This is a genomic window from Micromonospora marincola (genome assembly GCF_056150385.1).
The window spans coordinates 279,295-392,783 of sequence record NZ_JAXCFT010000005.1; the positions used below are offsets into that span (position 1 = coordinate 279,295).

Genomic DNA, 113,489 nt, shown 5'->3' on the forward strand with positions numbered 1-113,489 from the left:
CGCGGGTGCGGGGGTGGGCGTTACGCTCGGCTCATGCTCCGTTCCGTCATCCTCGCCGCCTCCCGGTCAACCCAGGTGGAGCGGCTCGTCGCGACGGCCCCGTTCACCCGGGACGTCGTCCGCCGGTTCGTCGCCGGCGCCGGCACCGACGACGCGCTGCGCGCGACCCGCGCACTCGTCGCCGACGGCCAAGCGGTCACCCTCGACTACCTGGGCGAGGACACCACCACCCCCGAGCAGGCGAACGCCACCCGGGACGAATACCTCACCCTGCTGCGCCTGCTCGGCGCCGCCGGGCTCACCCCGGCCGCCGAGGTCAGCGTGAAGCTCTCCGCGCTCGGCCAGATGTTCGACGAGCAACTCGCGTACGAGAACGTGCGGGCGATCTGCGCGGCGGCCGACGCGGCGGGCACCACGGTCACGCTGGACATGGAGGATCACACCACCACCGACTCGACGCTCGACGTCCTGACCAAGCTGCGCAAGGACCACCCGTCGACAGGCGCGGTGCTCCAGGCGTACCTGCGGCGGACCGAGTCGGACTGTCGCGAGCTTGCTTCCGCCGGGTCCCGGGTGCGGCTGTGCAAGGGGGCCTACAAGGAGCCGGAGTCGGTGGCCTACCAGTCCGCCCGCGAGGTCGACAAGTCGTACGTGCGCTGCATGAACGTGCTGATGGCGGGCGACGGGTATCCGATGCTTGCCACGCACGACCCGCGTCTGATCGCGATCGGCGAGGACCGGGCGCGCTGGTTCGACCGCGACCCGGGCCGGTTCGAGTTCCAGATGCTCTACGGCATCCGCCCGGACGAGCAGAAGCGCCTGGTCGGCGAGGGCTACACGGTGCGCACCTACGTTCCCTACGGCGACCAGTGGTACGGCTATCTGATGCGCCGACTGGCCGAGCGCCCGGCCAATCTGGCGTTCTTCGGCCGTGCGGTGATGTCGACGACGTGAGTCAGCCGTTCGACCAGGTCCGGGTGCACAGCACGAGGCGGTAGCCGTCCGGGTCGGCGAACGTGATCCCCCACCTGTCCCAGTACGGGCCGGCGGTGACCCTGGTCCCGCCGGCCCCTTCCAGTCCAGGTAGAGCGCGAGCAGGTCCTCCTCGGTGGGGCGCGGGTCGACGGTCAGCGCCGCGTCGAGGTCAACACTTGACGGTGAAAGCTAATGCCGTTAGCTTCCTAGCTATGACAGTTAGCCAGGTGTCGCGGGACGGTGGGACGATCGCCTACGAGGTGCACGGTGCGGGGCCGCTCGTGGTGCTGTCGCACGGCATGGGGGAGAACCGGGCGACCTTCCGGCACCTGGTGCCGCTGCTGGTGGCGGCCGGCTACCGGGTCGCCTCCGTCGACGTACGCGGCCACGGCGACTCCAGCCCACGCTGGCCCACGTACGCCCCGGCTGCGGTCGGTGGCGACCTGCTGGCCGTGGCGCGGGCGCTTGGCGGCGGGCCGGCCACGCTTGTCGGCAGCTCGTCCAGCGGGGCGGGCGTGGTCTTCGCCGCCGCCGAGGACCCGGCGCTGGTCGGCGGCATCGTGCAGGTCAGCCCGTTCGTCAGCGCGCCGGGACCGAACCCGCTGATGCGGGCCGCCCAGGCCGCCGTGCTGCGCAGCCCGCGGCTGTTCGGGCTGTTCCACCGCACGCTCTTCCCGTGCGGGCGGCCGGCCGACGACGCCGCGTACCGCAAGGAGATGGTCGCCAAGCTGCGCGGCCGGATGGCCGCGGTGCGCGGCGTGGTCGCGCCGGTGGAGCCGCACTGGACCGCACGGGCACGCGAGGTACGGCAGCCGGTGCTGATCCTGATGGGTACGAAGGACCCGGACTTCCCCGACCCGGGCGCCGAGGCGCGGGCCGCCCGCCGGCAGTTCGCCGTCGCCGAAGCCCGCATGATCGCCGATTCCGGTCACTACCCGCACGCCGACCAGCCCGACGCCACCGCCGCCGACCTGGTCGAGTTCCTGCGAGTGACCGCGCGTGCCTAGGGCCGGCCTGACCCCGGTGACGGTGGTCCGGGAGGCGGCCGTGCTCGCCGACGAGGTCGGACACGACCGGCTGACCCTGGCCGCGCTGGCCGGCCGGCTCGGCGTCGCGCTGCCCAGCCTCTACAAGCACGTGCGGGGCGTGGACGCCTTGCGCCAGAAGCTCGCCGTGCTGGCCGCCACCGAGATGGCCGACGTGCTGACAAGCGCCGCCGCGGGCCGGGCCGGCGGCGACGCGTTGCGCGCCGTCGCCACCGCCTACCGGGCGTACGCGCACCGGCACCCCGGCCGCTACCCGGCCTCCCAGCGGGCCCCCGACCCGACCGACCCGGAGCACCTGGTCGCCGCCGAGCGCGCGGTCGGCGCGATCTTCGCGATCCTGCACGGGTACGGCATCGACGGCGACGCGGCCGTCGACGCGACCCGGATGTTCCGGTCCACCGTGCACGGCTTCGTCACCCTGGAGGCGGCCGGCGGGTTCGGGCTGCCCCGCGACGTCGGCCGCTCCTTCGAGCAGATGATCGACGGACTCGACGTCGCATACCGTGGCTGGCGGTCCCGATGAGCGCCGGGCCGTCGTCTCCCGGCGGTGCGACGAAGGGCACGCTGGTGGGGCTCATCTTCCTGCTGGAGTTGGCGCTGCTGGCCGCCGCCGGGTTCTGGGGCTTCACGGTCGACGCCGACTGGCCGGTGCGTCTGCTCGCCGGCTTGGGCGCGCCGCTGGCACTCGCCGTGACCTGGGGAGTGTTCTGCTCACCCCGGGCCGCCGTGCCGCTGCCCGCCCCGGTCAAGCTCGGCATCCAGGCCGCCTGCTTCCTCGCCGGCGGCCTGCTGCTCGCCCTTGCCGGCCACCCCGTCCCCGGCGCGGTGCTGGTGCTCCTCTGGGCCGTGGACAAGGCCCTCCTGACCCTCGCCGGCACCCCCGTCTGACTCCGCCCCCACCCCCCGCCTGCCTGCCCGCCCGCTCCCCGCTCCCGCCCGCTCCCCGCTCCCGCCGGCTGCTTCGCGAGCGCTGACGGCAGATCTTGGTACGAATCCGCCCCTGGAGGGGCGCCCCCGTACCAAGATCTCACCCGATCGCTTCGCCAATGGCAGATCTTGGAAGCGGAGGGCCCCTCTGGGGGCCGTTTTCTTCCAAGATCTGCCGTCCGGGCCTGGGGCAGGGACTACTCGCCGGGCACTTTCCCGGAACGCCCGATTGGTCGTACCCTTCGCCGGTGACCGACGGCGACGAGCAGCCTCCCGGCCGGGCAGCCGACGGCGACGGACCGCACCCCGGCCGGGCAGCCGACGGCGACGGACCGCACCCCGGCCGGGCGGCTGAGGGCGACGGACCGCACCCCGGCCGGGCGGCTGACGGTGGCGAGCCGGGCCCCGGCTCGGGTGCGGGCGACGCGCGGCGCCCGGGTGGGGACGCGCCGGTCGACGATGTCGTGGCGACCACCGGCCCGACCAGCCGTTCTGCTCCCACACCCGCGGACAGCACCGCACGCCCGACCGAGAGCGCTTCCGTCCCGGTGCCGGCGGACGAGTCCGTCTCCGCACCGGAGGGTGGTTCCGCCCTACGGTCGGTCGGCGATTCCGCTGTGGGCGCGGCGCCGGAGCCCGACCTGGCGCCGGGTGCGGAGTCGTCGTCCGCACTGGAAGGCCATTCACCCGTCGACGCGTCAGGTCCAGCCTCCGGCTCGGCCTCGGCAGCGGACACCCCGGGCGACGACCCGTCCCCGACGACCTCGCTCCTGCTCGACGCGGCTACACCGGAACCGGGGGCACACGAGCAGAACCCTGCCGCGCCGGCGGCCGGACCCGAGCCGGCCGCAACCAGACCGGCCGCAACCAGACCGGCCGCAACCAGACCGGTCACACCGGAGCCCGTCGCGTCCGCGCCCGAGCCGAGCACCGTTGTGTTCGCCGTGCCACCTTCGGCGCCGGCTCCGCCCGCCTGGGCGCCGCAGGCATCCGTACCCGCTGTGCCCGCGCCGGTCCCGGCGGCGGGGAAGCGGCGGCGGTGGCCGCTATGGACGGCGCTCGGGCTGGTGCTCGGGCTGGTCGCGGGCGCGGTTCCAGGCGTACTCCTTCGGGAGCCGGACGCGGCCGGGCGGCCGGCGGCCGGCTCGGCCGACCGGGGCACGGCGGCGCAGCGGCAGCTCGCCGAGCGGATGGTCGGGCAGCTCGACCGGCAGGCCGGCGCGTTGCTCGGCGGTGACCGGGCCGGCTTCCTCGCGGTGGCGGAGCCGGCCGCCCGGCCGGCGCTCACCCGGCGGTACGCGGCGTTGCGCGCGCTGCGGGTGGCGGTGTGGCGCCCGGCGGCGGACGGGGTGCCGGTGGCCGTGGACGGGCGGCCCGGGGAGTGGCGGCTCGCGGTGACGGTGGGCTACTGCTTCGTGCAGCCCGGTTGCGCGCCGAGCACGGCGGGGATGGGCACCCGGTGGCGGCTGGTGGGCGAGGAGCCGCGGCTGCTCGCGCTGGAGCCGTCCCGGACGGACCCGGCGGGGGTGCGCCCCTGGGAGGTGAGCGACCTGGCCGTGGCGGTCGGGAAGCGGGCGCTTGTGGCCACCACGCCGGCCCAGCGGGCCAAGCTGCCCGGGCTGCTCGGCCAGGCCGAGGCCGCCGCCCGGACCGCCGACCGGTACGCGGTCGGCCCGCCGCCGGACCGGTACCTGGTCTACTACGCCGGCAAGGCCGAGTGGCAGCGCTGGTACGGCGGTGGCCGCCCGAAGTGGACCGCCGGTTACGCGGTAGGCGTCGGGGGTGGACGGCACGATGTGGTGCTCAACGCGCAGAGCCTCTCCCCGGCCGGCGTCGACGACCTGCTCCGGCACGAGTTGACCCACGCCGCCTCGCTGCCCGAGCAGGGCTACGCGGACCACGCGGACTGGTGGCTGGTGGAGGGGCTGGCCGAGTACGCCGGCTCCGACGGGCAGCCGGTCGTCCGCTACGAGGGGCTGGCCGAGGTGCGCAAGCTGATCCGCGGCGGGTGGTCCGGCCGGCTCGACACGGTGGCTCCGGACGACGACGCGACCGACGACCGGGTCGGCGGGGCGTACGGCATCGGCTACCTGGCCGTCCGCCACCTGGTCGACAGGTACGGCGAGCAGCGGGTGCTGGACTTCTTCCGGGCGGTGGTGCACGAGCACCGGTCCCCGGCGGAGGCCGCCGACGGGGTCTTCGGTGACCCGTGGCCGGAGTTGCACGACGACTGCGTCGCCTACGCCCGGGCGGTCGCCGGCTGACCGCCGACGATCGGCCGCCGGCTGAGCGCCGCCGCCGGTCGGCCGCGTCGACGCCGACGGGTCGTAGCATGGGCCGGGTGGCCCGCACCCTCTCGCCGCGGCTGCCCGCGGCCCGCCGCCCCCGTCTCGTCACCGCCTTCCTCGCCGTCGTCGCGCTTACCGGCACCACTGCCGCCAGTTGCGGCGACGACGCCCCGGCGGTCACCGTCGCCCCGGTGGGCCGCGCGCCGGTCACCGAGGTCATCGACGCGCCCGCCACGGTGACCGCGCGGGCCGCCGCGACGCTCACCGCCCCCGCCGACGGCACCCTCGCCGCGCTGCGCGTCCAACCCGGCCAGCGGGTCACCAAGGGCCAGGTGCTCGCCGTGGTCGACTCGCCTGCCGCGCGGGACCGCCTGGCCCAGGCGCGGGACGCGCTGCGCGCGGCGAAGCGGGCCGGCCGGGGCGTCGGCGTCGGCGACCTGGGCGGCAACCGGCGCGGCACCGACCGGGCCGCCGACGAGGCGTTCGCCGCCGCCCGTGCCGCCGCCGGCAAGGTCGGCGACCCGCGGGTACGTGCCGCGCTGCTGCTCCAGGTCGAGTCGGCGCAACGGCAGTACGTCTCGGCCGCCCACGTCGCCGACCGCGCGGTCGCCGCCGTGCAGCGCGGCGTGGCGGGCCTGAACAGCGCCGTCGGCGCGCTGTCGGCCGCGCAACGCCTCCAGGCCCAGCAGGCGTACGACCTGGCGAAGGCGACTGTCGACGCGCTGACGCTGCGCGCCCCGATCGCCGGTGTGGTGCAGCCGGGCGGCACCCGGGCGGCGGCGCCAACCGACCTGGCCGGGCTGTTCGGCGCGGCCGGCGGCGCGGCGGTGCCCGGCCTCGACCCGTCGGCGTCGGGCGGTGCCGGGTCGGGCGGCCCGCCGGCCGGGGTCGACGACGCCGTGCCGGCCGGTGGCCGGGTCACCGCCGGCACGCCCGTGCTCACCGTGGTGGACATCGGCCGGCTGGGTCTGCTCGCCGAGGTGGACGAGACGGACGTGCTGCTGGTCCGCGCCGGGGTGCCCGCCTCGGTGGAGTTGGACGCGGTGACCGGCGCGACGTACGACGCGACAGTGCGTTCGGTGGACGTGCTGCCCACCAGTTCGGCCCGGGGCGGGGTCACCTACCGGGTCCGGCTCGAACTGGGCGCCGGCCGGCTCGGCGAGGCGGAGGCCGCACCGGCGCCGCGCCCCGGCATGAACGCGGTGGTCCGGCTGCGGGTGCGGGAGGCGGCCGACGCGGTGGCGGTGCCGGCCTCGGCGGTCTTCTCCGCGGACGGGCGGGACGCGGTCTGGGTGCTGCGCGACGGCCGGGCGGACCGGGTGCCGGTGACCGTCGGCGTGCAGGGGCAGGATCTGGTGCAGATCGTGGACGGGGTGCGGGCCGGCGACCGGGTGGTGGTGCGCGGCGCCGACCAGGTCCGCGACGGCCAGGAACTACCGTGACGGTCGCCGCGATCGAGGCGGTCGACGTGTCGCGCACGTACGAGCTGGACGGGGTGTCGGTGTCCGCGTTGCGCGGCGTGTCGCTCACCATCGACCAGGGCGAGTACGTGGCGGTGATCGGCCCGTCCGGTTCGGGCAAGTCCACGCTCATGCACCTGCTCGGCGGGCTGGACCGGCCCAGCGGCGGCCGGCTGGTGATTGGCGGCCGGGACGTCGCCACGCTCACCGCGCCGGAGCTGGCGACGCTTCGCAACGAGACGATCGGCTTCGTCTTCCAGGCGTTCCACCTGCTGGCCCGCACGTCCGCGGTGGACAACGTCGCGCTGCCGCTCGTCTACCGGGGTGTCGGGGCGCGGCAGCGGCGGGAGCGGGCGGCGAAGATGCTCGGGCGGGTCGGGTTGGGGCACCGCCTGCACCACCGGCCCAACCAGCTCTCCGGTGGCGAGCAGCAGCGGGTGGCGATTGCCCGCGCGCTCGTCACCGAACCGGCGGTGCTGCTTGCCGACGAGCCCACCGGCAACCTGGACAGCGCCACCGGCGAGGCGGTGCTGGAGCTGTTGGAGCGGCTGAACGCCGAGTCCGGTGTGGCGCTGGTGATGGTGACCCACGACCAGGAGGTGGCGGCCCGCGCACGCCGGCGGATCGCCGTTCGGGACGGGCTGATCAGGTCGGACACCGGTCATGATCGACCGGCGTCGGGCGACGCCGGTGGACCTGCGACACTTGATCGCGCTCCCAGCGCGGAGTCCCGGTCCGCGTCCGGAAGCGGCCCGGGGCGCCCGTCCGGTGGCCCCGGTGGCGCCGCCGGAGCCACCGGACGCCTTCCGCGCGACGCAGGCGACGCGGGGGACGCCGGATGAGGATGGCCGAGGCCTGGCGGGTGGCGCTCGACGCGCTGCGGGCCAACCGGATGCGCAGTGTGCTGACCATGCTCGGCGTGATCATCGGGGTCGCCTCGGTGGTGATCCTGGTGGCCATCGGCACCGGCACCAAGCAGCAGGTCGAGCGGCAGGTGGAGGGGCTCGGGTCGAACCTGCTCCTGGTGGTGCCGGGAAAGATCGAGGTGGGCACCGCGCCTGTGGTGTCCCCGCTGGACCTCAGGGACGTCGACGCCGTGTCCCGGGTGGTCGGCGATCCCGGTCGGGTGGCCGTCACGGTGGCCTCCGGCGCGACCGCGCGGGCCGGCAACCGGTCCGACTTCACCACCGTGCAGGGCGTGCTGGAGACCACCCCGTCGGTGTTCACCAGGTCGCTTCAGCGGGGCCGCTACCTGACCGGGGCCGACGTGGACACGAGCCGCCGGGTGGCGGTGCTCGGTGCCTCGGTGGCCCGGGCGCTCTTCCCCGACCGTGACCCGCTCGGCCAGCAGGTGACGCTGGCCGGCGTGCGGTTCCGGGTGATCGGCGTCTTCGCGCCGCTCGGGCAGAGCCTCGGCGTGGACCGGGACGACGAGGTGCACATCCCGGTCACCGCCGCGCAGCGGCTGTGGGGCACCCAGCGGATCGACGGCATCGCGGTCAAGGCGCCCGACCGGGAGCGGATCGACCAGCTCGGCGAGCGGATCGTCGCGGAGCTGTCCCGCCGGCATCCGGACACCGAGTTCAGCGCCGTCACCCAGCAACAGATCCTCGGCGTGCTCGGCGACATCCTGGGCGTGCTCACCGGCGTGCTGGCCGCCATCGCCGGCATCTCGCTGCTTGTCGGCGGCGTGGGCGTCTCCAACATCATGCTGGTCTCGGTGCGCGAGCGGACCCGCGAGATCGGCCTGCGCAAGGCGGTCGGCGCCCGTCCCCGGGACATCGGCGTGCAGTTCCTGCTGGAGGCGGTGCTGCTCACCTCGATCGGCGGCCTGACCGGCATGGCGCTCGGGGTGGGCACCGCGCTGCTCGTCGACGCGCTCTCGCCGATCCCGGCCGCGATCACCTGGTGGTCGCTGGCGCTCGCCTTCGGCGTCTCGGCGGCGGTGGGCATCGTCTTCGGGGTGGTGCCGGCGCAGCGGGCCGGCCGGCTCGATCCGGTGGTGGCCCTGCGCGCCGAGTAGGCGGATTCGGGCGAGCCACTCGTCCGGGCGAAAAAGCCCTGGTGAACGCTCGTCCCACCAGGGTCAAAGGTGGGAAGGGATCGCGCAGGTCACAGCCGTCCCGCTACCGTACTGGATACACGCGCGTCGCTCGTCGAGGCGGAAGCACCTGCCCGGTGGCACGCGCCGGGCACGGGAATGGGTCGGTGAGCCATGGCCGGGTCGCAGTCCGACGCACGGCTGTCGGATGTCAGGTTCCTGACCGTCGCCGAGGTGGCGACGGTCATGCGGGTCTCCAAGATGACGGTCTACCGTCTCGTGCACAGCGGTGAGTTGACCGCGGTACGGGTCGGCCGGTCGTTCCGGGTGCCCGAGCACGCCGTGCACGAATACCTCCGGGGCGCCTTCCAGGAGTCCGCCTGACGCAGCCGGCGACCGTCCGCCGAGTGCGGCCAAAAGGGGCAGCGACGGGGGCGCGTTGGTCCTGCTGACGCTCTGCGGCTACCCTGGAGCCCGACCGAGATCGCACCCTGGTGTGCCCTGCCCACCTCGCTGGTCCGGTCCGTTGTCCGCAATCGGGCACGGCGCCACCGGCGGTGGCGTCTCCCGGTCCGCCCCGCACGTTGCATCGAAAGGCTGTCGTATGGGCTCGGTGGTCAAGAAGCGCCGCAAGCGCATGGCTAAGAAGAAGCACCGCAAGCTGCTGCGCAAGACCCGCGTCCAGCGTCGCCGTCTCGGCAAGTGACCGGCGCCGGGCGCTGCCCGGCACCGGCACCACTTGCCAACTGTCGACCCTCGGAGGCTCAGGTGATCAGGCCGCGGATGTCCCGGCTCGGTCCTGCCTGCCGCGCAAGGCGCACGACATGACCCCCGGTGGCACCTCAGGTGCCCCGGGGGTCGTCGTCGTCACCGGGGTCGGTCGTTTCCTCGGCGCGAACGTCGCCGCCCGGCTCGCCGCCGACCCGCGGATCGAGCGGGTCATCGGGGTCGACCCGGCCCCGCCCAACCCCGAGTTGGCCGATTTGCTCTCCGACGTCGAGCTGGTCCGCCTCGACCTCGACTCGCTCGGCGGTCTCCTGACCGACCTCGACGTCGACGCCGTGGCGCACCTGGCGCTTGTCACCGCACCGGACGGGCAGCACGGTGGCCGGGCGGCGATGAAGGAACAGAACGTCATCGGCACCATGCAGTTGCTCGCCGCCTGCCAGCGCGCACCCCGGCTGCGCCGGCTGGTGGTCCGCTCGTCGACCGCCGCGTACGGGGTGTCGTTCCGCGATCCGGCCGTCTTCACCGAGGACACCGAGCCGCGTGAGGTGCCGCGTGGCGGGTTCGGCCGCGACATCCTCGACATCGAGGGATACGTACGCGGGTTCCGTCGCCGCCGGCCCGACGTCACCGCGACCGTGCTGCGCTTCGCGCCGTTCATCGGCTACACGGCCGACACCACCCTCACCCGCTACTTCGCGCAGCCTGTCGTGCCCACCATCTTCGGGCGCGATCCGCGCCTCCAGTTCCTGCACATCGACGACGCGCTGTCGGTGCTGCACCGGTCGGTCGCCGAGGAGCACCCGGGGACGTACAACGTCGCTGGGCCGGGGGTGCTGTCGCTGTCGCAGGCCATCCGCCGGGCCGGCCGGGTCGCCGTGCCGGTGCTGGAGCCGGGCCTGGCGGGGGTGGCCGCGGTCGCCCGCACGCTTGGCTTCGGCCGCTACGGTTTGGATCAGGTCGACCTCTTCGTGCACGGTCGGGTGGTGGACACCACCCGGCTGGAACGCGAGTTCGGCTTCACTCCCCGCTCGACCGCCGCCGCCTTCGACGACTTCATCCGCGCCCACCTCGGCGGGGTGGTGGTGACGCGGGATCAGCTCGCCGCCGCCGAGCACCTGGTGCTGGAGGGCATCCGCCAGGTCCGCTCGACCGTCCGGGAGCGCTCGTGAGCAGCCCGCAGGAGCGGCACGACGTACCGCTGACCGTGCCCGAGCCCGGCGCGGAGCCGGCGCGGCGCAACGGGCACCGGCCGGTCACCGAGCCGCCCGCCGCCCCGGCGGTCGGTCGACCGGTCGCCAAGAAGGCAGTGGCGAAGAAGGCCGTGGCGAAGAAGGCGGTCGCGAAGAAGGTCGTGGCCGGGCGGGCGGGGGCCGGCGAGGCGTCGGGACCCGCCGGGACCGCGACGCCGCCCGGGCCGGCCGTGGCCGACCGGCCGGGGGACCAGTGGGACCGCCGGGTCGCGCGGGGGCTCGCGTTCCTGCGGCGCCGGCTCGCCGGTGACTACGAGGTGGACGAGTTCGGCTTCGATTCCGACCTCACCGACGCGGTCTTCCACCCGTTGGTCCGGCTGCTCTACCGGGACTGGTTCCGCACCGAGGTCGGTGGCATGGAGCACGTCCCGGCCGACGGCGCCGGTCTGGTGGTGGGCAACCACTCCGGCACCGTGGCGCTGGACGCGCTGATCCTCTCCACCGCGCTGCACGACGAGCACCCAGGGCGCCGCTACCTGCGCCTGCTCGGCGCCGACCTGGTCTTCCGGATGCCTGTGGTCTCCGAGTTGGCCCGCAAGACCGGCGGTACGGTCGCCTGCAACCCGGACGCCGAACGGCTGCTCGGCAACGGCGAACTCGTCGGCGTGTTCCCGGAGGGTTTCAAAGGCGTCGGGAAGCTCTACTCCGACCGCTACAAACTCCAGCGGTTCGGCCGTGGCGGTTTCGTCTCCGCCGCGCTGCGCACCGGCACGCCCATCGTGCCGGTGGCGATCGTCGGCGGCGAGGAGATCTATCCGATGCTCGCCGACATCAAGCCGCTCGCCCGGCTGCTCAAGCTGCCCTATTTCCCGGTGACGCCGACCTTCCCCTGGCTGGGGCCGCTGGGCATGGTGCCGCTGCCGAGCAAGTGGCTGATCGAGTTCTGCCCGCCGATCCCGACCGCGCACCTGCGTGACTCGGCGGACGACCCGCTCGTCGTGTTCAACCTCGCCGACCAGGTGCGGGAAACCATCCAGCAGACGTTGCACAAGCTGCTCGAACGTCGCCCGGACCCGTTCGGCCCCTGACCGGCGGGGCCGGGCGCCCGGCCCGTGGTCAGGCGCGCTGGCGGCGGCGGTGCAGCGCCATTCCGGCGGTGACCGCGCCGGCGAGCAGCCCGGCTGCGGCGGTCGAGGGTACGGCGATGCGCGCGGCCCGACGCCCGGTGCGGAAGTCGCGGACGTCCCAACCCCGTTCGCGGGCCCGCCGCAGCAGCGCCGGGTCGGGGTTGACCGCCACCGCGCGGCCCACCGCGGACAGCATCGGCAGGTCGTTCGCGGAGTCGCTGTAGGCCGCGCAGCGGGCCAGGTCCAGCCCTTCCACCGCGGCCAGTTGGGTGACCGCCTCGGCCTTCGCCGGCCCGTGCATCAGGTCGCCGACCAGCCGGCCGGTGTACGCGCCGTCGACCACCTCGGCCACCGTGCCGATCGCGCCGGTCAGGCCGAGCCGGGCCGCGATCACCCGGCCGATCTCCACCGGGGCGGCGCTGACCAGCCACACCCGCTCGCCCGCGTCGAGGTGACGCTGGGCCAGCCGGTGGGTGCCGGCCCAGATGCGCGGCGCCATCAGCTCGTCGAAGATCTCCTCGGTGAGGCGTTCCACGTCGTCGACCGGCCAGCCCCGCACGAAGGCGAGCGCGGCCTCCTTGGCCTGCGACATGGTGCCGGCGTGCTCGGTGGCGAGCAGCCGGAACCGGGCCTGCTGCCAGGCGAACCGGGCCAGGTCACCGGCGGTGAAGTAGTTCCGGGTGGCCAACCCGCGGGCGAACCAGTAGATCGACGCGCCCTGCATCATGGTGTTGTCGACGTCGAAGAACGCCGCGGCCGTCGGGTCCGGCGCGACCGGGGTCACGGGCGCCGCCGGGGTCTCCGCCCAGCCGGCGGTGTGCCCGTGGACGTCGGTGCTGACCGTCACCTTGCGGGACTCGGTCACGGGCACCTCCCCCTCGACGATCGCACAAGCCTTCCGGGTCGAGCGTATCCGGCTCGTCGTGGCGGGCCGGCCGGTCGCGAGCGGAAGTGTGGCCGCGCGCTCAGCGTTCGCCGGGGCAGGCGGTGGGCGCGGGCCCGAGCGTGTCGTTGGCCGCCGGCGCGGGCAGCCCGCAGGCGATCGCCTCGCGCAGCGCGTCGGTGCGCCGGCCGGCCGCGTCGAGCAGGGCGAGCGAGTGCCGGGTGCGGTCCCGGTCGGCGTGGTCGGGCCGGTCGAGCAGGCCGCTGACCATCCGGCGCTGGCCGGCGAGGAAGGTGTCCACGGCATCGAGCGCGGTCGGGTCGGAGCGCTGCGCGGCCACGGTGGTCAGCAGGCGTACGCCCTGACGGGTGTCCGCGTCCATGTCGTCGAGGACGGCGCTGAAGCCGAGCCGGTCGTTGCGGACCGAGGCGGCCTCGTCGAGCCGGGTCCGGGCGAAGTCGAGGAAGAGCTGCCCGCGGCTGATGTCCGACTTGGCGAGCGCGAGCTGGGCGCGTTCGGTGGAGCGCTTCATGCCGTAGAGGGCGTCGCCGGGAAGCGCGTTCTCGCTTGCGGCGGAGATGCCGGAGAGCGCGATCGCGCCGGCGGCCACGCCGACCAGGATCGCACCCCGGGCGCGGGCGCGGCGACCGGTGATGGCCGGCAGCAACGTGCCGCGCAGACCGGTGCCGGCGCCGGCCGTGGCGGTGACGCCCTCGCGTTCGGCGGTCGCCACGATCATCGCCCGCAGGCCGGTGCGGAACTCGGAGTCGACCTCGACGGTGGGCCGCTCGACGGTGAGCCGCCGGCCCACCGCGACGAGCGCGGTGAGTTCGCCGTCGGCCCGGGACCGGACGTGGTGTCGGCGTCCGCCGTTGGCCTCGTCGAGGAGTTGCGCGAAGCGCTCGGCTCGCCGACCGGAGAAGAGGTCACTGTCCACCGCGGGCACCCCCTTCCGCTGGTCACGGCCGGGCGGCCGTCGTCGTCACCAGCGACCCGTGGCAGCGTGTGGCACAGGGCCGACCGGAACTGTCGACCTGACCCGCCGGACCGGGTGGCCCGGGGGACGCCGGGACAACCACTGGTCGCACCCGGAGAAACGGTTCGCGCCGGTCGCCGGTTACGGCCGGTTCGGGGGCGAAATCACCGGGTGTGATGGCGATCGCGGAACGTGTCGGGCACGCGTCACCCACCGGCGTCCGACGCCGGTGGGTGATGGGATCTGTCGCCGGTCAGCCCTGGAAGCCGTCGGGCAGCAGTCGGGCCAGGGCCCGCACCGCCCGGTATTGCAGGGCCTTGATGGCGCCCTCGTTCTTGCCCATGGCACGGGCCGTCTCGGCCACCGAGAAGCCCTGCAGGAACCGGAGCACGATGCACTCCTGCTGTTCCGGGTTGAGTTGCTTGACGGCGGTGAGCAGGGCGACGTTCGTGATGTGCTCGACCACCGCCGCCTCCGGGCTGCCCTCCGGGCCGCGGTCCTCCCGGTCGGCGTCGAGGACGTCACCGGTGGTCACCTCCAGCCGGTAGCGCCCGGACTTGAAGTGGTCGGCGACCAGGTTGCGGGCGATGGTGACCAGCCAGGCGCCCAGGTCGCGGCCCTGCCAGGTGAAGCTCCCGATTCGCTTGAGCGCCCGCAGGAACGTGTCGGAGGTGAGGTCCTCGGCGAGTTGGCGGTTGCCGACCCGGAAGTAGACGAAGCGGAAGACGGTGTCGACGTACCGGTCGTAGATCAGACCGAACGCCTCGGCCTCGCCGGCCTGCGCCCGTTCGACGAGCGTCCACACCTCGGTGGCCGGGTCGGACGGGTCGGGGCGGCTCGGGAAGCCGGTGGCCGGCGTGGCGGGCGGGACGGCCGGCAGCACCGCGGTGTCGCCGGCGGCCACCGCGGGAAACACGGCGGTCTCGGCGGCCGAGGGCTCGGCGCTTGTCGCCGCGTCGCCGCGACGGGCCTGGGTCGGCGGGGCGGGGCGGGGCGGGGCGCCGAGGCGGCCGGCGGCGGGCTTCGCGTTGCCGCCGGGCAGCGCCGGGCGCAGGGGCGCCTCGTTGCCGTGGTGCGCGCGGCTGCGCGTCCGTCGTCCCTCGCCGCGCACCGCGAGCAGGCCATCGGGGCGCGGCGGTGCGGGATCGGCGCGCTCGTTGAGCGGGTTCCGCTGGCTCGGGCCGACCACTCCGGCCGGCCGTTCCGCGTAACCGAACGTGGTCACCGTGCCTCCCCGGTCCAGGTGGACAGCGACCGCGTCGGGCGACCCGGCGTCGCCGCGGGGTCGGGTACGACCCGGCCGGGTGCGGCCGGTCCGGGACGTGCCGGCGGGCGGCAGATCCCCTTGAGGTGCTGGTCCAATGCGCTCACGGGCACGGGGGCCTCCTCGGGCTGAGGGGTGTCGACTCACGGCAAATGGGGTGAGCCGACCCGAGTGATGATAGGCCCAACGTCACCCGCGCGTGGCAAGTCCGTTACACAGAGCGGAAGTATTTCCCGCCCGGTGGCACTGCCGGCGGACCGGTTGTCCGTCGCCCGTGGTTGACTTTCGCGTCCGAACCTGGTTTCGACGGAAGTCCAGGTCGGAGCCAATTTTCTTTCCGCTCGGCGTGTCGTGGCGGCGACCCGGCCGGTCGGGTCCGAACGCGCCCCGGTGACCCGTGAAGATCTAGGTCCCATGACCGGGATTCCCGTCCACTGTCGATTGCACATGTGGCGCGAGCCGCCGGCCCGCCGTGGTCGGCGCGTAGTCTAAGCCGTTCACGCCCCACCCGCCGGCGACGCCGACCGAGAACCGCACGGAGGTACCCGATGTCAAGCGACCCGCGGCTCATCCTGATCACCCGGCCCGGCTGCCACCTCTGCGAGGACGCGAAGGCGGCGCTCGACCGGGTGGTGGCGGTCACCGGCGACCGCTGGGTGGAGAAGGACGTGACAGGCGACGTCGAGATGGAACGCGACTACGGCGACCGGCTGCCGGTGGTGCTGCTCGACGGCAAGGAGCACGGATACTGGCGGGTCGAGGAGGACCGGCTGCTGCGGGACCTGACCACCCCGCAGCTCTGATCTATGGTGCTCAGGTGACGAGGACGCGGCGCCACCTGGTGTGGGACTGGAACGGCACCCTGCTCGACGACCTCGACCTGGTGGTGCGGGCCACGAACGTGGCGTTCGCCAGCGCCGGCGGCCCGGCGGTGAGCGCCGACGAGCACCGGGTGCGGTTCCGCCGGCCGATCGCCGACTACTACGCCGAGATGCTCGGCCGGGCGGTCGACGCCGAGGCGTTCGGCGCGCTCGACCGGATCTTCCACGACGCGTACCGGGCCGGGTTGACAAGCTGCGCGCTGGCCGCCGACGCCACCGCCGCGATCGCCGCCTGGCCGGGCAGCCAGTCGTTGCTGTCCATGTGGTTCCACGACGAGCTGGTGCCCACCGTGCACACGTACGGGCTGACCCCGCACTTCCGCCGCGTGGACGGGCTGCGCGCCACGGTCGGCGGCGGGCACAAGGCGGAGTGGCTGGAGAAGCACCTCGCGGAGCTGGGGCTCGACGGCCCGGACGTGGTGCTGATCGGTGACTCGCTCGACGACGCGGACGCGGCGACCTCGGTCGGCGGCGCCTGCGTCCTCTACACCGGCGGCCTCTCCGACCCGGCCACGCTGCGCGCCAGCGGCCACCAGGTGGCCGACACCCTCACCGCGGCGGTACGGATGGCCCGCGCCCTGCCCTGACCCGGGTCAGGCGCGCAGGTGGGCCAGCACCGCCAGCACCCGGCGGTGGTGGGTGGTGGCGTCCGGGGGCAGGTCGAGCTTGGTGAAGATGTTGCGGACGTGCTTCTCGACCGCGCCGTCGCTCACCACCAGGGCGCGGGCGATGGCGATGTTGGACCGGCCCTCGGCCATCAGCGCCAGCACCTCGCGCTCGCGCGGGGTCAGCGCCGCCAGCGGGTCGTTCCGCCGCCGCCGCACCAGGAGCTGGCTGATCACCTCCGGATCGAGCACCGTGCCCCCGCCGGCCACCCGGGCCAGCCCGTCCAGGAACTCGTCGATCGCGGCCACCCGGTCCTTGAGTAGGTAGCCGATCCCACCCCCGGCGCGGCCCGCGGTGTCCAGCAGGTCGTCGGCGTACGACACCTCGACGTACTGGGACAGCACCAGGATCGGCGTGCCCGGCACCCGGCGGCGGGCCTCCACCGCCGCGCGCAGTCCCTCGTCGGTGTGCGACGGCGGCATCCGCACGTCCACCACCGAGATGTCCGGCCGGTGCGTGACCACGGCCTCGACCAGGGCGTCCCCGTCGCCGACGGCGGCCACCACCTCGTGCCCGAACTCGGTAAGCAGCCGGATAAGCCCCTCCCGGAGCAGCACGGCGTCGTCCGCGATCACCACCCGCATGGGTCCGGTGTCTATCACGTCCGGGTCCACGGCGCTGCCTCCGGTGGGCGTCAGCGGGGCAGTTCGGCGTGGATCCGGGTCGGCCCGCCGGCCGGACTGGCCACCTCCAGGGTGCCGCCGGCGGCCCGCACCCGGTCGCCGATGCCGCTGAGCCCGTGCCCCTTGGCCAGGTGGGCGCCGCCGATCCCGTCGTCGGTGACGGTGATCTCCAGTCGGCCCACCTTCCGGGTCACCTCGACCCGGCAGGCGCCGGCCCGGCTGTGCTTCGCGACGTTCGTCAGCGCCTCGGCCACCACGAAGTACGCGGTGCTCTCCAGGCCCGGGTCGAGCCGGCCGTCGGCCCGGCCCAGCTCGTCGTCGACGAGCAGCTCGGTCGGCACCAGGGCGCGGGCGGCGAGCGCGGCGAGCGCGCTTGGCAGCCCCCGGTCGACCAGGATCGGCGGCGCGATGCCCCGGGACAGGGCGCGCAGCTCGTCGAGCGTCTCCCGGGTCTGGGTGACCGCCTCGTCCAGGGTGCGCCGGGCCGCCTCCGGGTCGGCGGCGAGCTGGTGGCGGGCCCGGCCCAGGTCCATGGCGAGTCGGACCAGGCGCTGCTGCGGCCCGTCGTGGATGTCCCGTTCCAGCCGGCGCAGGGCGACCGCCTCGGCCGAGGCGGCGGCCCGCTTCTGCTCCTCAAGCGTGATGATCCGCTGCCGCATCTCGGCCACGCCGGTGAGCAGGGAGTAGGCCAGGCCGGCCTGGATCCGGGCCAGCCCGCGGGCGACCAGGGGGAGGGTGAGCAGCGCGAACACTCCGATCGCGGTGTTCAGCGCGATCCGCGCGCCGGCCCCGTCACCCATCCCGAGGAAATAGCTCAGGTGCTGGTCGTCCACCTCGTGCGGGATGGACCAGTCGTACAGCCCGTAGAACGGGCCGGCAAGCGCCACCGCCCACCACACCAGCATGACCACGAACGTGGGCAGGGTCACCGGGAACCGGAGGAACGCGTGCAGCAGGTCGAGCCAGGACTGCGGGTCCCGCATCGGGGTGAAGACCCGGCGCCAGAACCGGGCGCCACGGCCGGGCACCAGGTAGACCGGACGGACCCGGGGCCGGCCGAGCACGGCGGGGAGCCGGAGCCGTTCCAGGTCGGCCAGCCCGCGGGCCGCGTACAGCACCCCGGCGAGGACCGGCAGGCCGAGCGTGGTGACAAGCAGCCCGGCGGTGAGGGGGATCCCCGCGATGGTGAGCACGAAGCCGATCACCGCCAGCGGAAAGCTGAAGATCACGTATCCGGTGTCGTTCACGAGCCGGCGGAGTAGGCCCCGGACGGGCGAGGAAGGGGCGGGCGCGGCGGCCGACGGCATGGCGGTCATGGTTCGAGGCTATGAGCGCGGATCCGGCCGGCCCATCCCGCGCGCCGGTGGATCCGGGGTGGGGTTCTCCCTACCGGGAACGTGAGAAGCGCCTCCCTGTGCCGGTGACGGAGCGCTACCGAGCGCGCGCGATTGGTCAGAGAAGTCTGGATTGAGCAATAATCGCCACGCGCCGCCGAGGGAGCGCGGTTGATCGATCTTGTGAGAATGGAGGGGCAGGTGGAGTGGCGTCGCGAGTCATCAAGATCGCGATTTGTGCACCTGTTCACAAGCGCCTACTCTGTAGTTCCGACGCGCCCTGCTAGCACAGCCGGCAACAACGGTCGCCAGCGGGAGTCCCGAAACGGCCGGCCTCCGACGCTTGCCGAGGATCGCACCGCACGGAGTCTCATGAGTCAGCACCGTCCACCTGGCGCGCCCGGCCGCACCGGTGCCGTACCGGCGCTTCCGGAGCTGCCCGAGGCGACCGTGTCCCGGCTCCCGGAATACCTGCGTGCGTTGCACGCGCTCGCCGACGACGAGCACGAGACCGTGTCGAGCGAGAGCCTGGCCAGCGCGGTCGGCGTCAACTCGGCCAAGCTCCGCAAGGACCTGTCCCACCTCGGCTCGTACGGCACCAGGGGCGTCGGCTACGACGTCGCGCTGCTGATCGACCAGATCTCCTCGGTGCTCGGGCTCACCCAGTGCCGGGCCGTGGCCCTGGTCGGTGTGGGTAATCTCGGTCACGCCCTGGCCGGCTACGACGGCTTCGCCAGCCGCGGATTCCGCATCGCCGCGCTCCTCGACGCCGACCCGTCCCGCGTCGGCGAACAGATCAACGGGCTGGTCGTGCGGCACGTCGACGAGCTGCCCCGGATCGTCTCCGAGGAGTCGATCTCGATCGGCGTGATCGCCACCCCGGCGCCCGCCGCCCAGGCCGTCGCCGACCAACTCGTCGCCGTCGGCGTGACGAGCATCCTCAACTTCGCGCCGTGCGTACTCTCGGTCCCGGACGGGGTCGACGTGCGCAAGGTCGACCTCGCGATCGAGCTGCAGATCCTGTCCTTCCACGAGCACCGCAAGGCGTCGTTGACCGCGCTGCCCGCCAGCGGCGGGCCCGGTCTCACCGCCCTGCCCGGCGGGCTCGCGGCCACCGACACCCAGGAGGCGATCGGCACGTGAAACTGCTCGTCGTCGGCGCGTCCTACCGCACCGCCCCGGTCGCCACGCTTGAGCAACTGGCCGTCCCGCCCGCGGATCTCACCCGCACGCTGGACCGGCTGGTCGCCCAGCCGTACGTCGCCGAGGCCGTCCTCGTCTCCACCTGCAACCGGGTGGAGGTCTACGCCGCGGTCTCCGGGTTCCACGGTGGGCTCGGAGACATCTGCGCGGTCCTGGCCGAACGGGCCGGCTGCGCGCCGTCGGCGCTCGCCCCGCACCTCTACGTGCACTACGACGCCGCCGCCGTCGATCACGTCTTCCGGGTCGCCGCCGGGCTGGACTCCATGGTGGTCGGCGAGGCGCAGATCCTCGGCCAGCTCCGCGACGCCTACCATTCGGCCGGCGGCGCCGACTCCGCCGGCCGGCTGCTGCACGAGCTGATGCAGCAGGCGCTGCGGGTCGGCAAGCGCGCGCACACCGAGACAAACATCGACCGGGCCGGACAGAGCGTCGTCACCGCCGCCCTCGGCCTCGCCGCCGACCTGCTCGACGGCGACCTGGCCGGGCGACCCGCCATGGTGGTCGGCGCCGGGGCGATGGGCTCGCTGGGCGTGGCCACCCTGTCCCGGCTCGGCGCCGGCCCGGTCGCCGTCACCAACCGGGGCGCCGCCCGCGCCGTCCGGCTCGCCGAGTCGTACGGCGCGACCGCCGTGCCGATCGCGGAGCTGGTCGAGGCGCTGCCCACGGTGGACATCGTGGTCGCCGCGACCGCCGCCACCGAGCCGGTGCTCACCCGGGACGTGGTGACCCGGGCGCTGGCCCGCCGGGACGCCGACCGGCCCCCGCTGGTCCTGCTCGACCTCGCCGTCCCGCGCGACGTCGAGGCCGGGGTCGCCGCGCTGCCGGGGGTCGAGGTGATCGACATCGACCGGATGGCCGCCGTCCTCGCCGACGGGCCGGCCGCCGCCGACGCGGCCGAGGTCGGCCGGATCGTCGCCGGTGAGGTCGAGGCGTTCCTGAGCTGGCTGCGCGGGGCCGACGTGGCACCGACCGTGGCCGCCCTGCGCGGTCGGGCCGACGACGTGGTCACCGCCGAGCTGCGCCGTCTCGGCCAGCGCCGTCCCGACCTCAACGACGACCAGCGCGCCGAGGTGGCCCGCACCGTGCACCGGGTGGTGCAGCGGCTGCTGCACCAGCCGACCGTACGGGTCCGCCAGCTCGCCGCCGAGCCCGGCGGCGACCAGTACGCGGCCCTGCTGCGCGAGCTGTTCGACCTGGAAGTACCGCAGACGTCCCCGGTCGACACCGTCCCCGACGTGGTCGCCACCGACACCGACGGCCGGTCGTCGTTCGACGCGGCCGACGTCCCGACCACCGGAGGTGCGCGATGACCGCCCCCCTGCGCCTCGGCACCCGGGGCAGCGTCCTGGCGATGGCCCAGTCCGGCCACGTCGCCGAGGCCCTCACCGCGGCCACCGGCCGACCGGTCGAGCTGGTCGAGGTGGTGACCGCCGGGGACCGCTCCACCGCCCCGGTGCAGCGGCTCGGTGTCGGCGTCTTCGTGTCCGCCCTGCGGGACGCGCTTACCGCCGGCGAGATCGACTTCGCCGTCCACTCGTACAAGGACCTGCCCACGGCGGCGGCGCCCGGCCTGCACATCGCGGCCGTGCCACCCCGGCAGGACCCGCGGGACGCGCTCGTCGCCACCGGCGGCCGTACGCTCGCCGAGTTGCCGCCCGGCGCGCGGATCGGCACCGGCGCGCTGCGCCGGATCGCCCAGTTGCACGCGCTGGGCATGCAGTTCGAGGTCACCCCGATCCGGGGCAACGTCGACTCCCGGGTGGGCCGGGTGCTCGGCCCGGACGCCGACTTCGACGCCGTCGTGCTGGCCCGGGCCGGGCTCACCCGGATCGGTCGCGCCGACGTCATCACCGAGACGCTCGACCCGATGCTCATGCTGCCCGCGCCCGCACAGGGCGCGCTCGCCGTCGAGTGCCGGGCCGACGACCACGACCTGATCGAGCTGCTGGCGCTGCTCGATCACGCGCCGTCCCGCGCCGCGGTCACCGCGGAACGGGCGATGCTGGCCACCCTGGAGGCCGGGTGCAGCGCACCCGTGGCCGCCTACGGCGAACTCGCCGAGGGTGAGACCGGTGAGGAGATTTACCTGCGCGGTGCGGTGATCAGCCCGGACGGTTCCCGTGACCTCCGGCTCTCCCGCACCGGAACGCCCGCCGACGCGGCGGAGATCGGCAAGGCACTCGCCGCCGAACTCCTCGAACTCGGCGCCGACTCGATCCTCGGCCAAGAAGGACACGCCGGCCCGGGGACCCAGCAACTTGGGAGCACAGAATGACCCGCACCCGTAAGCCCGTAGGCCGGATCGCTTTCGTCGGGGCCGGCCCCGGCGACCCGGGCCTGCTGACCCGCCGGGCGCTCGACGCCCTGGTCGAGGCCGACCACGTGGTGTACGACCGGGGAATCCCCGAGTCGCTGCTCACCCACGTCCGCGCCCAGGCCCGGTCCGACGCCGAGTTCAGCCCCGCCGAGGGCGTGCCGGGGGATGTGGCGAAGGTGCTGATCTCCGCGGCCCGCTCCGGCCAGAACGCCGTGCACCTGGTGGGCGGCGACCCGTTCGGCCACGACTCGGTGGTCAAGGAGGTGCAGGCGGTGGCGCGCACCGCCGCCCACTTCGAGGTGGTGCCGGGCGTCGGCCAGGCCGAGGGCGTCGCCACGTACGCGGGCGTTCCGCTGCCGGGCGTCCGCACCGCCGCCGACGTCGAGGACGTCGCCGTGCTTGACTTCGACGCGCTCGCCGCGGCCGTGGGCCGGGGCTCGCTTGCACTCGCGGTGGACGCCGGTGACCTGGCCGCCGTCCGGGACGGGCTGCTGGCCGCCGGGGTCGACGGCGCCACGGCGGTCGGGGTGACCGGCGACGGCACCGGTGAAACGCAGTACACCACCACGTCGAGCGTGGACTCCTTCGTCGCGGCGGCACTCGGCTTCACCGGCCGCGTCGTGCTCACCGTCGGCACGGGCGTCACCGACCGCGACAAGCTGAGCTGGTGGGAGAACCGCCCGCTGTACGGCTGGAAGGTGCTGGTGCCCCGCACCAAGGAGCAGGCCGGCGCGATGAGCGCACGGCTGCGCGCGTACGGGGCGATCCCGTGCGAGGTGCCGACCATCGCGGTCGAGCCGCCGCGCACCCCGGCCCAGATGGAGCGGGCGGTCAAGGGCCTGGTCGACGGCCGGTACGCCTGGGTGATCTTCACTTCGGTGAACGCGGTCCGGGCGGTCTGGGAGAAGTTCGCCGAGCACGGGCTGGACGCCCGGCACTTCGGCGGCGTCAAGATCGCCTGCATCGGTGAGGCGACCGCCGACGCGGTCCGCGCGTTCGGCATCCAGCCGGAGCTGGTTCCCGCCGGGGAGCAGTCCTCCGAGGGCCTGCTGGCCGAGTTCTCACCGCACGACGAGGTCCTCGACCCGGTCGGTCGGGTGCTGCTGCCCCGCGCCGACATCGCCACCGAGACGCTTGCCGCCGGCCTCACCGAGCGGGGCTGGGAGGTCGACGACGTGACCGCGTACCGGACCGTGCGGGCGGCGCCGCCGCCGGCCGAGATCCGCGACGCGATCAAGTCGGGCGGGTTCGACGCGGTGCTATTCACCTCGTCCTCCACCGTTCGGAACCTGGTCGGTATCGCCGGGAAGCCGCACGCGCGTACCGTTGTCGCAGTCATCGGGCCCAAGACGGCGGAGACCGCGACGGAGTTCGGCCTGCGGGTCGACGTGCAGCCGCCGCACGCCTCGGTGCCCGACCTGGTGGAGGCGCTCGCCGCCTACGCCGTCGAGCTGCGCGAGAAGCTCGCCGCCATGCCGGCGAAGCAGCGCCGCGGCTCGAAGGTGCAGGGGCCGACCGCCCTGAGGTTCCGCTGACAGGAGGCACCCCCATGCCGTACCCCGAGATCCGGCCCCGCCGGCTGCGCCGCAACGCGGCCGTGCGGCGGCTGGTCTCCGAGACCCGTGTCGCCCCGGCCGAACTGGTCGTGCCGATGTTCGTCAAGGAGGGGCTGACCGAGCCGCGGGCCGTCGCGTCGCTGCCGGGGGTGCTCCAGCACTCCCGGGACTCGCTGCGCAAGGCGGCCGTCGAGGCGGTCCAGGCCGGGGTCGGCGGGATCATGCTGTTCGGGGTGCCGGCGACACGGGACGAGACCGGCTCCGGCGGCCTCGACCCGGACGGCATCCTCAACGTGGCCATCCGGGACGTGATCGCCGAGGTCGGTGACGCCACAGTGGTGATGAGCGACCTCTGCCTGGACGAGTTCACCTCGCACGGGCACTGCGGCCTGCTCACCCCGGACGGCGGCGTGGACAACGACGCGACGCTCGCCGCGTACGCCGAGATGGCGGTCGCCCAGGCCGACGCCGGGGTCCACGTGGTCGGGCCGTCCGGGATGATGGACGGCCAGGTCGGCGTGGTCCGCAAGGCCCTGGACGCCGCCGGCCACCGGGACGTCTCGGTGCTCGCGTACGCCGTCAAGTACGCCTCCGCCTTCTACGGCCCGTTCCGCGACGCGGTGGAGTCGGCGTTGGACGGCGACCGGCGCACCTACCAGCAGGACCCGGCGAACCTGCGGGAGTCGCTGCGCGAGGTCGAGCTGGACATCGCCGAGGGCGCCGACATGGTGATGGTCAAGCCGGCGCTGCCCTACCTCGACGTGGTGTCGGCGGTCCGGGCCGCGGTGGACGTCCCGGTCGCCGCCTACCAGGTCTCCGGCGAGTACGCGACGGTCGAGGCCGCCGCCGCCAACGGCTGGATCGACCGGGAGCGGGTCATGCTGGAGACGCTCACCTCGATCCGCCGGGCCGGAGCACAGATCATCCTTACCTACTGGGCGGTCGAGGCGGCCCAGCTCCTCCGCCAGCGTTACTGACCGTACGGCCGGCGCCGCCGCGCGGCCCGGAGCGCCTCGCCCCACCAGGTCAGCTCGTCGAGCGTCGCGTCGGCGGCGCGGCCCAGCGGCCCGTCGTCGACAAGCCGCCCCTGCCGGTCGAGGCGGTCCCACGGCGCGGTGAGCACCACCCCGGTCCGGGTGGTGGTGGCGTGCAGCTCGGCGAAGACCAGCCGGAGCTGCTCGACCGCGCGGACCCCGCCCGAGCCGGCGCCGTACGAGACGAACCCGACCGGCTTGGCCACCCACTCCCGGTGATGCCAGTCGATGGCGTTCTTCAGGGCCGCCGGGAAGCTGTGGTTGTATTCCGGCGTGACCACGACGAAGGCGTCGGCGGCGCCGAGGCGGCCGGCGATCGGGCTGTCCGGGTTGCCGCCGGGCGGGGTGTCGGCAAGCGGGAGCGGCACCTCGGCGAGGTCGATCAGGTCGATGCGGAGCCCGTCCCGCCGGCCGGCCCGGTCGACGAACCAGTCGGCGATCATCCGGCCCATCCGGGGCCGGCGAACGCTGCCGACGAGCACGGTGAGGGTGAGCGGCGGTTCTTGCGTCGTCATGGGATGGACGCTAAGACTTGAACAATTGTTGAAGTCAAGCTCGTGCGGGGGAGTGGGCGTGACCATGCTGACGGTGGGCGAGGTGGCCCGGGAAAGCGGTGCCAGCGGCTCCGCGATCCGCTTCTACGAGCGGCAGGGCCTGATCGCGGCCAGTCGGACCAGCGGCAACCAGCGTCGGTTCGGCCCGGAAGCGGCCTGCCGGGTGCGGGTCGCCCGGGTGGCGCAGCGGATCGGGCTCAGCGTCGGCGAGATCCGCGACCTGCTCGCGGCCCTGCCACCGGAGCCGGCCCTGGCCGACTGGCAACTGCTGCACGACCGGCTGACCGCCGAGGCGGAACGGCGGATCGCCGAGTTGCACACCGCGCTCGACGACATCCGCTCCGGTCGCCGGCTCTGCGACCTGTGACCCCGTAACTGACACCCCGCCGTGCCACCCGGCCATGCTGGCCGTCCTCCGACTCCGTCTCTCTCACGTTCTCGCGCTGCGGCCTGCGCGCTCCCCAGCCACATGCCTCCCGCCTGCCCCGGCTGCTCGCCCGCGTTCCGTGGTGGCGTGGGTATCCCGCCTTCGTACGAGGGGCGCCGCCTCGGTGGCCATTTCCGTAACGGAGGGTCACACTGCGTCCGCCTGTCGGCCTCGCTGTCCGGCGACTTTGCTCTGCAGCCACCGGCGCAGTAGGCACCATCGGTTACTGCTGACTCGATGGCTGCAGAGCAAAGTCAGCGAGAGGTGAGGCCGGCGGTCGTGCAGAGCTGTCCCATTTGAGCCTCTAATGGCATTGGTCATGGCGGATCGATAGTTATAGCAGTCAAAGCTCGTCACCATGAGTGAGATTGACGCTGCGTGACTGCTTTCGGTCCGGGTGCCCATGGGTCGATCGGCAGATGCTGGGTTTTCCACAGGCGCGGAGGACGGGGTTGCCGGGGTACCCGCGGAGGCGCGAGCGTGGCGGGGTGACAGACACCGCCGACGCCGCGCCCGAGGCGGCCATCGTGCCGGAGACCGCCTGCGCGCCGGCCGCGGAGGAGCCGCCCGCGCTGCTCACCGAGCCCTTCGACATTCCCTTTCCGGCCGCCGGGATCGTCCGTGCGGTCCGCCGCCGCGCCGACGCCAGCCAACGTGAGCTGGCCCGGTTTGCCGGGGTGCACCCGACCACGGTCGGGCGGATCGAGGCGGGCACCCTGGCACCCAGTCTCGCCATGCTGTTGCGCATCGTCGGCACGGCCGGCTTCCGGCTCGTCGTCGTCGACGAGGCCGGCACGGTGCTCAAGCCGATGCGTGACCGGGCCGACCTGCGTGACGGTGCCGAGCGGCGATATCCGTCCCACCTCGACATCGTCGTCGATCCGGAGCCGGGGGAGTGGTGGGCCGACAGGTACGGGCTGGCCCGGCCGCCGGAGACGTTCTACCGCGACCGGGCCGTCCGGGACGCCCTGCGGCGCCGCAGCCAGTGGGAGGTGCGGGTGGCCAAATACCGCAACGTGCCGCCTCCGAAGGACCCGCAGCGGTGCGGATACCGCGGCGGCCCGCCGATCCGCTGGTGAGCGAAGTGACGGGCCGCCGTGCGGAGCGCCGATCAGTCGTCGTTCAGGATCGTCCCGACAGCGGACGGGTCGGTGAGCCGGAGCCCCGGCACCCCGGCCACATACAGCGTGAGCCGCTCGTCCGCCTCGCGCTTGCGGTCACCGCGCACGGTGACCGGGAAGGCCAGCGAGGTCCGACCGGCGGCCAGGATCCGGCAGCCCACGTACGGGTCGTAGTCCGTGCCGGCCTGGGCCGTGGTGCCGTAGGTGGACGCGCAGATCAGGGCCGGTTCGGAGAGCGGACGGGACACGGTGACCGTGAACGTCATCGTGCTGGTGCCCTTGTCGCCCTCGGTCACCGAGGTGTCGGCCACCCGCAGCGCGGCACGCGAGGCGAACCGGGCCACCTGCGGGTCGTGGTCGCTTGCGCCCCGGTCGCCCAGATCCGCGGCGTCGGTGGGGTAGTCGGCGTTGATGTGCGCCGTACGCACCTGCACCAGGTCGTCGTGCATCGGGTCGTTGACGAACATGTTGTCAAGCGTCTGCGCCTGCCCGCTGAAGGTGTACGAGTAGGCCGACGCGGGAGCGTCCGCGACCAGATCGTCCCAGAGGTTGTGCAGGCCGGCCTGGTAGAGCGGGGCGAGCTGGTCCGACGGGGTCGGGTTCTGCGCGGTGGCGATCGGGTCGTCCGGTCGAGGGAAGACGTTCAGGTCGCCGCCGTAGACCACCCGCGCGGTCGGGTCGGTCGCTTCGACCGCCCGCACCAGCGCGGCCCCGTACGCCGCCTGCTCGCGACGCTGCCCGACCCGGGTGTCCGGGCCGGACGAGAAGTGGTTGGCGACCGCCCAGAGCGTGAACCGCTCGCCCGAGCCGGGCGCCGCCCGCACGGTGAACCGGGCCAACTGCGCCGCGCGGGTGTAGACGTTGCTGCCGTCCACCCCGGTCGACCTGTCGACGTCGGCCGGCAGCACCGCGTTGAACGCCTTCGGGTTCTGCACGTCCGCGTTGGACGGCAACGCGGCCGATCGATACTGGACGGTCGGCGCGGAGCCCAGCAGCGGGTCACCGGCGGTCGCCGGAGCCAGCGCCAGCCGGTCGGTGCGGTAGAGGAAGGCCGAGACGATGCCCCGGGCGTCCGCGCCGGTGCGGTCGTACGCGGCGGCGTAGGCCGGGCCACCGTTCGCCGCGACGGCAAGCGCCAACTCCTGCACCGTGTCCGGCGCGCCGTCGGCGTTGTCGCTGTCGCCGCAGGACAGACTGCCGTCGACCACCGAGCAGATGTCCTGGTCCTCGGCCTCCTGCACCAGGATCAGGTCCGGGCTGCGCAGCGCGTGGACGATCTGCCGGGCCTGCGTGGCCAGCTTCGCGGCGTACGCCTCCGGGCTCGCCGGCACGTAGTCGAACGGCGGACTGACGCCGGGGCACCCGCTGTTGCCGGCGAAGTCGCAGCCGTCGAACGGGTCGTCCCGGTAGTCGTACAGGTTCTCCACGTTGTAGGTGGCGACCGCCACCTCGCTGTTCCGGTTCGCCGGGTGCGGCGGGTTGTTCTCCGCCGGGTCCGCGCCACCGGTCAGGGTGAGCTGCTCGGGCTGCACACTGTATTTGCTGAACGCGTACGAGACGGAGCCGTAGGCGTCCTCGGTGAGCGTGTCGAACGTGCGGGCCTCGGGCAGCAGGGCGCCGGAGTCACCGGCGGTCGCCTTCACGCCGCCGGCCCCCAGCAGGATCCGCTGGTTGTTGCCGTTGTCGAAGAGCGTGCCCGGGATGTCGTCCAGGGGGTGCGCGTCCCGGAACACCCGACGGGCGTACGGGTCGGACCGCTTCATGATCGGGTCTTCACGGTCGAGCACGTAGATCTCGGAGTCGGCGGTGGAGGCGTAGATGTGCCGGGGTGCGGAGACGCCGCTGCCGGCGCGGACCCGCATCCGCTCGCCCTCGTGCCGCTCCCAGAACAGGTCGGCGGCGTCCGCCTCGGCCGGCGGGACCGCGTCGGTCACCCGGACCACGGAGTCCACGTCGAGCCCCGAGTCGAGCTTGCGGACCAGCGAGGCGCCGGAGAGCTGGGTCTGGTCGAAGTATTCCGAGACCCGGCCGCGCAGCACGACCTCGTCGCCGACGGTCGGGGCGTAGCCGCCGATCAGCGTGGTGAACGAGCCCATGAAGACGTAGAGGCCGTCCGAGGTGAGCGGGTCCCCGTCCTCGCTGCCGAGCCGGCTCTGGAGGTAGAAGCCCCACTGGTCCGCCCCGGCCGAACTGCGGGTCAGGGACCTGCTGGTGATCACGCCGCGGACGTCGTACAGCATCGTGCTGGTGCCGTTTCCGCTGGCCGGCGCGAGCGGCGACCGGTCGGTGCGCCCGCTCTCGTCGTCGGCGGTGCGGCCCTGCACCTCGCCCACCGACAGCACGCTTGTCGCCTGCACGGCAAGCGTGCAGGTGGCGGTGCCGCCCTCGGCGTCCGTCGAGGTCACGGTGACCGTGTAGCCGCCGGCCGGCAGGCCGGTCGCGGTAAGCGTGGCACGGGCCGTGCCGCCGACCTCGGCCGCGGGGGTGAACGCGGTACGGCTGATCGAGCCGCTCACCGGCGACGGGGCGACCTCGGTCACGGCGAGGTCGGTGACGGTGTCGTCCGCGTCGGTCGCGGTCACCTCGCGGGTCGCGGTGGCGCCCGCCTCCAGGGTGAGCGCCCCGCCGCAGGCAAGCGTCGGCGGCTGGTCGACCGGGCCACCGCCGTCGACGGTGTGGCTGCCCAGCCCGTCGAACGTGTCGGTGGCGAAACCGGCCCACTGGGCGGCCGGATCGAACGGGTTCGTCGGGTCGGTGTCGCCGGCGCTCACCGACGGCAGCCGGCGCAGGGTGTTGTCGGCGGTGCTGGTGAGCCCACTGCCCCACTCGCTGCCCGGGTCGACGCCGACCTGGCCGATGGAGTCGACCACCACGTCGCCCCTGCGCAGCACGATCGCGTCGTCGCCGTTGAACAGCGCCCCGCCGTACGTCTGGTCGGCCTGGGCGAGGATCGCCGGGGCGGCCGACGCGGCGGCGAAGACGAACACGTCCCCGGCGGCGACGGTGCCGCTCAACGCCACGTTTGTCGAGGTGGTGGCGCCGTTGAAGAAGAGCTGGAGCTGGTAGCCGCCGGCGGCCAGGTCGACCGGGCCGGCGGTGCCGTTGAACAGCTCGACGGCCTTGTTGTTGGACGACCCCTCGACATATTCGGAGATGAACAGGTCGGTGGGCGCGGCGCTGGCCGCGGGGGGTGCGACCCCGATCGCCGTGGCGGTGACGGCGGCGGTGGTCGCGAGCGCGGCCAGTGTGCGGCGCGGGCGCATGGAGCCTCCACGATGGGTGGGCGGGAACTAACGCACGTTAAGGGTCGCGGCCGTCCGTCGTCCATCCCCCGGGCAGCCGTTTGGTGAACAGGCGTCAGCGGTGACTGTCCAGTCGGTGCACCAGCTCGGCGACGTCCACACCGTATTCGCACCAGTCGCGGTCCGGCCGGTAGCCCAACTCCGCGTTGACCTTGAGCATCGATTCGTTCGCCTGCGCGTTCCAGGTCTGCACCTCGGCCACCTCAGGCTCGAACGAGCGCAGCTCCAGCAGCATCCGCGCCTTGATGGCCCGGTCGATGCCGTAGCCGCGGTGCTCGCGGACCACGATGGTGTCGTACTGGTCGGCCCGGGTCGGGTGCTGCGCCGGCACCACCACCTCGGTCAGCCCGGCCACCTCGCCGCTCTCCTCGTGCAGCGCCAGCACGATGTACGGCTTCATGCCCCGCCGGTGCAGCGTGGCGAGGCTGTCGCGGAGCCGCTCGGGATCGTAGGAGCTGGGGCGAAGCTCGCCGTCGTCCATGTCGCGCACCTCGGCCTTGGCTCGCGCGTACGCCTCGATGAGCTCGTCCGGCGGCCCGCCCGGGCAGAACTCGACGTGGTAGCCCGTGCTCACCTCGGTGGCCATCTCGCTGAGCGCCGGCCAGTCCACCCCGCTCAGGTCGAGCACGCTGCGGGTCTCGACGTACTCCCGGGTGAAGCCCAGCGCCTCGTAGAACGCGAGGGCCGGGGTGTCGCCGACCACCTCCACGCCGATCGACTGGAACCCCTCGTCCCAGACCCGGCGGGCAGCCACCCGCACCAGCTCGCGGCCGAGCCCACTGCGCCGCTGCGCCGGGTGCACAAGCACCTCGAGCACGCCGATCCCGCCGAGCAGCAGCACGTGCACGTGCCCGACGATCGCGCCGGGGCTGCCGTCCGGCGCCGGATCCTCCTGGGCGACCCAGGAGATCCGGCGTTCGCCGGGCATCACCTCGGACAGGTATTCCCGCAGGAAGCTCACCCGCCAGGGCGGATCCTGCGGCAGATCAGCCGCCAGGACCGCGTTCAGCGTGTCCAGCAGCGACGTGATCTCGGCGGACGACGCTGTCCGAGGGTCCCACTCGCGCACCATCACCCGTCTAGCTTGCCGTCAACCGCAGCTCGGGGGAAGGGTTGTGGCCGCGAATGTGCGCGCGCCGTCACGTCACGTGCCGCTCTTGCGCCCGTACTCGTCGGCTTTGTCGAAGACCTTCTGGGCGTACCGCCGCACGTCGTTGTAGGAAAGGATGGCTCCCCACCAGTCGCCCGGGATGGTCATGTTCCGGCCGGCCTTGCACAGGTATTCGCCCGCGGCCAGCGCCGCGTCGTCGATGTCGTGCGGGTTCTTCACGCCGTCGTTGTCGGCGTCCGCGCCGATCTCCTGCCAGGTGCTCGGGATGAACTGCATCGGCCCGAGCGCCCGGTCGAAGGTCCTGTCGCCGTCGAGTTGGCCCTGGTCGGTGTCGAGGATCCGGGAGCGGCCACCCTGGCCGTCGAGCGGCGCGCCGAGGATCTCCTTCGAGGTCAGGCCGTCGGGTCGCAGCGTCGCCCCGCCGGCCGTGCCGTGCCCGGACTCGACGAAGCCGATGGCGGCGAGCGTGGTCCAGCTCAGTTGGCAACTGCGGTGGGTCTGGGCCAGCACCAGTTCGGCGTAGCCGTACGCCTGCAACGCCGTCGCCGGGATCCCGGTGGTGGCGCCGACCCGCTGCGCCCACCCGGCCAGCGCGTCGGCCGGGCGCCCGGCCGGCAGGACCGGGTTGGCGGTCGCGCCACCGGCCGGCGGTGAGCCGGTCGGCCCGACGGTGCCGGGCAGGCCGGTCGGGCCGGGCACCGCGGTGGCGCCGGTCTGCGGCACGCCCTGGGCCGGGGCGGCGCTTGTGGCCTCGACGGCGACCGGCTCCGGCTTGCGGATGGCCGCCGGCACGAGCACCGCGCCGGCCGCGACTGCCGCTCCGACCAGGGCGAGCAGGAACAGCGCCGGCAGGGTGGTGCGCCCGCTCGGCCGGCGCGACCAGGCCCGGGTGGCCCGGGCCGCGCCCACCGCGAGCTGTCGAGGCTGGACCCGGCCGGCGTGCGCGAACGGGATCCGTCGACGTCGCCCCCCGGCCGCCGCGTCCGCCTCCGCCGTTACGGACTCGGCGGCGGGCTGCGTTGCCGGTTCCGCTGTGGATGCGGCCTCGGGTGCGGTCTTCACCGGCGGGGAGCCGGGCTTGTCCCGCCGAGGGTGGGGGACCGGCCCGGTGCCGCCGTCGGGCGGCGCGGCGGGTCGCAGGGGCCGGACCGTCGGTCGCCGTTCGCCGTCCACCACCCGTCGAGTATCACCCATCCGTGCGACGGCGTCAGGCCCGGCCGTACGCTTACCGCATGCCCCGGTACGAGTTCCGCTGCCGCGCCTGCGGCGACACCTTCGAGGTCAACCGCCCGATGGCTGAGGCGGGCCGCCCCGCCACCTGCGCGCAGGGCCACGCCGACACGGTGAAACTGCTCTCCACGGTGGCGTTCACCGGCCGGGGTGGGACCGGCCCGGTCGGTGGCACACCGGCCCCGGGCGGGGGTTGCTGCGGCGGCGCCTGCGGCTGCTGACCCACCACCTGTCGACCGGGCACGACGCTTCCTGTGGGAACCTTTGGTCGGAATGTGCCCGTCCGTTCTCACGATGCGTGACGACGCGATCATAGGGCAGCATGGACCCGACGTCAGCGGGCGGAGGTTCGACGTATGTCGCCACGGATCCACCTCCCCAGCGGGTGGGTGACCTTCGTGTTCACCGACATCGAGGGTTCGACGCGGATGGCCCGGATGCTCGGCCCGGTCTACCGGCCGGTCCTGCGGGAGCACCGTCGGCTGCTGCGTGACACGCTCGCCGGCACGGACGGGGCGGAGCTGCTGACCGAGGGCGACTCGTTCTTTCTCGCCTTCCCGGACGCCGCCGCCGCCGTGCAGGCATGCCTGACCGCGCAGCGGGCGCTGGCCGGCCACGAGTGGCCGAACCCGGACGCCACCCCCCGGGTCCGGATGGGCCTGCACACCGGGTACGCCGAGCCGCGCGACGGCGAGTACGCCAGCCCCGAGGTGCACCGGGCGGCCCGGGTGGCCGCCGCCGCGCACGGCGGTCAGGTGCTCTGCTCGGCGGCCACCGCCCGGCACGCCGACCCGCTGCCGGACGGCGCGTCCCTCCTGGACCTCGGCCTGCACCGGCTGCGCGGTTTCGACGACCGGGAGCGGCTGTTCCAACTCGTCGCGCCGGGGCTGGAGCGGCGGTTCCCGCGTCCGCGCACCGCCGACGCGGCGGCGCACAACCTGCCCACCCAGGCCACCTCGTTCGTCGGCCGGCACTTCGAGCGGGCCGAGCTGGGGCGGCTCGTCGAGGCGTACCGGCTGGTGACCGTGCTTGGCGCGGGCGGCGCGGGCAAGACCCGGCTGGCCGTGGAGCTGGCCTCCGGGATCGTCGAGAACTATCCGGACGGGGTGTGGTTCGTCGACATCGCCGCCGTCACCGATCCCGGGCTGGTCGCCTTCGAGATCGCCGCGGTGCTCGGCCTCCGCCCGGAGCCGGGCCGCCCGATGGTCGACACCCTGGTCGAGTACGCGGCACCCCGCCGGATGCTCGTGGTGCTCGACACCTGCGACGCCCAGCCGGCCGCGTCGGCGGAGGTGATCAGCCGGCTGCTGGCCGGCGGCCGGGGGGTGCGGGTGCTGGCGACCAGCCGGGAGTCGTTCGGCGTACCCGGTGAGGTGGTGTGGCGGATCCCGCCGCTGTCGGTGGACGAGGAGCCGGGCAGCGGCGCGAGCGACGCGGTGGCGCTGCTGCTCGAGCGCACGGCGGCGGCCCGGGGCGGTCGGCCGCCGGACCTGACCGAGCAGGCGGACCTGCACCGGGTGGTACGCCGGCTGGACGGGTTGCCGCTCGCCATCGAGCTGGCCGCGGCGCGCATGCGGGTGCTGTCCGCCGGGCAGTTGGCGGAGCGGCTCGACGACATGATGGGCACCCTCGACGCGGGGCGTGAGTCGGCGGAGCCGCCGCCGGTGGAGGCCGGCTGGAGCGGCAACCAGCAGGACACCGTCGACCTGGTGGCCGCCGCGACCGGGGCCGCCCCGCCGACGCCGGCGTCCCGGGCGGTGCAGCGTTCGGCAAGCGAGCGGCACCTGACCATCCAGGCCACGGTGACCTGGTCGTACCGGACGCTCGGCGCCCGCTCGTCCCGGCTGCTGCGCTGGATGGCGGTGTTCGCCGGCCCGGTGGACCTGCCGACCGTGCAGTGGCTGCTGGACGAGGATCCGCTGGACCCGCTGTCGGTGCTTGTGGACAAGTCGATGGTGCTTGCCGAGCCGCACGCCTCGGGCAGCACCTACCGGATGCTGGACCCGATCCGGGCGTACGCGGCCCGCCGGCTGATCGAGACGGGCGAGGAGCAGGCGGCCCGGGACCGGCACGTCGCCTGGTCCCGGCACGCGCTGGACCGGGCGCACCTGGGCCCGGACAGCCGTCCGGTGACCCTCTCGCTCTACGCGTTGGACCCGCTCGCCGGGGAGCTGCGGGCCGCGTTGCGCTGGTGCGCCACCGGGGGCAGCGCCCGGTCGGGGCTGCACCTGGCCGGCGGGCTGGACCAGTGGTGGCGGGAGCGCGGGCTGGCCCGGGAGGGGCGGCTGTGGCTGTTCCGGCTCTACGGCCGGATCGCCGAGACCGGCGAGGAGATCCCGGAGGCCGAGCTGGCCGCCGCCTACCACATGCATTCGTTGCACGCGGGCGCCGACGGCGAGTTCGCCGAGGAGCTGCGGTATTCGCAGCGGGCCGAGGCGGCTGCCCGGCAGGCCGGTGACCTGGGGCTGCTGGCCCGGGTGCTGGCCGGCCGTGCCGCGCCGCTCGTCGACATGGGGCAGTTCGCCGAGGCGGAACGGGTCTGTCGCGAGGTGATCGACTGGGCGCACGCGCAGGACGTGGTCGGCGACGCGCTGCTCGCCGTCTACAACCTGGCCGAGCTGCTCTGGCGCCGGGGCGCGCTGGACGAGGCGGCCGAGGTGCTCGGTTCGGCCCGTCAGGTGGAGGCGACCCGCCCGGTGGAGCGGGGCCGCCGCTCGGTGGACATGCTGCTCGGCGTGGTGGCGCTGGCCCGGGGCGACCTGGTCGCGGCGCACGAGCATCTGTTGGTGGCGTTGCGGTCCCGGATGAGTCACGGCTACCTGGGCCGGGCCTGCGACACGATCAACGCGATCGCGGTGCGCTGCGCGTTGGCCGGTGACGCGGTGGCCGCGGCCCGGCTCTTCGGCGCGGCGCAGGCCACCCGGGCGAGCCTGCGCGCCACCCCGGGCATCTACGAGCCGTATTGGCTGGCCCGGCAGGCGGAGCTGCGCCGGACGCTTGGCGACGAGGCGTTCGACGCGGCGTACGGCGCGGGGGCCGGACTGCGGCTGGACGAGGCGGCGGCGTTGGCGTTGCACGTGGAGCATCCGGACCTGACGGCCGACTCGTTCTGGTTCGGCCCGTCCGGGTCGCGCCCGGCGGCCGAGCCCCGGAGCACCGCGGGCTGAGCGCCACCGGGCCGTGCGCCGGGGAGCCCGTCGGGCGGGCTCCCCGGCGGCGGGTCAGCTTCGGGCGGCGGCGCGACGTTCGGCGTCGGCCTTCATCTTCGCGGCGCGGTCGATGTCGGCCTGCTGCACCGCGGCGACCGAACCGAAGACGCTGACCGCCTGGTAGTAGGTCCAGGCGAGGCTGTAGCAGGCGGGCCGGACGACCGCGTTGTAGGTGGCGCAGACCCGCTTGAGGTCCTCGTAGAACGCGCTGTCCAGGCGGGACTTGTTGGCCGGGAAGATGCCCATGGCCTTGTGGTTGCGGTAGCCGAAGTCGTGCCGGTAGCAGGAGAGGTTGAAGGTGAAGCCGAGCGGATTGTCCGGGCTGGACGAGCAGTAGTCGGTGGACCAGTCGAAGCCGTACTCGGTCCAGGGCGCCCGGTTCAGCCGGGCGCTGTTCCAGGCGTTGTAGCTGGACGCGCTGGTCTGGGTCCAGCTGGACAGCACCGACAGTTTCTGGGCGGTGCTCACCGCGGCGCTGGCCGGTGCGGCCAGGCCGAGCACGGTGAGCAGGGCGATCAGGCCAGCGGCGAGGGTGGTGGCGAGGCGTCGGGGCATGGGGGACCTCCGCGTGGTCGGCATCGGATCGAGCGCTCCGGGATCTCCAGATTTCGAAGATTGTCGATCAATGCGGCGACGTCGGAGGATGCCTCGGGCGGACACTTGTTGACATTCGCCCAAACAGACGAATGGCCTCGGGGGGCGGGTCCCCTATGCTCGTCTACGAGTAATCGGCAGCGAGGAGTTCGGTCGTGGCCAAGCGACGCCGGGTCGGCAACCTGCTGGCGCTCGCTGTGCTCTCCGTGCTGGTCGAGCGCCCGCGCCATCCGTACGAGATCGCCACCGTGCTCCGCGAGCGCGGCAAGGACCAGGACATGCCGATCAAGTGGGGCTCGCTCTACACCGTGGTGGCGAACCTGGAGCGGCACGGCCTGCTCGCGGCGGTGGAGAGCGGGCGGCAGGGGCGGCGTCCGGAGCGGACCGTCTACCGGATCACCGACGCCGGGCGGGCCGAGCTCGTGGACTGGACCCGGGAGCTGGTCGCCGTGCCGGAGCGGGAGCAACCCCGCTTCGAGGCCGGCCTGTCCGTGCTCGGCGCGCTGCATCCGGCCGAGGCGACCGAGCTGCTGCGGCGGCGCCTCGACCGGCTGACCGAGCAGCTCGACGCGCAGCGGTCGGCGCTGGCCCGGCACGCCCGCGAGGTGCCCCGGCTCTTCCTCGTCGAGGCCGAGTACGACCTGGCCGTCCGGGAGGCCGAGGCGACCTGGGTGCGCGGGCTGCTCGACGAGTTGACCACCGGTGCGTTGCCCGGGCTGGCCGCCTGGCGGGCCTGGCACGAGACCGGCGCCATGCCGCCCGAGTGGGCGGAACCGGCGGAGAGGGGGACCGAGGAGCACTGACCCACGGACCCCGGCGGGGTGCGGTAACACCGCCGCCGGGGCCCTGACCTGCGAACCGATACCGCGGGAACGGCAACCCGGCCGCAAGGTGGCAACCGCAACGATAACCGGGCGTCCGTCCCCGGGTCGGTTCGTGCCCGCACGAATCGAGACGGAGGAAAGAGATGGGTACGAAGGACCTGCGCGCGCCCAAGCGCAAGGTGATGCCCGAGATGGAGGGGGCGACCGCCCGCTGGTACGCCCGCAACCGCGGCTCGGCGGCCCAGTTGGCCGAGTACCGCCGGCAGGCCGCCCGGCTGGCCGAAGGGCTGCCCGACGGGGCGGCCGTGCTGGAGGTCGCGCCCGGGCCCGGTTACCTGGCGATCGAGCTGGCCCGGCTCGGGGCGTACCGGATCACCGGGTTGGACGTCAGCCGGACGTTCGTGGCGCTCGCCGGCGAGGCCGCCCGGCGGGCGGGCGTGGTTGTCGACTTCCGCCAGGGCGACGTCCACGACCTGCCGTTCCCGGCGGGCGCCTTCGACCTGGTGGTCTGCCAGGCGGCGTTCAAGAACTTCGTCCGCCCGGTGCGGGCGCTCGACGAGATGCACCGGGTGCTGCGACCGGGCGGCCGGGCGGTGATCCACGACCTGCGGTCCGACATCTCGGCGGCGGACATCGCGCGGGAGGTGGCCGGGATGGGGCTGGGCCGGCTGGACGCCTTCTGGACCCGCTCGGCGTTGCGGATGCTGCGCCGGCGGGCGGTCACCGCCGACACCTTCGCCCGGCTCGCCGGGGCGAGCGCGTTCGGTGGCGCCGAGGTGGACCGGGACGGGGGGATCGGTCTGGAGGTCCGGCTCACCCACGCCGGCTGACCAACTGGGGAACGCCCGGGGGTCCGCGACGGGAGCCCCGGGCGTCACCGGTCAGCGGACGAAGCGCGGCGGGCTCGCCGGGCTCTCGTTCGCCAGGCGGTCCAGCGCGGTCAGGTAGTAGGTGTAGCGGTTGCCGGCGACCGCCGAGTCGTCCACCCAGGACTGGATCGCGCCGTCGGTGGCCCGCACGGTGCCGACCAGGTGGGACGCGTCGGCGAAGTCGCAGCGACCGGCCAGGCCGAGGCCGTCGAACCGGTAGATCGCGTACGAGGTGGCGGTGCCGAGCGGACCCTTGCCGTCGGCGGGCTGCCGCCAGCTCAGCCGCACCCCGTCCGCCTCCCGCTGGGCCTTGGTGACCACCGGGAAGAGCAGGGGCCTGTGCGGCAGGTGCGTCATGGCGGGTACCAGCGCCGGGCGGGAGTAGTGCTCGGCCGCGTAGATGTCGGTGGCGCCGAGCCGGTTCGCCCGGACCTGCACGGCCGAGAAGTGCACGTTGCCGAGCACCTCCGGGTACGACCGGTTCAACGTCAGGTGGTCCGACAGCTCCCGGGGGTTCATCCAGTACGACCCGTACGCCGGGTCACCGCTCTTGTAGTCGGCCTGGCCGAGGTAGAGCTGGACGTGGGTGCCGCGTACCTGCTCCGCCCACCACGGCACCAGCCGGGCGTAGTCGGCGGCCGGGTACTGGCCGATGTACCAGTAGAGCTGCGGCACGACGTAGTCGATCCACTCCTGCTTGACCCACTTGCGGGTGTCGGCGGAGATGATGTCGTACGACTGCGAGCCGGTGGTGTCGGAGCCGTTCGGGTCGGCCGACGCGTTGCGCCAGATGCCGAACGGGCTGACGCCGAACTTCACCCACGGCTTCGCCGCCTTGATCTTGGCGCTCATCTCCTGGATCAGCAGGTCGATGTTGTCCCGGCGCCAGTCGGCCCGGTCCGTGAAGCCCCGGTTGTACTCGGCGAAGGTGGCGTCGTCGGGCACCTCGTAGGCGGCGCTCGGGTAGGGGTAGAAGTAGTCGTCGAAGTGCACGCCGTCGACGTCGTACCGCTTGACCGCGTCCATCATCGCGGTCTGGACGAACTCGCGGACCTCGGGGATGCCGGGGTTGTAGTAGAGCCGGCTGCCGGCGACGCCGGCCGGCGGGTAGGCGAAGACCCAGTCCGGGTGCGCCCGGGCCGGGCTGTCCGGCGCGAGTTGCGACAGGTCGGCGCCGGCGCCGCCGGGGGCGGGCATGGAGACGCGGTACGGGTTGAGCCAGGCGTGGAACTCCAGGTTCCGCTTGTGCGACTCGCCGACCAGGAAGGCCAGCGGGTCCCAGCCCGGGTCCTTGCCGCGCACCCCGGTCAGGTATTCCGACCACGGCTCGTACGGCGAGGGCCAGAACGCGTCGGCGGTTGGGCGGACCTGGACCACGACGGCGTTGTGGTGGAGCTTCTGGGCCAGGTCGAGCCAGCCGAGGTATTCCGCCTTCTGCTTGGCGACCTGGTCCGGGGCGGTCCACGAGTCCTTGCTGGGCCAGTCGATGTTCGTCACCGAGGCGATCCACATGGCCCGGAACTGCCGCTTGGGGGTGGCCGGGTTCGTCACGCAGTCGGTGGGGTCGGTGGTCGTCGTCCGGTTCGGCCCGGCCTGCGCCGGGGTGGCGGCGACAAGCGCGCCGAGCAGCGCCACGGCCAGCGCGGCGGCCCTGAGCGGTGTTGCCTTCATGCGGTGCGGTCCCTTCGTCGGGCCCGGGGGCGGACGGCGGCGTCGTCGGCAAGATTCGCCGCGATGATTGCGCCACCGGTAGGAAACTTTCATCAATCCCGATCTGGCGCAAGACCCCGAGGGTCCGCACCGCATCGTGACCATTCCGACACCCGCCGTACGGGATTGGGGACGGCAGGGGGTGGGTAGCTTGGCCGACCACGGACCGCCAACGCGGTGGTCAGCGTTGAGGGAGGTGATCCATGTCAGTCCTGCGGACCAAGCCGATCAAGGACGTGCTCGCTCAGGGCGACGCCGACGGCGAAGACGGCAAGCCGGGGCTACGGCGCCGGCTCGGCCCGGTCGACCTGATGGGCTTCGGCATCGGGATCGTGATCGGCACCGGGATCTTCACGCTGACCGGTGTCGAGGCGAAGAACAGCGCCGGACCGGGCGTGGTGATCTCCTTCGGCATCGCCGGCGCGGTCGCCCTGCTCGCCGCGCTCTGCTACGCCGAGCTGGCCTCCAGCGTGCCGACCGCCGGCAGCGCCTACACCTACGCGTACGCCACCATGGGCGAGATCATCGCCTGGATCATCGGCTGGGACCTGCTGCTGGAGTTCGCGCTCGGCGCGGCGGTGGTCGCCCGGGGCTGGTCCGGCTACCTCGCCGACCTGTTCGGCCTGCCGAGCGCCTGGTTCGCCGAGGAGGGAAGCATCGTCAACCTCGGCGCGATCGGCATCGTGCTGCTGCTCGGCGTGGTGGCCATCGTCGGCATCCGCGAGTCCGCCCGGGTGACGAACGTGCTGGTGCTGGTGAAGGTGGCGATCTGTGCCTTTGTCGTCATCGCCGGGCTGTTCTTCGTGAAGGCCGCGAACCTCACCCCGTTCATCCCGTCCAGCGAGCCGGCCGGCGCCGGCGACGACGGCATCAAGCAGCCGGTCACCCAGGCCCTCTTCGGGCTGGAGCCCTCCGTCTTCGGCTTCGTCGGGGTGCTCACCGCCGCCGCGGTGGTGTTCTTCGCGTACACCGGGTTCGAGGCCGTGGCGAACCTGGGTGAGGAGACCCGCAAGCCCAAGCGCGACCTGCCGCTGGGCCTGCTCGGCACGCTCGTCATCTCCACCGTGCTCTACATCGGCGTCTCGCTTGTCGTGGTCGGCATGGTCAACTACACCGAGATCGACGAGGGCGCGCCGATCGCGTCCGCGTTCCGGGCGGTCGGGGCCGGTTGGGCCGCGACGCTCGTCTCCATCGCCGCCGTCGCGGGTCTGACGAGCGTGATCCTGGTCGACCTGGTGGCCATGGGCCGGATCGGCTTCGCCATCGCCCGGGACGGGCTCATCCCGCCGTCGATCGCCAAGGTGCACCCGCGCTGGGGCACCCCGTACCGGATCGCCGCGATCATGACGGTCGCGGTGGCGCTGCTCGCCGGCTTCCTGCCGCTGTCCGCGCTTGCCGACCTGGTGAGCATCGGCGCGCTCTGCGCGTTCATGCTCGTCGCGATCGCGGTGCCGATCCTGCGCCGGAAGCGCCCCGACCTGGAGCGGCCGTTCAAGGTGCCGTTCTCGCCGGTGCTGCCGATCGTCACCGCGGTTGCCTGCCTCTACCTGAGTCTCAACCTGTCGGTGGAGACCTGGGTGCGGTTCCTGATCTGGATGGCGCTCGGCGGGATCATCTACTTCGGCTACGGGCACCGCAAGAACCGGCTGGCCCGCCGCGAGCACGCCGAGGACACCCCCGAGCCAGCCCCCACCCCCTGACCGCCCCCGGCCAGATGATAGGCGGGGGCCCCGCTTAACACTCAGGTGTTAAGCGGGGCCCCTTCCTCTACCGAAAGCGTTAAGCGGGGCCCCCGCCTTACCGGCGCGTCGCCGGCGGTGGGGCGAAGCGCAGCAGGTTCCAGGAGGTGGCGGGCAGCGCCACGGTGCAGCGGCTGCCGTCGAGGGTGGGGGTGGGAAGCTTCCGGGGCGTGACCCGCTCGGGGTCGGCCTCGGTGTTGGTGGCGGCCGGGTCGGCACCGGCCGCGACTGTGGTGTGCCCCGCGCCGTGCAGCCCGGGCAGGCCGCGCAGGTCCAGGTCGAGCGCGAGGTCGTCCGGGCCCCGGTTGACCGCGAAGACGGCCAGGTCGCCGGTCTCCTCGTCGTGCACGGCCACGGTGTCCAGCACCGGCACGTCGCCGTAGCGCTTCGTCGGGTACGTGGGACCGACCGGCTCGGTGCGCAGCACGGTGCCCCGCGCGTACCGGGCGGTGAGGGCGAACGGGTGGAAGATGCTCTGCCGCCAGGCGGGGCCGCCGTTGCGCGTGCGGATCGGGGCGATGACGTTGGCGAGCTGCGCCTGGCAGGCCACCCCGACCCGGTCGGCGTGCCGGAGCAGGGTGATCAGCAGGTCGCCGACCACCACCGCGTCGTCGGCGGTGTAGTCGTCCTCGATCAGCGCCGGCGCCTCGACCCAGCCGCGCCGGTCCAGGTCGGCCTGGAGGCGGGACTGGTACCAGACGTTCCACTCGTCGAAGGAGACCTTGAGCTTGCGCTTCTGCCGCAGCTTCGCGCCGACGTGGTCGGCGGTGGCGGTCACCTCGGTGATGAAGGCGTCCATGTCGACCGCGGAGGCGAGGATGCTGGCCCGGTCGCCGTCGGAGGGGTCGTAGTAGGAGTGGGCGGAGATGAAGTCGACGTGCTCGTAGGTGTGCTCCAGCACGGTCGCCTCCCAGCCGGCGAACGTGGGCATCTGCCGGCCGGAGCTGCCACAGGCGACCAGGCTGATCGACGGGTCGATCATCTTCATCGCGCGGGCGGTCTCGGCGGCCAGCCGGCCGTACTCCTCGGCGGTCTTGTGCCCGACCTGCCACGGCCCGTCCATCTCGTTGCCGAGGCACCACAGCCGCACCCCGTACGGCTGCTCGGCGCCGTGCTCGCGGCGCAGGTCGGACAGCCGGGTGCCGCCCGGGTGGTTGGTGTACTCCAGCAGGTCGCACGCCTCGGGCATGCCGCGGGTGCCGAGGTTGACGGCCATCATCGGCTCGACTCCGGCCTCGGTCGCCCAGGTCATGAACTCGTCCAGCCCGAAGGTGTTGGTCTCGATCGTCTTCCAGGCGAGGTCGAGCCGGCGGGGCCGGTCACCGGTCGGGCCGACGCCGTCCTCCCAGCGGTAGCCGGAGACGAAGTTGCCGCCCGGGTAGCGGACCACGGAAACGCCCATCTCGCGGGTCATCTCCAGCACGTCGCGGCGGAAGCCGCGCGGGTCGGCGTCCGGGTGCCCGGGTTCGTAGATCCCGCCGTAGACGCAACGGCCCATGTGCTCGACGAAGGAGCCGAAGATCCGGCGGTCGGCCTCACCGATCCGGAACGCCGGATCGACTGTGAGCTGCGCGTTCGGCACGGATGCCACCTTTCCCTCGGGCCTGCTGCCCGCTGACGACGGTCACTGTGTCACTGGTTCCTACAACGTTGTAACCCGTGCTGTAAAGGGGTCGTTACGTCGTCGTGACGCGGTAGAGTTCGCCGAAGTGGTCAGCGGGGAGGACGTTCGGTGCGGCACAGGCTCAAGGACGTGGCGGAGCGGGCCGGCGTGTCGGTGAAGACCGTCTCGAACGTCGTCAACGGCTACCAGCACGTACGCGCCGACACCCGGGCCCGGGTCGAGGAGGCCATCGCCGAGCTTCACTACCGGCCCAACCTGTCCGCCCGCAACCTGCGCAAGGGGCGCACCGGCGTGATCGCGCTGGCCGTGCCCGAACTCGACATCCCCTATTTCGCCGAGCTGGCCCGCCACGTTGTCGCCGCCGCCGCCGAACACGGCTGGACGGTGCTGATCGACCAGACCAGCGGCGGCCCGGAGCAGGAACGCAAGGCCGCAAGCGGGATCGGCGACCATGTGATCGACGGCCTGATCCTCAGCCCGCTCGCGCTCACCGCCGACGACCTCGCCAGCCTCGACGGCCTGCCCATGGTGCTGCTCGGCGAACGGGTCGACCACGGCCCCGCCGACCACGTCATGATCGACAACGTGGCCGCCGCCCGGGAGATCACCGCCCACCTGGTCGCGCTCGGCCGCCGCCGGATCGCCGCCATCGGCTCGCAACGCACCCCCGAGGGCGCCAGCGCCCGGCTGCGCCTGGCCGGCTACACCGCCGCGCTGGCCGAGGCCGGCATCGAATACGACGACCGCCTGGTGGCGTCCGCGCCGGCCTGGCACCGCGCGGACGGCGCAGCCGCCCTGCGGCGCCTGCTGACCTCGGGGGTACGCCCCGACGCCGTCTTCTGCTTCAACGACACGCTCGCCCTCGGCGCGCTGCGCGCCCTGCACGAGGCCGGCCTGCGCGTGCCCGAGGACGTCGCGGTCGCCGGCTTCGACGACATCGAGGACGGTCGCTTCTCCATCCCGACCCTGAGCACTGTCGCGCCGGACAAGGAACGCATCGCCCGCCTGGCGGTCGAACTCCTCGCCGGCCGCCTCGCCGCAGACCGCGACGCCCCTCCGCGCGAACTGGCAGCCCCCCACCGCCTGGCCCTACGCGAATCCGCCCCACCCGCCCCACCCGCCCCACCCGCCCCACCCTCCTGACCCACCCCACCCCCGCCGCGCTTGGCCCGCCCTGGCCCGCCCCCTGCCCCGTGCCCCGTGCACGCCCGCATGATCATGAAGTTAGCGGCGAAGTTGATCTCCGTAGGCGCCGCCAACTTCATGATCACGCGCGCGGGGTGACGGCGAAGGCGGGGCGCGGGCGGGCGGGGTGACGGCGCGGGCGGGTGAGGCTTGTTGGGGCGTGTGCGGTCAGTCGAAGAAGCGGGCCAGGTGGGAGGGGGACGGGGGGTCCGAATCCGGGGGCAGGGGGGTCAGGTCGGCGAAGATGGAAGCGCCGTCGCAGCCCACGTGCAGCGGATACCAGCGCGGGGCACCGGGCGGGCGCTGACCGCAGATGCCCTTGAACGTCTGTACGTCGAGCAGGCGCACGTGGGTCGGGTCGGCCACCGCGTTGACATGTCGCCACCAGGGGCTCATCACGTGCAGGACGCCGCCGGGCCGCAGTACCCGGTGACACTCGTCGAACAGCGGCAGGAAGTCGATCAGGTGCTCGACGATGTGTACCGCGAAGAACACGTCCACCGAGTCGTCCCGTAGCGGCAGCGGACCGGAGAGGTTGGCGACCGCGTCCACCCCCGTCGCCGGGTAGATGTCCAGCCCCAGGTTGCCCGGCCACTGCTTGGCCGCGCCGCAGCCCAGGTCCACCACCACCGGCGGACGACCGGCCACGTCGACCCGGCACCACACCCCGAGCACCCCGGCCAGCCGGCCGATCAGCTCCCGTACCAGCCGCAGCTCCGCCCGGTCGGCTACCTCTCCGGTCAGGTGTGCCACGCCCCGGTCGAAGCGCACCTCGACGGTCGTGTTCCGCAGCCGGTCGTCATGCCGTGCCAGGTCGGCCCACGCCTCGGCGAGGAATCCGTCGGCCTGCCGAAGTCGCTCAGCCGACGGCGCTGCCTGCCCCATCGCCACCATGCGCCACCTCCGGCCGCGCGATACCCGTTCCACCCCGATACACACGCATTCGCCCGCCCCACCGCCGCGATCATGACCACCCCTTGCCTTCCGAGCGGCCGGCGGGTATTCGTCGATCTTGGACTTGTGGTGCCATGAAATGCCGGTTCCAGCCCGGTATCGGAGGTGCCACAAGTCCAAGATCTGCGCCACCCCCACCGTGCGAGGGCTCCCCACCACATGCCCCCGTTGTTCTCGAGAGGGTGGGCGGGGTGGGGGTGGGTTAGGTGGGGAGGGCTCGGCGGGTGGGGCGGAGGCGCTGGCGGGGCTGTGGAGCGGCCGGCTTCGGGCGCTTCAGGTGGTAGCGGTGCAACTCGTTGTTGCCTTCCAATGACGGGTCCTCGCTCATCGCGACCAACTCCCAGCCCTGGTCGCCGGCCCGGTTCAGGTGGGCCAGCGAGGTGTCGCCGTAGGGCGTGACGTCGACCATCGAGCCGTCCGGGCCGTACCAGATGAAGACGATCTCCCACCCGGCGTCGGTGGTGGCCGGCTGGCGGCGGCGGACCAGCAGCGCGTACTCCCACTTGAGCATGCGGTCATTGTGGCCCCGGGGGGAGCCGGCCGGCACGGATCAGTCCTCGGCGATCCGTCCGTCCGTCACGCGCAGCCGTCGGTGCACACTCACCGCGTCGAGCATCCGCCGGTCGTGGGTCACCAGCAGCAGCGTGCCGGGGTAGCCGGCGAGCGCCGACTCCAACTGCTCGATCGCGGCCAGGTCGAGGTGGTTTGTCGGCTCGTCGAGCACCAGCAGGTTGACCCCACGGCCCTGGAGCAGCGCCAGCGCGGCCCGGGTCCGTTCGCCGGGGGAGAGCGTCGCCGCCGGGCGCAGCACGTGGTCGGCCCGCAGGCCGAACTTGGCAAGCAGCGTGCGTACGTCCGCGGGGTTCAGCTCGGGTACGGCGGCGGCGAACGCGTCGAGCAGCGGCTGGTCGCCGAGGAACAGCCCGCGGGCCTGGTCGACCTCGCCGACCACCACGCCCGGGCCGAGCGCGGCGTGCCCCTCGTCCAGGGGCAGCCGGCCCAGCAGCGCGCCCAGCAGGGTGCTCTTGCCGGAGCCGTTCGCCCCGGTGATCGCCACCCGGTCGGCCCAGTCGATCTGGAGGTCCACCGGGCCGAGCGTGAAGGCTCCCCGGCGTACCACGGCACCTCGGAGCGAGGCCACGACGGCGCCGGCGCGGGGCGCGGCGGCGATCTCCATCCGCAGCTCCCACTCCTTGCGCGGCTCCTCGACCACCTCCAGCCGTTCGATCAGCCGGGCGGTCTGCTTGGCCTTCGCCGCCTGCTTCTCGGTCGACTCGGTGCGGAACTTGCGGCCGATCTTGTCGTTGTCGGTGGCCTTGCGCCTGGCGTTCTTCACGCCCTTCTCCATCCAGGCCCGCTGGGTCCGGGCGCGCGCCTCCAGGTCGGCTTTCGTGTCGGCGTACTCCTCGAACTCCTCGCGGGCGTGCCGGCGCGCCACGGCGCGTTCCTCCAGGTAGGCCGCGAAGCCGCCGCCGTAGTGGTTGACCTGCCGCTGGTGCAGGTCAAGCTCGACGATCCGATTGACCGTGCGGGTGAGGAACTCCCGGTCGTGGCTGACCAGCACGGTGCCGGCGCGCAGCCCGGTGACGAACCGTTCCAACCGGTCCAGGCCGGCCAGGTCGAGGTCGTTCGTCGGCTCGTCGAGCAGGAAGATGTCGTAGCGGCTGAGCAGCAGCGAGGCCAGCCCGGCGCGGGCCGCCTGCCCGCCGGACAGCCCGACCGTCGGGTGGTCCAGGCCCACGTCGAGGCCCAGCTCCGCGGCGACCTGCTCGGCCCGTTCGTCCAGGTCCGCGCCGCCCAGGTCCAACCACCGTTCCAAGGCGATCGGGTACGCGTCGTCGGCGCCGGCCGCCCCGGCGGTGAGCGCCTCGGTGGCGGCGTCGAGCGCGGCCTGCGCGGCGGTCACGCCGGTGCGCCGGGCCAGGAAGTCCCGGACCGTCTCGCCCGGCCGGCGTTCCGGCTCCTGCGGCAGGTAGCCGACGGTGGCGCTGGGCGGGTTCAACGCCACCGTGCCCTGCTCGCGGGGTTGGAGGCCGGCGAGTGTCCGCAGCAGCGTGGACTTGCCGGCGCCGTTCACCCCGACCAGGCCGACCACGTCACCGGGCGCGACGACCAGGCTCAGGTCTTCGAAGAGGAGGCGGTCACCGTGGCCGGCGGTGAGATCCTTGGCGATCAACGTGGCGCTCATCAGGACACCGAGGATACCGGCGGGCGCATCCGGATTACCGTGTCCCGCGCTCGGGAACGTATCGGGGTGAGGGAGACTCACAGCCGTGGCGACCACATTGGCGATCGACTGCGGAGGCGGCGGGATCAAAGCCTCCGTGCTCGATGCCGCCGGCACCATGCGGGCCCGCCCGTTGCGCGTGCCCACGCCGTACCCGCTGCCGCCGGCCGTGTTCGTGCGGACGCTGCGGGATCTCGGCGCCCGGCTGCCCGCGGCGGACCGGCTCACCGTCGGGATGCCCGGCATGATCCGGCACGGCGTGGTGGTGGCCACCCCGCACTACGTGACCCGCTCCGGGCCGCGCAGCCGCGTCGACCCCGACCTGGTCGCGGAGTGGTCCGGGTACGACGCGCGCGGCGCGCTGGCCGAGGCGTTCGGCGTGCCGGCGCTCGTCCTCAACGACGCCGAGGTGCACGGCGCCGGCGTGGTCGCCGGGACCGGCTGTGAGCTGGTCCTGACGCTCGGCACCGGGCTGGGCAGCGCGCTCTTCGACGGCGGGGTGATCGCCCCGCACCTGGAGTTGTCGCACGCGCCGGTGCGGTGGAACACCACCTACGACACGTACGTCGGGGAGCCGGAACGGCGGCGCCTCGGCGACGCGTTCTGGTCCCGGCGGATCCGGCAGGTGGTCGACGGCCTGCGGCCGGTGTTCCGCTGGGACCGGCTCTATCTGGGTGGGGGCAACTCGCGGCTGATCCGGCCGGAGCAGGTGGCCCGGATGGGGGACGACGTCGTGGTCGTCCCGAACACGGCCGGAATCGTGGGTGGTGTCCGGGCGTGGGAGCTTGTGGGCGATAGGTACGACCCCACGCCCTGATCTTCACCGGGTGGAACACTCGCGGTTCCTTCGGTGTTGTGCCAGCGTCGGACAAAGGGCTGACGCGACACGAGGAGGTGGGTCAGGTGGACCTTCTGGCGGAGTACCGGCGGGCGACCATGTTCTTCGACTCCGGGGACCCGACCGGAGCGGCCCGGCTGCTCGAACCGATCATCGAGGCGGAGCCCGACAACTCCTCGGTCCGGCAGTTGCTGGCCCGCGCCTACTTCCAGTCGGCCCAGCTCAACCGGGCCGAGGAGCACCTGCGTGAGTTGGTCGACCGGGACCCGAGCGACCACTACGCGCACCACGTGCTGGGCCGGACGCTGGAGCGGATGAACCGGCCGGCCGACGCGCTGCGGCACCTGCGCATCGCGGCGGCGATGTACTCGACGAACACCGACTACACCACCGCGCTCAAGCGGGTCGAGGGTCGGGTCGGTCGGTGAGCGTTGCCGAAGGGCAGCCCGGGTGGGCTGCCCTTCGGCGTACCTAGAATGGAACCGTGAAGCTGAAGCTCGACCTCCACGACATCTACAACAAGGGCCACGACATCGACCGCGCGCTACGCGGGATCATGGACGAGGCGGTGGCGAAGAAGGCCACGCTCGTGGAGATCATCCCGGGCAAGGGCTCCGGCGCGCTGAAGAAGAAGGTGCTGCGCTTCCTCGACCAGAAGGACGTCAAGCAGCTCTACCACCGGGTCGAGAAGGACTCGAAGAACTTCGGCCGCCTGTTCGTGCACTTCCGCTGGAAGTAGCGCGCCGGAGCCCGGCCGCCGAGACCTCCCACACCCCGTCAGAAGGCGGGATCGAGGTAGCTGCCGGTCAGATATTCGTGGTAGACGTTGCTGCCGTCAGTTACGGTGGGGAGCAAGGCAATTGCGCCACCCTTTGGCTGTAGGGTCGAGGAATAAAGGTACACGCCGAAATCTGCAACAATGCAGAAAGACCAAGTGTAGTCACCGGCGCCGAGGCGAATATTCCGGGCAGGCCATTCAAGCGCGGTGTTACGCATAACATAGCCCCATTTGTAGTCACCGGCGTCGAGGCGGATCTGCTTGGTCCAGCACGCCGCTGGCAATCCGGGTTTCGGAGGGCCCAACACTATAACTTTGGTGTTGTAGGCGGTTGCTGCGGCAGCCGTAGCCGGCGATGCGAAACCGGCCACCAGTAGGGCGCCAGTCAAAGCCATGCCGATGGCTTTTACCAGACGAGACTGAAGCATGTGCACTCTCCCCGTATCAGTGGAACGTTGGCGCAGTCTAGCGTCGGCGAGCAGGCGGCGTGGCCCCGCCGGCTCGCCGTCGTGGGCGAGTGCGTCTCATGCAAAAACTGCCACGCGGCATCAATGCAGCCGGATTCGGGCGGCTCGATCCCGCCTGCACGGGGTGCGGCTGGAAGTCGGTGGAAACGGTCTACATAGGAGCTATCTCATGCCCTGATCCGCGTTCTTCGATATTCGAATGCGGGGCGCACCGACAGCGCGAGTGCCGCCTCGTAGTTGTCGGGAGTGACCCGTTACAGCCGCATGCGGCGCAGCGTAGCGAGCAGACGTGTGACCGGCGACCAGGTATTCGTGGACGGGAGCCCGGCGGACGGCGATCATGCCCAGATCGACGTGGAACGAGGCACGCCCTGACCGCGCGGCGCGGAGTGAAGCCCGCCCGGCCGGGCATGATCCACTCCGTTACGCCGAGGTGGCGGTATCGAACGCGGGTGGAGGCCACCATCTCGCCGAACTGGCGTTTCGGCGGTTGATCATGACGTTCGGATCAAGAGCTCGGTCGGTCAACCGGTTGCGCCGCGCAGGTGGGTGACCAGTCGATGGTATTCGTCAGGCGTGCCGATGGCGGCCCGATGCTGCGGGTCGGCGACGTAGTGGCTGAGCACGGTGGCGAGGAAGCGGGCGTCGACGCTCTCGACGGGCACGGTGGCGCGGCCCACCAGGCCACGACGTCGCACCAGCGCGGGCTTCGCGATCGTCAGCGGGAGCCGCGACGGGAGCCGGCCGACATCGCGCGGCGTCTCGACGCCCGGCCCGGCGTCCCACGGGATCGCGCGGGACCCGAGAACCCCGATCGTGTGTACGCCGTCCGGGCTCAGCCGCACGTCGTGCCCGCGCCACGCCGCCGCGACCAGCACCACGATCGCCGCGAGCCAGAGCGCGCCCACGGCGGCGTCGAATGTGGTCGAGGTGCCCGCCTCGGAGGAACGCAGGTATGCGCCGACGGCCGTGGAGGACTGCCCGAGGAGAGCCAGGGTGAGGAGGATCCGCCACGCCGGGGCCGGTGGGGCGAAGGCCGGGATCTGCGGCAGCACCACCAGGACGGCGGGCCGGTTCCCCATGCTGATCGCCAGGACGAGGGCGGTCAGGCTGAGAAGGAGAACTAGGAGGTAAAACGCGCGCGCCACGTCCGGCGCGTACGCCATCGCGGCGGCGTTCCCGGCCGCGACCAGTAGGCCCACCACCAGAACGGGACGTCGATGCCGCACCACGGCGCCCGAGATCGCGTCGATCATGCGGGCAACCCTAGCGAGCGAGATCCACCCCCGGCCGCTCTGCTCGCGGTGGACGCTCAGGCGGGAGCTACGTCGGCCAGATCTGGTTCCTGGTACGGCTTCGGGAAGGTGGGGCACCGGGCGAGCCGCTGCGCGAGACGTCGAGGCGCTGCGCGATCTCGTACGGCCTCATCGAGCGGCCTGGCGCACGGCCCACGCTTCCGAACGCCCCGCCTACTGGTGGCCCTCAGTCGTCGGCCGGCCCGGGGCGGTTCTTGGCGATCCACGCTCGAACGGCTTTGCCGTCCCAGACGCGGCCCATCTTCAAGGTGACGAGCGGGTCGGGGAAGCCCTTGCGGCCGACGATGATCGTGGCGCGTTGCTTGCTGATCCCGCCCAGCAGATCGCGGATCTCATCCAGCCCCAGCAACTCCACGACCTGACGGTATGGCCTCATGGGATTGCCTGAGGGTGTGCTGCCTCAGACAACCCGTTTGGTAGTTGCATTAGGGCAACCCCCATGGTGCGATGACGGGATGACGGACCACGGACCCGTTCTGCCTGTCTGGACGTGCGCAACCTGTGCCGCGCCCTGGCCCTGCCCGATGCGCCGCCGCGAACTGTTAGCCGAGTACGACCGGGCACGGGTGTCCCTGTCGATCTACATGGCCTTACACCTGGTGTTCGCCATGCAGGATCTGAGCTGGGCTTCCGCCGGAGCTCTCCACCGACGGTTCCTCGGGTGGATCCGATGAGCGTGATCAACCCCGGTGACGACAAGTTCCACTACTCCGACAACTCGCACAGGTGGATACCGCCCGACCCCGACTTCCCCCAGGACGTGTGGGACGAGATGGTTCGACAGCACAAGGAGCAGCACCTCCGGCCACCCAAACGGCCGCGGATCGCGCGCCGTTCGATCTGACTCGCCCCGGGAAGGCGGGACAGCAAAGGATCACGCGGAATGCCGTACCCGGTAGGCCAGGTGGGTGATGCCGGTGCCCTCGACCACCCGGAACGGCCCTTCCCCTGTTGAAAGAGTCACCGGCGGGGCCGCAACCCGTCGAGGGCGGTGGCGACGAGTCGGTCGGTGTAGTCGGTCGTGAGTGGTCCGCTTCGGTGGAGCCAGCGCCGGAACAGCGGGCCCCAGATCATGTCCGCCGCGATGTCGAGGTCGACGTCCTCGGCGAGTTGCCCGGCCTGCTGGGCGCTGCGCAAGCGCTGCCGTTTGGCCTCCCGCAGCGGTCCGTCCAACCGTTCGTGGTAGGCCGTCGCCAGTTCGGGGTCGTGGGCGATCTCGGTGGCCAGCGCCCGCATCGGTGGCTCGTACCGGGGGTCGGTCAGCTCCGCGACGGTGGCGCGGAGCACCTCGGTCAGGTCGGCGGCCAGGTCGCCGGTGTCCGGCAGCCGTGGCGGTTCACCCTCGGCACCCTCGCTGAGCAGGAGGAAGGCTTCGAGGATGACCGCGCCTTTGGAGGGCCACCAGCGGTAGATGGTCTGTTTGCCGACGCCGGCGCGGGCGGCGATGCCCTCGATGCTCACCTTTGCATAGTCGACCTCCTGGAGCAGGTCGAAGGCCGCGGTGAGGATGGCGTGGCGGGAAGCCTCCCGCCGGCGGGTCGTGTGCGGCGGCGTCATGGGAGTACCGTACCCCGTAACGAGACGAACCGTCTCGTCTCATTGGTTGGAGGGAAACCCGTCATGCGGACCTGGTTCATCACCGGCGCCAGCCGCGGCCTGGGCCGCGCGTTCGTCGACGCCGCGCTCGACCGTGGCGACCGGGTCGTCGCCGCGGCCCGGACCGTCACCCGGGACCACTTCGACGCGCGGCACGGCGACCGGCTGCTGACCCTGCCCCTCGACGTGACCGACCGGGCGGCCGTCTTCGCCGCCGTGGCCACCGCGGTCGAGCACTTCGGCCGGCTCGACGTCGTCGTCAACAACGCCGGCACCCTGTCCATGGGCATGATCGAGGAGTTCACCGAGGCCGAGGCGCGGGCCCAGTTCGAGGTGAACGTCTTCGGCGCGCTGTGGGTCGGCCAGGCCGTGCTGCCCCACCTGCGCTCCCAACGGTCCGGCCACATCGTGCAGGTTTCCAGCATCGCCGCGCTCGGCGGCTTCCCGAGCACCGGCATGTACAGCGCGAGCAAGTTCGCCCTGGAGGGCATGAGCGAGGCCCTGGCGGCGGAGGCGGCGGCCTTCGGCGTCAAGGTCAGCATCGTGCAGCCGGGCGGCTACTGGACCGACCTCTACACGAGCGTCAGCGCCACCACCCCGATGGAGGCGTACGCGCCGCTCCGCGCCGAGCTGGAGCGACAGTGGGCGGAAGGCTCCGTCGACAGCGAGCCCCGGTTGGCCGCCGAGGCTCTGCTGCGACTCGTCGACAGCGACGACCCGCCGCTGCGGCTGCTGCTCGGCAGCATGGTGTACGACCTGGCGTTCGACATCTCCCGCCGGCGGATGGACACCTGGGCCGGCTGGGAGCGGGTCAGCCGCGCCGCCGAGCACGCGGTGCCCGCCCCCGGAACGTCCGGCTAGAGCTGGAGCGTGTACGTCTGCGCCACCGCAAGCATCTCCGAGCTGTGCGAGCCGACCACGCCCACGTTCGCCGGCCGGGCCCGGAACCCGGGCAGCGCGGACAACCCGTCGCTGGCGTCCATCGCGCGCACCGTCACGGTCTCGCCCCGCGGCACCAGCGTCAACGTGACCTCCACCCCCTCCGGCGGTGGCGCGTGGAACACGATGCCGAAGCCCCACCGACCGTCGCGCGCCTTGACCGGCACGTCCCGTCCGGCCACCGAGGCGGACCGCACGGTGGCGGTGCGCGTGTCCACGTGCAGCGTGAGCAGGCGTACCGACCGTTGCGGCGAAACCCGCACCCGCAGCACCCGTTGGTCGCCGGTGCGGTCGTCGGCGAGCGTCTCCACCTTCGGCGCGGGCAGGGACGCCGCCGGAGCCGGGCCGGCGCGCAACTCGCCGTCGCCGATCCCGGGGAAGTCGTCGGCCACCGAGATGTTCCGGTCGACGTACCTGTCGGTCCAGGGCTGTGGCACCTCCTCGTGGCTGAGCCAGGCCGCCTTGCCCGTGCCGGCATCGAGCGCGTACATCAGGTGGGTGGGCACGGGATGGTCGGCGTCGAAACGGTCGACGGCGAGGCCGACCCCGGCGAACACCACCGCCGCCACGAACGCGGCCCCGGCCGGCAGCGCGCCGAGGCGGCGGGCGCGCAGCGCGAACAGGCCGCGCTGGCCGCCGGCCCGGGGGTGCAGCAGGTCCACCACGGGCAGCGCGGCCAGGCCGAGCAGCACCGCGAACAGCGCGGCCACCGCGCCCATGCCCATGCCGAGCGCCGGGAAGAGCAGCACCACCGTGGGCAGCAGAATGATCACAGCGACCGCGCCGGCGAGCGTCACCGCGGCCACCGGCCACGGGCCGTCCTGGCGGGTGGCGAGCGCCGCGAGGCCGGCGAGCGCGCCGGCCAGGGCCGGCAGGGTCATCAGGTACGCCGCGCCGGGCACCAGCACGGCGAGCAGCACGCCGAACAGGGCCAGCCAGAGCAGGCCGCCGAACGCCAGCGCGGCCGGGCCGAACCGGCGGCGGAACAGGGCGTACCAGCAGAGGACCACCGTGGCGGCGAGCGCCACCACGGCCAGGCGGTACCAGCCCGGACGGTACGGGTCGAGCAGCTCGGCGTACCCGGGGCGGACCGTGGCGATCGCGGCCCAGAGCAGCCAGGCGCCGAGCGGGGCCACGACGACCGGCGCCAGGGCCAGGCCGGCGCCGGCGGCGAGCGTGCCGGCGGTGGCCCGCCCCCGGCGACGCAGCGACCAGCCGAGCGCGCCCACCGCGAGCAGAGCGGCCACGGCCAGCGGCAGGTTCAGCCCACCGGGATAGCGGATCAGCAGACCGAGCACCGGGAAGTAGGTGTCGTCGTGGCCGGACCGCAGGTCGCCCAGGTCGGTGCGGCCGAACTCGCGGGCCAGGCCCAGCGCGTTGTCACCGTGCATCTGGAGGCTGCCCCGGTCCATCCGGGCCGGCACGTCGAGCGGGGTGTGGTAGATCGCGCCACCGTCGATGTAGGCGGAGTTGAGCCCGACGAAGTCGCGGTCGAGGAACGCGGTGAAGTCGGTGTCGTTCGGCAGCGCCCGGTAGATCTCCACGGCGAACGAGGTGCCCACCGGGTGCGGCGCGGCCCGGCCGAAGATGTCCACGAGCTTCGCGTTGTTCCGGGACGTCTCGAACATGATCACCGGCCCGGTCGAGCCGCGCGCCTCCAGGTTGAGCACCACCCCGCCGTCGGCGGCGAGCGGGTGGTCGGCGGCGAAGCCGGCGGCGCCGCACAGGCACGCCTCCTCCGCGTCGGTGAGCACGAAGACCACGTCGTTGCGGGGGCGCGGGCCGGTGGTGAGCGCCCGGGCCACCTCCAGGATGGTGGCGGTGCCGGCGGCGTCGTCGTTGCCGCCCGGCCCGGTCTGCACCGAGTCGTAGTGCGCGACCAGGAAGACCTTGCCGGTCGGGTCGGTGCCGGGGAGCCGGGCCACCACGTTGCGGACCCGCGCCAGCGTCGCCCCGCCGGCCGCGCCGGAGAGCTGACCGGCCTCGGGCGCCACCGCGTCCTGCACCTCGGTCTCCAGGCCCAGCCCGCGCAGCGCGCCGACCAGGTGTTCGCGTACCCGGTCGTTTTCCGCGCTGCCGGCCACGTGCGGCCGGGCCGCGATCACCTCGACGTTCCGGTACGCCCGGGCGGCGCTGAAGTCGCCGGCCGGCGCGCTCGCCGGGCGCGGGGCCGGGGTGGAGAGGCTGACCACGACGCCCGCCCCGACGGCGAGCAGCGCGACCAGCGCGGCGACGGCGGCGGGCAGCCGGCGGCGCGGCCTGGTGAGCGCCCGGTCGGCGGGGCGGGTGGGGGGTGCGCCCACGGGAACTCCTCGGGGTGGATCTACGGGGTGGGCATCATCCTGCACCCCCGCCGGACGCGACGGCACTCCCCGGTCGGTGCGCTGCCGGGTTGGCAGCGCTCCCGCGTAACATCGTGGGTCGGTCTCACCGCTGTCCGGATGGACGGGTCACCCACCCGCCACACCGGGGGCGGTCCTGTTGTGTGCGACCGTTGTCTCCGCCAGGATCAGCAAGGGCACTCGGAAGGAGCCCGACATCACCAGCGAACTCCCGCGACTCGCGGCGGTGGCCCGGTCGCACCGGGGGGCCGGCGCGCCGGGATCTGCCGTCGCGCCCCGAGGTGGCGCGGCGCTGCACGGTGGCCTTCCGCCGGGCGAACGGCTGCGGGTGCTCCTGGTCGAGGACGACGAGGGCGACGCGTTCCTGGTCGGCGAGCTGCTCGCCGAGACCAACTCGATGATCGACCTGCTGGTGGCCACAAGCCTCAGCGAGGCCCGGCAACGGGTGATGGGCGTCGACTGCGTCCTGCTCGACCTGGGCCTGCCCGACGCCCAGGGCCTGGACGGGCTGCGCCGGGTGCTGGAGATGGCGAGCGGCGCCGCGGTCTGCGTCCTGACCGGCCGCTCCGACGAGCACCTGGGCATCGTGGCGGTCGCCGAAGGGGCGCAGGACTATCTGGTCAAGGGGCAGGTCGACGGGGTTCTGCTGACCCGGGCGCTGCGCTACGCGGTGGAGCGCAAGCGGGCCGACGAGAACGCCCGCCGGCTGCGCGAGGTGGAGCTGCGCCAGGCCGAGTCCGCCCGCCTGGAGCGGGGCCTGCTGCCGCAGCCGCTGATGACCACCGACGAGGTGTCGGTGCACACGTTCTACCGGCCCGGCCGGCACGCCGCGCTGATCGGCGGCGACTTCTACGACGTGGTGCAGACCCGACCGGACCGGATCGACCTGATCGTCGGCGACGTGTGCGGCCACGGCGTGGACGAGGCCGCGCTCGGGGTCGAGCTGCGCGTGGCCTGGCGGGCGCTGGTGCTGGCCGGGGTGCCCGACGACGAGGTGCTGCCGGCGCTGGAGCAGGTGCTGATGAGCGAGCGCCGGCTCCAGGAGATCTTCGCGACGGTGGCCACCGCCCGGCTCGACCTGGCGTCCGCGCGGGCCACCGTACGACTCGCCGGTCACCCGCCGCCGCTGCTGCTCAGCGGCGGTAAGGTCGCCCCGGTTCCGGCCAAGGGCGGGCTGCTGCTCGGCGTCCGCCCCCGTCGCCCCGTTGCCTTCGATCTGGAGTTCGACACCGATGACTGGTCCCTGCTGATGTACACCGACGGCCTCATCGAGGGTCGGGTCGACGGCGGCGACGAACGGCTCGACGTGCCGGGGCTCACCGGCCTGCTCGCCGACCCGGCCAACCAGGCGGTGCCGCTGTCCGAGCTGCCCGCGTGGCTGGTCGGCCGTGCCGAGCAGATCAACGGTGGCCCGCTCGCCGACGACGTGGCGATGTTGCTGGTGACCCGGGGCGGGGGCCGCTGAGTGAAGGCGTACCAGCGGGGGTGGACCCTGCGGCGGCGGGTGGTCGCGCTGCTCGGCGTGGTCCTGGCGCTGCTGCTCGGGCTGGCCGCCGCGGAGGCGACGGTCGCGGCGAAGAACCGGCAGAACATCGACGCGGTGCTGCTCAGGACCGGCCCGCTGCGGGTTCAGGCGCAGGAGCTGATGAGCGCCCTGCTGGATCAGGAGACCGCGGTGCGCGGGTACGCGGTGAACGGCGACCGCAGCGACCTGGCGCCCTACCAGGAGGGCCGCAAGCGCGAGGAGGGCCTGGTCACCTCGATCCGTGGGCTCTCCGCCGACTACCCGGGCGTGCGCCGCGAGCTGGCCGTCATCGAGGAGCAGACCGCGCAGTGGCGGGCCCAGGTGGCCGAGCCGGTGATAACGACCACCGAGCGCAGCGGCCCGGCGGCCGGCCAGGCGTTGATCACCGACCAGACCCGGCGGCAGTTCGACGGCATCCGGGCGTCGGTGACCACGCTCCAGGACGAGATTCTCACCGTCCGGAAGGAAACCGCCGACCGGGTCAACGCCACGAGCAACGCGCTCGTCGTGCTGCTGATCGTCGCGGCCCTGGTGGTGGCGGTGGCCGGCGCGGTGATGCTGCTGTCGCTCGACCGGATCCTGGTCCGCCCGCTGGCCGCCCTGGTCGGCCAGGTGCGGGAGGTCGCCGACGGCGACTACCAGCACCGCATCGCCGGCTCGGGCCCACCGGAGTTCCGCCAGCTCGCCGACGACATCGACCAGATGCGGCAGAAGATCGCCCAGGACCTGGACGAGGTACGCCAGGCCCGGGAACGGATCGAGTGGGTCAACGACCAGCTCCAGAAGCAGGCCGAGGAGCTGACCCGCTCCAACCGTGACCTGGAGCAGTTCGCGTACGTCGCCTCGCACGACCTCCAGGAGCCGCTGCGCAAGGTGGCAAGCTTCTGTCAGCTCCTCCAGCGGCGCTACGCCGGGCAGCTCGACGAGCGGGCGGACCAGTACATCGCGTTCGCGGTGGACGGCGCGCAGCGGATGCAGCGGCTCATCAACGACCTGTTGGCGTTCTCCCGGATCGGCCGGCTCACCACCGGTTTCACCGAGGTCGACCTGAACAAGGTGATGGGTGACGTGGCCGGGCAGACCGAGGCGGCCCGGCAGTACGCCGACGCGGAGCTGACCTGGGACCGGATGCCGACGATCAGCGGTGAGGAGCCGCTGCTGACCAACCTGCTGGCCAACCTGGTAAGCAACTCGGTGAAGTTCCGTCGCGCCGACGTGCCGCCGAAGGTGCACGTGTCGGCCCGGCTCGTCGACGGCGAGTGGGAGATCAGTTGCCGGGACAACGGCATCGGGATCGAGCCGGAGTTCGCCGACAAGATCTTCGTGATCTTCCAGCGGCTGCACTCCAAGGACGCGTACCCGGGCACCGGCATCGGGCTCGCGATCGTCAAGAAGATCGTGGAATACCACGGCGGCCGGGTCTGGGTGGACACCGAGGCCGTGGAGGGCACCACCATCCGGTTCACTCTGCCCGCGCTGGCGGCCGACATCGAGGCGGCGAAGGCCGCCGAAGAGGCGGAGACCGCGGAGACGGTGGACGCCGCGGGTCAGCCGGACGGGGCGGCAGCGGAAGAGCCGCCCACGGCGGGGGACCGACAGGATACAAACGGTGACATGAAGGAGACGGTGGGATGACCGCGCCTGCGGACGGCAAGAGCCCGATCGAGGTCCTGCTCGTCGAGGACGATCCGGGCGACGTGCTGATGACCCAGGAGGCGTTCGAGGAGCACAAGCTCCGCAACCGCCTGACTGTCGTGTCCGACGGCGCCGAGGCGCTTGCCTACCTGCGTCGCGAGGGCCCGTACGCGGACGCGGTGGCGCCCGACCTGATCCTGCTCGACCTGAACCTGCCCCGCCGGGACGGCCGGGAGGTGCTGGAGGAGATCAAGAAGGACGAGCATCTGCGCCGGATCCCGGTCGTGGTGCTCACCACCTCGCAGGCCGACGAGGACATCCTGCGCAGCTACCAGCTCCACGCCAACGCCTACGTGACCAAGCCGGTGGACTTCGAGCGCTTCATCTCGGTGGTCCGCCAGATCGACGAGTTCTTCGTCAGCGTGGTCAAGCTGCCGCCGCGTGGCTGACTCGCTGCTTGACGACGTCGCCGCGCTGCTCCGGGAGGCGGCGGCCGAGGTGGTCGTGCCGATGTTCCGCCGGCTCGACCCGTCCGACATCTCCGAGAAGGCGCCCGGCGAGGTGGTGACCGTCGCCGACCGCGAGGCCGAGAAGCTGATCTCCGAAGGGCTGCGGCGGCTGCGCCCCGGCTCGGTGGTGGTCGGCGAGGAGGCCGTCGCCGAGGATCCGGACCTGCTCCGGCACCTGCGGAGCAGCGGTGACGTGTGGTTGGTCGACCCGGTCGACGGCACGTCCAACTTCGCCGCCGGCCGGCGACCCTTCGCGCTGATGGCCGCGCTGCTCACCGACGGCGTACCGGTGGCCTCCTGGGTCTACGACCCGCTTGACGGCACGATGGCGGCCGGCCGGCTCGGCGCGGGCACCCGGCTCGACGACACGCCGGTGCGGACCGACGGGCCGGCGCCGGCCCAGGGCGCGATGCGCGGCACCGCGATGACGACGTTCCTGCCGGAGAACTTCCGCCGCGACGTCGAGGCCGGTGGTCGCCGGATCGGCGAGCTGCTGCCCGGTCAGCACTGCGCCGGCCGGGAATACCTGGACATGCTCACCGGCGCGCAGCAGTTCGTGCTGTTCTGGCGCACGCTGCCGTGGGACCACACCCCCGGCACGCTGCTGGTCCGGGAGGCCGGTGGAGTGGCCCGCCGGTTCGACGGCACCGACTACCACCCGGCCGACGAGGGGCGGGGCCTGCTTGTCGCGGCGAGCGCGGAGATCTGGGACGAGGTGTACGCGGCGCTGCTGGCGCACTGAGCGGCGCTGCGCCACGGTGGCGACACGCTGCGTCGACATTATCCGCCATCGGAGGTCACGAATCTGGCGCGGCGCGACGGGTCCGGTATCGTGACCGGCGGTTGACGGAAGGACCATCACGTGCCCAGGACCTGGCTCACCGGCCGGCGCGTCCGCCGGTCGCTGCTGACGCTGCTCACCGCGACGGCCGTGCTGCTCGGCGCCGGCCTCGCCGCCGCCGGCCCGGCCGCCGCCGCGCCCAGCCCGAACGCCGGCGACGAGGGCGGCAGCAAGCAGCTCCGGGCGGCGTTGGAAGCCGCGGCGAAGGGTCACATCGAGGCGAAGAACAAGCTTGACAACTCCAAGCGCCGCCAGGCCGCGCTCGCGACCCAGCTCAGGGACATCGAGGTACGCCTGGTCGGGCTGACCGCGCAGGCCGGCGAGGTGGCCGTGCAGTCCTACCGGCAGGGCCGGCTGACCCCGGTGTCGATGCTGCTTGCCAGCTCCGGCCCGGACGACTTCCTCCATCGCGCGGCCGAGCTGGACATGATGGCCCAGCGGGACAGCAAGCGGCTGGGTGACCTGGCCGAGGCGAAGGCGCAGGCCGTCGAGTCGAAGCTGGCCATCGACGTCGAGGTGCGGGAGCAGCAGAAGCAGCTCGCCGTGCTGGCCCGGAAGAAGAAGGACGCCGAGGTGGCGCTGGCCAAGGTCAGCTCCGGGGCCGGCTCCGGCTTCAGCGGCGGCTCCTCCTCGGCGAAGCCCGCGCCGCGCAACTCGGACGGCTCGTGGCCGTCGGAGTCCTGCTCGGTGGACGACCCGACGCCGGCCAGCGGCTGCATCACCCCGCGCACGTTGCACATGCTCCAGCAGGCCAAGGCGGCCGGTTACAAGCGCTATGCCTCCTGCCACCGCAGCGGCGGAGGCGGCGAGCATCCCAAGGGCCGGGCCTGCGACTTCGCCGCCGCCACAGGTGGCTTCGAGGACCGCTCGGCCACCGGCGGCGACAAGTCGTACGGGGACAGCCTCGCCAACTGGGCGAAGAACAACGCCAGCAAGCTGGGCATCATGTACGTGATCTGGTATCGGCAGATCTGGATGCCGAACACCGGCTGGCGGGCGTACAGCGGGGGCGGCAGCCCGGCCGCCGACCACACAAACCATGTTCATATCTCGATGTACTGACCCGGACGGCCAGGAACGCCGCGTACCCTCGCGACGGTGAGCAGCACATCGTCCGACATCGTCACGAAACCGGCAACCACGGCGCCGGCCCCGCCGCGTGCCCTGCCGAACGGGCTGGCCGCCTTCCTGGTCTTCCTCTCCAGCGGGGCGGTGCTGGTGCTGGAGACCGTGTCGCTGCGCCTGGTCGGCCCGTACGTCGGGGTGACCCTCCAGGTGACCAGCTCGGTCATCGGCATGGCGCTCGCCGCCATCGCATACGGGGCGTGGATGGGCGGGTGGCTCGCCGACCGGCGGGACCCGCGCGCCCTGCTCGCCCCGGCCCTGGTGCTGGCCGGCATCGCCACCGCGGTCACCCTGCCCATCGTCAGGTACGCCGGTGAGGTGCTGCGGGGCGGCGCGGCAAGCGCGGTGCTCCTGCTTACCGCGCTCACCGTGCTGCTGCCGGCGGCGCTGCTGGCCGGGATCACCCCGCTCGTGGTGAAGCTCCAGCTCGCCGACCTGCGCCGCACCGGCCAGGTGGTCGGCAGGCTCTCCAGCATCGGCACGCTCGGCGGCATCACCGCCACGCTGGGCACCGGCTTCATCCTGGTCGCCGCGCTGCCCAGCTCGGTGATCGTGCTGGCGCTCGCCGCGGTGCTCGGCGCGACCGGGCTGGCGCTGGGGTTCTGGCTGCGGCGGCGCTCGGGGACCGGGCTGTCGACGCCGGGCCGGGCCAAGGCGGCGCTGGCGCTGCTCGGCCTCGCCGCGGCCGGGCTCACCGCCGCCGCGCCGAACCCGTGTGACGTGGAGACCGCCTACCACTGCGCCCGGGTCGAGGAGGACCCGGCGTTGCCGGAGGGGCGCACGCTCTACCTCAACTCGGCCGAACACTCCTACGTCGACCTGGCCGACCCGACCCACCTCAAATACTCGTACGCCCAATGGGTCGGCCTGGTCGCGGACCTGGCGCGGCCGGCCGGGCAGCCGATGGACGCGCTGCACCTGGGCGGCGGCGGCTTCACCGTGCCCAACTACCTGGCCGCGACCCGACCCGGCAGCGACAACCTGGTCTTCGAGGTCGACGGCGGCCTGGTCGAGCTGGACCGGCGGGAGATGGGCCTGCGCACCGGGCCGAAGCTGCGCGCCCGGGTGGGCGACGCGCGGGTGCTGCTCGGCGGCGAGCCGACCGACAGCCGCGACTTCGTCGTCGGCGACGCGTTCGGTCACCTGGTGGTGCCCTGGCACCTGGCCACCCGGGAGATGGCCGCCGACATCCGCCGGGTGCTCCGCCCGGACGGGATCTACGTGCAGAACGTCATCGACTATCCGCCGGACCGGTTCATCCGGGCCGAACTGGCCACCGTCTCGGCCGTGTTCGCGCACGTCGCGCTGATCGCCCCGCCTGGTGCGATCGCCGGCCGGCACGGCGCGAACTTCGTGATCGTCGCCTCGGACGTGCCGCTGCCGCTGGCCGGGATCCCGCCCGGCCTGAAGCGGCTCCCCGAGCCGGCCGAGCTGCTCGACGAGGCGCGGACGGCCGCCTGGGTCGGGGACGCGCGGGTGCTCACGGACGACTACGCGCCTGTGGACCAACTCCTCGCGACCGCCTGAACGGGTGACTTTCCTGACCGATTCCGACCGCACAGGTGTAGCGGGGTCGACTTCGGGCAACTGCACCGACCATGGGCGGAGCGGTCAGGAACGGCGTGCAACTGCTCGGTGAGCGATACCGGCTGGTCGAGCAGTTGGGCGCCGGTGGCATGTCGGTGGTATGGCGCGGCTACGACGAGGTGCTCGGCCGGCAGGTGGCGGTCAAGGTGCTCGCCTCGCGGCTCGCCAGCGACAAGGCGTTCCGGCACCGGATCCGGGTCGAGGCGCAGGCCGCCGCGCGGCTCTGCCACCCCAACATCACAAACGTGTACGACTACGGCGAGTCCATCCAGGTCGGGCTGACCGTGCCGTACGTGGTCATGGAACTGGTCGACGGCGGCCCGCTCAGCGCCCGGCTCGGCCGGGACGGGCAGCTTCCCTGGCGGGAGGCGCTGACCATCGGCGCGGAGGTCGCCTCGGCGCTTGCCACCGCGCACGCCCGGGGCGTCGTGCACCGCGACGTCACCCCCGGAAACGTCATGCTCACCCACAACGGGGTCAAGGTCGTCGACTTCGGCATCTCGGCGCTCGTGGGGGAGAGCGACAAGGGCCCGGACGGCGCGTTGCTCGGCACGCCCGCCTACCTCGCCCCGGAGCGGCTGGACAACGGGCACGTCTCGCCGGCCACCGACGTCTACGCGGTCGGCCTGCTGCTCTACCGGATGCTCACCGGGCGGCTCCCGTGGCAGGCCAGCACCACCACCGAGATGCTGCGCGCCCACATGTACCGCGACCCCGACCCGATGCCGCAGGTGCCCGGGCTCCCGGCGCCCGTCGCCGACCTGGTCCACCGCTGCCTGGCCAAGCGCCCCGAGGACCGCCCGGTCACCGCCGAGGTGGCTTGTACGCTCGCCGAGGCGGTCGGGATCGCCTCGATCGTGCCGGTGTCCCCGGCGTTCGGCCACATCGACCCGGTGCTCGCCGAGAACGCGAACACCACGATCCTGCCCTGGTCGGCGGCGACCGACGCGTTGCCGTACTCGGCGATCCGCACCCGGACCCGGCGGTCCGCGACGCGGCGGCGCCGGGTGGAGGCCGGGGTGGCCGCCGCCGGGCTGATCGCGGTCACCGCCACCATGTGGGGTCTGACGTCGAGGAGCCCGGCCAGCGGCGGGGTGGAACCGACCGAGGCGCGGATGGGCCTGCCCGAGCCGGTGCCCTGCGCGGTCGACTACTCGTTGCGCCGCGACACCGGCAAGGACTTCTCCGCCGAGCTGACGCTCACCAACACCGGCGCCCGGGAGCTGCGCGACTGGACCATGAGCTTCAGCTTCCCCGGCAAGCAGGCCGTGACCACCGCCCAACCCGCGGTACGCCAGGTGGGGCGGACGGTGTCGGTCGCGGCTCCGGCGTCCGCTCCGGCGCTCGCGCCGGGCGCGTCGACGAAGCTCACGCTGGCCGGGCGCTACACCGGGAGCAACACGCTGCCGGTGGAGTTCACGCTCGGCGGCCACCCCTGCGGGGTGCAGGTGTCGGGCATCGCCGGCTCGGTGCCGGTCACCACCGCGCCGAAGACGAAGGCCCCGGCCAAGCCGGTCGCGAAGACCACGAAGAGCGGGCCGGCGAAGGCGAAGCCGAAGCCGGCGCCGAAGGCCAAGCCGCCGAAGCCCGCCAAGGCCAAGGGGAAGGGTCCCAAGGGTCCGAAGGGCTGACGGTCAGGTCAGGTCAGCTCGGCGAAGCGCTGCACCTGGCTGATGCTGCCCTCCACGATGAGTACGCTGTCCGGCGTCAGGACGGTGTCCGGCCCGGTGTAGCGGAACGGCTCGCCGGGCTGCTTCGCGCCGACTACCATCACCCCGTACCGGTCCCGCGGCGCGATCTCGCGCAGCGCGCGCCCGACAAGCGGCGCGGGCACCCGCACCTTGGCGATCGCGAAGTCGTCCCCGAACTCGATGAAGTCGAGCATCCGGCTGACGATCAGGTGCGCGACCCGCTCGCCGGTCTCCGCCTCCGGGAAGACCACGTGGTGCGCGCCGACCGCGTGCAGGATCTTGGCGTGCTTCTCCGAGGTGGCGCGCGCCCAGATCTGCGGGACGCCCAGCTCGGTCAGGGCCAGCACGGTGAGCACGCTCGCCTCGACCGACGCGCCGATGGCGACCACCACCCTCGGGGAGTCCGCCACGCCGAGCTGGCGCAGCGCCACCTCCTCGGTGGCGTCGGCCTGCACCACCCGGTCCAGTTCGACGGCCCAACGCTGGACCCGGGCCGGGTCCCGGTCGACGGCGAGCACGTCGTGGTCGAGTCGGGTCAGCGCCCCGGCGAGGTGGTAGCCGAACCGGCCCAGGCCGATCACGACCACGCCGGTGTCGTCCGAGTGTCTAGCCGACAATGGGTTGCTCCTCCGGATAGCGGTACAGACGTCGCCTGGTGTTCAACGCGATCGCCGAACCGAGGGTGAGTGGACCGACGCGACCGACGTACATGAGCGCGGTCAGCACGTACTGGCCGAGCGGTGGCAGCTCCCGGGTGAGCCCGACGGTGAGCCCGGTGGTGCTGAACGCCGAGGTGACCTCGAACAGCGCGGCGAAGAAGCGCACGTGTGAGGTGAACGCGATCAGCCCGACCGTGCCGGCGGCCACAAGCGCCACGCTGAGCAGGGCGACCGTCAGCGCCTGCCGCTGGCTGGCTGGGGACACCCGGCGACGGCCCACCGTGGTGTCCGGCTCGCCGCGCAGTTCCGCCCAGATGGCGAAGCCGAGCAGGAAGAACGTGGAGACCTTGATGCCGCCGGCGGTGCTGGCGCTGCCGCCGCCGATGAACATGAGGCCGATCAGCATCGGGAGGCTCTCCTCGGTGAGCCGGTCGACGTTGATCAGATCGAATCCGGCGGTCCGGCTCAGCACGATCTGGCCGAACGCGGCAAGCACCTTGCCCGGCGCGTCGTACGTGCCGACCGTGTACGGGTTCGCCCACTCGGCCAGCAGCAGGTAGCCGAAGCCGAAGGCGGTGAGCACCACGCTGCCCCAGACGGTGAGCTTGGTGGCGACCGCCCAGCGTCCCGGTCGCCGCCACTCCCGGACCGCCTCGAACAGCGCCGGGAAGCCGAGCCCGCCGATGATCGCGCCGAAGCTGAGCGGCAGCACCACCCACGGGTCCCGGGAGAACGCGACAAGTCCGTCGGAGTAGAGGGTGAAGCCGCCGTTGTTGAACGCCTGAACCGAGTGGAAAGCGGCGAACCAGAGCGCGTGCCCCGGCGGGTAGTCGTAGACCAGCCAGAAGCGCACGCTGATCACGGCGGTCATCAGGGCCTCGGTGGCGAAGACGGTGGCCGCGATCCGGAGCAGCAGCCGGCGTACGTCACCGAGGCCGAACTCGGCGGTCTCGGCCTGCACGAGCAACCGGTTGCGCAGGCCGAGCTGGCGGGAGACCGCCAGGATCACAAGCGACGCGCCGGTCAGGATGCCGAGGCCACCGAGCTGGGTCAGCACCATGATCGTCACGAGGCCGAAGGTGTTCCAGTAGTTCGGCGTGTCGACCACCGTCATGCCTGTCACCGAGACCGCCGAGGTGGCCGTGAACAGTGCGGTCAGGAACGGCGTCCATCGCTGCCCGGCGTAGGCCCAGGGCAGCATGAGCACGCCGGTGCCGATCAGGATCACCGCCAGGAACCCGAGCGGCACCAGCCGTACCGGCTTCCGGAGCAGACGGCGCACCACGTCATCTTCCGTCCGGAGATTCACCCTCAGGTCAGGAACCGACCAACTGGCCGTCAACCGCGCCGGGTCTGCTGTGCGTACCCATCGACGACAGGAGACGGCGTTGCGACGTACCCTTTCCGCCCTCGGCGTGGCCGGCGCGCTGCTCGCGGCGGCGGCCGTGGTGGTGCCGGCCGTGGCCGCCCAGGCCGGCCCGGACCCCCGGGCCGAGCGCCCCCGCGCGACCCAGCGACCGATCGTGATCGGCCACCGCGGCGCGAGCGGCTACCGGCCGGAGCACACCCTGGAGTCCTACCGGCTGGCCATCCGGCAGGGCGCCGACTTCATCGAGCCGGACCTGGTCTCGACGAGGGACGGCATCCTGGTCGCCCGGCACGAGAACGAGATCTCCGGTACGACGGACGTGGCGGCACACCCCGAGTTCGCCGCCCGCAAGGCGACGAAGACCATCGACGGGGTGGCGGTCACCGGCTGGTTCACCGAGGACTTCACACTTGCCGAACTGAAGACACTGCGGGCCAAGGAGCGGCTGCCCCAGGTGCGGGTGACAAACACCGCGTTCGACGGCAAGCTGGAGATCCCCACCTTCCAGGAGGTCATCGACCTGGCCCGGGCCGAGTCGAAGGCGCGCGGCCGGACCATCGGCGTCTACCCGGAGACGAAGCACCCGACCTACTTCGCCTCGATCGGGCGCCCGCTGGAGGAGTCGCTCGTCGCGGTGCTCCGCCGCAACCGGCTGACCCACCGCGACGACCCGGTCTTCATCCAGAGCTTCGAGACCGCCAACCTGCGCAAGCTCGACAAGCTGACCGACGTGCGGCTGGTCCAGCTCATGGACGCCACCGGCGCGCCCTACGACTTCACCGCCGCCGGTGACCGCCGGACCTACGCCGACCTGGCCACCGCCGCCGGCCTGGCCTGGGTGTCCCGGTACGCCGACGGCGTCGGCCTGAACAAGAACCTGATCGTGCCCCGCGACAGCGCCGGCCGGCTGCTCGCGCCGACCTCGGTGATCCGGGACGCGCACCGGCTCAACCTGGTGGTGCACGCCTGGACGTTCCGCGCCGAGAACCAGTTCCTGCCGCGTGACTTCCAGCTCGGCGCCGACCCGAACGCGCGCGGCGACATCACCTCCGAGTACGAACTCTTCTTCGACCTGGGCCTGGACGGCGCGTTCGCCGACCAGCCCGACACCGCCGTGGCGGCCCGCGCCGGCCGCTGACACCCGGGCCCTCGGCGTCGCCTTGTTGGGGCGTCCGCACGATGCGGGCGCCCCGACGCGCGTCCGGCTCGTGGTGTGGGCCGCTCTCGCTCTGGCGGCCTCCGGTCGGCGCCGCCGGCCGCGTCGGGCCACGAGGATCGGAAGCACGAGTCGTTGCTGCTGTCAGCTCTGGAGGCGGGCGTAGGGAGTGCCCGTGCGGTGCCTAGCAACTTGATGACGAGAATGGATCGGCCTGGGCGCGGCCATCGGCCCGTAGACACCCATGACGTTCCACCCACGCGCCACCCCGCCGGTGGGCGGAACGCTATGAATGGTGACCACGGACCTGTCGGCCCCGGCGTGACCTGCTTGGCGGGTCCGGGCGTGAGTCGTCTACGCCATCAAGTTGCTAGGAGGCGCGAGGGCTACTGTCCCGGTGGCTGGGCGACGTAGGTGCCGCGACCGGGCTGGCCGGTGATCAGCTCGCGATCGTGCAGCAGGGACATCGCGCGGTAGGCCGTGTTGATGTGGACCTCATAGGTCTCGGCCAGTTCGCGGGTGGAGGGCAGCTTGTCGCCGGGCTTCAACTCGCCACTACTGATCTTCGCGGCGAGGTCGTTGGCGATCCGGCGGAATGGAGCTTCGGCTGTGGGCATGGTGAGGACTCCGGTTGGTTCGGCACCTCCGATCCTGCCCTACCTACACAAGTAACTGCAACAAGTTGCGAACGCCTCGACAGTGGAGGCTCGCGCAACACCAGATACTGGTGTAGGTTGAAGCGCGTCCGGCTCCGGTTGGTTCGGCAAACCTCGGGAGCCCGGGCCCGGATTGGGCTCCGGGGTCGTACCGCCGCTCTGGGCTGCGGTCTCGGTGCCGGCGACCCGCCCGCGTCCCCCATCCGTGGGCGGGTCGCCTCCAACGGCTGGGGAGGAGAACCCGTGCGCAACCTGTTCTTACCCGCGCGGCGTAGGCGCGAGCGTCGGCAGTGGATCAAGCGGGCGCTCCGGAGGCGGCTCGCGCCGGGGGCGCACCGGTGAGCCGGGAGCGGTTCGTCGTACACCTGCCGGTGCTCGCGGCCGACCTCGACGGCGCCCGGGGGTTCGCGCGGGCCATCTGCCGGGCGCTCGGCTTCCTGGCCGACGTGGAGCGCACCGGGACGACCGTGTCGCGGGAGGACGAGCAGTCCGTACGCCACTGGGTCTGGTGCGACCGGGTGCTCGACGGCGGCCGGCGCTGCCCGCGTGCGGCGGACCACGACGGGGATTGCGGCGTGCGGTGAATGGTCGGCTCCGACATTCCGGCCGTACCCCGCGTGGTGGGCCGGGCCATCCCGGGTCGGTGCGGGTGCGGGGTGGTGTCCGGGGTTGTAACGTGCGGCCATCCTGCCCCGGAGACTTGTGTGCGCCGACCACATAGCCCGTGGGTGACGTCACTTCTAGCGTGAGCCGACAACTGACATTCCCCTGTCCTCACCTGGAGTCGCAATGACGATCCGGCACACGCGACGGGTGTTCCTTTCCGCCGCCACGATGATGGCCGCCACGCTGGCCGCCACGGCGTGTGGCAGCCCGCAGGACACCGCCTCCGGCGGCGGCGACGCCGCGCCGGTGAAGGTCGGCCTGGTCTACTCCCAGTCCGGGCCGCTGGCCAGCTACGGCAAGCAGTACGTCGAGGGGTTCAAGGCCGGCCTCGACTTCGCCACCAAGGGCACCGGCAAGGTCGGTGACCGCACGATCGAGCTGACCGAGTCCGACGACGCGGGCGACCCGGCCAAGGCCGTGTCCGCCGCCAAGGACCTGATCGGCAAGGGTACGAAGATCATCGCCGGGTCCACCGCCTCCGGGGTGGCGCTCCAGGTGGCCCCGATCGCCGCGCAGAACAAGGTGCTGTTCATCTCCGGCCCGGCCGCCACGGACGCGGTGACCGGCGCGAACAAGTACACGTTCCGGTCCGGGCGGCAGTCCTGGCAGGACGTGGTGACCGCCAGGTCGTTCATCGGCGACGCGGCAGGCAAGAAGGTCGTCGTCTTCGCCCAGGACGGCGCGTTCGGCGACGCGAACGAGGCCGCCGTCAAGGCCGTCATCGGCGGCGCGGGCGCGACCGTCAGCAGCGTCCGCGCGCCGGCAAGCGCCACCGAGTTCACGCCGTTCGCCAGCCAGATCAAGGCCGCCAAGCCGGACCTGCTCTTCGTCGCCTGGGCCGGCACCACCGCCGGCGCCATGTGGCAGACGCTCGACCAGCAGGGCGTGCTCGCCTCCACCACGGTCGTCACCGGCCTCGACATCCGCGCCTCCTGGCCGACGTTCGGCGCGGCCGGCAACAAGATCTCGTTCCTGTCGCACTACTTCGACGGAGCAAGCGACACCGAGGCCGCCAAGGCCGCCAAGGCGAAGATCGCCGGCGGCACGCTCGACCTGTTCCACCCGGACGGGTTCGCCGCCGCGCAGATGGTCGTCCGCGCCGTGCAGGAGGGCGGCGACGACGTGGAGAAGATGGTCACCGCGCTTGAGGGCTGGGAGTTCGAGGGCGTCAAGGGAACCATGAAGATCCGCGCCGAGGACCACGCGCTGCTCCAGCCGATGTACCAGGCCAAGCTCACCGGCAGCGGCACCGCGTTCACGGCCACCGCGCAGAAGACCCTGACCGGTGACGAGAGCGCCCCGCCGGTCGCGCAGATGAAGGGCTGAGAGGTGCTCGCCACCCGCGGTCTGACCTGGCGGATCGGTGAGGTCGCCATCGTCGACTCCGTCTACCTCGACCTTCAGCCGGGGGAGTTCCTCGGCGTGATCGGGCCCAACGGCGCCGGCAAGACCTCACTGTTCAACCTGATCACCGGCCTGCGCCGGCCCACCGAGGGCAGGGTCGTGCTGGACGGGGCGGACGTCACCACGCTTCCCCCGCACCGGCGGGCCCGGCTCGGCCTGGGGCGTACCTTCCAGGCGTCCTCGGTCTTCGGTTCGCTGACGGTGCGGGAGAACGTCCGGCTCGCCGTACAGGCGCACCGGGGTGGCTCGATGAAGCTGTGGCGGCGGGCGGCGGCCGACCGGGAGGTGGCCGCCGCCGCCGACGCGGCGCTCGACCGGGTCGGCCTGCACCACCGGGGTACGGCGCTGGCCGGCACGCTCGCCCACGGCGAGAAACGCAAGCTGGAGATCGCCCTGCTGCTCGCCGGGGAACCCCGGGTGATGCTGCTTGACGAGCCGATGGCCGGGGTGAGCGCCGAGGACGTGCCGGAGCTGGTCCGCGTGATCAAGTCGCTGACCGGGGACAGCGGCCGGGCGGTGCTCATGGTGGAGCACCACATGGACGTGATCCTGGAGCTGGCCGACCGGATCGCCGTGATGCACCACGGCGCGCTGCTCGCCTGCGACACCCCGGACACGGTGATGGCAAACGCCACCGTGCAGGAGGCATACCTGGGGGAGTCGCTCTGATGATGGAACCTGTCCTGTCCGTGGCGGACCTGTCCGTGCGGATCGCCGGGCTGCACATCCTCCAGGGCGTGTCGTTCGAGGTGGCGCCGACAGGCGTCACCGTGCTGCTCGGGCGCAACGGCGTCGGCAAGACCACCACGCTGCGCGCGATCGTCGGGCTGACCCCCCGGGGCGGCGAGGTACGCGGCACCGTGCGGATGGGCCCGCAGAGCCTGCTGGCCCGCCCCACCCACCGGCTGGTCCGCGGCGGCCTCGGCTACGTGCCGGAGGACCGGTGCGTCTTCGCCGGGCTCACCGTCGCCGAGAACCTGCGGCTCGCCGAGCGGCGGGGGACCACCCCGGCGTACGACAAGGTCTTCGCGCTCTTCCCGGAGCTGGACCGGCGCGGACGGCAACGGGCCGGCTCGCTCTCCGGCGGGCAGCAGCAGATGCTCGCCATCGGCCGGGTACTGCTCAACGACAACCGGCTGCTGCTGGTCGACGAGCCGACCAAGGGGTTGGCGCCGAAGGTGGTGACCGAGGTGGCCGAGGTGCTGGAACGGGTCGCGGAGTCCGTGCCGGTGCTGCTTGTCGAGCAGAACCTGGCGGTGGTACGGCGGCTGGCGACCGACGCGGTGGTGCTCTCCGCCGGCCGGGTCGCCTGGACCGGCGACGCGCGTGAGCTGCTGCTGGAGACCGCGCTCACCAAGTCGCTGCTGGGTGTGGGCGCCGCGGAGGTGCACTCGTGAATACGGTGGTCCTCCTGACGCTGACCGGGCTCGGCCTGGCGGCGCTCTACTTCCTCGTCGCCTCCGGCCTGTCCCTGGTCTTCGGCCTCGCCGACGTGCTCAACTTCGCGCACGGCCTGTTCCTCGGCGTCGGCGCGTACGCGACCTGGTGGGCAGCGGGCAACCTGCCCGGCGCCGGGGCGGACGGGCTCGGCTTCGTGCTGGCGGTGCTCTTCGGGGTGCTTGCCGGCTCGCTCGTCGCGGTGCTCGTCGAGTTGGTGCTGATCCGGCCGCTCTACTCCCGCACCATCGAACAGGTGCTTGTCACCGTCGGCCTGTCGCTTGCCGGCGTGGCGCTGCTCCAGGCCACCTGGGGCGCCGACCCGCGCACGTTCCCGCGCCCCGACTGGAGCCGGCAGGTGACATCGGTGCTCGGCGCGCAGGTGCCGAACGCCGGGCTGCTGCTGATCGTCGCCGCCGTGGTGGTGCTCGGCGCGCTGCTGGCGTTCCTCCGCTGGACCCGGTACGGCCTGATCATCCGGGCCGGGGTGGAGAACCGGGAGATGGTGACCGCGCTCGGCATCGACGTGCGCAAGGCGTTCACGCTCGTGTTCGCGATCGGCGGGGCCGCCGCCGCGCTTGCCGGCGCGCTCGGCGGCGTCTACTTCGGCACTGTCTCGCCCGGCCAGGGCGGCTCGCTGCTGATCTTCGCCTTCATCGTGGTGGTGATCGGCGGGATGGGCTCGGTGGTCGGGTCCGCGTACGCGGCGGTCGCGGTGGGGCTGCTGCAACAGTTCGTCAACTACTACGGCACGTCCGGCCTGGGTGACCTCTGCGTGGTCGGCCTGCTCGCCGTGGTGCTGCTGCTGCGTCCGCAGGGCCTGGCCGGAAAGGTGGCTCACGCATGACCGACTCGGTGGTCGACGCGCCCCCGGCGCGGGTGCCCGACGAACTCGCGCCCCGGCCCGCCCGGTGGCACGGCCTGCGCCCGTACCTGCCGCTCGTCGCGCTCGTGGTGGCTGCGGTCCTGCCCTACTCCACCCTGAACCTGCCCGGGATCTTCGAGGGGCCGCTGAACTCGCCGGGAACGCTGCAACTGCTCGCCATCTGCCTGGTCTTCGGCGGCCTCGCGGCCGGCTACGACCTGCTCTTCGGGCGCACCGGCATGCTCTCCTTCGGGCACGCGCTCTACTTCGCCGCCGGCGTCTACGGCACCGACGTGCTCGTCACCAAGGCCGGGCTGCCGTTGTGGCAGGCCGCCGTGCTGACCGTGGTCGGCGGCACCACCCTCGCCGCGTTGCTCGGTGCGGTGGCGCTGCGTACCGTGGGCATCGCGTTCGCCATGGTGACGCTCGCCTTCGCGCAGGTCGGGGCGATCCTGGTGGCCCGCGACTTCGGCGGGCTGACCGGCGGCGAGGAAGGGCTCCCGCTTGACGTGTCCGGGCTGCCGTCGGCGCTCGTTGGCGTCACAAACACGGTGAACCTCTACTGGCTGGCGCTCGCGTACCTGGCGCTGGTGGTCCTGGTGGTGCACCGGGTCAGCGGCTCGCCGACCGGGCGGGTGCTGGCCGGGCTGCGCGACGACGAACGCCGGATCGGGGTGCTCGGGCTCGACCCGTACCGGTTCAAGCTTGTCGCGTTCACCCTGGCCGGTAGCCTGGCCAGCGCCGGCGGGGTGGTCTACGTGCTGATCGTGGGCGGCGCCAGCCCGCACATCACGTCGTCCGAGCTGACCCTGTCGCTGCTGGTCATGGTGGTGCTCGGCGGCCCCGGCACCCGGTGGGGCCCGGTGCTGGGCGGCATCCTCTACATGTACCTGGACCACCGCTTGACCGCGTTCGGCAGCAGCGACGCCGTGAACAGCCTCCCGGCGTTCCTGAGCCACCCGCTCAGCCAGCCCCTGTTCGTCCTGGGCACGGTGTTCATCCTGGCGGTGTACTTCTTCCCCGGCGGCCTGGCCAGCCTCCGCTCCCGCCTGTCCCCCCTCCTGACCGCCCTCCGCCCCCGCCGCTGACCCCACCCCCCAGGGACCGTCGATCATGAAGTTGTCGGCACGGCACGCCGTGTGCGATGCCGCCAACTTCATGATCGACGGGTTTCGGGTTTCGGTGGCCGGGGTGGGCGGCTGGTAGAAATGCCGGATGAGTCAGGATCGGGAGGCCGTGCGGGAACGGGCCGAGGCGGTGCTGCGGCGGCTCGCGGGCGACCACGCCCGGCTGCGCGAGGACCAGTGGCGGGCCATCGAGGCGCTTGTCGTCGACAGGCGACGGGTGCTCTGCGTCCAGCGCACCGGGTGGGGCAAGTCAGCCGTCTACTTCGTCGCCACCGCGCTGCTGCGCGACGGCGGCGAGCACGGGCCGACGGTGATCGTCTCGCCGCTGCTGGCGTTGATGCGCAACCAGGTCGACGCCGCCGCCCGAGCCGGCATCCGGGCCCGCACCATCAACTCGGCCAACCTCGACGAGTGGGACGAGATCACCGCCGAGATCAACGCCGGGTCCGTCGACGTGCTGCTGATCAGTCCGGAACGCCTCAACAACCCGGACTTCCGGGACGGGGTGCTGCCGAAACTCGCCGCCACCACCGGGCTGCTCGTGGTGGACGAGGCGCACTGCGTCTCCGACTGGGGGCACGACTTCCGCCCCGACTACCGCCGGCTGCGGACCTTCCTGGCCAACCTGCCCGAGCACACGCCGGTGCTCGCCACCACGGCCACCGCCAACGCCCGGGTCACCCGGGACGTGGCGGAACAACTCGGGGACGCCCTCGTGCTGCGCGGCACGCTCGACCGGGAGTCGCTGCGCCTCGGCGTACTCGAACTGCCGAGCCCGGCCCACCGCCTGGCCTGGCTCGCCGACCACCTGGACCGGCTCCCCGGCTCGGGCATCGTCTACACGCTCACCGTGGCCGCGGCCACCGAGACGGCCGAGTTCCTGCGGAGCCGGGGCTGGTCGGTGGCCTCCTACACCGGGCAGGCCGAGGACGCCGACCGCCGCGCCGCCGAGCAGGATCTGCTCGACAACAAGATCAAGGCGTTGGTCGCCACGAGCGCGCTCGGCATGGGCTTCGACAAGCCCGACCTCGGCTTCGTGGTGCACCTCGGCGCGCCGCCGTCGCCGATCGCCTATTACCAGCAGGTCGGCCGCGCCGGCCGGGCCGTCGAGCAGGCCGAGGTGCTGCTCCTGCCCGGCGTCGAGGACGCGGCCATCTGGCGTTACTTCGCCTCGCTCGCCTTCCCGCCCGAGGAACAGGTCCGCGCCGTGCTCGCCGCGCTCGACACCGACCGGCCGATCTCCACCCAGGCCCTGGAACCGGTCGTCGACCTGCGCCGGGCCCGCCTGGAGCTGATGCTCAAGGTGCTTGACGTCGACGGCGCGGTCCGCCGGGTACGCGGCGGCTGGCTCGCCACCGGCGAGCCCTGGATCTACGACGAGGCCCGCCTGCGGCGCGTCGCCGACGCGCGCACCGCCGAACAGCGGGCCATGCGGGAGTACGCGGCCACCGCCGCCTGCCGGATGCGCTACCTGCGGGAAGGACTCGACGACACCGGGGCGGAGGACTGCGGCAGGTGCGACAACTGCGCCGGGCCGCTGTTCGACGCCGAGATCCCCGCCGAGGCGCTCACCGCCGCGCAGACCTTCCTCGGCCGCCCCGGCGTCCAGATCGCGCCGAAGAAGCTCTGGCCGACCGGGTTGGACGCGGTCGGCGTACCCCTGAAGGGCCGGATCCCCCCGGCGGAGCAGGCGCTGCCCGGGCGGGCCGTGGGCCGCCTGTCCGACCTCGGGTGGGGTGGACGGTTGCGGGGCCTGGTCGGGCCGGACGCGCCGGACGGGCCGGTGCCCGACGAGGTGGTGGCGGCAGTGGTCGAGGTGCTGAAGGCGTGGGCGCACGGCGACGAACCGTGGCCCCGCCGCCCGGCCGGCGTGGTCGCGGTCGGCTCCCGGGCCCGGCCGCTGCTCGTCGGTTCGCTCGCCGAGCGGATCGCCACCGTCGGCCGGCTGCCGCTGCTCGGCCGGGTCGCCCCGACCGGCCCGGCCGGTGCCGGCGGGCCGCGCGGCAACAGCGCCCAGCGGGTACGCGCGTTGCACGACGCCTTCCACCTGCCGGACGAGCTGACCGACGCGCTGCCCGCGCTTGGCGGTCCGGTGCTGCTCGTCGACGACCTGGTCGACTCCGGTTGGACCATGGGCATGGTGGCCCGCCTGCTGCGCCGCGCCGGCGCGCCGGACGTGCTGCCACTCGCACTCGCCCTAGCCGGCTGAGGTGTAAGGCGGGGGCCCCTGTTAACGCATTCTGCATAGGCGGGGGCCCCGCTTAACACCTGCCGCTCCTGCGCGCCCGGTGCGAGCGGCGCCACCGTGCGCGTGACCGTCGTCGGCGGGCGGCCCGGCCGGCGGTACCGTGGGGCCATGACCGAGCAGCGACCCGTCGTCCAGACGTACACCGTGACCGGGATGACCTGCGAACACTGCGTCCGGGCGGTGACCGGGGAACTGTCCGCCCTGCCGGGCGTCGACGAGGTCCGGATCGACCTGGCCCGGGGGACGGCCACGGTCACCAGCGAGGCCCCGCTGCCGGTGGAGTCCGTCCGCGCCGCCGTCGACGAGGCGGGCTACGAGTTGGCCGGCGGCGTTGCCTGAGTCGTCGCCCCTCGCGAGTGCGCCCGACGTCGACGGCACCGGGCCGGACCCCTTCGGCGCCGCCGGGGATCCCGACCGCGCCGCGGGTTCCGGGCGCGCCGCAGGTTCCGACCGTGGTGCGGGTTCCGACCGTGGCGCGGGTTCCGGTCGCGCCGCGGGTTCCGGTCGCGCCGCGGGTTCCGACCGTGGTGCGGGTTCCGACCGTGGTGCGGGTTCCGGTGGCGCGGCGGCGGGTCCGGTCGCGGTGGACCGGGAGACGTTGCGGTTGGCCCTGGTGGTGGGCGGTCTGGTGCTGGCCGTGCTGCTCGGCTTCGGGCTGGGCCGGCTGAATCCGCCGGCCAACCCCGCCGGCGTCGTCCCGGCCGGCGGTGCTGCCGCGACCGGTGGCGCCGCGACCGGTGGCGGCGGGAGCGGCGGCGACCACTCCCACGCGCCCGGCACCGGCGCGCACTCGCACGACGGGGCGACGGTGACCCAGGGCGGCGGTGACGGCGTGACCGGCCTGTCGGTCAGCTCGGCCGGCTACACGCTCGTCCCGTCGGCCCGCGAGCTGACCGCCGGCCGCGCCGGTGAGCTGCGCTTCCAGGTCCGCGACGACGCGCGCCGGGCGGTCACCCGGTTCGCCGTCGTGCACGACAAGCCGATGCATCTGATCGTGGTGCGCCGGGACCTCACCGGCTACCGGCACCTGCACCCGACGATGTCCGCCGACGGGACCTGGTCGGTCCCGTTGCCGCCGTCCGACCCGGGCGCCTGGCGGATGTACGCGGACTTCACCGCGGTCGCCGACGACGGCCGGCAGGTCGCGGCCGTGCTCGGCGCCGATCTGGCGGTGCCCGGCGGGTACGCGCCACGCCCGCTGCCCGCCCCGGCCACGTCCGCCACGGTCGACGGGTTCACCGCCGCGTACACCGGCACACCCGAGGTCGGGCGCTCGGCGCCGCTGCGGTTCCGGGTCACCGGCGCCGACGGCGTGGCCGCGCCGCTGGAGCCCTACCTCGGCGCGTACGGGCACCTGGTCGCGCTGCGCGAGGGTGATCTCGGCTATCTGCATGTGCACCCGGAGCCGACGCGCGACGGCGACGCCGTGACGTTCTGGCTGACCGCGCCCGGGCCGGGTCGCTACCGGATGTTCCTGGACTTCCAGGTCGCCGGCGTGGTGCGGACCGCGGAGTTCACCCTGACCGTCGCGTGACCGGCCGGCCCGCGCGTCAGCCGGCCCGGCGGACCGGGCGGCGGGCCAGGTAGCGGAGCAGGTCGCGGATGTGGTGCTTCTCCTCGGCGGGGACGTTCGGGTCGGCGAGCCGTTCGAGGATCACCCGCACGTCGGCCTCGACCGGACCGTCCTCGGTGCCCCGACGCCGGGGTGCCGTCCCGGCGTCGGGCAGGCCCAGCGCCCGGAACGCGGCGGCCACCGGCAGGTCGAGGGCGGCGCAGAAACCGCGCACCTTGGCGAGCTCGGGATAGTCCTGCCAGTCGCCGGCCAACCAGCGGAACACGGTGGAGCGGCCGACACCGGTGTGGGTGGCGAGGTCGGTCACCGTCCAGCCGCGCTCTTCGCGGGCGTCGTCGATGGCCCGTCGCACGAAACGTGCGAAGGCCATCTGCGGCGAAACGTCTGCGGAGCCCATCCCTGCTGGAGCTGTCCCCTTCCGCCGGTGCGCCCGGCTCTGCGCCACGAGCCTAGTACGCCCGCGCGGAGAAGTAACTGACTGATCGGTCGCAAGGTCCCGTGGGCGGGACCGCTGAAGCATGAACAGTTGCGAACTGTCAACTAAGCTTGTCGGACCCCTCCCCGGCAGCGATTTCAGAGGAGCAGCATGGCCGAGCCGGACCGTCCCGTTCCGCACCGCCCTGGCGCGGTGAGCCTCTTCTTCGTGGCCAAGGCCGGCGTGTTCGCGCTCGGCTTCTGGATCTGGTTGCTGGTGCTCGCGGCGCAGGGGGACCCGGCGGAGGGTGTGCACCTGGTCGCCGCGACCGGCGCGATCTGCACCACGCTTGCCGGCGTGGTGCTTGGCGCGCGGCTGGCGCTCCAGCGCAACGCCGCTGCCCGGCACGCCGAGCTGAAGCGTCTGCTCGTCGACATCTCCTGGAACGCCTTCGCCGCCGCCGGCAACTCCGACCAGACGGCGAAGGTGGTGCCGTTTCCGACGTCGCCGCAGGACACCGAGCGGGCCACCAACCGGGGCCCGGGTGAGCGGGTGTCGGCGCTTGACCGGGGCGACCGCAACCGGAGCGAGCGCCGTCGTTAGGCGTCGAGCAGCGTCTGCAGCCGGGGCGTGACGCCCCACCGGTCCACCAGCTCGCGGTATTCGGCGCGGTGCTCGTCGGTCGGCGCGCCAGCCGTTCGACGAGCCCGGATGAGCAGGTTACGCGGGGTGTGCTGCGAGTCGACGAACTCCACCACCTCGGCGCGGTAGCCGTGCAGCCGGAGCAGCCCGGCCCGTTGCGCGTCGGTGAGCACGTCGGCGAACCGTTCCCGCAGGATGCCCTGCCGGGTGAGCAGCGCGTCCGGCCCGGTGGCGGGGCGGGCCCGGAGCTGGGCGGCCAGGTCATGGTGGCAGCACGGGGCGGCGAGCACCCAGCGGGCGCCCCAGCGCACCGCCCGGGCCAGCGCCTCGTCGGTCGCCGTGTCACAGGCGTGCAGGGCCAGCACCAGGTCGGGAGCCGGCTCGACGGACGCCTCGGCGATGGTGCCGGCGACGAAGCTGACCCGGTCGGCCCAGCCCAGCCGGCCGGCCAGCTCGGTGTTGCGGCGGCGCTGGTCCTCCCGCACGTCCACCCCGACCAGGGTCACGTCCAGGCCGCGCCCGGTCAGGTAGCGGTGGGCGGCGAAGGTCAGGTAGGCGTTTCCACAGCCCAGGTCCACCACGCGCAGCGGGCCGGTGAGGTCGTCGGGCAGCGTCGCGGCAAGCGCCCGGAGGAACGCGTCGACCTGTCGGCGCTTGGCCGCCGACCCGCCGATCGTGGCGAACAGCGGATCACCCGGGTCGAGGAGCCAGTCCTTCGCGCGGTCGTGTCCGCCGGGCTCGCCGACCGGCCGGCTGGCGGCGGCGCGGTGCACCTGGGCCTCGCCGGACTTGGTCACCCGGAGCTGGAGCGTGGTGTCGGCGGTTTCCACGTGCCAGTTGCCGAACGGCTCGGCGAGCAGCTCGTCGACGGCGGTGCCGGCCTCCGTGCCGGGGGCGACGTTGCGGGTGTGCGGCCGGGCGCCGTCGGAGGTGGCGATCTGCAGTCGGTTCCCGGCCTTGAGGGTGACCGGGCGCAGCTCCGCGCGAACCATCGAGGGCCGCTGCCCACGCCGCCGGCCGGCGGCCACGGCCCGGGTCAGGGCCGGATCGAGCAGCAACGCCCGTACCTCCCGCAGCGCCGCGTCCAACGGTTCCGCCATGCCTGTCCTTCCCTCTCCTCGCCGTCCCACCTGGCGTCGGGGATCGGGCCGGGTAGGGCAGGGAGTGGCCCCCGGAGCTGGTGGGTCCGGGGGCCGTGTGTGTGCGTGTGTCAGTCGGTGGTGGGGGTGGCGCTGGCCTCGGCCGGGGCGCCGGAGCTGCCGCCCCGGCGGCGCCGGCGACGGCGCGGCTTGGTGGCGGTCTCGCCATCCTCGCCGGTGGTGGCCATGGTGGTGCCCGCCTCGGTGGGCTCGGCCTCGGCGGTGATCACCGCGGTCGGCTGCTCGCCGGCCACCGTCTCGCCCGCCCGACGGCGCCGCCGCCGGCGCGGGGTCCGGGTGCCCTCGTCGGCGCCGACGGTGGTCGCCTCGCCCTCGACGGGTGCGCCGCCGGTCTCGCCGCCACCACCGCGCCTGCGCTCGCCGCCGCGACCGCGGCTGTCACCGCGCTCGCCGCCACGGCCACGGCCGTCACCGCGCTCGCCGCCGCGACCGCGGCTGTCACCGCGCCGGCCGTCGCGTCGCGACCGGCCGCCGCCCAGGTCCTCCTCGACCTCGGCCGAGAGGCCGGCGCGGGTGCGCTCGGCGGTCGGTAGGGTGTCGCTGACGTCCCGGGAGATGTCCAGGTCGGTGTAAAGGTGCGGGGAGGTGTGGTAGGTCTCCGGCGGCTCGGGCATGTCCAGCCCGAGGGTCTTGTCGATGATCCGCCAGCGGGGCATGTCGTCCCAGTCGACGAACGTCACCGCGACACCGCTCGCCCCGGCCCGGCCGGTGCGGCCGATCCGGTGGGTGTAGGTGTCCTGGTCCTCGGGGCAGTCGTAATTGATCACGTGGGTGACGCCTGTGACGTCGATGCCCCGGGCCGCCACGTCGGTGGCGACAAGCGTGTCGATCTTGCCGGCGCGGAACGCCCGCAGCGCCCGCTCCCGGGCGCCCTGGCCCAGGTCGCCGTGCACGGCCGCGACGGCGAAGCCGCGGAAGTCGAGATCCTCGGCGACCCGGTCGGCGGCCCGCTTGGTGCGGCAGAAGATCATGGTCAGCCCGCGCCCCTCGGCCTGGAGGATCCGCGCCACGATCTCGACCTTGTTCATCGAGTGGGTGCGGTAGGCGAGCTGCTGGGTCTGCGGCGACGGGCCCGTCTCGGCGGTGTGCCCGGCGTGGATGGTCACCGGCCGGCGCAGGAAGCGTCGGGACAGCGCGACGATCGGGTCCGGCATGGTGGCCGAGAAGAGCATCGTCTGCCGGTCTTCCGGCAGCATCGCGAGGATCTTCTCGACGTCGTCCAGGAAGCCCAGGTCGAGCATCCGGTCGGCCTCGTCGAGGACGAGCGCGCGGACCCGGTCGAGCCGCAGGTGCTTCTGCTTCTGCAGGTCGAGCAGGCGGCCGGGCGTGCCGACCAGGATCTCGACGCCCTTGCGCAGCGCCTCGATCTGCGGCTCGTACGCCACGCCGCCGTAGATCGGCAGCACCCGGACGCCCCGGGTGCGACCTGCGGCGTCGAGGTCCTTGGCGACCTGGATGCCCAGCTCGCGGGTGGGTACGACGACGAGCGCCTGCGGCACGCCGTCGCTTCCCTCGGACGGTGCGAAGACCCGCTCCAGCAGCGGGATGCCGAAGCCGAGCGTCTTGCCGGTGCCGGTCGGGGCCTGCCCGATCAGGTCGACGCCGCGCAGGCCGATCGGCAGCGCGTATTCCTGGATGGCGAAGGCGCGGGTGATGCCCGCGGCGGCCAGGGCCTCGACGGTCTCCTGACGGGCGCCGAGGTCGGCGAACGTGGGTGCCTCCGGGGGGACCGGGGCTGTGGGGGCCAGTGGCTGGCCGGAGATCTGCTCACTCATGTGGATGCGGGGGTGCCCTCTCGTGGTGCGCCCCTCATGTCCTCAGGGCGCGAACGGTTTGACGCGGGCCACGCGGTCGGGGGCGGTTTCGCCGGGCCGGACCGGGCCGCACGCGCGCCGGGGACCGGTGCTGATCAGCGGAGCTGACCAGGTCGATGCCCACGGCAACTGTTTCATCCTACCTGAACAGCCCGCGGGGCGTCCCGATTCCGGGTGCCGGCGGGCCACTGGGGGGCACTCCATGTGATCTGCGTCACAGGGAGGAGAAGGTGGCCGCGGCGGGTGATCCCCGCCACGGCGACCGGTGCGACGTGGGTCAGCGGACGGTGAACCCGACCGCGCGGGGCGAGGCCTCCGCGATCTCGACGTAGGCGACCTTGCCGACCGGCACGATGACCCGTCGGCCCTTCTCGTCGGTCAGGGAGAGCGTGCCCTCACTCCTGGCGAAGGCGTCGGTCACGATCTGCTCGATCTCGGCCGGCGACTGCGCGCTCTCCAGGACCAGCTCCCGCGGCGCGTACTGCACGCCGATCTTGACCTCCACTGTGCCTCCTCAACTGGGGCGAAAAAGCCACCGTGGGAAGGCTATCCGATCGGACGGGGCGGCGGTCAGGCTGACTCACCCTGCAGCGGGAAGCTGGCGATGCCACGCCAGGACAGGGCCGCTACCAGCGCCTCCGCCTCCGGCTTGGCCACCTGCCGGCCACCCGCAAGCCAGAACTGGGCGGCCGTCTCCGCCGCGCCGACAAGTCCGGACGCGAGCAGCTCGGCGTGCGCCCGGCTCACCCCGGTGTCCGAGATGATGGTGTCGGTGATCGCCGCGATGCAGCCCTGCTCGACCCGCTCTACCCGCTGCCGCACGGCCGGGTCGTTGCGCAGGTCGGACTCGAAGACCAGCCGGAACGCCTCGCTCTCGTGGTCGACGAAGTCGAAGTATGCCCGCACGGCGGCGCTGACCCGCTCCTTGTTGTCCTGCGTGCCGCGCATCGCGTCGTGCACCTTGGCGACGATGGCGTCACAGTGCGTGTCCAGCAGCGCCAGGTAGAGCTCCATCTTGCCGGGGAAGTGCTGGTAGAGAACGGGCTTGGAGACGCCCGCCCGTTCGGCGATGTCGTCCATCGCGGCGGCGTGGTAGCCGTGCGCGACGAACACCTCCTGAGCAGCGGCGAGCAGCTGCTTACGCCGCGCCGAGCGGGGCAGGCGGGTGGGCCGGCCGGCGGTCTGGGCACCGTTCCCGACTGCGGTCATGGGAACCTCCGAGTATCTGCGTCGAGCCGGCACGTATCGCCCGAACCGGACCGGGTTCGTGAACCCGTCGCGGAATTGGCCCGCCGCTGTAACTTATCGCCACTGTCACCACACGGTAGCCTCAGCGGGGGCGACCAAGGAGCGCGCGGTGAGTGAAACAGGGCAACCCGGAGCCCCCACCCCGGGAGAGCACGGCGACGGGACGGGCCAGCAGGACGACCCGGCCCGCACCGGCGGTGGTTGGGCGCCCCCGGCGAACGGCTGGTCCCGCGGTGCTCCGGCGCCCGGCGGCTGGCCCTACGGCGACCTGGGTGGCGGCTGGGCCGCGTCCTCGCCCCGACACGGCGACCTGCCGGCCCCGTTGGCCGGTCACGGGGCCGAGGAGCCGCCGGTCCACCTCAACGGCCGGCACGTCAACGGTGTGCGCCACGCCGGGGAGGAGTCACCCGTGACCCGCCAGGCGCCGGTGAGTGCCCCGCCCGTGGCGGAGCCGCCCCGGGAGAGCGACGGCGACCGGATGGCCGTGCCGGCCCCGCGCCCCGCGCCCGCGGTCGAGCAGCATCCCGGCACGACCGACTCCGCCGGTTCCCGGCACGCCTCGGACGACACGTCCCCCGGCCGGGTTCCCCGGTGGTCGGAGAGCGGTCCGACCTCCGCGCCACCGGCGCTCCAGGTGCCGCCGGTCGGCGCCGCCGCCTCCGGCTTCGAGATGCCACCGGGTTTCCACGCGCCCACCGTCGACCCCGCGCTGTCGTCCCGCCGAGGCTGGGCCGACCAGGGCCCGGCCGACCCGCCGGCCGCAGGCACGGGCCATGCCGACCAGGCCCCGGCGGATCCGGCGGCGCACCGCCCGGCCGACCCGCGCCCGCCCGCCGACCCGCGCCCGCCCGCCGACCCGCGCCCGCCCGCCGGGCCGCGCCCGCCCGCCGGGCCGCGCCCGCCCGCCGGGCCGCCGGCCACCACCGACCACCGGGGCGCCGACCCCCGGGCCGCCGCCGGCTCCCGGGGAGCCGCATCCGACGAACCGGCCGCATCCAACGAATCGGCCGGGGCCGGCGAGCCGGACTGGCCCGGCCCATCCTGGAACCGTCCGAGCTGGGGTGACGGCTGGGCTCCGCCGTGGGCCCGCACCGACGAGCCGGCCGCCCACCGGGCGACCCGCGACGACGACCCCGCCGACCGGCGACCCCGGGAGGACGAGCCGAGCGGTCGCCGCGCCGTCCGCGCCGCCGAGTGGGCGCCCGAACCGGTGCGACCGTACGAGCCGGCCCGCGTCGAGCCGCCCGCCGGCTACGCCCCGCCCCGCCCCGAGCCGGTTCGGCCGTACGAGCCGTTGCGCGCGGAGTCGGCCGCCGGCCACGAGCCGCCGCACCCCGAGCAGAACCGCCCGTTCCGGCTGCCCCGCGAGGAGCCCGAACCGCGGCCGGGTTACGAGACGCCCGTCGAGCGACCCTCCTGGGCCGGGCCGCCGGTGCCGGTGACCCCGTTCGGCGGATCCGCGCGGCCCGAGCCGACCGGTGCGCCCCTCTCCCGCGAGGTGCCCGCCGGTCCGCCGCCCACCGCCTACGCCCCGGCCGTCAACGAGCCGGGGTACGCCCCCGGGTCGACCGTCGACGAGTCGGCGCACGGTCCGACCGCCGACGATCCGGCGTACCCGCCCGCGCCGACCTCCCGGGCCGGCGGTGAGCCGGCGGACGGGCCGCGCCGCGCGCCGGACCGGTCGAGCGCCGAGCCGGCCGGTGTCCCGCCGGTCTCCGCGGTGCCCACGACGGGTGGGACGCCGCGTTTCGACACGCCCCCCGCGCCCCGCCCGACGAGCGCTCCGCCCTACGCGGCCCGCCGGTCCGCCCCCGAGCCGCCGGCCGCCGCGGTCGCCGGGCCCCGGCCGGTCGAACCGGCCCCGGCGGTGCTGCCGCAGCGCGTCCCCGCCGAGCCGGACGTGCCGGTCGTGCCGGAGCCGCCGGCCGTGGAACCGTCCGCGGAAACCCCTGAACTCGCCCGCATCGCCACCCACCTGCGCCGGGACGACGAACCCGCGCCGTTGCGCGAGCGGCCGGAGGGCTTCGACGTCAATGCCATCCTGGACGCCGTCCGCGAGGTCGCAGGCGTCCGGGACGCCGCGCTCCGCCGCACCCCGGCCGGCGCGCACAGCCTCCGGCTGGACCTGGCCGACGGCGCTGACCCGGCCGACGTGAGCCGGCTGGTGGCCCGCCTGCTCCAGGAACGGATGGGACTGGCCGCCGCGCCGCAGAACCTGCCCGGCGCGCCGGCCGTACCGCCGCCGCCGGTCCGCCGCCGGTCCGCGACACCCCGCGCCGACCGGCTCGCCGAGTTGGCCGAGAGCCGATCCGGTACGCCGCAGCCGCGCGCCGACGACGAGCCGGGCACGCGGGTCGCGGGGGCGGCCGGTCGGAGCGAGGACGACGTGCCGGCGCGGGCCGGTGCGGTGCGGCCGACGCCGAACCGCCCGGCCGAGAACCGCTCCGGTGAGGGCCGGTTCGGTGGGGTGGAAGCGCGTACCGGGCGGCCGGCCGACGTGCCGGTGGAGGAGATTGAGCCGGGTGCCGAGCCGCCGCGTCGCCGCCGGCAGGCTACCCACCGGGGCCGGGCCACTGTGGACGACACCTCGCTCGCCGCCGCGCCGACGGGCATGTCGACAGGCAGCCCGGTCACGCTCGGCACCTCGTACTCCGGTGGGCAGATGACCACGACGGAGACCGCGCCGTCGCGACCGCTCGACCCCGGCGGCGCGCCGGGGCCCCGGGTGGTGATCGACCACGTGCTGGTGAGCACGTTCGGGCTTGACGCCACCACGGAGGTCCGCCTGATCGCCGGGGACCGGGCGGCCGAGGGGCACGCGACCGGGCCGGCCGTCGACGGGTACGTGCTGCGGCTCTGCGCGGTGGCCGCAGCCGTCGCGGTGGACGAACTGCTCGGCGGCGAGGCTCCGGCAGGTGAGCGGGGCCGGTGTTTCGTCGAGCACGCCGCAGTGGTGCCGTTCGGCAACTGCGAGGTGGCGACCGTGGTGGTGCTGTTGGTCTGCGACGGCTGGGTGGAGCAGTTGGCCGGTTCGGCGCTTGTGGCCGGCGACCCGCGGCAGGCCGTGGTCCGGGCCACGCTGGCGGCGGTGAACCGGCGCCTGGAGGCGCTGCTCGCCTGAGGAGTGTGCGGCAGGCGCCGGTGCGGGGAAGACTGGAGACATGAAGCGTGCCGCACTCTGGCCGGACCATGTCCTCCCCGCACATCATCTTCCGCCGCCCTGGCCCGGCCGGCACGTGCCGCTCGACGGCACGCTCGTCCACGTCCGGGACACCCCGGCCGCCGCGCCCGGCGCCGAGCCGGCGCTGTACGTGCACGGCCTCGGTGGCTCCGCGCAGAACTGGACCGACCTGGCGGGCCTGCTCGCGGGTCGGCTCGACGGCCAGGCGATCGACCTGCCCGGCTTCGGGCGCAGCGAGCCCGGGCGGCGTTACACGATCCCGGCGTTCGCGGACCGCGTGGTCCGCTGGATCGAGCACAGCGACCGGGGGCCGGTGCACCTGTTCGGCAACTCGCTCGGCGGCGCGGTCGCGGTGCGGGTGGCGGCGCTGCGCCCGGATCTGGTCCGTACGCTCACGCTGATCTCGCCGGCCCTGCCGTTCCTGGACTTCCGGCGTTCGTTGCAGGGGCGGATGCTGCCGGTGCTGGTGATCCCCCGGGGCGAGCGGCTGGCCGCCTGGCGGCTGGCGCAGCTCGCCCCGGAGGTGATGGCGCAGCAGGTGATGGAGTCGTGCGTCGCGGACCTGACCCGGATCAGCGAGCAGCGCCGGCAGGAGGCGATCGAGGAGATCCGGATCCGGTACGAGGCGGCGCACTACGCGGCGGCGTACGTCCGCACGTTCCGGGGTCTGGTCGGCAGCTTCCTGCGGTCGTACCTGCCGGGGGAGGGCGCGCTCTGGCGGCAGGCCGCGGCGGTGCGGGTGCCCACGCTCGTGGTGGGCGGTCGGCAGGATCGCCTGGTCGACGTGCGGGTCGCCCCGCAGGCCGCCCGGGTCATCCCGGACAGCCGGCTGCTGATGCTCGACGGTGTCGGGCACGTGGCGCAGTTGGAGGTGCCCCGGACCGTGGCGCGGGCGGTGCTGGCGCTGCTCGCCGAGGCGGCGCCGGCCGGGTCCCCGCCGGGGGTCGGCGGTCTGGTGGCCGAGGTGCCGGAGGTCGACACGCCGGGGTCGATTGGGCGGGAACCGCAGGTCAGGGCCCTGGTCGCCGGATCGGCGGAGAGCGAAAGCGGGCGCGACGTGGCAGGCTGAGCCGGATGCCCAACTCCCGCCGTACGCGCGCCGCGCGGTTCACGCCCCGCGTCCGGCGGTGGCGTGCCGTCGTCGTGGTCTGCGCGTTTCTCGCCACCGCGGCGGTCGGCGTCGGCGTGGCGCTGCGACTTCCGCCGGCCGGTGCCGGCGAGCTGGTGACGGACGGGTTCGCGGCGCAGCCCCCGGGCCCTGCGGCGCCGTCGCCGAGCGTCCTACCGTCGCCGAGTTCGCCGGCCGCGCCCGTGCTGGCGCTGCCCGGTCCGGTGCCCGCGCACGGCAGGGGCAGTTTCGGGTACGACGACCGCGCCGGCGACGTGCTCGGCCGGGCCGGGGCGGTCCGTCGGTTCCGGGTGGCGGTGGAGGACGGCTCCGGTGAGGGGGCTCGTGCCTTCGGCGACGTGGTGCAACGGGCCCTGGCCGGGCCGGGGAGCTGGGTGGACGGTGGCCGGCTGCGGTTGCAGCGGGTCGCGCCGGGCGGCCGGTACGACTTCACGGTCTATCTGGCCACCCGGGACACCGCCGGCCGGCTGTGCGGGGCGGCCGGGATCGACATCCGTAAGGGTGGCGTGCCGTACACGTCCTGCCGGGTGCCAGGCAAGGTGGTGATCAACCTGGACCGGTGGCGGACCTCTGCTCCGCACCTGGTCGCGGCCGGAATGCCGCTCGACGCCTACCGCCTCTACGTGATCAACCACGAGGTGGGGCATCAGCTCGGGCACCACCACGAGGCGTGCCCGGGTGCCGGCCGGGCCGCTCCGGTGATGCAGCAGCAGACCCTGTTCCTCGACGGTTGCCGGCCGAACCCGTGGCCGTACCTGCACGGGAAGCGGTACTCCGGCCCGTCGTTGTGAAGGTTATTCGCGGCATAGGCGGTAATTGCAGCTAAATGCCCGAATTGCGTGGCAGGCTGGGGTCATGACGTACGACCCGCCGGAACGCCCCGGGCTGCGCCGGATGCGCCGTCGCCGCCGACGGTCGGTGCTGCTGCTGGCGATGCTGCTCGCGGCCGTCGGCGGCGCGGCGGGAATCACCCGGCTGAGCGAGCCGCCGCGCCCCGCGCGGGTCCCGCTCGCCGCCGAGCCCACCCTGATGCCGGACGCCGACACCGACCACCGGCCGACGCCGACCGGCTATCCCACCGCCGGCCCCGGCACCTTCGCGGTGGCGCGGGGACGATCACCGGTACGCGGCGACGACGGCCCGCTGCGCCGCTACCGGGTCGAGGTCGAGCGGGGTACGGGGCAGGACGCGGACGGGTTCGCCGCCACCGTCGACTCGGTGCTCGGCGACCCGCGCAGTTGGATCGCCTCCGGGCAACTGCGGGTGCAACGGGTGCCCGAGGCCGCCGCCGCCGACTTCACCATCTACCTGGCCACGCCGGTCACCTCCGAGCGGATGTGCGCCGAGGGCGGCCTGCGTACCGAGCGGTACACCTCGTGCCGCCTCCCCGGGCGGGTCGTGCTCAACCTGGCGCGCTGGATGACCGCGGTACCCGACTACGGCGCCCCGCTCGACGTCTACCGGACGTACGTGGTCAACCACGAGGTCGGGCACGAGTTCGGCGAACTGCACCAGGCGTGCCCCGCGCCCGGCCTCCCCGCGCCGGTGATGCAGCAGCAGACGTACGGGCTGGACGGCTGCGTGCCGAACGCCTGGCCGTACGTCGGCGGGGTCCGGTACTCCGGCGAGCCGACCGACGGCGTCTGACGTTATTCCCGGTCCCGCAGTTCGGGCCGGGTGTCCCTCGTCATGGCCGATACCTGCCTCGGCGAGCGACAATGGCGCGGTCCCACCGCCGATCCCGGGGAGTTCACCGTGTCGTTGCCCCCGCTCGTCGAACCCGCCGCCGAGCTGACCGTAGACGAGATCCGCCGCTACTCGCGCCACCTGATCATCCCCGACGTCGGGGTGGAGGGGCAGAAGCGGCTGAAGAACGCCCGGGTGCTCTGTGTCGGCGCCGGCGGGCTCGGCTCGCCCGCCCTGATGTACCTCGCCGCCGCAGGTGTCGGCACGCTCGGCATCATCGACTTCGACACCGTCGACGAGTCCAACCTCCAGCGCCAGATCATCCACGGCGTCTCCGACATCGGCCGGTCCAAGGCCGAGTCCGCCGCCGCCTCGATCCGCGAGATCAACCCGCTGGTTCAGGTGGAGATCCACAACACGGCGCTGGACCGGGAGAACGTCAAGGACATCTTCTCCGGGTACGACCTGATCGTCGACGGCACCGACAACTTCGCCACCCGCTACATGGTCAACGACGCGGCCGTGCTGCTCGGCAAGCCGTACGTCTGGGGTTCGATCTACCGCTTCGACGGCCAGGCCTCGGTCTTCTGGGCCGAGCACGGCCCCTGCTACCGCTGCCTCTACCCGGAGCCGCCGCCGCCCGGCATGGTCCCCTCCTGCGCCGAGGGCGGCGTGCTCGGCGTGCTCTGCGCGTCCATCGGGTCGATCCAGGTCAACGAGGCGATCAAGCTGCTCGCCGGCATCGGCGAGCCGCTCGTCGGCCGGCTGATGGTTTACGACGCCCTGGAGATGAGCTACCGCAAGATCAAGGTGCGGAAGGACCCGAACTGCGCGCTCTGCGGCGAGAACCCCACGGTCACCGACCTGCTTGAGGACTACGAGGACTTCTGCGGCGCGGTCTCCGAGGAGGCGCAGGAGGCGGTGGTCGACTCCACCATCACCGCGCTTGAGCTCAAGGAGTGGCAGGACGCCGGCAAGGACATCTTCCTGGTCGACGTGCGCGAGCCGGCCGAGTACGAGATCGTCCGGATCCCCGGCTCGACGCTGATCCCCAAGGGCGAGATCATCTCGGGCGAGGCGCTGGCGAAGCTCCCGCAGGACCGGCAGATCGTGCTGCACTGCAAGTCCGGCGTCCGGTCGGCCGAGGCGCTCGCCGCGCTGAAGGCGGCCGGGTTCAAGGACTCCGTGCACGTGCAGGGCGGCGTGCTCTCCTGGATCAAGCAGATCGACCCGTCGCTGCCCGCGTACTGACGTCGATGTGACCGAAGGCCCTCCCGGCACGCCGGGAGGGCCTTCGGCGTCCGCCGGTTTCTGGCCGAGCAACCGAGGCGAAACCGCGTCCGCGCAGGTAGCGTCACCGCCGTGGTGGATCTGGAGGCGGCGATCGGCTTCGTCGTGGCACACGGGGACGCGGTGGACCGCGCCCGCCTGTCCCGGTTGCGCTCGGGCACGCCGGTGTCGCCGGACCTGCTCGACGCGGCGGAGTCCGGCCAACTCCCCGGCGGCGGCTGGCCGGCCGTGCTCGACGGCGGGGTCGCCTCGGTCGACGCGACCTGCTTCCGCCTGTCCGAGCTGGACGACCTCGGCGCGCTCGGCCGCCCCGCCGCCCGGCACGCGCTCGACTGGCTGGCCAGCGGCCAGCTCGCCGACGGCGGCTGGGACGAGCACCTGTCACTTGCCGGGTTCGCGCCGGAGTGGGCCACCCCCGGCGATCCCGAGGCCCGGTTCTACCTGACCGCCGACGCCGGGTTCTGGCTCAGCGTGGCCGGGCTGGACGCCCGCGCCGCCGGCCCGCTCGACCACCGGGTCGGCGGGGCGTACGCCGGTGTGGTGCAGGCGGCGGCGCACACGCTCGCCGCGCAGCTCGCGCCGGACGGCACCTGGCCGTCGTTCCTGCCGGCCGGGTGGCTGGCGGCGGCCGTGCTGCACCGGCAGCAGATGTTCTACGAGTCGGCGCGGATCCAGGCGGTGCTCGCCGACCGGATCCCGGAGATGTCCCCGGCCGACGTGGCCTGGCTCGCCGCCACGCTGCGGCGGGTGGAGGTGGGCGAGGAGCAGTGGCTGCTGGTCTCGGCGCGACGGCGGCTCGCCGAGACGCAGCGCAGCGACGGCGGCTGGGACAGCGACGACGGCCACCAGTTCGACGTGCACACCACGCTGCGCGCGATCCGGGCCTGCCGCCCGCACACGTTCGAGGCCCCGGTCTCCGGCGCGCCGTTCGTGCTGCCGAGCACCATCGCGCTGCCCACCCCGCCGGCCCCGCGCTCCGCCCTCGACAAGCCGACGCCTCGTCCCCCGAGCCCCGCTCCCGCCCCCGCTCCCGCCCCCGCTCCCGCCCCCGCTCCCGCCCCCGCTCCCGCTCCCGCCCCCGGCCCCGCTCCCGCCCCCGGCCCCGACCGGCCCTCGGGTTCCGGCCCCGAGCCGTTCTCCGGTCACGTTTCCGACCTGTTCTCGGGTTCCGTCCCTGACCTGTTCTCGGATTCCGTTTCCGGCCCGGCCTCGCCTCCGGTCCCGCGGGCGACAGGCGCCGGCTGGACCGACCCACCCTCGATCGACCCGCCCGCGGCATCCCCCGGAGGCCCCCTCCAAGTGGCGTAGCGAGCGATCCCGGAGTTCTCGATGCCGCAAGCCGAAGAGATCTTGAAGGCAAAGTGCCCCTCCAAGATCTCCGCTGGTCGCATCGATCTAGGAGTTGTGGCAGCTCCGATATCCGACAACTCCGGCATTCAATGGCACCACAAGTCCAAGATCGACCGAACGGTCGAGCCTGAGCCTCTCTTTACCCGACGCAAGGCGGTGATCATGAAGTTGGCGGCGAAGTTGATCTCCTGGAGGGCTGCCAACTTCATGATCGGCGTAGGGCAGGGCGGCGTAGGGCAGGGTGGGGTGGCGACCAGCTTGGTGAGGTGGTGGCATCCCGCCGGCCGGGGACCGTCACTTCGCCGAGCCGGCGTCAGGCGCCCGGCCACCGGGCCGTCTCAGGACAACCCGGGGGCGTGCGGGACGGTTCAGCGCAGGTGGCCGTCGCCGGTGACGACGTACTTCGTGCTCGTCAGCTCCGGCAGGCCCATGGGGCCGCGGGCGTGCAGCTTCTGGGTGGAGATGCCGATCTCCGCGCCGAATCCGAACTCGCCGCCGTCGGTGAACCGGGTCGACGCGTTGACCATCACGGCGGCGGCGTCCACCCGGGCCACGAACTCCCGCGCCGCCCGTTGCGAGTCGGTGACGATGGCCTCGGTGTGGCCGGTGCCGTACCGCCGGATGTGCGCGACCGCCGCGTCGAGCGAGTCGACCACGGCGACCGAGATGTCGGCGCTCAGGTATTCGGTGCCGAAGTCATCCTCGGTCGCCGGGACCACCGCGGCGGAGTGGGCGGCCACCTCACCGGTGCCGTGCACGGTCACCCCGGCCTCGGCGAACGCGGCCAGCACCGGGGGCAGGAAGGCGTCCGCGACGGCCCGGTGGACGAGCAGCGACTCGGCGGTGTTGCACGTGGACAGGCGCTGGGTCTTGGCGTTCAGCGCGATCGCCAGGGCCTTGTCGAGGTCGGCGACGGCGTCGACGTACACGTGGCAGTTGCCCACCCCGGTCTCGATCACCGGCACGGTCGACTCCTCGACCACGGCGCGGATCAGCGACGCGCCACCGCGCGGGATCAGCACGTCGACCAGGCCCCGCGCCCGCATCAACTCCTTGACCGACTCGCGCGAGCCGGCGTCGACGAGCTGCACCGCGTCCGCCGGCAGGCCGGCCGTCGCGACCGCGTCGCGCAGCACCGTGACCAGGGCGGCGTTGGAGTGCGCCGCCGAGGACGAGCCGCGCAGCAGCGCCGCGTTGCCGGACTTCAGGCAGATGCCGGCCGCGTCGACTGTCACGTTCGGCCGGCCCTCGTAGACGATGCCGACCACTCCGAACGGCACCCGGATCTGGCGCAGCTCCAGCCCGTTCGGCAGGGTGGATCCGCGTACCACCTCGCCGACCGGGTCGGGCAGCGCGGCCATCTCGCGCAGCGCGTCGGCGATGGCGGCGACCCGGCCCTCGTCGAGGGCGAGCCGGTCCAGCACGGCCGCGCTCAACCCGCGGTCGCGCCCGGCCGCCAGGTCCGTCGCGTTCGCGGCCAGGATCTCCGGGGTACGCGCGACGAGCGCGTCGGCCATCGCGTGCAGCGCGGCGTCCTTGACGGTACGGGTGGCCGTCGCCAGTGCCTCCGCCGCGTCCCGGGCCCGTCGGGCCTGCTCGACGACGCTCATGATGCGCACTCCTTCGCAGAGGTGTTAGGCGGGGGCCCTTCTTATGCAGAATGCGTTAAGAAGGGCCCCCTCCTTACAACAGGACGAGGTCGTCTCGGTGGACTACCTCGCGTTCGTAGGCCGGGCCCAGGGCCGCGGCCAGCTCCGAGGTGGAACGGCCGAGCAGGCCGGGCAGCTCCACCGCGTCGTAGTTGACCAGGCCGCGGGCCACCGGCGCGCCGGCGGTGTCGACCAGGTCGACCGGGTCCCCGGCGGTGAACGCGCCGTCGACGGCGGTGATGCCGGCGGGCAGCAGCGACTTGCGCCGGCCGACCACGGCCTGCACCGCGCCCGGGTCGAGGTGCAGCCGGCCGCGTGGGGAGGTGGCGTGCGCCAACCAGAACAGCCGGGCGGCGGGGCGTCGGCTGCTGGCGTGGAAGAACGTGCCGACCGGCTCGCCGGCAAGCGCCGGGCCGGCCAGCGGCGCGGCGGTGAGCACCACCGGGATGCCGAAGCCGGTGGCGATCCGTGCCGCCTCGACCTTGGTGACCATGCCGCCGGTGCCCACCCCGGCCCGGCCGGCCCCGCCGACGTCGACGCCGGCGAGGTCGCCCTCGCCGTGCACCTCGGTGATCCGGGTGCTGCCCGGGCGGGCCGGGTCGCCGGTCCAGAGCGCGTCCACGTCGGAGAGGAGCACCAGCAGGTCGGCGTCGATGAGCGCGGCGACGAGCGCGGCGAGGCGGTCGTTGTCGCCGAACCGGATCTCCTCGGTGGCCACCGTGTCGTTCTCGTTGACGATCGGCACGGCCCGTAGGTCGAGCAGCTTGCGCAGGGTCCGGTAGGCGTTGCGGTAGTGCGCCCGCCGGGTCACGTCGTCGACGGTGAGCAGCACCTGCCCGACGGTGCGCCCGTGCCTGGCGAACGCGGTCGCGTACCGCCCGATGAGCAGGCCCTGGCCGACGCTTGCGGCGGCCTGCTGGGTGGCCAGGTCGCGCGGGCGCCGGGGCAGCCGGAGCGGGGCGAGGCCGGCGGCGATCGCGCCGGAGGAGACAAGCACCACCTCGCGCCCGTCGGCGACGAGCGTGCCGAGCGTGTTGACGAGCGCGTCGACCCGGGCGTCGTCCAGGCCGCCCGCGGTGGTGGTAAGCGAGGACGAACCGATCTTGACCACGATCCGGCGGGCCGAGGTGACTGCTTCGCGCACCCGACCATTCTGCGGGTTACGGTCTGCGCGGTCGTGGTCCGTTCCCATATCGTGGCAGCTCGTGACACCTGACGAGTACGTCGAAGCGGTGCTGGAGCTGATCGAGCGGATCCCGCCGGGGCGCGTGATGTCGTACGGGGCGGTGGCCGACGCGCTTGCCGAGCGGTCCGGGCGGGCGTCGGCGCGGCTCGTCGGGTCGATCATGGCCCGGCACGGCGGCGGGGTGCCGTGGCACCGGGTGGTCAACGCGGCCGGCCGGCTCCCGCCGGGGCACGAGCGGGAGGCCCGCGCCCGGCTACGCGCCGAGGGGTGCCCGCTGCGGGGGGAGCGGGTGGATCTGGCGGCGGCGGCCTGGTCACCAGCGGAGCCCGGCGAACCCGGGGAGCTGGAGGACGGGATGTGATCCCGGCCATAACGTGAGTAGCATTCGGCTCCATGACCGCTTCGGGCCTGCCCCGCCGGGTGCACCTCGGGTACGCGTCGGGCTCCCTTGTCACAGGCGCGTTCGGGACCGTGCCCGGCCTGCTCCTGCTGCCCTACCTGACCGACACGTTGGGCGTGGCGGCCGGCGTGGCCGCGCTGCTGGTGCTCCTGCCGAAGGCGTGGGACGTGCTTGTCAACCCGGTGGCCGGGCGGATCTCCGACCGGACCCGCTCCCGCTGGGGCGCCCGGCGGCCCTGGCTGCTCGGCGGCGGGCTGGCCCTGGCGGCGCTGTTCGCCGCGATCTTCGCCGCGCCGTTCGCGACCGGTCCGGCCGCCGCCGCGTACGTGGCGCTCGCGTTCCTGGCCACCGCCACCGCGTTCGCGTTCTTCCAGGTGCCCTACGTCGCCATGCCGGCCGAGCTGACCGCCGACCCGGCGGAGCGTACCCGGCTGATGACCTGGCGGGTCGCGGTGCTGGCGCTTGCCATCCTGGTCTCCGGCGCGGTGGCCCCGGCGGTGGTGGCCGCCGGCGGCGACGGCGTCCCCGGCCACCGGTGGATGGGCCTGTTCGTCGCGGCGCTGATCGTGGTGGGCACGGTCGGCGCGTTCCTGGGCACCCGGTCCGCGCCGGCCGGGACCGTGGGGGAGAGCGAGCCGAGCCTGCGCGCCCAGCTCACGGTCGCCGGGCGCAACCGGCCGTTCCGGGTGCTGCTTGTCTGCTTCGTGATCCAGTCCGCCGGGGTGGCCACCGTGCTGGCCGGTGTGAAGTACTTCGCCGACCAGGTGCTGCGCGCGCCGGACAGCGGCCCGACGCTGCTGTTCGCCTGCTTCGTCGCGCCGGCGCTGCTTGTCATGCCGCTCTGGAGCCGGGCCGGCGCCCGGCTGGGCAAGCGCACGTCGCTCGTCGCCGCGTCGCTGCTCTTCGCGGCCGGCGCGCTCGCCCTGGTCGCCGCGCCCGCGCTGCCGGCCGCCGCGGTGTACGCGGTGGTCGCGCTGATCGGCGTCGGGTACGCCGGCCAGCAGGTCTTCGCGCTGGCCATGCTGCCGGACTGCATCGCGTACGACACCGCGCGCACCGGTCGCCGCCAGGCCGGCGTGTTCACCGGGCTGTGGACCGCCGGGGAGACGTTCGGCCTGGCCCTGGGCCCGGGCATCTACGGCCTGGTGCTCCAGCTCTCCGGCTACGTCTCCTCGTCGACCGGGTCCGCCGCCGCCCAACCGGCCGCCGCCCGGCTCGGTGTGCTGCTCGGCTTCACCGTCCTGCCGGCCCTGCTGGTGGCCGCCCCGGTGGCGCTGCTGCGCGGCTACACCCTCACCCCGGCCCAGCTCACCGCCAGCGCCGCGCAGGCGGCGCGGGCGTGATCCGTCCCGAGAGGAACACCCGATGACCGACCCGGCAGGAACGGGCGCGCTGCCCGCCGAAGGGCTGCCCGCCGCGCGGGTGCTGGACGAGATCCGGGCCCTGCGGGCGACCGACCGCCCGACGCACGGCGGCCGGCTGTTCGCCTACGTCTACGACCCCGGCGTGGCCGGGCTGGACGAGCTGGCCCAGGCCGCCTACGCGGAGAGCGCGCACGTCAACGGCCTCGACCCGACCGCCTTCCCGTCGCTGCTGGCGATGGAGAACGCGCTCGTCGCCGCCGCCGCCCGGCTGCTCGGCGGCGGTCCCGGCACCGGCGCGCCGGACGTCGTCGGCAGCGTCACCGGCGGCGGCACCGAGTCGCTGCTGCTGGCGGTCAAGGCGGCCCGGGACGCCCGCCCGGACCTGGCCGAGCCGCGGATCGTGGTGCCGGCCAGCGCGCATGCCGCGTTCGCCAAGGCGGCCCACTACCTGCGGGTGAAGCTGGACGCGGTGCCTGTCGACCCGGTGACGCTGCGCCCGGAGGTGGCCGCGATGGCCGCCGCGATCCGCCCGGAGACGGTGCTCGTGGTCGCGTCCGCGCCGTCGTACGCGCACGGGGTGGTCGACCCGGTGGCGGAGATCGCCGAGGTGGCGGCGGCGGCCGGGGTGCGTTGTCACGTGGACGCCTGCTTCGGCGGCTGGGCGCTCCCCTGGCTGCGCCGGCTCGGCGCGCCGGTGCCGCCGTTCGACTTCGCCGTGCCCGGGGTCACCTCCATCTCGGTCGACCTGCACAAGTACGCGTACGCGCCGAAGGGCGTGTCGGTGCTGCTGCACCGGGAGCCCTCGTTGCGCGCCCCGCAGTTCTTCGCGTACGCCGACTGGCCCGGCTACACGATGGTCAACCCGGTGATCGCCTCGACCAGGTCCGGCGGCCCGATCGCCGCCGCCTACGCCACCCTGCGCCACCTCGGCGCGGACGGCTACCTGCGGTTGGCCGCGTCGACCCGGGACGCGGTCGCCGGGCTGGCCGGCGCGGTGCGGGCGACCGGGGGCCTGCGGCTGATGGCCGAGCCGGAGTCAACAGTGGTCTGCTTCACCGCCGACGACCCGAAGCTCGACCTGTTCGTGCTCGTCGACGAGTTGACCGCGCGCGGCTGGCATACCCAGCCCCAACTCCGGTACGCCGAACTGCCGGCAAGCGTGCATCTCACGGTGACCGCCGCGGTGGCGCCCCGGGTGGCCGAGTTCGCCCCGGCGCTTGCCGACGCGGTCGCCGCGGCCCGGGCCGCCGGTCCGGTGGCGCTGCCCCCGGAACTGCTGGCGCTTGCCGGCGGCCTCACCCCGGAGGCACTGACCCCGGACCTGGTGGCCGGCCTGGCCGAGGGGCTCGGCCTGGGCGACGGCACCGGTGTGCCGGAGCGGATGGCGGTGGTCAACACGCTGCTCGACGCCGCCCCGGCGGCGCTGCGGGAGCGGCTGCTGGCGGAGTTCGTCGGGCTGCTCCAGCGCCCGGCCTGGTAGGGCCTCGTTGACAAGAACTGCCCGGCCGGCGCGTGCGCGCGCCGGCCGGGCGGGGTGTGGCGTCAGGCCGCGTCGGCGACCCGCACGGTGAACGAGGTGGTGTTGTCGGCCGGGTTCACGTCGGACACCGGGGTGCCCGGGAAGTAGCGGGCGGTCATGGTGAACGAGCCGGCGCCGAGCGAGCCGGCCGGGGTGCCGGCGGGCGCCCGGAGCACCACGTCGAAGGTGCGCTCCTCACCGGGCAGGAACCGTCCGTTCGGGACGGTGAACGACTCCGGGAAGCTCGGGTCGTCAGACGGGTCGATCCGCCACACGACGACCCCCGGCGGCAGGTTCGCGGCCACCTCCAGGCCGTACGACGGGGCGTCGTTGCCGTAGCGGACGGTGACCGGCATCCGGCCCTCCAGCCGTCCGTCGGCAAGCGGGGTCAGTGTCACGTCCCCGCCGCGGATGCTCGCGTCCGGCAGGGTGGCCTGCCGGTAGTCGCGGGGGTGGCGGAGGCTGCCCGTGGTGGACCGGAACAGCGTCTCGAACGAGGCCGTGTCCGAGATCCCGGTGCTGCCCCGGGGTCCCACCGCGATCGAGCCGCCGGGGGCGGTCATCGGGTAGTCGCGTGCCGTGGTCCAGACGTGGAAGTTGAACCGGATGGTCTGGGTGCCGCCCGCCGGGATCCCGCTGACGGTGCAGGACATGGCCACCCGGTTGCGCACCAGCCGGTCCGGCAGGCAGGGGGCGTCCGGCTCGACGTTGACGAACGAGGCGCCGACGGGCTCGGTGATGAGCAGGTCCACTCCCGTGTCGGTCGGGCTCGGGTTGGTGACCGTCGCGGTCAACGTCCCGTCGTACCCCCGGTCGGTGGGCGTCAACACCAGGCGCCCGGCGCTGATGCTCGGGCCCTCGGCCGCCGCGCGGTCCGCCGCGGTGGCGGGGCCGGCCAGCGCGAGCAGGGCCGCGGGCCCGGCGAGCAGCGCGGTGGCGACCCGTGCCGTACGTGTGGTCATGAAGTTCCTCCGTGATCCCCGTGGTGGGCGGCGGTGGCTCCGGCCGCCCGACGTTGTCCACACGTGCCGCTCCGCCTGCCGGTTGCATCAGTATTTGTCAGGAATGTCACAAATGGGCCGAGTTGTCGTCCGGTTTCAGGTCGTCCCACCAGTGGTCCTGCGCGTCGTAGTGGATGACCCGCAGGGAGGCGTCGCCGTCGGGAGCCGGCGTGTAGTGGAACGAGAACGTGTAGGTCCGCCGGGCGCCGGCCGCGAGGCCGTCCAGGACGCATGCGCCCGAGCTGTCCGAGGGCACCTCGCGGCACCGTTCCAGCACGCCGCCGGCCGGCCCGCCGACGTCGTAGAGTCGGAACCCGGAGAAGCCGAGCCGGGGTACGTCCACCGGGCCCCGGTTCGTCACCGTGGCGGTCACCGTGGCGATCCGGTCCCCGCTGGCGTCCGGCGTCGTGAGGACCACCTCGCCGAGGCGCAACGTGAGGTCCGTCGACCGGGTGTCCGGGCCGAACGCCGTCGGCCCGGCCGTCTGGGTGAACTTCGCGCCGGCCCAGGTGTAAGTCCGCCACTGGTGCCGTGGCTTCCACATCGGAGTGTCGCAGCAGGGCTGGATGTCGGCCACGTACGCCCGGACCGCGCCGTCGGCCCGCACCGAGAAGTCGGTGATGTCGTCCAGGCCCTCGTCCGTGCCGACCACCCGACCCAGCGTGACCACGCGCCCGTCGGAGTCCCGGTCGAAGGCGAGCAGCTGTTTCGCCGACGCCTCCCCGTAGGCGCAGCCGACCAGGGCGACCGTCTCGGTGACGCCATCGGAGTCGACGTCGCCGTACGCCGGGTCGCCGAGCAGCACCGGCACGGACCTCGCGATGACGTTCGGGCCCGGGTCGAGACGCACGTCCCGGCTGGTGCAGGTCTTCGGCATCCACGCGCCGGACCAGGCCGCCAGATCGACGTCGGCCGCCAGCAGTTGGGCCCGGCTGATCCGGCCGTCCGGCGCGGCCGGGGTGGGGCTCGTCGCGCTCGGGCTGGCGGAGACGGCCGGCGGGGACGGCGAGGGATCACTTGCCGACGGGGTCGGCTCGGCGGTCAGCGCGGGCTCCGGCGGCGGCCCGCCGCGCCGGTGCAGGGCCCCGCTCGCGCCCACCGGGATCGCCACCGCGAGCACCACCGCCCCGGCGGTGAGCACCACGGCACGCCGGCGCCGCCGGCGGACGGTCTGCCGGACCGCCGCTGTCCCGGCCGGCTGGACCACCGGGGCGTACGCCGCACGGAAGGCGGCGAACTCGCCACCCACAAGCACCTCGTCGGGGTCAGTCATGACGGTTCACCTCGTCTGTGGGAGAGAGCTGGGCGGCCAACGCGGCCCGGCCCCGGTGCAGCCAGGACTTGACGGTGCCCTCCGGCACGCCTTCCTGCGCCGCGATCTGCGAGACGCTCAGGTCGGCCAGGTGGTGCAGCACCACGGCGCGGCGCTGGTTCGCGGGCAGCCGGCCCAGCGCGGCGGTCAACGCGACGCGGTCCGGCTCCGGCCCCGGCACGTGCTCCTCGCGCTGCCGGTGCAGCCAGGTCTGCGCCGTCCGCAACCGCCGCCAGCGGCTGGTGGCCAGATTCCAGGCCACCCGGCGTACCCAGGCCACCGGGTCGTCGTAGCGCGACACCCGGGACCACCGGGCGAACGCCCGGCAGAACGCCTCCTGCACCAGGTCCTGCGCCTGCGACAGGTCGCCGCAGTAGGCGGTGAGCTGGATGGTCAGGGACCGGAAGTGGGCGTGGTAGAGGCCGTCGAAGTCGACCGTCTGCTGGCCGTCCGGTGCGCCTGTCGTTCCCTCCGGTGGCGGATCGTCGAGCCGTGGCTCCCTCGTCACCGTCATCTGGTCCTCCCCGTGAACGTGCCGCCGGCGCGGTCACACCTGTCACACGTACGGACGCCCACGTCGGTTGCGCGGGTTGACGCAGGGGCGCTGTGGTTGACTGTCGGCTCGGGGACAACAGCAGGGGGAGGCCCGAGGTGCAGTTGCCGGCCGTGCTCGGCGAGCCGATCCGGTTCGTGCTCAACTGGGGCCGCCGCTACTCGCTCTGGGTATTCAACTTCGGCCTGGCCTGCTGCGCCATCGAGTTCATCGCGACGAGCATGGGCCGGCACGACTTCATGCGGCTCGGCGTGATCCCGTTCGCCCACGGCCCCCGGCAGGCCGACCTCATGGTGGTCAGCGGCACGGTCACCGACAAGATGGCCCCGGCGATCAAGCGGCTCTACGACCAGATGCCCGAACCGAAATACGTGATCTCGTTCGGCGCCTGCTCCAACTGCGGCGGTCCCTACTGGGACTCCTACTCGGTGACCAAGGGCGTCGACCAGCTCATCCCGGTCGACGTCTACGTGCCCGGCTGCCCGCCGCGCCCGGAGGCGCTGCTGCACGGCATCCTCCGCCTTCAGGAGAAGATCGCCGCCGAGCAGTCAGGCGTCGGTGGCGTGCCCCGCCCGGACCGGCTCGCCTCCCCGGCGGACGTGGTTCCCCGGCCGGTCGAGGCGCTCACCGCGCCCCCGGTACGCCCGCCGGTCGACTGAGCCCTCCGGGTGGCATCGCGGCGCTAGCCTGCGGACCATGACCGACTCTCCGGAGAAGCGTTCCGCCTTCATCGTCGACGTGCTGACCGAGGAGTTCGGCGCCTCGATGGCGATCGACCCGGCGGCGTTCCGCCGGAAGTTCCGCAAGATGGCTGCCTCGCCGTTCGCGTTCTACCGGGGCAGCGCCTCGCTCTTCTACGCCGACCAGCGCGGCGACTTCGCAAGCGACCGGTTCCTCGACGGCCGGACCAGCCGGGTGTGGATCCACGGCGACCTGCACGCGGAGAACTTCGGCACCTACATGAACGCCTCCGGCCGGCTCGTGTTCAACGTCAACGACTTCGACGAGGCGTACGTCGGGCCGTTCTCCTGGGACCTGAAGCGTTTCGCCGCAAGCGTCGCCCTGCTCGGCTACGCCAAGGCGCTCTCCGACCGGGTGATCGGCGAGCTGGTGACCGGCTTCGCCCGATCGTACCTGGCCGAGTTGCGGGCCATCGCGGCCGGCGGGGACGACGCGATCGGCTCGATCACGCTTGAGAACGCCGACGGGGTGCTGCGCCGGGTGCTCCAGCAGGCGCGGCTGAGCACCCGGGTGGACCTCCTCGCCGCCCAGACCACTGTCGACAACTACGAGCGCCGGTTCTCCCTCGGCGACGGCGTGCACGAGATCGACCCGGTGACCCGGGAGCTGGTCTGCGCCGCGTTCGGCGACTACCTCGACACCCTGCCCGAGTCGACCACCCGGCACCGCCCGGTGGCCGCCGGCATCAAGGACGTGGTGCTGCGCAAGGGCGTCGGCATCGGCTCGGCCGGGCTGCCGTCGTACAACCTCCTGCTGGAGGGGCACACCGAGGCGCTTGAGAACGACGTCGTCATCTACATGAAGCAGGCCCAGGTGCCGGCGGTGGCGCGGCACGTCGACGACGAGCGGGTCCGGTCGTACTTCCGGCACCAGGGGCACCGCACCGCCGAGTCGCAGCGGGCGTTGCAGGCGCACGCCGACCCGTGGCTGGGCTTCACCGAGCTGGACGGCGTCGGCCAGCTCGTCGCGGAGGTCTCCCCGTACGCGGCGGACCTCGACTGGGCCGACGTCAACGAGCCCGAGGACCTGGCCGGGGTGCTCACCGACCTGGGCCGGGCGGTGGCCCGGATGCACTCGGTGGCCGACGACGAGTCCAGCCACGACCTGGTCGACTACTCCACCGAGGAGTCGATCGTCGCGGCGGTGGACGCCGACGCCGACGGTTTCGTCGACTACCTGGTCGACTTCGCGCACCGCTACGGCGTCCGGGCCCGCGAGGACCACCAGCTCTTCGTGGACCTGTTCCGCAACGGCCGGCTACCAGGCATCTGAGCGCCCGGCTCAGTGCGTGAAGTCCAGCACCACCTTGATGTCGTCGCCGGTCGAGGCGTACGCCTCGCGGTACGCCGAGACCGGCACCCGGCGGGTGACGAGCGACCTCAGCCACGACTGGTCGGCCTTGGCGAGCGCCTCGGCGGCCAGCTCCCAGTGCCGGCGGCCGGCGTTGACCGAACCGAACACCACGTTGTTCTCCAGCACCAGCTCCCGGTTGAGCGCGCCCGCGTCGAAGTTGATCGACCGGCCGCCGCTCGACACGCCGGTCAGGCAGACGATGCCGTTCGGGGCGGCCTTGCACATCGCGTCCAGCACCACAGGTGGCGCGCCGGTGCACTCGACCACCACGTCCGGTTGCAGGTCCAGCTCGGCCACCGTCGAGGTGTGGTAGGTCGCGCCGAGCGCGCGGACCAGGTCCGGCTTCGGGCCGGTCGTGTTGCGGTCAAGCACGTGCACGGACAGCTCACGCTGGCTGGCCAGCAGCGCGGCCAGCAGCCCGATCGGCCCGGCGCCGGTGATCAGCGCGGTCTTCGGCATCCACTCGGCCCGGTGGCCGATCCGCTCGATGTGGTCCCACGCCTTCGCCACCACGCTCGTCGGCTCCAACAGCATGCCCACCGACTCCAGCGCCGGGTTCAGCCCGACGGCGAACTTGGGTTGCAGCCGCCAGCGGTCCCGGGCGAAGCCGGGCAACCCCTTGATGCCGTGCTCGGTGTACTGCCCGTTGCGGCACATGTCCCACTCGTCCACCGCGCAGTTGGCGCAGGGGACCGGATCGGGGCGACGGACCACGCCGGCCACCAGGTCGCCGGGGTGCAACGTGCCGGTCGGGTCCTCCAGCACCCGGCCCAGCGACTCGTGCCCGAGCACCAGCCGCTCCTGGCCCGGCGGCGCCTCCCCGTACTCCCCGGAGATGATCTCCTGGTCGGTGCCGCAGACGCCCACCGCCAGCGCCTCGACCAGGATCGCGCCCTCCTCGGGCAGCGGTTCGGGCCAGTCGTCGGTGAGTCGTAGCGAGTCCGGGACACCAGGGGTCACAGTCACAGCGCGCACGTCGCTCATCTTTCCCCGCCGTCCGGCCGGCCGCTCGGCAACGCGGGGATCCGGCCCTGGCGGCCCGACCCGGCCCGCGGCCGTCGGCCATAGGATCAGCGCATGACTCCGGAAGAGGTAGGCCGTCGGGTGGTCGCGCTGCTCGCGCCCGTCGAGGCCACCGCGTCTGTCTCCGGCGGTCAGGGGTACGCCCGAGCCACCGTCGACGTACCCCCGGCGAGCTGGGCGGACGCGGTGCGCGCGGCGCGCGACGACGCCGAGCTGGGATGTGACTTCCTGGACTGGCTGTCGGCGGTGGACGAGCTGGCCGACGGCTTCGACGTGGTCGCGCACCTCTGGTCGGTCCGGCACCGGCACGGGCTGCTGCTGCGGACCCGGGTGCCCCGCGACACACCGGTCGTCGTGTCAGTGGTCGACATCTTCCCGGGCGCCGCCTGGCACGAGCGGGAGACCCACGAGATGTTCGGGATCGACTTCGCCGGTCACGGCGAGCTGCGACCGCTGCTGCTGCCGCCGGAGTTCGAGGGGCACCCGCTGCGCAAGGAGTTCGTCCTCGCCTCGCGGGTGGCCAAGCCGTGGCCCGGCGCGAAGGAGCCGGGCGAATCCGAGGCGGGCGGCGGGCGGCGGCCGATCCGGCCGCCGGGCGTACCCGCGCCGGGGGAGTGGGGGACGACGCCCACGCCGGCCGGCGCGGCCGGGGCGGGCGAGGGCCCACGCGGCGGTACGCCGGCCCGCCCGGCCCGCGAGCGCCCGGCCCGCCCGGCCCCGTCCGGGCGTCCGGCGCGCCCGGCGCCGGAGCCGGAGGCGGGCTCGCGTCCGGAGCCCGAGGCGGGGGAGAGCTGATGCCGGACTGGTTGGAGCTGGTCCTGCGCGTCGTCGGCGTGCTCGTCGCGTTCCTCACCCTGCCGCTTGTCGTCGGGCAGGCCGAACACAAGGTGATGGCCCACATGCAGGGCCGGCTCGGGCCGATGTACGCGGGCGGCTTCCACGGCTGGGCGCAGCTCGTCGCCGACGGGATCAAGTTCGTGCAGAAGGAGGACGTCACCCCGCGCGAGGCGGACCGGCAGGTGTTCCGGCTGGCGCCGGCCGTGGCGCTGGTGCCCTACCTGCTCGTCCTGCTGGTCATCCCGCTCGGGCCGGGTGACCTGGTGGCCCAGCCGTTGGACATCGGCCTGTTCTTCGTGCTGGCGGTGGTGGGCATCGGGGTGCTGGCCGTGCTCATGTCGGCCTGGGCGTCGGCGAACAAGTACAGCCTGCTCGGCGGGCTGCGCGGCGCGGCCCAACTGCTCGGGTACGAGCTGCCGCTGGTGCTGGCCGCCGCCTCGGTGGCGATGGCGGCGGGCACGCTCAGCCTGCCCGGCATCGTCGAGGCGTGGCGTCCGTGGTGGCTGCTCTGGCAGGCGCCCGCCATGGTGATCTTCTTCGTCGCCGGGCTGGCCGAGATCCGCCGCCCGCCGTTCGACATGCCGGTGGCCGACTCCGAGCTGGTCTTCGGCTACATGACCGAATACACCGGCCTGCGCTTCGCGTTCTTCCTGCTCGCCGAGTACGTCGGAATCGTGGTGATCGCGGCGCTGACCACTGTGCTCTTCCTCGGCGGCTGGCAGGGCCCGTTCGCCGACGCGCAGCTCGGCTGGCTGTGGACGCTACTCAAGGTGTTCGCCGTGGCGTTCGTGATCATCTGGCTCCGGGTGAGCTATCCCAGGCTGCGTGAGGACCAGCTCCAGCGCCTCTGCTGGCTGGTCCTGGTGCCGCTCGCCCTGGCCCAGTTGGTGCTCACCGTCGCCATCCGCCTGGCGATGTAAGGCGGGGCCCCCTTTTAACGTTTCCGGTAGAGGAGGGGGCCCCGCTTAACACGTCAGCGCAGGGGGGTGTGGGCAGGATCGACGCGCTCCTCGGCGGAGGGCGGCGGGGGCGGGGTGCCGTTGCCGAAGGGGTGGCCGCCCAACTCCTCCCGGTGGTGGGGGGTGAGCCAGTTCGCCAGGTCGGGGCCGAGCGGCACGATGCCTGTCGGGTTGATGTCCCGGTGGACCTCGTAGTAGTGCCGCTTGATGTGGTCGAAGTCGATCGTGTCGCCGAAGCCGGGGGTCTGGAACAGGTCCCGGGCGTACGCCCACAGCACCGGCATCTCGCTCAGCTTCTGCCTGTTGCACTTGAAGTGCCCGTGATAGACCGGGTCGAAGCGCACGAGCGTGGTGAACAGCCGCACGTCCGCCTCGGTGATCGTGTCGCCGACCAGGTAGCGCTGCCCGGCCAACCGCTCGCCCAACCAGTCCAGCCGGTCGAAGAGCCGGTGGTACGCCTTGTCGTACGCCTCCTGGCTGCCGGCGAAGCCACACCTGTAGACGCCGTTGTTGACGTCGGCGAAGACTGCCGCGTTCACCTCGTCGATCTCGGCGCGCAGCCGCTCCGGGTACAGCTCCGGCGCGCCCGGCCGGTGGTACGCGGTCCACTCGGTGGACAGGTCCAGACTCATCTGCGCGTAGTCGTTCGTCACCACCTGCCCGGTGGGCACGTCCACAAGCGCCGGCACCGTGATGCCCCGCTCGTAGCCGGGGAACCGGGCGAAGTAGGCGTCGGCGAGCCGCTCGATGCCGAGCACCGGGTCCTTGCGGCCCGGGTCCAGGTCGAACGTCCAGCTCCGCTTGTCGTGGGTGGGGCCGGCTACGGCCTGCGAGATGGCGTCCTCAAGCCCGAGCAGCCGGCGTACGATGATCAGCCGGTTCGCCCACGGGCAGGCGCGGCTGACCGCCAGCCGGTAGCGGCCCGGCTCCACCGGCCAGCCGTCCCGCCCGTCCGCGGTGATCCGGGTCGCGATGTATCGCTGGTCCCGGGTGAACTCGCCGCCCGGTTCCACGTACTTGCCGCCGGTCCGGTCGAGGACCTCGTCGTCGCTGCCGCCCACGCCCACCTCCGTGTTTGAGTTCCGCTCCCATCATGGTCGCTCCGGCCGGTCCCGGCAGGCTGAGCGGCGGAGAGGGCGGGCGGCGGAGGGCATAGGCTGCCGGCCGTGACCGATGTGGAGGCGGCGGCCCGACGCTTCATCGCCGACGTGTGGAACGCCGGCCGCGAGGAGAGCGCGTACGAGTTGGTGGCCCCGGACTGCCCGGGGTTGGGCGGCACCGGGCCGGAGGCGACGCTTGCGTGGCACCGGGACCGGCGGGCGTCGTTCCCCGACCTGCGCTACAAGATCGTCGAGGTGGTGGCCGGCGGTGGGCGGGTCGCGGTGCACTGGCGGGCGGCCGGCACCCAGGCCGGGCAGTTCGGCCCGGTGCCGCCGACCGGCCGGGTGGTCAGCTATTCCGGGGCGTCGTTCCTGCGCTTCGACGACGCCGGGCGGATCGTCGACGTGTGGAGCGTCAACGAGCTGTTCCAGGTGCTCCAGCAGCTCGGCGTGGAGATGCTGCCCCCGCTCACACCCGGCGGGGCGTGATCCGGCTGATCGGCAGGTTCACCGGGAAGGGCTCGCCGGTGTCGACGAACTTGGTCCACCGACCGGTCTCCGCGTAGACCTCGTGCACCGGATCGATCTTGTTGGTGTGGACGACCAGACCCTCGTCCTCGATCTCGATCCGCCAGTAGAACGGGATCCCGGCCTGCGCGTAGAGCGCCGGCTTGAGCACCCGGTCGATCGACCTGGTGTTGGGCGAGACGATCTCCACGGCGAGCACCACCTCGTGCGGCTCGTACCGGGACGGCTCGCGGGCGGCGGCGGCTGCGGTGGTGACAAGCACGTCCGGGATGAGGTAGCGGGTGCGGTTGATCCGTACGCCCACGGCCTGGGTCACGTCGAAACCGTCTGGGCAGTCCTCGTCGAGCGCCGCCATGAGCAGGCCGGCGATGCTCTGGTGCATCCGGGTGGGGGAGGGGGACATGAGCAGCACTCCATCGAGCAGTTCGCGGCGGCGACCGTCCTCCGGCAGCGCGTCCAGATCGTCGGTCGTCCACTCGCGCTCCTGCGGGTGGTCACTCTCCAACGCGGCGGTCATCGGTAGACCCTTCCCGGTGTGTCGTTCTCCCCGCGCTCACGATACGCCGCCATAAGTCGGGTGGTGGTCGCGCGCGCCGGGGGCACAGGGCAGGATGGGCGGCATGAGCGAGCACGGTGGAGTGCCCGGCGGCGGGCTGGTGAAGGGCCTGGCGGTCACGTTGAAGACGATGACCCGCCGGTCGACCACCCAGCAGTACCCGGACGTGGCGCCCGAGCTGCCGCCCCGCTCCCGCGGCGTGATCGCGTTGCTTGAGGAGAACTGCACGGTCTGCATGCTGTGCGCCCGCGAGTGCCCGGACTGGTGCATCTACATCGACTCGCACAAGGAGGAGGTGGCGGTGCCCGGCGCGGCCCGCCCCCGCCAGCGCAACGTGCTCGACAAGTTCGACATCGACTTCTCGCTCTGCATGTACTGCGGCATCTGCATCGAGGTCTGCCCGTTCGACGCGCTCTACTGGTCGCCCGAGTTCGAGTACGCCGAGTACGACATCAAGAACCTGCTGCACGACAAGGACCACCTGGGCGATTGGATGGGCACCGTACCGCCGCCGCCGGCGCACGACCCGCTCGGCGATCCCTCGAAGGAGGAGACCACCGCCGCCCGCAAGGCCGCCGCGCCGGCCGCGCCCGCCGCCCGGCCCACCCCGACCCGGGTACGCCCCGACGCCGCCCCCGGGCCGGCCGGAGGCGCGGCCTCATGACCGGCGCGGACGTGCTGCTGCTCGCGCTGGGCGCGGTGGCGGTGGGCGCGGGCGCGCTCGTGGTGGCCACCCGCCACCTGGTCCGGGCCGGCCTCTGGCTCGTGGTGTGCCTGGGCGCGCTTGCCGGCGACTACCTGGTGCTCACCGCCGAGCTGGTGGCCTGGGTGCAGGTGCTGATCTACGTGGGCGCGGTGGTGGTGCTGCTGCTGTTCGCGGTGATGCTTACCCGCGCCCCGATCGGCCCCTCCGACGATCTCGACCGGCCCGGCTGGCCGGCCGCGCTTGTCGGGGCCGGCAGTGGGCTCGGCCTGGCGGTGCTGCTCGTCGACGCGTTCCGCTGGTCGCGGGTGGACCTGCCGGCGGCGGGCACCGCCGAGCGTCTCGGCGAGCAGGTCTTCCGGTCCTGGGTGCTGCCGTTCGAGGTGCTGTCGGTGCTGCTGCTCGCCGCGCTCGTCGGCGCGATAGTGCTGTCCCGCCCCGACATCGGCCGTCCGACTCCGGTGGCCGCCGACGAGGGCGGGCGCCGGTGAGGCCGGTCATCCCGTACGTCACCGCCGCGCTGCTGTTCGGCCTCGGCGTCTACGGCGTGCTGCGCCGGCGCAACGCGGTGCTGGTGCTGATGGCGGTGGAGCTGATGCTCAACGCGGTCAACCTGGTCCTGGTCACTGCCGACACCACGGTCCGGGCCGCGTTGCCGCACTCGGGTCAGGTGTTCGCGCTGTTCGTGATCGTGCTGGCCGCGGCCGAGATCGGTGTCGGGCTGGCCATCGTGCTCCAGCTCTACCGGCTGCGGGCAAGCGTCACGGTCGACGACGTCCCGCTCACCGAGCCCGAACCGGCCGTCGTGGTGGGTCCGGGCGGCGGGTCGACAGCCCCGCGTGCGCGAACGGAAGGTGCGACCCCATGAGTACGGCGACGCTGTGGCTCGCGGCGGTGCTGCCGGGCGCGCCGCTTGTGGCCGGTCTGCTCGGGCTGTTGTTGCCGCCCGCCTCGCACGGGGATCGGGCGCCGGCCCGGCGGCTGGCGGTCGGGCTGGGGGTGGCCGGCGCGGCGGTGGCGTTGCTGGCCGCGCTGGCGTTGCTGGTCCGCGTCGACGGGCCGGTGGAGGCGGCCACCACCTGGGTCGAGATGGGCGGGCTGCGGGTCACGCTGGGCCTGCGGCTGGACGGCGTGGCGGTGCTGGTGGCCACGGCGGTCACCGCGGTGGCGCTCGCGGTGCAGGTCTACTCGACCGGCTACCTGCGTCGCGGCCCGCACGACGACGTCGACGTGGATCACCGCTACCCGCCGTACGCTGCGCAGCTCAGCCTCTTCACCGCCGCCATGCTTGCCGTGGTGGTGTCCGGTGACCTGATCATGTTGCTTGTCGGTTGGGAGGTGATGGGCATCTGCTCGTACCTGCTCATCGCCCACGACCGCCGGCTGCCGGAGGCGCCAGGCGCCGCGGTGAAGGCGTTCCTGGTCACCCGCGTGGGTGACGTCGGTTTCCTGCTCGGCATCGCGCTGCTCGGCGTGGGCGCGGGCAGTTTCCGGATCGCCGACGTGCTGGCCCACGACTGGTCCACCGGCACGTTGACGGCCGCCTGTCTGCTGTTGCTGGCCGGGGTGGCCGGCAAGAGCGCCCAGTTCCCGCTGCACACCTGGCTGCCGGACGCGATGGCCGGCCCGACGCCTGTTTCCGCGCTGATCCACGCCGCCACCATGGTCGCCGCCGGGGTGTACGCGGTGGCGAGGTTGTTCCCGCTCTTCGCGCAGGCCCCGGCCGCGCTCGCGGTGCTCGGCGTGATGGCCGCGGTCACCATCCTGCTCGGCGCGTTCGCCGCCACCGCGCAGGACGACATCAAGCGGGTGCTTGCGTGGTCGACGGTGTCCCAGATCGGCTACATGACCGGCGCGCTCGCGGTCGGCGCGCCCGCCGCCGCGCTGTTCCACCTGCTCACCCACGCCGCGTTCAAGGCGTTGCTGTTCCTCGCCGCCGGCGCGGTGATCCACGCCGTCGGCACCACGCTGATGTCCCGGATGGGCGGCCTGCGGGCCGGCATGCCGGTTACGTTCTGGTGCATGGTGGTGGGGCTCGGCGCGCTGGCCGGGGTGCCGCCGCTGGCCGGGTTCTGGAGCAAGGACGGCGTGCTGGCCGCCGCCGAGGCGACCGCGCTGGACGGCGCCGGCCCGACCGCGTCGTGGGTGGGTTGGCTGGTGTGGCTGGCCGGCCTGCTCGGCGTCGCGGTCACCGCCTGGTACGCGACCCGCCTGCTGCTGCGCACGTTCTTCGGCGCGGCCCGCACGCCGCTGGTCCGGCCGCACGACCCGCCGGCGTCGCTGCGCTTGCCGGTGCTGCTGCTCGCGGTCCCGGCCGCGCTGCTCGGGCTGGCCGCGTTCGCGCCGTGGTTCACCGACCGGCTGCGGGTGCCTGGTGACGGCTCCGGCGAGGCGGTCGAGCTGGTCCACCTCGCGCCGAACCTGGTCCTGCCGTTCCTGCTGCTGGTGGCCGGCGCGGGCGTGGCCTGGGCCGGCTGGCGCCGGGATCCGGCCGCCGACCCGGCCCGCTTCCTGGGTCCGCTGCGGCAGGTGTTCGCCCGGGCGTTCCGGCTCGACGACGTGCAGCAGGCTCTCGTCGTACGCCCGACCGGCGCGCTGGCGCGGGCCGTGCGGGCCGGCGACGAGCTGGGGGTGGACGGCCTGGTCGAGGGCAGTGGCCGGGCGGCGGTGGAGCTGGGTGGCGGGCTGGCCGCGCTGCACCGGGCGGCGTTGCCGCGTGCGGCGGCCGGGGTGCTTGCCGGCGCGTTGCTGATCGGCCTGGCGGTCGCCCTGATCGGAGCCACCTCATGACGTTCGGGCAGGTTCTGCTGGTCGCCGTGGTCGCGGTCCCGGCGCTGGGCGCGGTCGCGGCGGCCGTGGTGCCGGGGGACCGGGCCGGCCGGCTGGTCGGCACCGCCGCCGCCGCGCTGACGCTGCTGGCGACGCTTCCGCTTGTCGGCGGCGAGCACGGCTGGTTCGGCTACGGTCCGCGGCCGGCGGTGCAGCCGTGGCACCAACTCGACAGGCCCTGGGTGCCGGGGCTCGACCTGCGGTTCCACCTCGGGGTGGACGGCATCTCCTGGCCGCTGGTGGTGTTGACCGCGCTGCTCACGCTGCTGTGCTGCGGCTACACGCTGTGGCGGGTGCCGGGTGAGGGCGGCGGCCGGGCCCTGGTGGCGTTGCTGCTTGTGGTCGAGGTGGGCATCCTCGGCACGTTCCTCGCGCTCGACCTGGTGCTGTTCTTCCTCTTCTTCGAGGTCGTCCTGCTGCCGATGTACGCGATCATCGCCGGCTGGGGCGGTGACGACAGGCGGCGGGCGGCCCGCAAGTTCGCGCTCTACACGTTGTTCGGTTCGGTGCTGCTGCTTGTCGGCGTCTACGTGGTGGTGGCCGCCGCGGGCACGGCCGACCTGGTCGCGCTTACCGGCGGCGCCGGCCTGTCCCGCAGCACCCAGCTCGCCGCGTTCACGCTGTTGGCGTTGGCGTTCGCGGTGAAGAGCCCGCTGTGGCCGCTGCACTCGTGGCTGCCCGACGCGCACACCCAGGCGCCCACCGTGGGCAGCGTGATCCTCGCCGGGGTGCTGCTGAAGATGGGCACGTACGGGTTGATCCGGGTCGCCGTGGGGGTGGCCCCGGAGGGTGCCCGCTGGGCGTCGCCGGTGCTCGGCGCGCTCGCCGTCGCGGCGATCCTGATCGGTGGCCTGGTCTGCCTGGCGCAGGACGAGCTGAAACGGCTGATCGCCTACTCAAGCGTGGGGCACATGGGTTTCGTGCTGCTCGGGGTGGCCACGCTCACCGCCACCGGTCTCCAGGCGGCGCTGATCGGCAACATCGCCCACGGGGTGATCACCGGCCTGCTGTTCTTCCTGGCCGGGGCGATCAAGGACCGCACGCACACCGGTTCGCTTGCGGAGCTGTCCGGGCTGCGGGAGACCGCGCCCCGGCTGGCCGGGCTGCTCGGCTTCGCGGCGGTCGCCTCGCTGGGCCTGCCCGGCCTGGCCGGCTTCTGGGGTGAGGCGTTCGCGGTGGTGGCCGCCGTCCGGCGGGGCGGCCCGTTGTGGCTGACGCTTGCCGTGCTGGCGGCGCTGGGCGGGGCGCTTACCGCCGCGTACCTGCTGCGGTTGCTGCGCCGGGTCACGCACGGCCGGCCCTCCCCGGCGGTGGCCCCGGTCGGGCCGGGGCTGGCCGGGGCGGAGCTGACCGCCTGGGCGCCGCTGGTCCTGCTCGCGCTCGCGGTCGGCCTGGCGCCGGCGCTTGTCCTGTCCTACGCCTCCGGCCCGGTGGAGGCCCTGCTGGGGGTCGTGCCATGAGTCTGGTGCAGCCTGTCGACAACGTGGCGCTGCTGCCGGGTTACCTGGCCGCCGGAACGGCCGTGCTTGTGCTCCTGGTGGACCTGCTGGTGGCCCGCCGGGCTGTGACGGTGGCGGTGGCGGCGCTCGGCGCGGCCGGCACCGCGGCTGGCGCGGCACTGGTCGGGGCGGCCGGTGAGCGGCGCACGTTCTGCGTGGGCGCGGACTGCTCCTGGGTGTGGAACGGCCGGGCCGCGCTGGTGGCGGTGGTGATCGCGCTGCTGACGCTCGCCGTGCTGGCGATCTCCGGCCCGCTGCTGCGGGCCGGGCGCACTCCGGCCGGCGAATACTGCTTCCTGCTCGCCTGCGCGATGACCGGTGGTGTGGTGCTCGCCGCGGCAGGTGACCTGATCACCCTGCTGGTGGCGTTGGAGACGCTGACGCTGCCGCTCTACGTGCTTGTCGGGCTGCGCCGGGCCAGCCTGGCCGGGGCCGAGGCGGCGGTGACGTTCTTCGTGGTCAGCGTGGTCGCCACCACGGTCACGCTGCTCGGCGCGGCGCTGCTCTACGCGGTCACCGGCAGCCTGCACCTGGACCGGCTCGGCGCCACTCTGGCCGCCCGGGACGACCTGCGCGAGCTGCCGCTCACCACGGTCGCGGTGGCGCTCGTGGTGGCCGGGCTGGCGTTCAAGGTCGCCGCCGTGCCGTTCCACGCCTGGGCGCCTGTCACCTACGACGGCGCGCCGCTGCCGGTGGCTGCCTACCTGTCCACCGCCTCGAAGCTGGGCGGGGTGGTGGCGCTGCTGGCGGTGGTGCAGCGGGCGCTGCCCGCAGGCGTGACAGGTCCGGTGCTGGCGCTGCTTGCGGTGCTGACCATGACGGTGGGCAACCTGGTGGCGCTGCGCCAGCGGCGTACCGTCCGGTTGCTCGCCTGGTCGTCGGTGGCCCAGGCGGGTTACATCCTGGCCCCGCT

105 protein-coding genes and 2 pseudogenes (1 of these 107 running past the window's edge) are annotated in these 113,489 nt (G+C 73.4%); 70 read left to right on the plus strand and 37 right to left on the minus strand.

Translation table 11 applies throughout. The features are described 5' to 3' along the window. The first annotated feature begins 33 nt into the window (after window positions 1-33). Complete coding sequence (locus SM450_RS14845) at window positions 34-954, plus strand: proline dehydrogenase family protein (RefSeq protein ID WP_474620321.1); 921 nt, start codon at window positions 34-36, stop codon at window positions 952-954. Between the two features lies 1 nt (window position 955). On the opposite strand, the pseudogene SM450_RS14850 reads toward SM450_RS14845, so the two are convergent. Further along, window positions 956-1,137 (minus strand): annotated as a pseudogene (locus tag SM450_RS14850) (VOC family protein); the annotation flags it as partial. 50 nt (window positions 1,138-1,187) lie between these two features. On the opposite strand from SM450_RS14850, the gene SM450_RS14855 reads away from it, so the two are divergent. The 11 genes from SM450_RS14855 to SM450_RS14905 all read left to right on the plus strand — a co-directional run bounded on the left by SM450_RS14855 (window position 1,188) and on the right by SM450_RS14905 (window position 11,744). Beyond that, the gene (locus tag SM450_RS14855) at window positions 1,188-1,982 is read left to right on the plus strand and encodes an alpha/beta fold hydrolase (RefSeq protein ID WP_474620322.1); all 795 of its coding nucleotides are present in this window, start codon (window positions 1,188-1,190) and stop codon (window positions 1,980-1,982) included. Then, window positions 1,975-2,544, plus strand: a complete 570-nt coding sequence (locus SM450_RS14860; protein ID WP_474620323.1) for a TetR/AcrR family transcriptional regulator — start codon at window positions 1,975-1,977, stop codon at window positions 2,542-2,544. The genes SM450_RS14855 and SM450_RS14860 overlap by 8 nt, the downstream gene beginning before the upstream one ends. Next, complete coding sequence (locus tag SM450_RS14865) at window positions 2,541-2,909, plus strand: YrdB family protein (RefSeq protein ID WP_474620324.1); 369 nt, start codon at window positions 2,541-2,543, stop codon at window positions 2,907-2,909. Before SM450_RS14860 ends, SM450_RS14865 begins: the two co-directional genes overlap by 4 nt. Before the next feature lie 1,040 nt (window positions 2,910-3,949). Further along, a complete protein-coding gene (locus SM450_RS14870) occupies window positions 3,950-5,212 on the plus strand; it encodes a hypothetical protein (protein ID WP_474620325.1) in 1,263 nt (420 codons plus the stop codon). 68 nt (window positions 5,213-5,280) lie between these two features. Beyond that, on the plus strand, window positions 5,281-6,678 hold the full coding sequence (locus tag SM450_RS14875) for an efflux RND transporter periplasmic adaptor subunit (protein ID WP_474620326.1): 1,398 nt from the start codon (window positions 5,281-5,283) through the stop codon (window positions 6,676-6,678). Then, window positions 6,675-7,538: an ABC transporter ATP-binding protein gene (locus SM450_RS14880; RefSeq protein WP_474620327.1), complete on the plus strand. Its 864-nt coding sequence runs from the start codon at window positions 6,675-6,677 to the stop codon at window positions 7,536-7,538. Before SM450_RS14875 ends, SM450_RS14880 begins: the two co-directional genes overlap by 4 nt. Further along, a complete protein-coding gene (locus tag SM450_RS14885; RefSeq protein WP_474620328.1) occupies window positions 7,535-8,719 on the plus strand; it encodes an ABC transporter permease in 1,185 nt (394 codons plus the stop codon). The genes SM450_RS14880 and SM450_RS14885 overlap by 4 nt, the downstream gene beginning before the upstream one ends. Before the next feature lie 192 nt (window positions 8,720-8,911). After that, window positions 8,912-9,121 carry a helix-turn-helix domain-containing protein gene (locus SM450_RS14890; RefSeq protein ID WP_013288759.1) on the plus strand — a complete coding sequence of 70 codons (210 nt, stop codon included), beginning with the start codon at window positions 8,912-8,914 and terminating at the stop codon, window positions 9,119-9,121. A gap of 220 nt (window positions 9,122-9,341) precedes the next feature. Further along, window positions 9,342-9,443: a 30S ribosomal protein bS22 gene (locus SM450_RS14895; RefSeq protein ID WP_007465623.1), complete on the plus strand. Its 102-nt coding sequence runs from the start codon at window positions 9,342-9,344 to the stop codon at window positions 9,441-9,443. A 118-nt stretch (window positions 9,444-9,561) separates the two neighbouring features. Further along, the gene (locus SM450_RS14900) at window positions 9,562-10,635 is read left to right on the plus strand and encodes an NAD-dependent epimerase/dehydratase family protein (protein WP_474620329.1); all 1,074 of its coding nucleotides are present in this window, start codon (window positions 9,562-9,564) and stop codon (window positions 10,633-10,635) included. A 251-nt stretch (window positions 10,636-10,886) separates the two neighbouring features. Beyond that, entirely contained in the window at window positions 10,887-11,744 is an 858-nt protein-coding gene (locus SM450_RS14905; RefSeq protein ID WP_474620465.1) for a lysophospholipid acyltransferase family protein, read from the plus strand. Between the two features lie 28 nt (window positions 11,745-11,772). Here SM450_RS14905 and SM450_RS14910 read toward each other — a convergent pair whose 3' ends face one another. The 3 genes from SM450_RS14910 to SM450_RS14920 form a co-directional block, all read right to left on the minus strand. Next, on the minus strand, window positions 11,773-12,648 hold the full coding sequence (locus SM450_RS14910; protein WP_474620330.1) for an HAD family hydrolase: 876 nt from the start codon (window positions 12,646-12,648) through the stop codon (window positions 11,773-11,775). A gap of 100 nt (window positions 12,649-12,748) precedes the next feature. After that, window positions 12,749-13,603 carry a DUF5667 domain-containing protein gene (locus tag SM450_RS14915; protein ID WP_474620331.1) on the minus strand — a complete coding sequence of 285 codons (855 nt, stop codon included), beginning with the start codon at window positions 13,601-13,603 and terminating at the stop codon, window positions 12,749-12,751. Window positions 13,604-13,895: 292 nt separating this feature from the next. Further along, window positions 13,896-14,867: an ECF subfamily RNA polymerase sigma factor, BldN family gene (locus tag SM450_RS14920; protein ID WP_474620332.1), complete on the minus strand. Its 972-nt coding sequence runs from the start codon at window positions 14,865-14,867 to the stop codon at window positions 13,896-13,898. A 587-nt stretch (window positions 14,868-15,454) separates the two neighbouring features. Between SM450_RS14920 and SM450_RS14925 the strand changes: the two genes are divergently transcribed. Both SM450_RS14925 and SM450_RS14930 read left to right on the plus strand, forming a co-directional pair. Further along, window positions 15,455-15,709: a glutaredoxin family protein gene (locus tag SM450_RS14925; RefSeq protein ID WP_282284992.1), complete on the plus strand. Its 255-nt coding sequence runs from the start codon at window positions 15,455-15,457 to the stop codon at window positions 15,707-15,709. Window positions 15,710-15,723: 14 nt separating this feature from the next. Further along, window positions 15,724-16,374, plus strand: coding sequence for an HAD family hydrolase (locus SM450_RS14930; RefSeq protein ID WP_474620333.1), 651 nt, complete (start codon window positions 15,724-15,726; stop codon window positions 16,372-16,374). Window positions 16,375-16,380: 6 nt separating this feature from the next. Here SM450_RS14930 and SM450_RS14935 read toward each other — a convergent pair whose 3' ends face one another. Both SM450_RS14935 and SM450_RS14940 read right to left on the minus strand, forming a co-directional pair. Continuing rightward, complete coding sequence (locus SM450_RS14935) at window positions 16,381-17,037, minus strand: LuxR C-terminal-related transcriptional regulator (protein WP_474620466.1); 657 nt, start codon at window positions 17,035-17,037, stop codon at window positions 16,381-16,383. Window positions 17,038-17,087: 50 nt separating this feature from the next. Continuing rightward, window positions 17,088-18,392 carry a sensor histidine kinase gene (locus SM450_RS14940; RefSeq protein WP_474620334.1) on the minus strand — a complete coding sequence of 435 codons (1,305 nt, stop codon included), beginning with the start codon at window positions 18,390-18,392 and terminating at the stop codon, window positions 17,088-17,090. A gap of 390 nt (window positions 18,393-18,782) precedes the next feature. On the opposite strand from SM450_RS14940, the gene SM450_RS14945 reads away from it, so the two are divergent. From SM450_RS14945 to hemB, 5 genes are read left to right on the plus strand one after another with little or no spacing between them, the layout of a single operon-like run. Next, the gene (locus SM450_RS14945) at window positions 18,783-19,553 is read left to right on the plus strand and encodes a redox-sensing transcriptional repressor Rex (RefSeq protein ID WP_474620335.1); all 771 of its coding nucleotides are present in this window, start codon (window positions 18,783-18,785) and stop codon (window positions 19,551-19,553) included. Next, window positions 19,550-20,923, plus strand: a complete 1,374-nt coding sequence (locus SM450_RS14950; protein ID WP_474620336.1) for a glutamyl-tRNA reductase — start codon at window positions 19,550-19,552, stop codon at window positions 20,921-20,923. Before SM450_RS14945 ends, SM450_RS14950 begins: the two co-directional genes overlap by 4 nt. Continuing rightward, window positions 20,920-21,888, plus strand: a complete 969-nt coding sequence (hemC, locus tag SM450_RS14955) for a hydroxymethylbilane synthase (RefSeq protein WP_474620337.1) — start codon at window positions 20,920-20,922, stop codon at window positions 21,886-21,888. The genes SM450_RS14950 and hemC overlap by 4 nt, the downstream gene beginning before the upstream one ends. Then, on the plus strand, window positions 21,885-23,465 hold the full coding sequence (locus SM450_RS14960; RefSeq protein WP_474620338.1) for a bifunctional uroporphyrinogen-III C-methyltransferase/uroporphyrinogen-III synthase: 1,581 nt from the start codon (window positions 21,885-21,887) through the stop codon (window positions 23,463-23,465). The genes hemC and SM450_RS14960 overlap by 4 nt, the downstream gene beginning before the upstream one ends. Window positions 23,466-23,479: 14 nt before the next feature. After that, window positions 23,480-24,463: a porphobilinogen synthase gene (hemB, locus tag SM450_RS14965; RefSeq protein ID WP_474620339.1), complete on the plus strand. Its 984-nt coding sequence runs from the start codon at window positions 23,480-23,482 to the stop codon at window positions 24,461-24,463. On the opposite strand, the gene SM450_RS14970 is transcribed toward hemB, so the two are convergent. After that, entirely contained in the window at window positions 24,457-25,035 is a 579-nt protein-coding gene (locus SM450_RS14970; protein WP_474620340.1) for an NADPH-dependent FMN reductase, read from the minus strand. The genes hemB and SM450_RS14970 overlap by 7 nt on opposite strands. 64 nt (window positions 25,036-25,099) lie before the next feature. Between SM450_RS14970 and SM450_RS14975 the strand changes: the two genes are divergently transcribed. Next, window positions 25,100-25,441 carry a MerR family transcriptional regulator gene (locus SM450_RS14975; protein ID WP_474620467.1) on the plus strand — a complete coding sequence of 114 codons (342 nt, stop codon included), beginning with the start codon at window positions 25,100-25,102 and terminating at the stop codon, window positions 25,439-25,441. Window positions 25,442-25,989: 548 nt separating this feature from the next. After that, window positions 25,990-26,580, plus strand: a complete 591-nt coding sequence (locus SM450_RS14980; protein WP_474620341.1) for a helix-turn-helix transcriptional regulator — start codon at window positions 25,990-25,992, stop codon at window positions 26,578-26,580. A 32-nt stretch (window positions 26,581-26,612) separates the two neighbouring features. Here the strand turns inward: SM450_RS14980 and SM450_RS14985 are convergent, their stop codons facing one another. From SM450_RS14985 to SM450_RS14995, 3 genes are all read right to left on the minus strand, one after another. Then, entirely contained in the window at window positions 26,613-29,885 is a 3,273-nt protein-coding gene (locus SM450_RS14985) for a lamin tail domain-containing protein (RefSeq protein ID WP_474620342.1), read from the minus strand. A gap of 94 nt (window positions 29,886-29,979) precedes the next feature. Beyond that, on the minus strand, window positions 29,980-30,996 hold the full coding sequence (locus tag SM450_RS14990) for a GNAT family N-acetyltransferase (protein ID WP_474620468.1): 1,017 nt from the start codon (window positions 30,994-30,996) through the stop codon (window positions 29,980-29,982). A 72-nt stretch (window positions 30,997-31,068) separates the two neighbouring features. Continuing rightward, entirely contained in the window at window positions 31,069-32,211 is a 1,143-nt protein-coding gene (locus SM450_RS14995) for a lytic transglycosylase domain-containing protein (protein ID WP_474620469.1), read from the minus strand. 56 nt (window positions 32,212-32,267) lie between these two features. Between SM450_RS14995 and SM450_RS15000 the strand changes: the two genes are divergently transcribed. Together SM450_RS15000 and SM450_RS15005 are read left to right on the plus strand one after the other, a co-directional pair. Then, window positions 32,268-32,486 (plus strand): FmdB family zinc ribbon protein, encoded by a 219-nt coding sequence (locus tag SM450_RS15000; RefSeq protein ID WP_474620343.1) that lies wholly within the window; start codon window positions 32,268-32,270, stop codon window positions 32,484-32,486. A 135-nt stretch (window positions 32,487-32,621) separates the two neighbouring features. Beyond that, entirely contained in the window at window positions 32,622-35,432 is a 2,811-nt protein-coding gene (locus SM450_RS15005) for an ATP-binding protein (protein WP_474620344.1), read from the plus strand. A 54-nt stretch (window positions 35,433-35,486) separates the two neighbouring features. On the opposite strand, the gene SM450_RS15010 is transcribed toward SM450_RS15005, so the two are convergent. Continuing rightward, window positions 35,487-36,029: a phospholipase gene (locus SM450_RS15010; protein ID WP_474620345.1), complete on the minus strand. Its 543-nt coding sequence runs from the start codon at window positions 36,027-36,029 to the stop codon at window positions 35,487-35,489. A gap of 194 nt (window positions 36,030-36,223) precedes the next feature. On the opposite strand from SM450_RS15010, the gene SM450_RS15015 reads away from it, so the two are divergent. Next, complete coding sequence (locus SM450_RS15015) at window positions 36,224-36,871, plus strand: PadR family transcriptional regulator (protein ID WP_474620346.1); 648 nt, start codon at window positions 36,224-36,226, stop codon at window positions 36,869-36,871. A 164-nt stretch (window positions 36,872-37,035) separates the two neighbouring features. After that, window positions 37,036-37,722 carry a class I SAM-dependent methyltransferase gene (locus SM450_RS15020; RefSeq protein WP_474620347.1) on the plus strand — a complete coding sequence of 229 codons (687 nt, stop codon included), beginning with the start codon at window positions 37,036-37,038 and terminating at the stop codon, window positions 37,720-37,722. A gap of 51 nt (window positions 37,723-37,773) precedes the next feature. Here the strand turns inward: SM450_RS15020 and SM450_RS15025 are convergent, their stop codons facing one another. Beyond that, window positions 37,774-39,432, minus strand: a complete 1,659-nt coding sequence (locus SM450_RS15025) for a glycoside hydrolase family 10-like protein (RefSeq protein ID WP_474620348.1) — start codon at window positions 39,430-39,432, stop codon at window positions 37,774-37,776. Window positions 39,433-39,674: 242 nt separating this feature from the next. On the opposite strand from SM450_RS15025, the gene SM450_RS15030 reads away from it, so the two are divergent. Then, window positions 39,675-41,171: an APC family permease gene (locus SM450_RS15030; protein ID WP_474620349.1), complete on the plus strand. Its 1,497-nt coding sequence runs from the start codon at window positions 39,675-39,677 to the stop codon at window positions 41,169-41,171. A 97-nt stretch (window positions 41,172-41,268) separates the two neighbouring features. On the opposite strand, the gene arfA is transcribed toward SM450_RS15030, so the two are convergent. After that, entirely contained in the window at window positions 41,269-42,792 is a 1,524-nt protein-coding gene (gene arfA / locus SM450_RS15035) for an arabinosylfuranosidase ArfA (RefSeq protein ID WP_474620350.1), read from the minus strand. A gap of 150 nt (window positions 42,793-42,942) precedes the next feature. On the opposite strand from arfA, the gene SM450_RS15040 reads away from it, so the two are divergent. After that, the gene (locus SM450_RS15040; RefSeq protein ID WP_474620351.1) at window positions 42,943-43,977 is read left to right on the plus strand and encodes a LacI family DNA-binding transcriptional regulator; all 1,035 of its coding nucleotides are present in this window, start codon (window positions 42,943-42,945) and stop codon (window positions 43,975-43,977) included. 210 nt (window positions 43,978-44,187) lie between these two features. Here SM450_RS15040 and SM450_RS15045 read toward each other — a convergent pair whose 3' ends face one another. The 3 genes from SM450_RS15045 to SM450_RS15055 form a co-directional block, all read right to left on the minus strand. After that, window positions 44,188-44,913 carry a methyltransferase domain-containing protein gene (locus SM450_RS15045; RefSeq protein WP_474620352.1) on the minus strand — a complete coding sequence of 242 codons (726 nt, stop codon included), beginning with the start codon at window positions 44,911-44,913 and terminating at the stop codon, window positions 44,188-44,190. Window positions 44,914-45,175: 262 nt separating this feature from the next. Next, complete coding sequence (locus SM450_RS15050) at window positions 45,176-45,484, minus strand: hypothetical protein (protein ID WP_474620353.1); 309 nt, start codon at window positions 45,482-45,484, stop codon at window positions 45,176-45,178. A gap of 39 nt (window positions 45,485-45,523) precedes the next feature. After that, window positions 45,524-47,161, minus strand: coding sequence for an ABC-F family ATP-binding cassette domain-containing protein (locus SM450_RS15055; RefSeq protein WP_474620354.1), 1,638 nt, complete (start codon window positions 47,159-47,161; stop codon window positions 45,524-45,526). An 85-nt stretch (window positions 47,162-47,246) separates the two neighbouring features. On the opposite strand from SM450_RS15055, the gene SM450_RS15060 reads away from it, so the two are divergent. From SM450_RS15060 to SM450_RS15070, 3 genes are all read left to right on the plus strand, one after another. Next, complete coding sequence (locus tag SM450_RS15060) at window positions 47,247-48,017, plus strand: ROK family protein (protein ID WP_474620355.1); 771 nt, start codon at window positions 47,247-47,249, stop codon at window positions 48,015-48,017. An 86-nt stretch (window positions 48,018-48,103) separates the two neighbouring features. Next, window positions 48,104-48,466, plus strand: a complete 363-nt coding sequence (locus tag SM450_RS15065) for a tetratricopeptide repeat protein (RefSeq protein ID WP_089155326.1) — start codon at window positions 48,104-48,106, stop codon at window positions 48,464-48,466. A 56-nt stretch (window positions 48,467-48,522) separates the two neighbouring features. Continuing rightward, on the plus strand, window positions 48,523-48,777 hold the full coding sequence (locus tag SM450_RS15070) for a Smr/MutS family protein (protein WP_013288724.1): 255 nt from the start codon (window positions 48,523-48,525) through the stop codon (window positions 48,775-48,777). Between the two features lie 38 nt (window positions 48,778-48,815). On the opposite strand, the gene SM450_RS15075 is transcribed toward SM450_RS15070, so the two are convergent. The 3 genes from SM450_RS15075 to SM450_RS15085 form a co-directional block, all read right to left on the minus strand. Next, window positions 48,816-49,244, minus strand: a complete 429-nt coding sequence (locus SM450_RS15075) for a hypothetical protein (RefSeq protein WP_474620356.1) — start codon at window positions 49,242-49,244, stop codon at window positions 48,816-48,818. A gap of 563 nt (window positions 49,245-49,807) precedes the next feature. Next, window positions 49,808-50,539, minus strand: coding sequence for a hypothetical protein (locus tag SM450_RS15080; protein WP_474620357.1), 732 nt, complete (start codon window positions 50,537-50,539; stop codon window positions 49,808-49,810). Window positions 50,540-50,765: 226 nt separating this feature from the next. Further along, window positions 50,766-50,954: a hypothetical protein gene (locus SM450_RS15085; RefSeq protein ID WP_474620358.1), complete on the minus strand. Its 189-nt coding sequence runs from the start codon at window positions 50,952-50,954 to the stop codon at window positions 50,766-50,768. Between the two features lie 315 nt (window positions 50,955-51,269). On the opposite strand from SM450_RS15085, the gene SM450_RS15090 reads away from it, so the two are divergent. Further along, entirely contained in the window at window positions 51,270-51,443 is a 174-nt protein-coding gene (locus SM450_RS15090) for a hypothetical protein (RefSeq protein WP_474620359.1), read from the plus strand. A 116-nt stretch (window positions 51,444-51,559) separates the two neighbouring features. On the opposite strand, the gene SM450_RS15095 is transcribed toward SM450_RS15090, so the two are convergent. Next, window positions 51,560-52,156: a TetR/AcrR family transcriptional regulator gene (locus SM450_RS15095; protein ID WP_474620360.1), complete on the minus strand. Its 597-nt coding sequence runs from the start codon at window positions 52,154-52,156 to the stop codon at window positions 51,560-51,562. Window positions 52,157-52,219: 63 nt separating this feature from the next. On the opposite strand from SM450_RS15095, the gene SM450_RS15100 reads away from it, so the two are divergent. After that, window positions 52,220-53,056 (plus strand): SDR family oxidoreductase, encoded by an 837-nt coding sequence (locus SM450_RS15100; protein WP_474620361.1) that lies wholly within the window; start codon window positions 52,220-52,222, stop codon window positions 53,054-53,056. Here SM450_RS15100 and SM450_RS15105 read toward each other — a convergent pair. Beyond that, the gene (locus SM450_RS15105) at window positions 53,053-55,437 is read right to left on the minus strand and encodes a M28 family peptidase (RefSeq protein ID WP_474620362.1); all 2,385 of its coding nucleotides are present in this window, start codon (window positions 55,435-55,437) and stop codon (window positions 53,053-53,055) included. The genes SM450_RS15100 and SM450_RS15105 overlap by 4 nt on opposite strands. A gap of 265 nt (window positions 55,438-55,702) precedes the next feature. Between SM450_RS15105 and SM450_RS15110 the strand changes: the two genes are divergently transcribed. The 7 genes from SM450_RS15110 (at window position 55,703) to SM450_RS15140 (ending at window position 64,329) form a co-directional block, all read left to right on the plus strand. After that, a complete protein-coding gene (locus SM450_RS15110; RefSeq protein ID WP_474620470.1) occupies window positions 55,703-56,941 on the plus strand; it encodes a PP2C family protein-serine/threonine phosphatase in 1,239 nt (412 codons plus the stop codon). Beyond that, window positions 56,942-58,636 carry a sensor histidine kinase gene (locus SM450_RS15115; RefSeq protein ID WP_474620363.1) on the plus strand — a complete coding sequence of 565 codons (1,695 nt, stop codon included), beginning with the start codon at window positions 56,942-56,944 and terminating at the stop codon, window positions 58,634-58,636. Continuing rightward, window positions 58,633-59,085: a response regulator gene (locus SM450_RS15120; RefSeq protein WP_474620364.1), complete on the plus strand. Its 453-nt coding sequence runs from the start codon at window positions 58,633-58,635 to the stop codon at window positions 59,083-59,085. The genes SM450_RS15115 and SM450_RS15120 overlap by 4 nt, the downstream gene beginning before the upstream one ends. Continuing rightward, window positions 59,078-59,887, plus strand: coding sequence for an inositol monophosphatase family protein (locus SM450_RS15125; protein WP_474620365.1), 810 nt, complete (start codon window positions 59,078-59,080; stop codon window positions 59,885-59,887). Before SM450_RS15120 ends, SM450_RS15125 begins: the two co-directional genes overlap by 8 nt. Window positions 59,888-60,007: 120 nt before the next feature. After that, the gene (locus SM450_RS15130; protein WP_474620366.1) at window positions 60,008-61,048 is read left to right on the plus strand and encodes a coiled-coil domain-containing protein; all 1,041 of its coding nucleotides are present in this window, start codon (window positions 60,008-60,010) and stop codon (window positions 61,046-61,048) included. 36 nt (window positions 61,049-61,084) lie between these two features. Continuing rightward, window positions 61,085-62,638, plus strand: a complete 1,554-nt coding sequence (locus tag SM450_RS15135) for a fused MFS/spermidine synthase (protein WP_474620367.1) — start codon at window positions 61,085-61,087, stop codon at window positions 62,636-62,638. Window positions 62,639-62,709: 71 nt separating this feature from the next. Further along, on the plus strand, window positions 62,710-64,329 hold the full coding sequence (locus SM450_RS15140; protein WP_474620368.1) for a protein kinase domain-containing protein: 1,620 nt from the start codon (window positions 62,710-62,712) through the stop codon (window positions 64,327-64,329). An 8-nt stretch (window positions 64,330-64,337) separates the two neighbouring features. Here SM450_RS15140 and SM450_RS15145 read toward each other — a convergent pair whose 3' ends face one another. Further along, window positions 64,338-65,006, minus strand: coding sequence for a potassium channel family protein (locus SM450_RS15145; protein ID WP_474620369.1), 669 nt, complete (start codon window positions 65,004-65,006; stop codon window positions 64,338-64,340). Continuing rightward, window positions 64,996-66,330 carry a TrkH family potassium uptake protein gene (locus SM450_RS15150; RefSeq protein ID WP_474620370.1) on the minus strand — a complete coding sequence of 445 codons (1,335 nt, stop codon included), beginning with the start codon at window positions 66,328-66,330 and terminating at the stop codon, window positions 64,996-64,998. The genes SM450_RS15145 and SM450_RS15150 overlap by 11 nt, the downstream gene beginning before the upstream one ends. Window positions 66,331-66,436: 106 nt before the next feature. On the opposite strand from SM450_RS15150, the gene SM450_RS15155 reads away from it, so the two are divergent. Continuing rightward, window positions 66,437-67,555: a glycerophosphodiester phosphodiesterase gene (locus tag SM450_RS15155; protein WP_474620371.1), complete on the plus strand. Its 1,119-nt coding sequence runs from the start codon at window positions 66,437-66,439 to the stop codon at window positions 67,553-67,555. Between the two features lie 404 nt (window positions 67,556-67,959). On the opposite strand, the gene SM450_RS15160 is transcribed toward SM450_RS15155, so the two are convergent. Further along, window positions 67,960-68,190: a GntR family transcriptional regulator gene (locus SM450_RS15160; protein WP_474620372.1), complete on the minus strand. Its 231-nt coding sequence runs from the start codon at window positions 68,188-68,190 to the stop codon at window positions 67,960-67,962. A 377-nt stretch (window positions 68,191-68,567) separates the two neighbouring features. On the opposite strand from SM450_RS15160, the gene SM450_RS15165 reads away from it, so the two are divergent. From SM450_RS15165 to SM450_RS15205, 9 genes are all read left to right on the plus strand, one after another. Next, the gene (locus SM450_RS15165) at window positions 68,568-68,813 is read left to right on the plus strand and encodes a hypothetical protein (RefSeq protein ID WP_474620373.1); all 246 of its coding nucleotides are present in this window, start codon (window positions 68,568-68,570) and stop codon (window positions 68,811-68,813) included. Between the two features lie 205 nt (window positions 68,814-69,018). Beyond that, on the plus strand, window positions 69,019-70,221 hold the full coding sequence (locus SM450_RS15170) for a substrate-binding domain-containing protein (RefSeq protein ID WP_474620374.1): 1,203 nt from the start codon (window positions 69,019-69,021) through the stop codon (window positions 70,219-70,221). A 3-nt stretch (window positions 70,222-70,224) separates the two neighbouring features. Then, window positions 70,225-70,968: an ABC transporter ATP-binding protein gene (locus SM450_RS15175; RefSeq protein WP_474620375.1), complete on the plus strand. Its 744-nt coding sequence runs from the start codon at window positions 70,225-70,227 to the stop codon at window positions 70,966-70,968. After that, window positions 70,968-71,696: an ABC transporter ATP-binding protein gene (locus SM450_RS15180; protein WP_474620376.1), complete on the plus strand. Its 729-nt coding sequence runs from the start codon at window positions 70,968-70,970 to the stop codon at window positions 71,694-71,696. The genes SM450_RS15175 and SM450_RS15180 overlap by 1 nt, the downstream gene beginning before the upstream one ends. Continuing rightward, window positions 71,693-72,583 carry a branched-chain amino acid ABC transporter permease gene (locus SM450_RS15185; protein WP_474620377.1) on the plus strand — a complete coding sequence of 297 codons (891 nt, stop codon included), beginning with the start codon at window positions 71,693-71,695 and terminating at the stop codon, window positions 72,581-72,583. Before SM450_RS15180 ends, SM450_RS15185 begins: the two co-directional genes overlap by 4 nt. After that, window positions 72,580-73,689 (plus strand): branched-chain amino acid ABC transporter permease, encoded by a 1,110-nt coding sequence (locus SM450_RS15190; protein WP_474620378.1) that lies wholly within the window; start codon window positions 72,580-72,582, stop codon window positions 73,687-73,689. The genes SM450_RS15185 and SM450_RS15190 overlap by 4 nt, the downstream gene beginning before the upstream one ends. Before the next feature lie 127 nt (window positions 73,690-73,816). Next, window positions 73,817-75,937: a RecQ family ATP-dependent DNA helicase gene (locus tag SM450_RS15195; protein WP_474620379.1), complete on the plus strand. Its 2,121-nt coding sequence runs from the start codon at window positions 73,817-73,819 to the stop codon at window positions 75,935-75,937. Window positions 75,938-76,084: 147 nt separating this feature from the next. After that, window positions 76,085-76,315, plus strand: coding sequence for a heavy-metal-associated domain-containing protein (locus SM450_RS15200; RefSeq protein ID WP_474620380.1), 231 nt, complete (start codon window positions 76,085-76,087; stop codon window positions 76,313-76,315). A gap of 244 nt (window positions 76,316-76,559) precedes the next feature. Beyond that, window positions 76,560-77,510: a hypothetical protein gene (locus SM450_RS15205; RefSeq protein WP_474620381.1), complete on the plus strand. Its 951-nt coding sequence runs from the start codon at window positions 76,560-76,562 to the stop codon at window positions 77,508-77,510. 16 nt (window positions 77,511-77,526) lie between these two features. Here the strand turns inward: SM450_RS15205 and SM450_RS15210 are convergent, their stop codons facing one another. Further along, window positions 77,527-77,946, minus strand: a complete 420-nt coding sequence (locus SM450_RS15210) for a helix-turn-helix domain-containing protein (RefSeq protein WP_281586539.1) — start codon at window positions 77,944-77,946, stop codon at window positions 77,527-77,529. Window positions 77,947-78,135: 189 nt separating this feature from the next. Here SM450_RS15210 and SM450_RS15215 point away from each other — a divergent pair, with 189 nt between their 5' ends. Beyond that, complete coding sequence (locus tag SM450_RS15215; protein ID WP_474620382.1) at window positions 78,136-78,567, plus strand: hypothetical protein; 432 nt, start codon at window positions 78,136-78,138, stop codon at window positions 78,565-78,567. On the opposite strand, the gene SM450_RS15220 is transcribed toward SM450_RS15215, so the two are convergent. From SM450_RS15220 to SM450_RS15235, 4 genes are all read right to left on the minus strand, one after another. Continuing rightward, window positions 78,564-79,706 (minus strand): class I SAM-dependent methyltransferase, encoded by a 1,143-nt coding sequence (locus SM450_RS15220; RefSeq protein ID WP_474620383.1) that lies wholly within the window; start codon window positions 79,704-79,706, stop codon window positions 78,564-78,566. The two genes, SM450_RS15215 and SM450_RS15220, sit on opposite strands and share 4 nt — an antisense overlap. Before the next feature lie 110 nt (window positions 79,707-79,816). After that, the gene (locus SM450_RS15225; protein ID WP_474620384.1) at window positions 79,817-81,541 is read right to left on the minus strand and encodes a DEAD/DEAH box helicase; all 1,725 of its coding nucleotides are present in this window, start codon (window positions 81,539-81,541) and stop codon (window positions 79,817-79,819) included. Between the two features lie 316 nt (window positions 81,542-81,857). Next, window positions 81,858-82,085 carry a DUF3107 domain-containing protein gene (locus tag SM450_RS15230; RefSeq protein ID WP_030502928.1) on the minus strand — a complete coding sequence of 76 codons (228 nt, stop codon included), beginning with the start codon at window positions 82,083-82,085 and terminating at the stop codon, window positions 81,858-81,860. Window positions 82,086-82,150: 65 nt separating this feature from the next. After that, complete coding sequence (locus tag SM450_RS15235; RefSeq protein WP_282289798.1) at window positions 82,151-82,789, minus strand: TetR/AcrR family transcriptional regulator; 639 nt, start codon at window positions 82,787-82,789, stop codon at window positions 82,151-82,153. Between the two features lie 148 nt (window positions 82,790-82,937). On the opposite strand from SM450_RS15235, the gene SM450_RS15240 reads away from it, so the two are divergent. The 6 genes and pseudogenes from SM450_RS15240 to SM450_RS15265 all read left to right on the plus strand — a co-directional run. Then, window positions 82,938-85,949, plus strand: coding sequence for a DNA polymerase III subunit gamma/tau domain-containing protein (locus SM450_RS15240; protein ID WP_474620385.1), 3,012 nt, complete (start codon window positions 82,938-82,940; stop codon window positions 85,947-85,949). 40 nt (window positions 85,950-85,989) lie between these two features. Next, window positions 85,990-87,078: an alpha/beta fold hydrolase gene (locus SM450_RS15245; RefSeq protein ID WP_474620386.1), complete on the plus strand. Its 1,089-nt coding sequence runs from the start codon at window positions 85,990-85,992 to the stop codon at window positions 87,076-87,078. 5 nt (window positions 87,079-87,083) lie between these two features. Continuing rightward, window positions 87,084-87,929: a DUF3152 domain-containing protein gene (locus tag SM450_RS15250; protein ID WP_474620387.1), complete on the plus strand. Its 846-nt coding sequence runs from the start codon at window positions 87,084-87,086 to the stop codon at window positions 87,927-87,929. A gap of 64 nt (window positions 87,930-87,993) precedes the next feature. After that, a complete protein-coding gene (locus tag SM450_RS15255) occupies window positions 87,994-88,785 on the plus strand; it encodes a DUF3152 domain-containing protein (RefSeq protein ID WP_474620388.1) in 792 nt (263 codons plus the stop codon). Window positions 88,786-88,827: 42 nt separating this feature from the next. Next, a complete protein-coding gene (gene moeZ, locus SM450_RS15260) occupies window positions 88,828-90,075 on the plus strand; it encodes an adenylyltransferase/sulfurtransferase MoeZ (protein ID WP_474620389.1) in 1,248 nt (415 codons plus the stop codon). Window positions 90,076-90,135: 60 nt separating this feature from the next. Continuing rightward, a pseudogene (locus SM450_RS15265) lies at window positions 90,136-91,005 on the plus strand (prenyltransferase/squalene oxidase repeat-containing protein); the annotation flags it as partial. Between the two features lie 827 nt (window positions 91,006-91,832). Here SM450_RS15265 and SM450_RS15270 read toward each other — a convergent pair. Beyond that, window positions 91,833-93,074 (minus strand): glutamate-5-semialdehyde dehydrogenase, encoded by a 1,242-nt coding sequence (locus tag SM450_RS15270; protein WP_474620390.1) that lies wholly within the window; start codon window positions 93,072-93,074, stop codon window positions 91,833-91,835. Window positions 93,075-93,147: 73 nt separating this feature from the next. Beyond that, window positions 93,148-94,257: a glutamate 5-kinase gene (gene proB, locus SM450_RS15275; RefSeq protein WP_474620391.1), complete on the minus strand. Its 1,110-nt coding sequence runs from the start codon at window positions 94,255-94,257 to the stop codon at window positions 93,148-93,150. Window positions 94,258-94,318: 61 nt separating this feature from the next. On the opposite strand from proB, the gene SM450_RS15280 reads away from it, so the two are divergent. The 3 genes from SM450_RS15280 to SM450_RS15290 are packed head-to-tail and all read left to right on the plus strand — an operon-like array spanning window position 94,319 to window position 97,543. Beyond that, the gene (locus SM450_RS15280; protein ID WP_474620392.1) at window positions 94,319-94,660 is read left to right on the plus strand and encodes an MGMT family protein; all 342 of its coding nucleotides are present in this window, start codon (window positions 94,319-94,321) and stop codon (window positions 94,658-94,660) included. Window positions 94,661-94,692: 32 nt separating this feature from the next. Continuing rightward, window positions 94,693-96,042, plus strand: a complete 1,350-nt coding sequence (locus SM450_RS15285; protein WP_474620393.1) for an MFS transporter — start codon at window positions 94,693-94,695, stop codon at window positions 96,040-96,042. 22 nt (window positions 96,043-96,064) lie between these two features. Continuing rightward, the gene (locus tag SM450_RS15290; protein ID WP_474620394.1) at window positions 96,065-97,543 is read left to right on the plus strand and encodes a pyridoxal phosphate-dependent decarboxylase family protein; all 1,479 of its coding nucleotides are present in this window, start codon (window positions 96,065-96,067) and stop codon (window positions 97,541-97,543) included. Window positions 97,544-97,605: 62 nt separating this feature from the next. On the opposite strand, the gene SM450_RS15295 is transcribed toward SM450_RS15290, so the two are convergent. From SM450_RS15295 to SM450_RS15305, 3 genes are all read right to left on the minus strand, one after another. Continuing rightward, window positions 97,606-98,544 (minus strand): hypothetical protein, encoded by a 939-nt coding sequence (locus SM450_RS15295; protein ID WP_474620395.1) that lies wholly within the window; start codon window positions 98,542-98,544, stop codon window positions 97,606-97,608. Between the two features lie 106 nt (window positions 98,545-98,650). Continuing rightward, on the minus strand, window positions 98,651-99,856 hold the full coding sequence (locus SM450_RS15300) for a hypothetical protein (RefSeq protein WP_474620396.1): 1,206 nt from the start codon (window positions 99,854-99,856) through the stop codon (window positions 98,651-98,653). Continuing rightward, entirely contained in the window at window positions 99,849-100,409 is a 561-nt protein-coding gene (locus SM450_RS15305; RefSeq protein WP_474620397.1) for a SigE family RNA polymerase sigma factor, read from the minus strand. Before SM450_RS15305 ends, SM450_RS15300 begins: the two co-directional genes overlap by 8 nt. A 137-nt stretch (window positions 100,410-100,546) precedes the next feature. On the opposite strand from SM450_RS15305, the gene SM450_RS15310 reads away from it, so the two are divergent. Together SM450_RS15310 and SM450_RS15315 are read left to right on the plus strand one after the other, a co-directional pair. Next, window positions 100,547-101,107, plus strand: coding sequence for an NADH-quinone oxidoreductase subunit B (locus SM450_RS15310; protein ID WP_474620398.1), 561 nt, complete (start codon window positions 100,547-100,549; stop codon window positions 101,105-101,107). A 37-nt stretch (window positions 101,108-101,144) separates the two neighbouring features. After that, window positions 101,145-102,461, plus strand: coding sequence for a DUF2252 domain-containing protein (locus SM450_RS15315; protein WP_474620399.1), 1,317 nt, complete (start codon window positions 101,145-101,147; stop codon window positions 102,459-102,461). 9 nt (window positions 102,462-102,470) lie between these two features. Here SM450_RS15315 and SM450_RS15320 read toward each other — a convergent pair whose 3' ends face one another. Continuing rightward, window positions 102,471-103,517, minus strand: a complete 1,047-nt coding sequence (locus SM450_RS15320; protein WP_474620400.1) for a glucose 1-dehydrogenase — start codon at window positions 103,515-103,517, stop codon at window positions 102,471-102,473. A gap of 102 nt (window positions 103,518-103,619) precedes the next feature. Here SM450_RS15320 and SM450_RS15325 point away from each other — a divergent pair, with 102 nt between their 5' ends. Continuing rightward, the gene (locus SM450_RS15325; RefSeq protein WP_474620401.1) at window positions 103,620-104,360 is read left to right on the plus strand and encodes an NADH-quinone oxidoreductase subunit C; all 741 of its coding nucleotides are present in this window, start codon (window positions 103,620-103,622) and stop codon (window positions 104,358-104,360) included. Continuing rightward, entirely contained in the window at window positions 104,360-105,322 is a 963-nt protein-coding gene (gene nuoH / locus SM450_RS15330) for an NADH-quinone oxidoreductase subunit NuoH (protein ID WP_474620402.1), read from the plus strand. Before SM450_RS15325 ends, nuoH begins: the two co-directional genes overlap by 1 nt. A 53-nt stretch (window positions 105,323-105,375) precedes the next feature. Here the strand turns inward: nuoH and SM450_RS15335 are convergent, their stop codons facing one another. After that, a complete protein-coding gene (locus SM450_RS15335; RefSeq protein WP_474620403.1) occupies window positions 105,376-106,422 on the minus strand; it encodes a glutathione S-transferase family protein in 1,047 nt (348 codons plus the stop codon). Window positions 106,423-106,527: 105 nt separating this feature from the next. On the opposite strand from SM450_RS15335, the gene SM450_RS15340 reads away from it, so the two are divergent. After that, complete coding sequence (locus SM450_RS15340; RefSeq protein WP_474620404.1) at window positions 106,528-106,950, plus strand: ester cyclase; 423 nt, start codon at window positions 106,528-106,530, stop codon at window positions 106,948-106,950. Here the strand turns inward: SM450_RS15340 and SM450_RS15345 are convergent. Then, window positions 106,931-107,506: a Uma2 family endonuclease gene (locus SM450_RS15345; protein WP_474620405.1), complete on the minus strand. Its 576-nt coding sequence runs from the start codon at window positions 107,504-107,506 to the stop codon at window positions 106,931-106,933. The two genes, SM450_RS15340 and SM450_RS15345, sit on opposite strands and share 20 nt — an antisense overlap. A gap of 103 nt (window positions 107,507-107,609) precedes the next feature. Here SM450_RS15345 and SM450_RS15350 point away from each other — a divergent pair, with 103 nt between their 5' ends. The 6 genes in view from SM450_RS15350 to SM450_RS15375 are tightly spaced (each overlapping or abutting the next) and all read left to right on the plus strand, a layout consistent with a single transcriptional unit that may run on beyond the window. Next, window positions 107,610-108,209 (plus strand): NuoI/complex I 23 kDa subunit family protein, encoded by a 600-nt coding sequence (locus SM450_RS15350; RefSeq protein WP_474620406.1) that lies wholly within the window; start codon window positions 107,610-107,612, stop codon window positions 108,207-108,209. Beyond that, the gene (locus SM450_RS15355) at window positions 108,206-108,739 is read left to right on the plus strand and encodes an NADH-quinone oxidoreductase subunit J family protein (protein ID WP_474620407.1); all 534 of its coding nucleotides are present in this window, start codon (window positions 108,206-108,208) and stop codon (window positions 108,737-108,739) included. The genes SM450_RS15350 and SM450_RS15355 overlap by 4 nt, the downstream gene beginning before the upstream one ends. Further along, the gene (gene nuoK, locus SM450_RS15360) at window positions 108,736-109,116 is read left to right on the plus strand and encodes an NADH-quinone oxidoreductase subunit NuoK (RefSeq protein ID WP_474620408.1); all 381 of its coding nucleotides are present in this window, start codon (window positions 108,736-108,738) and stop codon (window positions 109,114-109,116) included. Before SM450_RS15355 ends, nuoK begins: the two co-directional genes overlap by 4 nt. Further along, entirely contained in the window at window positions 109,113-111,038 is a 1,926-nt protein-coding gene (locus tag SM450_RS15365) for an NADH-quinone oxidoreductase subunit 5 family protein (protein WP_474620409.1), read from the plus strand. Before nuoK ends, SM450_RS15365 begins: the two co-directional genes overlap by 4 nt. Then, complete coding sequence (locus tag SM450_RS15370) at window positions 111,035-112,537, plus strand: complex I subunit 4 family protein (RefSeq protein ID WP_474620410.1); 1,503 nt, start codon at window positions 111,035-111,037, stop codon at window positions 112,535-112,537. The genes SM450_RS15365 and SM450_RS15370 overlap by 4 nt, the downstream gene beginning before the upstream one ends. Next, a protein-coding gene (locus SM450_RS15375; RefSeq protein WP_474620411.1) for an NADH-quinone oxidoreductase subunit N crosses the window boundary here: on the plus strand, window positions 112,534-113,489 show its 5' portion. 511 nt of this gene lie beyond the right edge of the window; the window shows 956 of its 1,467 coding nt (coding positions 1-956); its start codon is at window positions 112,534-112,536; the stop codon falls past the right edge of the window. The genes SM450_RS15370 and SM450_RS15375 overlap by 4 nt, the downstream gene beginning before the upstream one ends.

Coding starts and splice junctions, on each gene's coding strand:
- SM450_RS14845 (WP_474620321.1), top strand. CDS start 34: ATGCTCCGTTCCGTCATCCTCGCCGCCTCCCGGTCAACCCAGGTGGAG.
- SM450_RS14855 (WP_474620322.1), top strand. CDS start 1,188: ATGACAGTTAGCCAGGTGTCGCGGGACGGTGGGACGATCGCCTACGAG.
- SM450_RS14865 (WP_474620324.1), top strand. CDS start 2,541: ATGAGCGCCGGGCCGTCGTCTCCCGGCGGTGCGACGAAGGGCACGCTG.
- SM450_RS14875 (WP_474620326.1), top strand. CDS start 5,281: ATGGGCCGGGTGGCCCGCACCCTCTCGCCGCGGCTGCCCGCGGCCCGC.
- SM450_RS14885 (WP_474620328.1), top strand. CDS start 7,535: ATGAGGATGGCCGAGGCCTGGCGGGTGGCGCTCGACGCGCTGCGGGCC.
- SM450_RS14890 (WP_013288759.1), top strand. CDS start 8,912: ATGGCCGGGTCGCAGTCCGACGCACGGCTGTCGGATGTCAGGTTCCTG.
- SM450_RS14895 (WP_007465623.1), top strand. CDS start 9,342: ATGGGCTCGGTGGTCAAGAAGCGCCGCAAGCGCATGGCTAAGAAGAAG.
- SM450_RS14900 (WP_474620329.1), top strand. CDS start 9,562: ATGACCCCCGGTGGCACCTCAGGTGCCCCGGGGGTCGTCGTCGTCACC.
- SM450_RS14925 (WP_282284992.1), top strand. CDS start 15,455: ATGTCAAGCGACCCGCGGCTCATCCTGATCACCCGGCCCGGCTGCCAC.
- SM450_RS14935 (WP_474620466.1), bottom strand. CDS start 17,037: ATGCGGGTGGTGATCGCGGACGACGCCGTGCTGCTCCGGGAGGGGCTT.
- SM450_RS14940 (WP_474620334.1), bottom strand. CDS start 18,392: ATGACCGCCATGCCGTCGGCCGCCGCGCCCGCCCCTTCCTCGCCCGTC.
- SM450_RS14945 (WP_474620335.1), top strand. CDS start 18,783: ATGAGTCAGCACCGTCCACCTGGCGCGCCCGGCCGCACCGGTGCCGTA.
- hemC (WP_474620337.1), top strand. CDS start 20,920: ATGACCGCCCCCCTGCGCCTCGGCACCCGGGGCAGCGTCCTGGCGATG.
- SM450_RS14960 (WP_474620338.1), top strand. CDS start 21,885: ATGACCCGCACCCGTAAGCCCGTAGGCCGGATCGCTTTCGTCGGGGCC.
- hemB (WP_474620339.1), top strand. CDS start 23,480: ATGCCGTACCCCGAGATCCGGCCCCGCCGGCTGCGCCGCAACGCGGCC.
- SM450_RS14970 (WP_474620340.1), bottom strand. CDS start 25,035: ATGACGACGCAAGAACCGCCGCTCACCCTCACCGTGCTCGTCGGCAGC.
- SM450_RS14975 (WP_474620467.1), top strand. CDS start 25,100: ATGCTGACGGTGGGCGAGGTGGCCCGGGAAAGCGGTGCCAGCGGCTCC.
- SM450_RS14985 (WP_474620342.1), bottom strand. CDS start 29,885: ATGCGCCCGCGCCGCACACTGGCCGCGCTCGCGACCACCGCCGCCGTC.
- SM450_RS14990 (WP_474620468.1), bottom strand. CDS start 30,996: ATGGTGCGCGAGTGGGACCCTCGGACAGCGTCGTCCGCCGAGATCACG.
- SM450_RS15000 (WP_474620343.1), top strand. CDS start 32,268: ATGCCCCGGTACGAGTTCCGCTGCCGCGCCTGCGGCGACACCTTCGAG.
- SM450_RS15005 (WP_474620344.1), top strand. CDS start 32,622: ATGTCGCCACGGATCCACCTCCCCAGCGGGTGGGTGACCTTCGTGTTC.
- SM450_RS15010 (WP_474620345.1), bottom strand. CDS start 36,029: ATGCCCCGACGCCTCGCCACCACCCTCGCCGCTGGCCTGATCGCCCTG.
- SM450_RS15020 (WP_474620347.1), top strand. CDS start 37,036: ATGGGTACGAAGGACCTGCGCGCGCCCAAGCGCAAGGTGATGCCCGAG.
- SM450_RS15025 (WP_474620348.1), bottom strand. CDS start 39,432: ATGAAGGCAACACCGCTCAGGGCCGCCGCGCTGGCCGTGGCGCTGCTC.
- SM450_RS15030 (WP_474620349.1), top strand. CDS start 39,675: ATGTCAGTCCTGCGGACCAAGCCGATCAAGGACGTGCTCGCTCAGGGC.
- SM450_RS15045 (WP_474620352.1), bottom strand. CDS start 44,913: ATGGTGGCGATGGGGCAGGCAGCGCCGTCGGCTGAGCGACTTCGGCAG.
- SM450_RS15050 (WP_474620353.1), bottom strand. CDS start 45,484: ATGCTCAAGTGGGAGTACGCGCTGCTGGTCCGCCGCCGCCAGCCGGCC.
- SM450_RS15055 (WP_474620354.1), bottom strand. CDS start 47,161: ATGAGCGCCACGTTGATCGCCAAGGATCTCACCGCCGGCCACGGTGAC.
- SM450_RS15075 (WP_474620356.1), bottom strand. CDS start 49,244: ATGCTTCAGTCTCGTCTGGTAAAAGCCATCGGCATGGCTTTGACTGGC.
- SM450_RS15080 (WP_474620357.1), bottom strand. CDS start 50,539: ATGATCGACGCGATCTCGGGCGCCGTGGTGCGGCATCGACGTCCCGTT.
- SM450_RS15090 (WP_474620359.1), top strand. CDS start 51,270: ATGAGCGTGATCAACCCCGGTGACGACAAGTTCCACTACTCCGACAAC.
- SM450_RS15095 (WP_474620360.1), bottom strand. CDS start 52,156: ATGACGCCGCCGCACACGACCCGCCGGCGGGAGGCTTCCCGCCACGCC.
- SM450_RS15100 (WP_474620361.1), top strand. CDS start 52,220: ATGCGGACCTGGTTCATCACCGGCGCCAGCCGCGGCCTGGGCCGCGCG.
- SM450_RS15120 (WP_474620364.1), top strand. CDS start 58,633: ATGACCGCGCCTGCGGACGGCAAGAGCCCGATCGAGGTCCTGCTCGTC.
- SM450_RS15140 (WP_474620368.1), top strand. CDS start 62,710: ATGGGCGGAGCGGTCAGGAACGGCGTGCAACTGCTCGGTGAGCGATAC.
- SM450_RS15160 (WP_474620372.1), bottom strand. CDS start 68,190: ATGCCCACAGCCGAAGCTCCATTCCGCCGGATCGCCAACGACCTCGCC.
- SM450_RS15170 (WP_474620374.1), top strand. CDS start 69,019: ATGACGATCCGGCACACGCGACGGGTGTTCCTTTCCGCCGCCACGATG.
- SM450_RS15180 (WP_474620376.1), top strand. CDS start 70,968: ATGATGGAACCTGTCCTGTCCGTGGCGGACCTGTCCGTGCGGATCGCC.
- SM450_RS15190 (WP_474620378.1), top strand. CDS start 72,580: ATGACCGACTCGGTGGTCGACGCGCCCCCGGCGCGGGTGCCCGACGAA.
- SM450_RS15195 (WP_474620379.1), top strand. CDS start 73,817: ATGAGTCAGGATCGGGAGGCCGTGCGGGAACGGGCCGAGGCGGTGCTG.
- SM450_RS15200 (WP_474620380.1), top strand. CDS start 76,085: ATGACCGAGCAGCGACCCGTCGTCCAGACGTACACCGTGACCGGGATG.
- SM450_RS15210 (WP_281586539.1), bottom strand. CDS start 77,946: ATGGGCTCCGCAGACGTTTCGCCGCAGATGGCCTTCGCACGTTTCGTG.
- SM450_RS15215 (WP_474620382.1), top strand. CDS start 78,136: ATGGCCGAGCCGGACCGTCCCGTTCCGCACCGCCCTGGCGCGGTGAGC.
- SM450_RS15220 (WP_474620383.1), bottom strand. CDS start 79,706: ATGGCGGAACCGTTGGACGCGGCGCTGCGGGAGGTACGGGCGTTGCTG.
- SM450_RS15225 (WP_474620384.1), bottom strand. CDS start 81,541: ATGAGTGAGCAGATCTCCGGCCAGCCACTGGCCCCCACAGCCCCGGTC.
- SM450_RS15235 (WP_282289798.1), bottom strand. CDS start 82,789: ATGACCGCAGTCGGGAACGGTGCCCAGACCGCCGGCCGGCCCACCCGC.
- SM450_RS15245 (WP_474620386.1), top strand. CDS start 85,990: ATGAAGCGTGCCGCACTCTGGCCGGACCATGTCCTCCCCGCACATCAT.
- SM450_RS15250 (WP_474620387.1), top strand. CDS start 87,084: ATGCCCAACTCCCGCCGTACGCGCGCCGCGCGGTTCACGCCCCGCGTC.
- SM450_RS15255 (WP_474620388.1), top strand. CDS start 87,994: ATGACGTACGACCCGCCGGAACGCCCCGGGCTGCGCCGGATGCGCCGT.
- moeZ (WP_474620389.1), top strand. CDS start 88,828: ATGGCCGATACCTGCCTCGGCGAGCGACAATGGCGCGGTCCCACCGCC.
- SM450_RS15270 (WP_474620390.1), bottom strand. CDS start 93,074: ATGAGCGTCGTCGAGCAGGCCCGACGGGCCCGGGACGCGGCGGAGGCA.
- SM450_RS15285 (WP_474620393.1), top strand. CDS start 94,693: ATGACCGCTTCGGGCCTGCCCCGCCGGGTGCACCTCGGGTACGCGTCG.
- SM450_RS15290 (WP_474620394.1), top strand. CDS start 96,065: ATGACCGACCCGGCAGGAACGGGCGCGCTGCCCGCCGAAGGGCTGCCC.
- SM450_RS15295 (WP_474620395.1), bottom strand. CDS start 98,544: ATGACCACACGTACGGCACGGGTCGCCACCGCGCTGCTCGCCGGGCCC.
- SM450_RS15300 (WP_474620396.1), bottom strand. CDS start 99,856: ATGACTGACCCCGACGAGGTGCTTGTGGGTGGCGAGTTCGCCGCCTTC.
- SM450_RS15305 (WP_474620397.1), bottom strand. CDS start 100,409: ATGACGGTGACGAGGGAGCCACGGCTCGACGATCCGCCACCGGAGGGA.
- SM450_RS15315 (WP_474620399.1), top strand. CDS start 101,145: ATGACCGACTCTCCGGAGAAGCGTTCCGCCTTCATCGTCGACGTGCTG.
- SM450_RS15325 (WP_474620401.1), top strand. CDS start 103,620: ATGACTCCGGAAGAGGTAGGCCGTCGGGTGGTCGCGCTGCTCGCGCCC.
- nuoH (WP_474620402.1), top strand. CDS start 104,360: ATGCCGGACTGGTTGGAGCTGGTCCTGCGCGTCGTCGGCGTGCTCGTC.
- SM450_RS15345 (WP_474620405.1), bottom strand. CDS start 107,506: ATGACCGCCGCGTTGGAGAGTGACCACCCGCAGGAGCGCGAGTGGACG.
- SM450_RS15350 (WP_474620406.1), top strand. CDS start 107,610: ATGAGCGAGCACGGTGGAGTGCCCGGCGGCGGGCTGGTGAAGGGCCTG.
- SM450_RS15355 (WP_474620407.1), top strand. CDS start 108,206: ATGACCGGCGCGGACGTGCTGCTGCTCGCGCTGGGCGCGGTGGCGGTG.
- SM450_RS15365 (WP_474620409.1), top strand. CDS start 109,113: ATGAGTACGGCGACGCTGTGGCTCGCGGCGGTGCTGCCGGGCGCGCCG.
- SM450_RS15370 (WP_474620410.1), top strand. CDS start 111,035: ATGACGTTCGGGCAGGTTCTGCTGGTCGCCGTGGTCGCGGTCCCGGCG.